Genomic DNA, 115,343 nt, shown 5'->3' with positions numbered 1-115,343 from the left:
ATCATTTTGCGTACGATAATATTCTCCTAATTGATAAATCATTCCTTTGGCAAGCTCTTTCGCTTGAGGAAAAGCCTGTAGTTTGTCTGCTTCCAATAAACCACATGCCGCAATTGCCAGTGCCGAGCTATCTTTGTCAGATGGCATTTGGTCATTAAAATCAAAATCCCAATAGGGAATTAAATCTGCTGGCAAATGAGCTAGAAAAACCTCCACTATTTGTGGATAAATTTCCGGAAATGGTTGGGAATGGAGAAATGTTTCGTTTAGGGGAATCCCTAAAATTGCCCAACTTTGGCCTCGTGCCCAAATGGAAGTATCACTATGTCCTTGATGCGTAGCTCCATGTTTTGGTTTGCCTGTTTCTGGATCAAAATAATAGGTATGATAAGTTGTCGCATCGGATTTAATCACCGTTTTCATTAACGTATGATAGTGACGTGAGGCAATTTCCTCATAAACCCTATTTCCAGATAATTTAGTTGCTTCAAATAAAAGCGGTAAATTCATTAATGAGTCGATAATTAATCGATATTCTTTGGGATCACCATAATGGCCCCACGCTTGAATGAAGGAGCCATTTTCTTGGAATCGTGCTGACAATACTTCAGCGGCAGCTAGCACTTCTTGTTTACAGCGCTCATCACCGGTAATTTTATACCCAGCACCCGCCGATAGACTATATAAAAAACCAATGTCATGGTGGTCCAAAACAAAATGCTCCTCTAATCGTTGTTGAAAGCTGTCAATATTTTCCATTGCCAGTAAACGAAATTTTTCTTGGTGAGACCACTCATATGCCAGCCAAAGCATGCCTGTCCAAAAGCCATTGGTCCAATCATCGTTAGCTTTGAGACGATATCGACCATTCGTGGCACAAGCTGAAGGAAACTGTGTTCCGAAACGCTGCATATTTTTAGCAATTTTTGAAACGCATTCATTTAATTGCGTTTGAATCCATTCATCTGTGACATTTTCTCCTAGAGAGATCAGTCTTTGTTTATTTTCTTGACTACACATCTCCACCACTCCTTAACTTGTTAACATATTAACTTATTGTATTATAACGTAAAAGAAAATAAAAAGCGACCTTTCTTGATTATTTCTCTTAAAAACAAGAGCGTGGGACAAAAATCACTTTGGATTTTTGCTCCACGCTCAAAAACTGATAAACGGCGGGAACAGAACCAACACTACGCGTTGCTCCGATCTCAACAACTTCTAAGAGCTAAAGCTCTAAGAGTTGAAGGTCCTTCGGAAATAAGCCGAAATTGTTGAGAATCCCGAAGAACGTAGTGATTCGATGATGAACAATACCTACTTGGTCTCCAAAAATCAAAGAGAAATTTTCGGAAATTTATTCTTATTTCTCAGAGCTAAACGGTTCTGTCCCGACCTCTTATTATTTATTCCGACCGAATACTTCAATTTGGGTCAACGCTGGAAACGGAGAAGAATCCAGCGCTTTTCGTAAGCATTTTAATGTCAAAGTTTGTGTTGTTTTCATTGGGAACTTTATTTCTTGAAAACAGGCGGTATTCGTTGTGGCAACTACTCGTTCCTCTCCATCTGAAAAAGCTAAAGTGACTTCCTCCCAATAGCTATCATGTGGGTAATCCGCCCGAAATAGCAAGCGGATCCAGTCCGTTTCTACAGGCCTGCCAAAGTCAATCGTTATCTGTGCCTCCTTTTGTTGGTTAATTCCCCAAGAAGCAAATGGATACGAGCCATGAGAAAGGTTACCAAACTTAGAATCAATAGCATTTTTCGCAAAGAAAACAGCATCGTCTCTCGTTTCAACGTTTGCATACGCATGAGGATAGGCTCCTGAATATTCTTTTTGGTCATGTGTATTCATAGAAAGATTTTGATAATTGTCTTTTTCAAACATGTGCGCTTGTCGAACCATTATTTGGTGCCTTGCTGAATGAAAGGCCGTATCAACAAAAGCTTTTCGAGCAGATTCTTCTAATGGAATTTGATATTCCCAAACTTTTTCTTTCAAATAAATCAATGAAGGAGCCAAAGTTTCATCTAATTGAACCATCAAATAAGGGGTAGCCCCTGTATAAGTCACTACAATTTTATCGCCAACTTGATAAAGGTACTGTTTAATTGCTAATACCGCTAACGTGTCTCCCTCCGCCATGAATGGCGCTTCTGGCTTCTCGTGATCGATGCGGCCAGTAATAATCTGATTGTCTTTATTTTTCAATTCGATTTTTATCATTTTTTATTCCTCCCTTGTCACACCACCTACCAAACAAATCAGGCGATGCGTTCCTATTGGTAGCTCTTTTTGTAAATAAGGTAAACTTGTTCTTGGGAAAAACAACGATGTATTGGGTTCAGGTTGAAGAATACCTGCGTGGTCATACCCTTCAATTGCAACTATTTGCGAACACAATTCTCCTGAATCGACTCTAGCCCACTCTTTACCAAGTTCTTTTTCTGAAAATTTTCCAAGTAACGGTAGACTGAATCCTCCTTCTCGCACTTTTAATGGAACCGATGTCACTATTTCATGTACTCTAACATGCCATTCTCCAAAAGGATAAATGGTTGTTTCAATTTCTACTTCTTGAAAAGGTAGCCATTTATAATAAACTTGCTCCTCTGTTAAATAAAAATCATGAACTTTCCCTTTAACACGAAAATATTCACCATCACGAGAAACAGCCAATACGTTATCAAAAGCCCCCTCCTCATAACGCGCACCAGCTTTGGGAACGCTAAAACCAAAGCGGCTAGAATAGACAAATTTACTATATTTAGCCGCAGCATGTGCTTGATTTTCAAGCCATAGTCCTGCAGGATAGCCGAGGACATGCGTTTTCATTTTAGGATGGATTAATAACATGTTTCCCTTTTCTATCAAACGCTTTTCTTCTCGTTTTATCGCCAGCGGTTCAGCACGCCAAAACGGATGGTCTTGATCCACTGCGAGCAACAAAAATGTTTTAAAAGCCCAATACGGAGAGCCTGGTGCGTTATAACCTTCTGCCATTACTAAATTTTCGTAATGATAGCCAATGGACAACCGACCATCATAAGTGAAAATAGTCTGTTGCATCCAACAGTGTAAATGTTTTGCTAACAGCGTTTTTATTTGTCCCCAAGGTAACGCCTCTACTTCTGCAAATATCAAAGCTGCGAAAAACGCTCCTTGAGCAAACCGATACGTTTGACTACGTCCGTAAGATAACGCTTCGCCCTCCTCATCAAAATAGTACAGATAGTCCTGCGCGAACATAACGGCTCGTTCTGTAAAACGTTTCGCACGAACAGGATCTCTTTCTCGCATAAATTTGACATAAATCAAACTATAATAATGAAAAGCAAACGAAATATAATAATCTCTTTGCGTAGTTTTACCATCCATATACCAACCATCACCTAAATACATGCGTTCAATCAACGCCAATTCTTCCTCTAGTTCCGCTTGGTTAATCACTTGTCCACATCCCTCGAGTGCCAAACGAATGAGCACTTTGAAAAACGTCCAATTATTTTTAGGAATTTTACAACCAAGTGCTTTATTTAACCAAACCATGATATTTTCTTGCTGTTTCTCAGAAAAACAGGACCAAAAATATGTCTTATGAAGCAATAAAGTTAAAGATAATGCTGCTGCTTCCACAATATATTGATCATAATCAACAATATCGCCCCAATAGTCTGGGGATGACGGATCAGTTCCTGCGATTAATTTTTCCACATAAGCATCTCTTAAAACATCATCTTTACAAGTAACCCAATACGGTCCAATTCCCCATAATGGTCGAATGAGCGCTTCCATTTCAGCATGTTGCTGATCATAGACAGCACCACTGGACCCGAAATTTACGCCAGGTTTTTCTGATGTTAAAATAGCCGTTTTTAAAGGTGTCATGATTGTTTCAAAAGCTTCCAAATATGCTTCTCTGGTCAAAAAAAGATTACTTTTTAACGATTCCATGCTTTTCGCCCCCATTAGTTTAATTCAAAGAATAACAAGGGCACTTATTTTTTTCAACTATCGTTTAATGAATAAAACGGCGTATTATGAGAGCAGCATTTCACCTTCCCCAAACTTAACATATTAATTTTTTCTTTATTTTTGTTGAACCTTGAGCTATTCACTTTATCCAACAAAACTTCCATTATCAAAAATGAATAATAAATGAAAAATAAGCAGTCTAACGCAGGAAATTCTCATAATAAATATTTTAAAAAAAAAGAGTCTATGACAAAAATCCAAAGAGATTTTTGTCATAGACTTAAAATATGAGAGAAAAGACATCAAAAGTAATGGTTTGATCAACCTTCACAAGTTTTATGATGCTTTTCAAGATATCATTTTGATACAATTTTACGCCTTGCGGTTTACAATAAAAGAGTAAATAGCGATACAGATAATCGCTCCTAGCAACGCTGAGATAATTGGAAAACCGCCGATGACTGGTCCTAAAGAAGGCAACAAGAGTGATGCTACCCAACTTCCTAAAAAGCCCACGATAATATTTCCAATAATGCCACCTGGCACGTCTTTTCCTAAAATTGCGCCAGCAATTGCGCCAATAATTCCTCCGACAATTAATGCCCATAGAAAGCTAAACATTTGAAAAACCTACCTTTCATAGTTGATTTTTTTAGTTAATTTTCCTACTTTAAGGATAAAACAGAAAGCAGACTTTTTCAAAAGATAGGACTTTTCAGAAGTCAATTTATTCTTCTACATAAGCTAAACGATAGGATACTGTGCGACCAAAAGAAAATACTTGCAAACCTTGTAAGCGATCTGATTTCAAGTAACCAATGGCTCCTTGGAATAAGGGTAAAACACCGGCATCTTTTTCAATTAATGTTTTTTCTAAACTTAGTAATTCATTCCAGCGTTTTTCAGGTTCATTGGCGTAATCTTTTCTAACTTTTTGGAGACCCGCATCATACGCTGAATCGTTATAACCAGAAGTATTTAAGCCACTTTTTGAGTCATAAAATTCTAAAAAATTAATGGGATCAGCATAGTCAGGTGTCCATGTTCCAAAGGCTAAATCGTAATTACCTGCTGTTTGTAAATCCAAACGATTTTGCAAAGGCAGTGATTTTAATTTGATTGTTAAACCTGGTAAATTTTGTTGCAATTGCCCTTGAACAAATTCAATGGTTTTCTTGGCAATCGCTGAGTCCGCTGAGATTAGTTCCAATTCAATTTTATCTTTGCCCAACTCTTCTTTCGCTTTGTTCCAGTTAGCTTGGGCTTCTTTAATATTATATGGCAATAAATCACCATTTTCTTTACGGAAATCTTCACCTGTGTCTGGATTTTTTGCAAAATTAGCTGGTACAAAACCATTTAAAGCTGTCGAGCCATCTCCTAAAATTTCTTTTGCAAAAGTTTCTTTGTCAATCGCTTGTAAAAAAGCTTTTCGAACATGCTCGTTGCCGGTAATTTCACGGCGATGATTTGGGCTTAAATAACCCACCATGGCTTTAGGCACAAAATGCGCTTGTTTTGACTCTTTATACTGAAGTGCATAAGTATCTGCTAAAACAGTGTAATCTAAGTCGCCATTATCAAAAAGATTGGCTCCTGTGCCAATTTCTTTCACTACTTGAACATCAATTTCATTCAATTTTACGTGTTCTTTATCCCAATAATGATCATTCTTCTTCAATTTCCAGGTTTCGGAATTGCCATCCCAGCCTGAAATTACAAACGGCCCATTGCCAACAAAATTATCTGCAGAAGTCCCATAGGCAGTACCTTTTTCTTTGGCAAAGGCTTCATTTTTAGGCATAAAAGGTGTCCCAACCAAGACTTGGGCTAAATAAGGAATTGGATTTTCCAATGTTAGTTCTAGTGTCTGGTCATCGATTGCTTTGACACCAAATTCTTCCATCGTGGCTTGTCCTTCCCGCACCGCACGCCCATTTTTAAAAATATCCATTTGATTACTGCTACTTGAACCATACGCTGGATCGACCACGTTTCTAAACGCAACTACAAAATCCCCTGCTTTAACTGGATCCCCGTTTGTCCATTTTGCCTCTCGTAACTTGAATGTATAGACTAACCCGTCTTCACTAACTTGTGGCTCTGCTTTCGCCATAGCTAGCTCAGGATCTCCGTTTTTATCTTGTCGATACAAGCCTTCAACTACTTGACCAATCATATCGGAACTATAGACATCTGTATAATGAGCGCTGTCTAATGTCGAGAGTTCACCACCAGATGCGACGTTAATTTTCTGTGTAGCTGTTTCATTCGAGGTCGTTTTCGAACCGCCACTTCCACATGCTGCTAAAACCAAGCCCAATGCAACAAGTCCGATTAACCACTTTTTCTGTTTCATACCAAAACTCCTCCTTCTGTTCAAACAACTTACCTACATTTTACATGATTTTCCACACATTTGTCCTTTTTCAGCACTTACTTTTTGAAAGAAAAATATTTTTTTAAGAATAAGAGTTGACAGATATTTTTTCTGGTGGTACAGTATTGAAAAACAGAGAACAGAAGAGTAACTGTTTCCTTTAGTGAAGAGAGTCTTTGGTTGGTGGAAAAAGACGTAAAGAAACAGCGAACCACATCTGGGAGTTGACTTTTTGAACCCTTAGTAGGAAAGTACGGGACCACTCGTTAGCAGGCGAAGTTATGAACTTCATAAGGTTCGTGTTGCGAAACACGAATAAACTAAGGTGGAACCACGATAATTGATTATTCGTCCTTTGGCTATTCAGCCAAAGGACTTTTTTGTTTTTTTAGATGCGCTTTTCAACCTGAGAGAGTGCCTCAACTGCTCAAGTCTGTTGTCCTCTTTTCTATATGCTTAATGGGATAAGCTAGAAAAGCAACAGGTTTTCTGTTCCGTTCGAACAATTTCATACTTACAATCAAGGCTTAGGACATAGTAATTTAGCTCTTCCTTTACAGAGACTTTTTCATTGGCTGAAAGAAAAAGATGGATTCTTCTTTACTCACACCTAAAAGATGTTTTTCTGAATCCTTTAGTAAGAAAAACCGGTGACTCTATCGTTAACAGAGAGTAGTTGTCAACGCAACTACATAAGGCTTATCTTGTGAAAGATAAGTAAATTGAGGTGGCACCACGAATGCGATTCGTCCTCTTGGCTCACAGCCAAGAGGCTTTTTTGTTTTTTAATAAAAATTGTTGGAGGAAAAAATGATGGATTATATTTTAGAAATTTTACCTGCTTTAGTTAGCGGAGCTGGCATGACACTGAAAGTCTTTTTCTTTACGCTCCTTGGCTCGATTCCACTGGGGATTATCATTGCCTTTATTTTACAAAGTTCGTTTAAACCTTTACGTTACTTAATTAACCTCTACATTTGGTTAATGCGCGGCACTCCGCTATTGTTACAATTAATTTTTGTTTTTTACGGCTTACCATTAATTGGTATTGTCTTTGAACGTTACGATGCAGCCTTATTCGCATTTATTTTAAATTATGCTGCGTACTTTGCTGAAATTTTTCGCGGGGGGATTCAAGCAATTCCCCAAGGTCAATATGAAGCTGCTAAGGTTTTACGTTTAACACGTTTTCAAACAGTCACGCGGATTATTTTGCCACAAGTTGTTAAAATCGTGCTGCCTTCCGTAGGAAATGAAATTATCAATTTGGTCAAGGATACTTCTCTTATTTATGTTCTTGGCTTAGGCGATCTTTTACGTGCTGGTAAAATTGCGATGAGCCGCGATGTTACATTAGTGCCATTAGCTTTAGTGGGAGTGATTTATTTATTCTTTACGGCAATTTTGACTGTTGCTTCTAAGAAAATTGAAAAATTCTATCAATATTATAAATAGGAGGACTCTACCATGTTAACTATTAAAAATTTAACCAAACATTTTGATAACCGGACCATTATTGATCACTTAAATTTAGAAATTCCAGAGGGTAAAATTTTAACGATTGTTGGTCCTTCAGGCGGCGGAAAAACCACTTTACTTCGTTGTTTGGCTGGTTTAGAAACCATTGATTCTGGTGAGCTTTTGTTGGATGGTGTTCCTTTCAATCCTGCTGAAATGGACAATGCCGATCAAGTGGTTGGGGTCGTTTTCCAGGACTTCCAACTTTTCCCTCACTTATCAGTTTTAGAAAACATTACCTTAGCACCTACATTAGTACTAAAAGAAGAAAAAGCAAAAAGTCAGCAAGAAGCTTTAGAATTACTGGAAAAATTGGGCTTGGCTGGTAAAGAAAAACTCTATCCGTACCAACTTTCCGGTGGACAAAAACAACGAGTTGCACTTGCTCGTGCCTTAGCAATGAAGCCAAAAGTTCTTGGGTACGATGAACCAACGAGCGCGCTAGATCCAGCTTTACGCCAACAAGTGGAAGAAGTTATTTTAGATTTACGGAAACAAGGCATGACACAGATTGTCGTGACCCACGATATGGCTTTCGCTGAAAAAATTGCAGACAATCTTTTGACGGTTGCCCCCGTCCAATAGAAAGGAGTTTATGATGAAAAAGAAATATTCTTTAGCCTTGCTGGTTATCTGTTGTAGTTTACTCCTATTTGCAGGTTGTGGTAAAAGAAAAAGCAACGAAGATCAATGGACACGGATTAACGAAGAAAAACGGATTATTATTGGCTTAGATGACTCCTTTGTGCCCATGGGTTTTCAAGATAAATCAGGCAAAATTGTCGGCTTTGATGTCGACTTAGCCAAAGCGGTTTTTAAACTTTATGGCATTTCCGTTGACTTCCAACCGATTGATTGGTCTATGAAAGAAACAGAATTACAAAATCAAACCATTGATCTTATTTGGAACGGCTACACTAAAACGAGCGAGCGGGCCGAAAAAGTTCAATTCACACAACCTTACATGACGAACGACCAAGTACTTGTTTCTTTAAAAGAAAAAAACATTGCAACAGCGAGCGACATGCAAGGCAAAATTTTAGGGGTTCAAAATGGCTCTTCTGGCTATGATGGCTTCGAAAGTCAGCCTGACGTTTTGAAAAAATTTGTTAAAGACCAAACACCTATTTTATATGACGGCTTTAATGAAGCTTTCTTAGATTTAAAATCTGGCCGAATTGATGGGCTCCTAATTGATCGCGTCTACGCCAACTACTATCTTTCCCACGAAGATAATTTAAAAAACTATACTATTTCTCATGTCGGCTATGACAATGAAGATTTTGCTGTGGGCGTCCGCAAATCAGACAATCAATTAGTCCAAAAAATCAATACTGCCTTTGAAACGTTACGAAAAGATGGCACCCTTAGTAAAATTTCTCAAAAATGGTTTGGAGAGGATGTTACAAATAACACAAAAATAAACTAAATAACGAATAAAAAGGTGTACTGCTGACTTAGTACACCTTTTTATTTGAATCAAATTCTTAGCAAATTCTAACTTATGAAGAACTTTTATTTTTGCTACACTAGTAAAAGTCGAGAGAATTTGTCCTTTTCTGCCTAGAACAATCATTACTCTCAATAAATGAAAGGAGAAAAAAATGCCTACTAATAAAAAAGAAGGAATGCTTTTTACTACGTTAATGTGCTTTCTGATGGTTTTCGGAATGAGCACCTATAATTTATTATTGCATGGAGAATTTTCATTGTACGCCTTATCAAAAGGTTTGCTTCCTGGATTTATCGTTGCTTTTATTTTAGACGTTTTCATCGTTGGTGTCTTAGCTAAGAAAATCGCTTTTTCTTTACCCTTTAATAAAGAAAAACGGCTATTACTTATTCTGACCATTTCGAGTCTCATGATTATCGGCATGGTGACTTGTATGTCTTTATTTGGCTTATTAATGGAAGGCCAGACGTTGTCACTAAGTGCGTATTTCCAAGCTTGGGGCCTGAACTTTATTGTTGCCCTTCCTTATCAATTGCTGATTGTCGGTCCCTTTTCACGTATGATCTTAACCAATTACCAACAACGACAAACTTAGAAAATAGATTTTCATTATTTATTAACTTTTACTATACAAAAAAGAAATGAAAAAATGTATTACGCCTCCAAAATTAGAACAAAAATCTAACTTTGAAGGCGTATTTAAACTAGCAAAATATGATTATACATTCAAGAACAAAGTAGTAAAAGCTTATCAAAATGGAGAATAGATGCTATCAAACACTGGACAAAGCAATTTAATATCTCTTCATATTCCACTGTACAAGAATGAGTCAAAATAGTAGAAAAATTTAATTTTAAGGTCCTTCATCAAAAAACTGCCAACGGATACACCTGAATTTAAGCATTCGAAACATAATCAAAACGGAACATCCTAATTAAGAATAATGCTCTAGCTGAATCCTTTTCTTGATTTGTTTAATGATAAAGTTTTGTCCTTTCCATATTGCTAAACACTCGAATATAAAAGCAATTCTTGACAAAAGAAATTAATAAATTGATTTCCTCTAATTATCAGCGAAGCAAAACGAAACTTCGGTTCAGTGTTCAATACAGTAAACGTTTCATTTCATAAAAATACCGACTAGATTTCTCCAGCCGGTATTCGAGCTCAATTTTGTATTTTACTAAAAAATTCTATTTTTTAATTTAGACTTCTTCTTCAATAATAAAACGTGGTCGCCCCTTAACTTCGGAATAAATTTTACCAATATATTCGCCCACAATAGACAGACTGATTAATTGAATTCCCCCTAAAAACCAGATACTGATGATAAGAGAAGACCAACCAGCTTCAACATTTCCTGTAAAATGTTGTATCAAACTATAAATCATATAAAAGATACCAATTAATAAAGTAATAAACCCTATGTTTCTAACCATTTTAATTGGTACAATTGAAAAGGAAGTAATGCCTTCCATAGCAAAATTAAGCATTTTTTTTAGCGGATATTTTGACTCACCAGCTACTCGAATATTTCTTGAATAATAAACTTTTGTACTAGGAAATCCAACTAATGGAACCATCCCTCTTAAAAATAAGTTTTCTTCTTTAAAAGTTAGTAATACCTTAGTCGCCCGATTGCTCATCAAACGAAAATCTGCATGGTTTGGTACGGTATTCACACCTAGTTTATTCATAAATGAATAAAACATTTCTGCAGTTTTTCTTTTGAACGCGGTATCTGTATCACGGTTACTACGAACGCCATAAACAACATCGTTTCCATCATGATAAGCATCAATCATTCCCTCAATTGCCTCGACATCATCTTGTAAATCTGCATCAATCGTAACAATCATATCTGCAAATTGAACCGCTGTCGTCATACCAGCTAAAAGTGCATTTTGGTGACCAAAGTTGCGACTAAATTTAAGACCTTTAAAATGTTCTTCTTGTTCAGATAGTCTTTTAATAATAGCCCATGTTTTATCTTTACTACCATCATCCACAAACAAAATGGAACTTTCTGTACTTACTTTATTCTTAGCAATCATTCGTTTTAAAAAATCCAACAATACCTTGCTGGAAATAGGTAGTACTTCCTCTTCATTATAACATGGTACTACTATAAAAAGTTTTGACATTTTCTTTTTTCCTCCTATTAGTTGCTGTTAACACACTTTCCCATCCGATTGCTGAAAGTAAATAGAAAAATGGTAAAAATTGAATTAAATAGCGTGAGCGACCACCTTCAAATAATAGTAGAAACATCATAGCTCCAATAATAGTAAGCTTTATGATAATTTCTCTATATAAAATTTGTTTTTTATCAAAGGAGACCGTTGTTAAGTACATACCAAATAACGTAAATATCCATAAAATTTGCATATAAAAACGGAGTGTTCTTGTTCTTTTTCCTTGCTGATAGTAAAAATCTCTGAGAAAACTCTGAAATTTAGATTTAGATTTATTTTCTGGTTTTTGAGGAATTCCATCGCTTCCCCAACCAAAATCACCACGATCAGTATTATTAAAATGCTTTTTGATAATAAATTTCAGATAACCGCCTACTCCATAATCTTGGAGCCTTTTTTTTATTGTCTTCCCTGCATACTCTTTCCTTTCCTTAGTTGTTTTAAACTTACTCATGGTTGATACATCTTGTGAGTTATAACCGCCACTTCCAGTTAAACCCATCATCATCCAATGTGTCATAGGAAATTGTTTTTCTTTATCATATTGAATAACCGTCTGTTGATTTTTATAAATAGTAAATGTAGTTACTGAACTTACCATTCCTATAACAAATAAACAAACGCTGAATATGTTAATATATTTCCTGTTTTTTTTGTAATTTGCAACAAAAATTACTATAAATACTATTGTCCAAGCAATTAAAAAAATAATTGCAGAAGGTTTAATCAAAAAGGTAATTCCACATAATATCCCTAAAAAAAGAATACATATAAAATGATGTTTATTCTTTTTTCCAAGAAAAGAATAAACCAATAGTACTAAAGAAACAAACATAAAAGAAAGACTATCAGTATAAAGAACTAATAACCATGGTGATAATGCTAGACTAAACATAGATAGATATAAAACTAGATAACTAACTCTTTTCGAAAAAAGTCTATTAGCTGCTACTGTTAATACACCTATGCCCGTATCTAAAACAACTATATTCAATAACTGCCAAAAAAGCCATGTATTACCAATATTAGGAGAAAAGTGGTTTACTAAATTAATAATTCCCAACATTAAAAAAAAGAAAAAAGAATTATTAGGATACATCGATAAATAATTGCTAATGGATTCATTGGTTGTATCTAAGTTTTTTAGCCCATTAAAAATACTACCAACATCCCAACTAATTGGAACGGTAGTTACTACTACAATAATTATTTGTAAAACAACTGTAATGGTAATCAATATAAATGTTATTTTTTTCAGATGTTTTTTCAAAAAAAACATCATATTCTCAAAAAAAATAAGGAATCTTTTTCTATAATAGCTAGAAACTGTCAACATTGTCATGGCAAATATTGTAAATAGAATACAAATCAGGTGAGACGCTTTTAATTCTGACAAGTTTAAATTATCGGATTGAACAGCTCCAAAAATAGTCAACAAAATGACTAATGAACTGACTATATTTATCAATTTAAAAATTGAATTTTCTATTTTCATTATCTTTATCCTTTCTCATAAACCTCCAAATAGAATACACTAACAATTAAAAAAATTTCTTATTTTTATAAAAAATAAATAATGCAATGAAATTGTAACATGAAATATCCTATTCATTCTTATATAAATTTCCGATAGTCTCTAGTTAAAAACTATCGGAAATTTCATATGAGTATAAATGAATATTACTAGTTAGTATTAAAACATATAACTTAATTTGCAACAATATTTACTAATTTATCTGGAACAGCAATCACTTTGCGCACTGTTTTTCCTTCAATAAATTCTTTAACAGCTTCATGGTTCATTGCAATTTGTTCTAATTCTTCTTTGCTTAACCCACGAGCGACATTTTGTTTGCCACGTAATTTTCCGTTCACTTGGAAAACTACTTCCACTTCATCTTCTACTAAGGCTGCTTCATCATAGGTTGGCCAAGGGACATAAGTTAAACTTTCCTCGTTACCTAAAATTTGCCATAGTTCTTCACCAATATGTGGCGCGATTGGCGCAAGTAATTGGATAAATCCTTCCACATATTCATAAGGTAAGGCATCCACTTTATTGGCTTCATTCACAAAAACCATTAATTGAGAAATAGCTGTATTAAAGTGCAAGTTTGCCATATCTTCTGTCACTTTTTTAACCGTTTGATGATAAACTTTCGTTAAACGGCCATCATTAATTGTGGTAATTCGGTCACGCATTTTGCCTTCTTCATCAACAATCAGACGCCAAACGCGATCTAAGAATTTACGACTTCCTTCTAATCCATTTTCATTCCAAGCAATGGAAGCATCTAATGGGCCCATGAACATTTCATAAAGACGTAATGTATCCGCACCATATTTAGCCACCACATCATCGGGATTTACAACATTGCCACGTGATTTAGACATTTTTTCGTTGTTTTCTCCTAAAATCATACCTTGGTTGTATAATTTTTGGAAAGGTTCTTTGGTAGGAACCACACCAATATCATATAAGAATTTATGCCAAAAACGAGCATAAAGTAAATGCAGCACCGCATGTTCGGCACCACCAATATAGATATCAACTGGTAACCAACGTTTTAATTTTTCAAAATCAGCAATTTCATTTTTATTATGAGGATCAATGAATCGTAAGTAATACCAAGAGCTTCCAGCCCATTGTGGCATAGTATTCGTTTCACGTTTTCCCTTCATACCAGTTTCAGGGTCGACGACATTGACCCATTCATCAATGTTTGCTAATGGCGATTCCCCAGTTCCACTTGGGCGAATATCCGATGTTACTGGTAAACGTAGAGGTAACTCAGATTCAGGAACCGTTGTGGTTGTTCCATCTTCCCAATGGATCACAGGAATTGGTTCACCCCAGTAGCGTTGACGAGAGAATAACCAGTCACGTAAACGATAAGATACTTCTTTTTTCCCTACGTGATTTTCTTCTAGCCACTCATTCATTTTAGCGATGGCTTCTGCTTTGTTTAATCCATTTAAGAAATCAGAATTGATATGCGGTCCATCACCTGTATAGGCTTCTGTTGTAATGTCGCCACCTGCGATTACTGGTAGGATATCAATGCCAAATGTTTTCGCAAATTCGTAATCCCGTTCATCATGCGCTGGGACCGCCATGATTGCGCCTGTGCCATAGCTTGCTAAAACATAATCGCCAATCCAAATTGGAATTTCTTGGCCATTGACTGGATTTATAGCATACGCACCTGTGAAAACACCTGTTTTTTCTTTTGCTAAATCCGTTCTATTTAAATCAGATTTTTTTGAGGTTTCTTCAATATATGCTTCTACAGCTGCTGTTTGTTCAGGTGTCGTAATTTTTTTCACTAGTTCTAGTTCAGGAGCTAGAACAGTATAGGTTGCACCAAACAAGGTATCAGGACGGGTTGTAAACACCGTGAAACTTTCTTCTGTGCCAGCGACTTTAAAGGTCACATTGGCTCCTTCAGAACGTCCAATCCAATTTCGTTGCATATCTTTAATACTTTCTGGCCAATCAACAAGCTCTAAATCTTCTAATAAGCGATCTGCATAAGCAGTAATTTTCAACATCCATTGACGCATTGGTCGGCGAACCACATCATAACCGCCACGTTCACTTTTTCCATCAATGACTTCTTCATTTGAAATAACAGTTCCTAGTTCAGGTACCCAGTTAACCGCAACTTCTGCTTCATAAGCTAACCCTTTTTCATATAATTTTGTAAATATCCATTGTGTCCATTTGTAATATTCGGGATCAGTGGTATTAATTTCGCGATTCCAATCATAGCTGAATCCTAGTGAATTAATTTGGCGACGGAATGTTTCGATATTTTTCTTAGTAAATTCAGCTGGGTCATTTCCTGTATCTAACGCATATTGCTCTGCTGGCAAACCAAACGCATCCCAGCCCATTGGATGCAACACATTATAGCCTTGCGCACGTTTCATACGTGAAAGAATATCGGTTGCTGTATAGCCTTCCGGGTGACCTACGTGTAAGCCTTGTCCAGATGGATAGGGAAACATATCTAGTGCATAAAATTTTTCTTTATTTGGGTCGTCCAATGTATTGAAACAATTGTTCTTAGCCCAATATTTTTGCCATTTTTTCTCAACCTCTTTGTGATTGTAGCTCATGTTATTCCTCCTAGTAATATAAAATTTTTCATTCTTAAAATTTGCCACCTGCAGCCATTGTCACTATTCTGACTTAAACTAGCCACTTAGTGATAAAAAAAAGTCCTATAGGAAAAATTCCTATAGGACGTGAACATACAAATGCAACGTGGTACCACCTAAATTCGTCAAAGAAACGGTCAGTCACCGTCACCTTAACCTCAAACGTCTTAACGATCGTCACCGACTTTTCCTACTTGGTTTGTTCAAAAAAGTAACTTAAAGGCGAGTTCAAAAGCTTCTGTACGTATTTCCACCAGCCATACGCTCTCTATCACATGGTTCTTTCTACTATTCCTTCTCATTGTTTTTTTCTATTATAAGACTCATGTTACCAAAGATAGCTATTTTTTTCAATCTTAAATTAACCAACTTTTAAAGTTTGACCAATATAAATTGTATCCCCGCTTAAGCCATTTAATTGTTTGATTTTTTGGATGCTGATTCCGTATTGCATTGATAAGCCCCAAAGTGAATCACCGCTTTTAACTGTATGGCGTTTGCCTGATGCACTATTTGTTGAAGAAGCATTGCCACCTGCAGAAGCGCCTTTTTTCACGATGATTGTTTGACCAGCAAAAATTAAATCGCCTTTGATCCCGTTCCATGAACGTAGATTAGCAACACTCACGCCAAACTGTGCAGAAATTTTATTCAGCGTATCACCTGATTTAATCGTGTAGGATGTTGTCGCACCGCCACCATTATTCGTAGGCTTGTTCGTATTCGTTGAACCTGAGTTGGCACCTTTTTTCACGATAATCTTTTGACCAGCAAAAATCAAACTACCGCTGATGTTATTCCAGGCTTGTAAGTTAGCCACACTAACACCGAATTGTGCAGAAATTTTGTTCAAGGTATCGCCTGATTTAATCGTGTAGTACGTATTCGTTCCTGATTGATTATTGTTAGAACCACCATTGCTTGAGCCACCGGTGTTACCTGAAGTACCTTTTTTCACAATAATTTTTTGACCAGCGAAGATTAAATCGCCAGAAATGCCATTCCATGAGCGTAAATTAGCAACGCTCACACCATATTGTGCAGAAATTTTGTTCAAGGTATCCCCTGATTTAATCGTGTAGTACGTGTTCGTTCCTGATTGATTATTGTTAGAGCCACCGTTGTTTGAGCCACCAGTGTTACCTGAAGCACCTTTTTTCACGATGAGCTTTTGACCAACGAAAATTAAATCGCCAGAGATGCCATTCCATGAGCGTAAATTAGCAACGCTCACGCCATATTGCGCGGCAATTTTATTCAAGGTATCCCCTGATTTTACAGTATAGTACGTGTTCGTTCCTGATTGATTATTGTTAGAACCACCGCTGCCTGAGCCACCAGTGTTACCTGAAGCACCTTTTTTCACGATAAGTTTTTGACCAACGAAAATTAAATCGCCAGAGATGCCGTTCCATGAGCGTAAATTAGCAACGCTCACACCATATTGCGCGGCAATTTTATTCAAGGTATCCCCTGATTTTACAGTATAGTACGTGTTCGTTCCTGATTGATTGTTCGAGCCGCCTGTTCCTGGGTTAACTGTTCCGCCCCCAGTATTTCCACCAGAAGATGGTGTATCATATTGAGTTAAGTTATATGCGGTAATGACATTATTTAATTTAGCATTGTAGCTAGGATCTGTCGCATAACGACCTGTTAACCAAGCAGTTGCATCGCGGTACGAGCTTGTATTGCTTTTCCAAGCCCCAGCATAATAGTAAATGCCCGCTTGGAAAGAAGTTGTTTTTAGCACGTGCGCATTATCTTGGAATGATTCCATGTAAGAAGGATATTTACGGAAAGGTTCTTTTTTCACTAACCATTTGCCGTTTAAATATTCCCATGTATCCATATAGACAGATTGTCCATTGTAGCTGCCTTTAATCCCAAATAAGTTATAGTTTGGTGCCTTAGATAACGTACTTGCCCCCCAACCACTTTCAACGATTGCTTGAGCCATCATCACTGATGCATATAAATCATTGGCTTGCGCAATAGGTTGTGCACAACGAGCTAACTCGGCAATAAATTCTGAAGGACTTTGCGTCGGTGATAACGCTGAAAAAGTTTGCGCAGAAGCTACTCTAGCTTCTGGTACTTTTACTTCATCATCGGGTGTAACCGCAGGCGCTGCTTCAGACTCGGTTGTTGAAGGAGCTACTGGCGTGATTTCTGCTACTGAAGAATCAGTCGTTCCTGATTCCACAGGTGTAGTTGAATCAACTGTTGGTTGCTCGGTACTTGGTGTTGTTGGTGTTTCTTTTGATGATTCAGTTGTCGATTCAGTCGTTGTTGACGAATCCGTTGTCGGTTGTTCCGTAGTTCCTGGCGTAGTTCCTGGCGTAGTTTCTGTTGTTGGTGTCTCTACTAAGCCAGTTTCCGTAGTAGGTGCTTGGGCAACTTCCGCATTTGTTGGCTGCTCTTCTGTTGCCTCAGCAGTCACTGGTAGTAACGCAACGGGCGTTCCTACAGATGAAACAATTAACGCCGAGCTGAATAAAGTAGTGCTCTTCTTCCATTGTACTGGCGTTTTCTTTCTTTGTTGTGCTTTCCTTCTTTCGATACGTGACATTGATTCTTTCTTCATTGATACGTCCCCAACTTTCCTTTTTTAACTTATATGTAAATGTAATTTTTTAGTTTTGTTATTATAACAAGTATACCTTTTTTTCTGGCGAATTAAAAACACTTCAACAAAATTTCATATTACTGTAACTAGATTGTAAAGAAGTAATGTTTTTTAACATGGATTTCCTCTCTTGTTACTACTCGGAAAAAAACTGCGACTTTAGTTGTAGACGCTTCTTTACCTTAGTCTGATTTTTGTAATTCCTCTTGTTATTCGCCCAAAAAGAAATTATAGTTTAAGATGAGAAATGAATCGTGTAGAAAGAGGGAGCGGAATGAATAAAGAACATTTTATTATTGAGCTGAAAATTTATTTAAAAGCGTTAAATCCAAAAGATCAAGCTATTATTCTTGCGAAATACAAGGCGTTATTTGATGCTCGTGTTGCGGAAGGCGAAACAGAAGAACAAGTGGCAAAATCATTGGGGAAACCACGAGTTATCGCAGAAGAAATTTTAAAAGAACAAGGCATTGAATTGACGGAACGAAAAATTGAAAATAATGGCTGGCAAGAAATTCCAGCGGCTACACCTGCTTATGATCATCCCTATGAAGAAGAATCTGAATTTTACTATGATAATGATTCTCCTTACTATCAACGACCACAGCATCGGCCGCTAACCCGATTTTTCCAAGTGCTTGGTATTTTCTGTTTAAATTTTTTCTTCATGTTTTGGGTTATTTTAGGGATTGCCTTAATGTACGTCGGTTGTGGCATTGCCGGAGCTGCAACTTTATTTTCACCAATTTATGGTATTTATAGTGTTATTACTCAAGCAAATGCCGCTTCCTTTTTCCAATTATCTATGAGTCTCTTTTTATTTGGTGCATCAATCATTGGTTGGTTACTGTTTCTACCAATTTTAAAATTTTCAGCACATGTCTTTAAGCGTTATTTCCAATGGAACATTGCTGTTTTACGAGGTGATATCTAATGAAAAAAACAACAGGGATTCTCTTATCCATTGCTGTCTTAGCGATGCTAATTGGTGGATCTGGCGCCGTCTATTATTACAAGCAAGCGGAAAAATCAGTCACACCGCTAAAAGAAAGTTATACACTAAAAAATAAACAAGCAGGCGAAGAACTTCACTTATCCTTAAAAGGCAAAGGCCCTTATACCATTTATAAAACTGATAGTAACAAAATGGGGTTACGATCACCGAATAATGCCTTTTATTCAAAAGCTGAAGGCACCTTAGATGTCAAAGAAGAAAAAAATAAAATAACAGCAACCATCAATACCACTCGTACACAAAACCAACCCGAGTTGTCATTTTTTAATATTGGCATTTTTAATGACCTCACACCGAACGTGAGTGTCCAGATTCCTAATAATGTGAAAAAGTTAGTGATTGATGGCTCAACCCATTCACAAGTTTCATTGAATGCTTTTAACGTAGACGAATTAACAACTAATCTACCAAATTCTTATGTTAGTCTATCGGGTGTTAAAGCCAAAAAAATGACGCTTAACTCTTCAGATGGTATCTACCTTTCAGCGGATACTTCCGCTAAAACAGCAACAGTTGAAACCACTGACGGCGATATAACGTTGGATTCAGCCTATTTCGATGAAATCAAAAATACGACTACTTCTGGTGATATTCGAGTGCAAAATGCTCGTGGAAACATCCAAGCAACAACGACAGATGGCGATATTAGCGTCTATGATTTCAAAGGAGAAGCTAACTTTTCAAGTGAAAATGGTGATTTTTCTTTAGACATGCCTGCTGTGCCTAAAAAATTAACTGTCGCTCTTGTCCATGGAGATATTTATGTAAATTCTGGAGAAATTTTGCGTAACATTTCAATCAAAGGTGAATCAAAATTAGGCGATGTTCAACTTTTAAACAAAGAGCGAACATCTTATAAGAATGGTCGTGCGGATACAGAGTTTAACCTTTCTAGCGAATTCGGCGATATTACCGTTGATACTCCTGATGATGATAATCAATAAACATGTGCCAGTTAAAACATCTGTTCTGGCACCACAATGAGAAATTGTGGTGCCAGAACTTTTTTAATATCTGTATCCCCTCCAAATCAGGCAATGAAATTATCTTTTAATTTTTTACCCTTTTGATGGTATAATACGGATTGTTGCGATTAAATTTTGAAAGGATTTTTTATGAAAAACAAACTTTATTATCAATTTGCAGGTAGTTGTTTTCTTTTAGTATTTATGTTTTTAGGCTATGTTGTTCGTTTTTATCCAACCTGGCTCAAAGGCTTTGATCAAACGATTACTTCTTTTGTTCGTCGTCCTTTTCCACAGTTAAATAACTTTTTTATTTGGTACACCAAATTTGCCAATTCATTGACGATTATCATCTTAGCAATCGTTGTCATTGCTCTGTTTATTGTTTGGAAATATTATGCTGAAGCATTATGGCTCTTTATTAATACTGCCTTAATTGCTGGCGTAGGTAATTCTTTATTAAAATTATTCTTTATGCGCCAACGTCCTACTTTGGAGCATTTAGTAACTGAACATACGTATAGTTTTCCTAGCGGACATGCTGTAGGAAGCACCTTGTTCTACGGCACTATTTTATTGATTCTGCCAATTTTCATTAAGAATAAAACGGTCCGCCTTTGTGTGCAAATTTTACTAGGTATTGGGATTTTCATGATTGGGGTTAGTCGAATCTATTTAGGTGTCCATTTCCCTAGCGATATCTTAGGTGGTTTTTGTCTTGGTTTAGCTTGGTTGTTATTAAGTTACCCTATTTATTTAGAAAAACGCTTTGTTTGGCGATTTCAAAGCAAACAACGCTAGAAAGAAGTCTTGATTATGCAAATTTTTCCTTATTCAGATGATCCAAATAAACGCTATCACACTTGGAACTATGCACTTCGTCAACAGTTTGGTGAAAAGATTTTTAAAGTGCCAATTGATGGTGGCTTTGATTGCCCCAATCGTGATGGGACGGTTGCCAAAGGTGGTTGTACGTTCTGTAGTGTTTCTGGCTCAGGCGACATGATTGTTGCACCTAGCGATCCCCTGCCGCTTCAATTTCAAAAAGAAATCCAATTGATGCATCAAAAATGGCCAACTGTCGATCAATACATTGTTTACTTCCAAAATTTCACCAATACACATGCGCCCGTTGACGTTATTCGTCATCGGTTTGAACAAGTAGTCAATGAAAAAGGTGTCGTTGGTTTATCCATTGGTACCCGTCCTGATTGTTTGCCTGATGAGGTGGTGAACTATTTAGCTGAATTAAATGAACGCTTTTATTTATGGGTAGAGTTGGGTTTGCAAACCACGTTTGAGGAAACTAGCGCTGCCATTAATCGTGCTCATGATTATCAAACATATCTAGATGGTGTAGCTAAATTACGGAAACACGGGATTCGGGTCTGTACACATTTAATTAACGGGCTACCTGGTGAAACACCTGCCATGATGCGCGAAAATGTGCGGCGAACTATTCAGGATTCAGATATCCAAGGGATTAAACTGCACTTACTTCATTTAATGACAAATACCAAAATGATGCGGGATTATAATGAAGGACGCTTACAATTGATGAGTAAAGAAGCCTATGTTTCAGTGATTTGTGATCAGTTAGAAATGATTCCACCCGAAATTGTTATTCATCGCTTGACAGGCGATGCTCCCTTTGAAACAATTATCGGACCGATGTGGAGCTTGAAAAAATGGGAAGTTCTCAATGCGATTGATGTGGAAATGAAACGCCGCAACAGTTATCAAGGAAAATATACTGTCATTTCAGGAAAGGAAGTTTTCAATTAATGCTACAAACAGCCCTACATTTTAGTCACCAACTTTTAAAAGAAGTGGTGGAACCTGGCGACTTCGTCATTGATGCAACAATGGGAAATGGTCATGATACAGCATTCTTAGCAGAGCTAGTTGGCCCTTCTGGTGAAGTTTTCGCCTTTGATATCCAAAAAGAAGCGTTGATCAATACAGAACAAAAGTTAACAGAACTTAATTTACTCCCACAAACTACGTTATTTCCATTAGGACATGAACATCTTCATGCTGTCCTAGATGAAGAAACAGAAATCACTGCCGCTATTTTTAACTTAGGCTATTTACCTAAAAGTAATAAGGAAATTATTACAAAACCCACTACGACTAAACAGGCGTTAGATGGGTTACTGCCTCATTTGGTAAAAGGAAGTCGCATTATTTTAGTCGTTTATTATGGCCACGAAGGTGGTTCAGAGGAACTTGATTTGGTCACGAATTACACGCAAGCCTTACCACAAGATATTTACAGTGTCTTACGTTATGAGTTTATCAATCAAAAAAATCAGCCACCTGTTCTTTTCTGTATTGAAAAGAAATAAGAGAACATGGTCGGATTGTCTCCAGCAATCCGATCATGTTCTCTTTTATTTGTTTTGTTACTCTGTCAATTCACCATCACGAATACGAACCACTCGATCACAGTATTTCAACAAACGCTCATCATGTGTCACCATGATAATCCCTTTATCTTTCTCTTTGGCCTCTTTCGCTAGTAATTGGACAACATCAAATGCCTTTTCTGTATCTAAACTAGCCGTTGGTTCATCTGCCAAAATTACGTCTGGCTCATGATACAATGCACACGCAATGGCTACCCGTTGTCTTTCCCCACCAGAGAGATCACGAGGATAACTATTTCGTAATTCTTTTAAACCCAACGTCTCTAACAATTGCTCTTTTAATTCACTATTTTTACGTGACTTATCAACTTTTTCAATTAAGTGAAATTGATCTTCCACTGTTAAAAATGGCACCAAATTAGAGCTTTGTAAAATAAAGCCGATTTTTTGAAAACGTTGCGCCAAACGTTGTTTTTTCGTTAACTTATTTAGTGATTGCCCGCCAACAATGACTTCACCACTTGTCGGTGCCTGTAAACCAGCTGCAATCGTTAAAAAGGTACTTTTACCAGAACCAGAAGGACCAATTACTGCGACAAATTCACCTGGTTGAACCGCAAAAGATAATTCTTTTAACGCGATCACTTCTGTATGTTTTTCACCATATTTTTTATAAATATTTTTCATTTCTAAAACATTTGCCATGTCTCTAACCTCCAATCGCGATTAACGGATCAATTTTAGCAATCGTTCGAATTGAAAATGCCCCGCCAATTAATGCAGATAAAATCAATAGTACACTAAACAAAATCATGCGTGGTCCATTAGTTGCATAAGGCATCGCTTCTGGTAAAAAGAGCACGGTAATTCCCGTTAAAGCAAGACCAATCGCCACTCCTAGAACAGCCAATAAAGCGGTTTGTAGCATGACTGCCTTTGCTAAGAAACTAGTCGGCACCCCTTGAACTTTTAAGACACCGAACATTGCTGTTTTCTGTAAAGTCATCACAAAGATAAAAATACCGATAATGAACGCTGCAATCACAATCAAGAAATAAATCATGCCATCCAAGGTCAAGTTTTGAGCGCTGTATCCTGGTAGTTTTTCAATAAAATCTGAAATTGAAAGAACTTGGCTGTCTTTATTAGTCGTTTTAACTTCCGCGTTGTCCTTGCTGCGAACAATGAAACCATTAACCATTTTGGCCATTGCTGGATTGTCACCATATTTAATTGACCGCCAAGTATCCAGAGAAGTGTAAATAACTGGCACAATGTTATAGCTACTTTTAGAAATAAAGCCGACAATTTCTAATTGCTCATCATATTTCCCTGCAGTTAATTTGTCGCCAATTTTAAATCCTTGATTTTTCAATGTTTCTGAAGCAATCACTTGATTTTTATCAGTAAATGCGTTTCCTTCAATCACTTTTGGCATTAAAAAACTTTCTTTTTCAATTCCAAATAAGCTAACATTCGTTAATTCAGCCTTTTTGTCATCTGCTGGGCGGATGGCTAAAGATTGTTGACCAATCGGTGCAATTTTGCCTCCTGAAATCGTTTCTTTCACGTTTTCATCTAACACTGATACATTTAAATTACTATTGGCCTCTTTTGATAAAACCACTTGATTCGCTTGCCATTGATCTACGGCTAAACGATTTCCTTGAGCTAAACCGTTCGCTAAACCTGACAAAATAAAAATCAACCAAGCAATCAAGACCATTACTAAGACTACAAGGACGTACCGTCCTTTTGAATACTTCATTTCATTAAATCCTAAAAACATGAATGGTTCACCTCTTTCTTCTTTTCGAAATAAACTATATCACTTATCAATCGATAAATCAATAATTATTTATCAATCGATAAGTGAATTTTACAAAAAAATAGAGAAGTCTGTTTTTCAACAGGGCTTCTCTATTTTTTATTTGTGACTTTTCAGAACGCCATGTAGCATAAATTGAATAAATTTTTTGACATCGTCATCCACTGTTTTTCGCTGGTACGTTTTTTCAATACTTAATAATGCACTAACGTTATATAAAATAAACCGAGTTGCATCATCTACACTGATGCCCTCTTGTAAGCAATTGGTTTCAGGTTCACTTTCAAAAATAGCCGCAATATTATTGATATAGGTTTTTTTGAAAATTTGATACAGCGTACGATTGTAATCAGGGCCCATTTCTTGAAACATGTCGTTCAACATTAAGAAAAGATTGGTCGGATGTTCATCTAACAAAACTTTGATTAATTGATAAAGTTTTTCTTCTACTGATGCATTTCCAGAAACAATCGGGACTAATTCTTCCTGAACACGGGACGTTAATTCTTCAATCACAGCTAAATACAGTTCTTTTTTATTTTTAAAATGGTGATAGAGATTCGGTTGGGTAATGTTCGCTTTTAAAGCAATTTCACGAGTGGAGGTATTTTTGAACCCCTTTGTCATGAATAATTCAGAAGCGACAGACAAAATAATTTGCCGTGTACGTTCTAAATCAGCTTTGCGTTTATTTGGCTTTTCCATGGTTTTCTCGCCCCCTGCTGCTTTTTATTTTAGCATATTCTCCGGCAAGAAACGAGAGACCTTTATACAAAAAACGAAAAATATACAATCAATGTGCCTGCTATTTGGAGAAGAATCGCGCAATAATACCACCGCTGCAGATGTATCAGCCAGCCTTTTTCGCCCCCAAGATAAATCAACTACTGCAGTCCATATAAAAAACTATTAGCCAACAACCAAAAAAGTAGTGCCGATTTTGTCCATCGATTCTCTCTGAATACACTCAGTACAAATAAAGTATTTAGCACCAAAAACGTGCGCCATAATTGCCGTACATTCCTCATTTTTTCCATTGACATTTCTCCTTTTTCTATTTAGCATAGCAAAAAAAGAAGCAAATGAGAATGACTCATTTTGCTTCTTTTTCGACTTATTCAAAAACAAATTGATTTTTATAAAGTTCCGCATAGAATCCATCTTGTTCAACTAGTTCATGGTGGTTGCCTTCTTCAATGACTTCACCGTCTCGTAAAACAATAATCCGATCCGCATTTAGAATCGTTTTCAAACGATGGGCAATCACAAAACTGGTGCGCCCTTTAATTGCTTCGTCCATCGCTTTTTGGATTTTAGCTTCTGTTACTGTATCAACATTACTTGTTGCTTCATCCAAAATTAATAATTCTGGATTGGTAATAATCGTTCGTGCAATACTTACTAATTGCTTTTGCCCCGTACTGAAAAGGTTATTCTCTTCCGTAATCTCAGTATCGTAGCCTTGCTCAAGATTTACAATAAATTCATGGATATTCGCTTGTTTCGCTGCTTGAACAATTTCTTCATCCGTTGCCTCTGGCTTACCAAAAGCAATATTCTCACGAATTGTTCCTGAAAATAGAACGGACTCTTGCAAAACAATGCCTACATGTGAACGCAAGCTATCTAAATCCATTTCACGAATGTCCACACCATCAAACGTCACGGCGCCTTTATTCACATCATAAAAGCGATTCATTAAATTCATAATCGTTGTTTTTCCTGAGCCTGTCGGTCCGACTAAAGCGACCATTTCACCTTTATCCACATGAATAGAAACATCTTTCAACACAGGCGTTTCTGGATTATAGCCAAAAACAACATGATTTAAAGCCACAGCTTTGTTAATCTCTTCTAATTTTTCGCCATTTTCGGGACGAATTTCATCTGGTTCATCAAACATCTCATTTAAACGACGAGCGCCTGTAACAGCTAATTGAATCATGCTATAACCTGAAGAAATTTGCATCAATGGTTGATAATATTGTTGGGAATATTGGACAAACATAACGACTAAACCTAGCGCAGCGGCACGATCAACAGAACCATTGATTGCTAACCAACCACCAAAGAAAATAACAATTGCCGTATTGACTAATGACATTCCTTGCATCATTGGGAAAAGTAATCCTGAATACACTTGACCTTTATACGTAGCTGCACGAACTTTTTCATTTTGCTCTAAAAAGCCGTCAATGGTTTCTTCTTGTAAGCCATTAGTGATAATCACACGTTGCCCACTAATTTTTTCATCCATATAGCCATTTAATTTACCCACTTCATCTTGTTGTAAATCGACATATTTGCGCGCCTTGCTAATCACAAAGACCGCAATTAAAATCGCAATCGGCGTAGAAGCAATTGTGGCCCATGCCAGTTCCACATTTTGACGGAACATCATGATTAAGACACCAACCAATAAGGCAATATTGGTTAATACTTGTAGCAACGCTTGGTTTAAACTGTTTTGGATGTTGTCTAAATCACTAGTAAAACGACTTAAAATTTCACCATCTTGATGAGAATCAAAGAAACGAATCGTCAATTTTTCTAATTTGTTAAACAAACCAATCCGCATGCGGTTTGTCGATTTCCCCACAACTTGTGTAAAGAGAATACTGTAAATGAAACTAGCGGCACTAGTTAAGACATAAAAAATGAGTAGTTTCCAAATGACAGAAACGAACGCACTTTTATCGTCTTTTCCTTGCATCACATTAACCGCATATTTCGCTAATTCCTGAATAGCTTCCCCAACGAATTGCGGCGCTTTGACTTGTAAATAAGTCGCTGCGAAAATTGCTAAGAAAATAAAGAGGAAAGAAACTTTGTAACGTTTTAAATAATGATAGAAAAATTTACTAGCTTTTATTAAATCAGTCATTAAGCTTCCTCCTTTCCTTTTTGAGTTTCGTAAATTTCTTGATATACGGGGTTCGTAGCTGCTAATTCTTCATGCGTGCCTTCCCCGACTAAACGTCCATTATCCAATACTAAAATACGATCTGCATGGACAACAGAAGAAATTTTTTGGGCAATAACAATCGTGGTAGTCTCTTTTAACTCTTTATCCAACGCTTCTCGGACTAACCGCTCCGAACGAGCATCCAACGCGCTGGTACTATCATCTAAAATCAAAATTTTAGGTTCACCAATCACACCTCTAGTAATTGATAACCGTTGTTTTTGTCCACCAGAAAAGTTATTACTCCGTTCTTCGACGGGCGCATCATAACCTTCTGCTAATTTTTCAATAAATTCCTTGGCTTGGGCGATGCCTGAAGCCCGTTCCATATCCGCTTCAGAAGCGTCACGTTTACCATGGCGTAGATTTTGCGCAATCGTTCCAGAGAACAGGATTGCTTTTTGCAACACAAAGGAAACTGTTTTTCGTAAACTGTGTTCGTTCACTTCTCGTAAATCGACACCACCAACTTCAATCTTTCCTTCTGTCGGATCAAATAAACGTGGAATTAATTGTGCCAACGTAGATTTACCAGCGCCAGTTGCACCCACAATCCCAATCATTTCACCTGGCTGAATAGAGAAAGAGATGTCTTTCAAGGTATCTTCTTCATCCCCAGGATAACGGAAAGATACGTGATCAAACTCAACACTACCAATTAACTCTTGTTCTGGGACTTTTTTGTAGGTAACATCTGGTTCTGTTTCCATCACTTCTTTAATCCGCTTAATGGAAACAGCGGCACGAGAAGTCATCATCATCATCATTCCGCCGATAATAATCGCCATCATGATTTGCATTAAATAGTTCATAAAGGAAGCGACACCACCAATTAAAGTTGGATCATCCTTGACTAAGTTACTCACAAAGAAAATCGAGCCTACAACGGCTAAGTTCGCCACCAACATAAACGCTGGAATCATCACAGCAAATAAGCTACCTACGATTAAGTTATGGGTGGTTAATTCTTCACTCACTTTTGTAAAACGTGACAATTGATTTTTTTCTTGAACAAATGATTTGACGACACGAATGCCTAACAAATTTTCTTTTGCGATACCATTAATCTTATCAATCAAGTTTTGAATAATCATGAAATGCTTGCCCATTTGCGAAAAGGACAGCATAGAAATCAAAATAACTGCGATGACAAGTGCAACAATCACCCACCATAGTTGTGGCAAGGTTAGCATCGCTAAAATAAAACTCCCGATAAATAAAAAAGGAATTCTAAAAAGTGTCTGCAACGCAATCATAATGACATTTTGAATTTGAGTAACGTCATTTGTTAAACGAACAACTAAGTTACCTGCTGAAAATTTTTCGATATTGCCAAATGAAAAGGTTTGGATTTTGCGGAAAGTTGCTTCACGAATGTCAGCACTGACACCTTGGGCAACTTTGGCAGAAAAAATTGTATTAATAACCCCTGCAACGAGTCCTAATCCTGCAATGGCAATTAATTGAATCCCTAAGTTTTTCATTTTGTCGCTATCGTCATTCATAATTGCTTCCAACACTTGTTGTAACAATTTTGGTTGCCAAAGTGCTGAGACAACCATTACGATCACCGCCAACAAGGCAATAACTACCGAGCCTTTGTATTTTTTGGCGTGTTGAATAATAAGGTCCATCTTATCCCTACTTTCTTAAAATAGTTCCCTGCTTCTTCAGTGTTGGTCTGCGAATTCTTCCCCATTACAAAAAAATCAATTTGCTCATTGACTTCACCAATTTAACACTGTAAAATAAGGCCGATTCATAATTTACCATTTTTAGTGGTAAAATACAAGCGAACAAGTTAATTTTTCACAAGTTTTTCCTATCATAAAGTGTACCTTCTTTTTGATAAACTTACGAAGATAACGTTTAATAGGAGCTAAAATCATGGAACCGAAATTATCAAAAGACACGATTATTGCAGCCGCATTTTCTTTGTTAGAAAAAAGTCCTACTTTAGAACAACTTTCTATGCGTAAAGTCGCCAAACAGCTTGGTGTACAGGCGCCCGCAATTTATTGGTATTTTAAAAATAAGCAAGCCTTACTTCAAAGTATGGCTGAAGCGATTGAAGAGCACTTTCAAGAACCTGCATTATGTGGTGAATGGTATTCTGACTTACTGGCCTTCATGGAAAACTATTATGATCTCTATCAACAATTTCCCTGTGCCGTAGCCATCGAAATCCAAACCGTCCCTGCCTACCCCCAACGATTACGCCATTTGAATCAAATGATGGGCATTTTAAGAGAAGCAGGTTTTTCACCAGAAATGACTCATTTAGCAGTAACGTCTTTACAACATCTTTTATTTGGGATGATTATGGACGCAACGGAGGAAAAACAGCTCGTTTCGCAAGTATTGAACGGAGATGACTATTTAAAAGAACAAGTGCTGCACATGAAACAATATGTCTCCGACAATGAGTTAACGTACATGGAGGAAAGCATTCAATTTCGACACTCCATCCACCAAAAATCCGCCTTTATTCAAGCCGTTAAAACCTACTTAGATGGGTTGCAAGCAGACAACACATCTTCATCTAAATAAAAAAAGCCCTTGGTCCGTCAGTCATTTCGACTGACGGACCAAGGGTTAACTTTTAAAATAAATCTTGAAAACTACTTTCTCTATTTTGGTATTGGTAGCCAAGCCAAGGCTTTTTGAATCCATTCATCCCAGAACACCCAGTCATGTTCTCCTGGTCCAGTTTCAAAAGTGTAACTTGCCTGTGCCTGTTCCAACGCTTGAGCCATCTGTTGATTAGCAGAAAGTAACATATCTTGCTCCCCACAACAAAGGTAAAATTGGGGCATTTCTGTTTGGCTTTCTACTAATTGTTGTAGTAAATACAGCGGATCGTGAATAGAACCTTCAATTTGATCTAACGGGCCAAAAATACCTTCCCAATAGCTTCGATTACGGACTTTTAATAATTCCCCAAAACTAGTGGATGATAAACTGACTGCCCCAGACAAAGAAGCAACGGCTGCAAAAGATTCTGGTTTCGCTAATCCTAATTTCAAGGCGCCATAACCACCCATTGACAAACCAGCGGCAAAGGTTTTTTCTCGTTTTGTACTTAACTGTGGAAAGAGTTGATGACAAATTTTCGGTAATTCTTCTGAGATAAACGTCCAATAGTTCATATCGTATTGCGTGTCCGTATACCAAGCTAAATCCGTGGACGGCATAATGACAGCAATCCCCAAATCAGCGACATACCGCTCAATAGAGGTTCTGCGAGCCCAGACGCTGTGATTTCCTCCCATCCCATGTAATAAATACAACACGGGAATATCTGTCAATGCTGCTTGGGTACTTGTGCCCACTTTTTTTACCGTTTCTTGTGGTAAAATTACGTTCACATTCACTTCCATTTCCAATACATTTGAATAAATATTTGCTTGTAAAAAGGCCATCTACTTTTCCCTCCAATACTCTTTCTATTAGTGTACCACTAAAGCTTCGCTCGTTGCGCTTTTGCGAAAATATTTAACAAAAGAGCGACAACAACTAAGCCCGCACCGACTAAGTAAACATTATGCAGACCTGCATAGAGGATACCGCGTAATGGTTTTAACAACGCAGCTGGAATTAAATTTGCAGTATGTGGATTCACTAATTGATTCATGACATCTGCATCGACGTTTAACGCGCTCGCTTCCAATTTTGCAAACATTCCTGCGTTTAAAATCACACCAAAAATTGACACCATCACAGTCTGCCCAATTGTACGCACCAACGTATTAAACGATGTTGCAACTCCCATTTTTTCAGGCTCCACTGTACTTTGTGCTGTCACCGTAGTCGTTGTGATAGTAATCCCAAAACCAACTCCTAAGACAGAAGACACTACAAAGAAAAGCCAAAACGGAACGGCCATTGGCATTACCACTAAAAAGATGGCCCCGACTAATAGAATCGATAACCCAATCGTTAAGACTTTTTTCATAGCATATTTTTCCATAAAGCTACTTGCTATAAATGATCCAGCCATCCAAAGTAACGACATAGGCGCTAAAACTAAGCCACCAATTCCTGCACTTTTTCCTAAGACACCTTGCATCCACATCGGAATGTAGACATCAATCCCCATTAAGAAACCGCTAATAAGCGCCGCAATAAGATTTACTAAAACAAACGTTGGTTGATTAAATAAATGCAAATCAATCACTGGGTCTTGCGCGCGTTTTTCTATCATCACAAATGCTACAAAAAAGAGCACACTCAAACTCAAACAACCAAATGTTACTAATGTAAAACCATTATCGCTAATCATTTGAAAACCTAGCAATAACGTTAGCAGCACTGCCATCAAAGTAACGCTGCCCAAAATATCCATTGGCATCTTGGTCCGTTCCCGCTTTGGTTCAACTAAGAAAATACTAATCAAGCCCAATAAAACAAGTCCAATAGGAACATTAATGAAGAAAATCCAATGCCAACCGACTGTATCTACAATAAAACCACCTGCTAACGGACCAAAAATACTAGCAATTCCCCAGGCGGCACTGTTTAAACCTAAAATTTTCGCTCGCTTGTCCAATGTATACATATCGGCAATAATCGTTAACGCAACTGGTAAAATTGCGCCTGCCCCCACACCTTGAATTGCGCGGGCAATAATTAAGGTCAACATATCTTGAGCAAAGCCACACAACGAGGAGCCCAAAATAAAAATGATAATGCCAATCATGAAGACAGGTTTACGACCAATTTTATCCGCAAGTTTCCCATAAATCGGTGTTAACATCGCATTCGTTAATAAATAAATTGAAAATACCCAGTTCATAATTTCCATGCCATGTAACGAGCCGACAATCGTTGGCATCGCAGTAGACACAATGGTCCCTTCAATGGCTGTCATAAATGTTGCCACAAAAACACTCACCGTGACTAACTTAACATTTGTTTCTTTTGCCATTTGTTCACATCCTTTTCTATTCAATTGTCAATTTTCTAAATTGCTCCATAGCTATTCTATACAAAAAAGAACAAAATGTCTTAAAAAAATGCTTTTTCATAAAAAAATTATTGCAAAAAAACAAGAAGTCAGCCAAGTATTGGCTGACTTCTTATTTTTTTATTTAATTATTCAGCTAAACTAGCTTTTAACGCTTCAACTTTATCTGTTTGTTCCCAAGGTAAATCAATATCTGTTCGACCAAAATGACCATAAGCCGCAGTTTGTTTATAAATTGGGCGACGTAAATCTAGCATTTCAATAATACCTGCTGGACGTAAATCAAAGTTTTTACGAACTGCTTCGATTAATTTACTTTCTGGAAGAGCACTCGTACCAAACGTATTAATAGAAATAGACACTGGTTGCGCCACACCAATTGCATAAGCTAATTGGACTTCTACTTTTTTCGCCAAACCAGCAGCAACAATGTTTTTCGCGATATAACGCGCAGCATAACTAGCAGAGCGGTCAACTTTGGTTGCATCTTTTCCAGAAAAAGCACCGCCGCCATGACGAGCATAACCGCCATAAGTATCAACGATAATTTTACGACCAGTTAAGCCTGCATCTCCTTGAGGGCCACCGATTACAAAGCGACCAGTTGGGTTGATAAAGTATTTTGTTTCATCATCTAAAAGTTCATGAGGAATCACCTCATTGATTACTTGTTCTTTAATGTCTTTTTCGATTTGTTCTAAGGTTGTTTCATCATCATGTTGTGTACTGATGACAATCGTATCCACACGTTGTGGTTGACCTTGCTCATCATATTCCACTGTTACTTGAGATTTTGCATCAGGACGTAAGTAAGGTAAGACTTTTTCCTTCCGCAATTCTGCTAAACGGCGAACCAAACGATGACTTAACGCGATCGGTAATGGCATTAATTCTGGTGTTTCGTCAACGGCAAAACCAAACATTAAGCCTTGGTCACCAGCGCCAATATCGTCTTTTTCATCTTGATCACGCACTTCTAAGGCTGCGTCAACCCCTTGAGCGATATCAGGTGATTGCTCATCGATTGCTACAAGAACTGCGACAGTCTCTCCATCAAATCCATATTTTGCTCGTGTATAACCAATATCTTTCACAGTTTGACGAACAATTTTTTGGATATCTACATAAGCTGTTGTAGAAATTTCTCCAAATACTAGGACTAAACCAGTTGTTACGGATGTTTCACATGCCACGCGGGCCATCGGATCTTTCTCCAAAATCGCATCTAAAATTGCATCACTGACTTGGTCAGCTACCTTATCTGGATGTCCTTCTGAAACGGATTCTGATGTAAATAAATGTCTTTCTGTCATAATGTTATTCCCCCTAAATAGTTTCGGTTACAAGGCATCTTTAGTAAGTAACGACAATTACTTGCTAAATCCTTTCGGGAACTTGTAACAAAAACAGTATACCAGATATCTAAAAAAAAAGCTTAGGTTTTCAAGAAAATCATTAAATTACCTATATTTGCTTTTCCTATAACAAAAAACTTCCAGCCCCTTTCATCTGAGCTGGAAGTTTCTTGCTACTGTAAAATTTTCTCCGCGATAAAGTGTGTGTATTGCTCGCCACCTGCCACATTTGGATGAACTCGGTCATCATAAAACCAATCATCATGGGCGTTACTATAATTAAACCAGTCAATGACCGTTAAGTTATCGTATTTTTTGTCCATTTGACTAAGTAAACTATTCACTTGATTTTGCCATCTTCTAGTTGGAACGCGAACATTAATCCAATAAACTTTTCGATTACCTAACGCTTTCATAAATTCATCAAATTGTGCCTCTGTAAAAGGACCATTCGTACCTAAACTCACTAAAACAGTATCTTTAAGCATTTTCTTTTTGTCTAGTTCACCAATTAGTGAAATGCTACTATACAATTGACGGCCCACTTCCCCATCGATAATCATTTTAGGGAAAATATCTTGTAACCCGCTAGCACCATCTAGAATAACAGAATCACCAATAGTTGTGATTTCTAAATTCTGCGCTTTTTTTACTTGCTCTGGGGTGAGTTGTGCGGGTAGAACGTCTTGGCTTTCACTCGGTTTTGTACTACTTTCTGTGGACGTGCTACTATTTTTCGTGCCACTTTCTTGAACTTCTTTTTTACGTTCTTCAATTTTTTGCTGATTTTTCGCAATATTTTTTTCTAGTTGCTCTTGTTGCGCACTTTTAGCGTTTGCTGGGGCCACAATTAAACCGAATACTGCAATCACGCTAATCACTGTCATAAAGGCCATTGTCCCTTTTTCACGAAGGTCCCACGGTTTCCGTAAGAACTCAGTGAATTGAGTCCAGACATCCTTATAAGACAATCGTGTCAGTGGATGTTCGATAAAACGATAAGACAATTCGCTCACGACTAAAATTAATGCTATTTCAACCAATGAATGTAGAAGAACATGGTCCGATAAGGTCTTAATTTTGGCCTCATAAAAAATCATGATTGGGAATTGATACAAGTAAATGCCATAACTCCGTTTACCTATCCACGTAAAGACTGGATTCGTTAACCAACGATTCATATCTGCCCCTGGATGTGCAGTGACGGCCACTAAAACAGTGGCTGCCAAACTAATTAAAAACATGCCGCCATAATAAACAAAATTTGTATGATCTGATAATGTTAAAAAGGCTAATACTAAAAGAATTAAGGCACTTAAACCAGCGCCATTTAAGATTTTTTTAGAGGCTTCTGGAATTTCTTCTTTCAAACGTGTGCTTGGCCAAACATACGCCAATGCACTACCTAGTAAAATAGAAAAAACACGTGTGTCTGTTCCATAATAGACACGTGTAGGATCTGCGCCAGGAACATATAAAACGGCCATCAGCGTCACCGAAATTAAGGCGCCGATTAAAACTAAACTGAAAATTCGACCGCGCTTACGAACAAAGCGTTCCAGAAGAATAAAAAGTAATGGCCAAATTAAATAATTTTGCGCTTCAACTGCCAATGACCAAATATGTACAAATGGCGATTGTGTCGCAAATCCATCAAAATAAGAAAACCCTTTAAAAATTTGCCACCAGTTGTTGTAATAAAAAACACTACTAGCGACAACGCTGCGAATATTGTTTAATAAATCCTGCTGAAAGAGTGTAATATAACTAACTGCACTTAAAAGCATCACAATTAATGCTGGATACAGCCGTTTCATCCTTCGCACATAAAATCCTTTTAAATCAATGGTCTGATTTTCTGCCCATTCTTGCCGCAACAAGTCGTTAATAAGATAACCTGAAACAACAAAGAAAATCGGAACACCTAAGTAGCCACCTCGCATGACTTGGGGAAAAAGGTGATACAAAATCACGCCAATTACAGCGATCGTCCGAATGCCATCAAAACCTGTAATATAGCGTTTTTTCTTGCTATTTGCTGTCTGATTCATTTGTGCTTTCCAACTTTTCTATAAAATTATTCTTTTCCTTTATTTAAAGAAGCAAGTAACTTTAATATACGTTTTTTCCTAGGAAATGGCAAGCAAACTTTGCCTCCTTTAGGCTTTTTTTACAATTCAAAAAACCAGCATTTTTTAAATCACAAAAAAACAACCAAAGCTTATGAAAATCACTCATAAGCTTTGGTTGTTTACTCATATCGTTTTCGTTTAGATGAAGATGGAATCCCTAGGGCTTCACGATATTTTGCTACCGTTCGCCGGGATATTTCCATGCCTGAATCTTTTAATCGCTCGACTAATTTTTGATCAGATAACGGTTTACTTTTTACTTCTTGATCAATTAATTTTTGTAGTTGCTTTTTAACCATCGTTGTTGAGACATCCTCGCCATCTTCTTCTGATGAAAGAATACTTGTTGAGAAGAATGAGCGCAATTCAAAGACGCCAAACGTGGTTTCTAGATATTTTCCATTGACCGCACGACTAACTGTCGATTCATGAATAGACAAAGCATCCGCAATTTCTTTTAAAGTCATTGGTTTTAATGGCCGATCTGCTTCTAAAAAGAAGGCTTCTTGACGACGCACAATTTCTTGCCCTACACGTAAAATTGTATCCCCCCGCTGATTCACTGCGCGCTCTAACCATTCAAATTCGTTTTTCTTATCCTTAATATATTCTTGGACTTCTTTGTCGTCAGTCTCTTGCATTCGTTTGAAATAATTTTCTTGAAAATTTAATGTCGGTCGACCAGCTTTGTTGGAAATCACCACTATTCGATCTTCCTTGATTCGGACAGTTAAATCTGGTCGAATATACAATTCCTCGGTCGCATCAAAAATATTCCCTGGCGCTGGCGATAACGTTTGTATATAATCAAAAATCAATTGAATTTCTGCTAATTCAATCCCGAATTTTTTAGCTAACGGGCCCCATTTACGACTCACTAAGGCATCAAATTCTTCCTCCAATAAAATATACGCTAAATTAGGCGCGGTATCGTCTCGTTCTGTTTGTAGCATCAAACATTCTTGTAAATTGCGTGCCCCCACACCTGCTGGATCTAGCTGTTGTAACAAAGTTAATGCATCTAGCATTTGAATGGCGCTTGCTTCGGTTTTCTCTGCCGCTTCTTCTAACGAAATCGTTAAATAACCATTCACGTCTATATATTCTACTAAAAACAATACCAATGTTCGCAAGTATGTATCGCGGTAATTCAAATGAATTTGATCAATTAAAGACTCAAATAATGATAAATGATAGTCTGGAATTTGATTCATATAATTATTTTCTTCGTCTTGATTGGTGTAAGAACGACTAGTTATCGGAAAATCTGTGGTGTACTGCGTGTCTACTTGTAAATCAATCAATGGATTCTCTAGTGCTTTCGCTTCAACAAAGGCAGCGAGTTCTTCCGTATTAAATTGTAAAATTTGAATGGATTGTTGAAGCTGTTGAGTCATGGCCAACTTCTGGACTTGTTTTTGTTGTTGGGACATTCGTTGCTCAAATTTCATTATTTTCGTCCTCCCTCTTGTAATTTTTGTCAATATCAGCTAAACTAGTATTCGTGCCGCGCCCTTAGTGTAGTGGATATCACGTAAGATTCCGGTTCTTGAGACGGGGGTTCGATTCCCTCAGGGCGCGTTATTTAAATATGTTGATTTATCAACGTTTCTGGACACTCTTTATTCATCTAAAGAGTGTTTTTTTCTTGTTTAGGAATGATTTTTCTATCCGTATTTTTTTCAAATGTTGCTTGTGGCAAGCTCAATCGCACTTAACGCGACAACATTTGTTCTGCTTCAGCTACAAATCCAATAAGGTTAAAATTCCTCCGTTCCTATTGTAACGCATAACGTTTCCTTTTTCTATCTGCTAAACAAAGTATTACGACAAGCAAACACCTGCTTCTCTCTTAAAGATCCCTTTCTGATTATATAGTAAATTGCTTTTAATTTGTTAATTATTTTACCTAAAACTTAATACCCTAATTAAATAAAGAACCTGGGGCAAAAATCACTTTGGATTTTTGTCCCAGGCTTAAAACCTGATAATTGGCGGGAACAGAACCGTTCAGCTCCGACCTCTAAAATACTTAATTAGAAATATACTACCAGCAATCACACCAATTATGATTACTAGCCAAAATAATCCACTTACAAGTAACAGCTCAGTTAAGGTCGTCTTCAGATTCTCCTCCTTTAAATGGCCTCTGCTTTGTTTTGCTATGTAATTAATGGCGAGATCAGACAACAGCTATCAAAAAAACGGACCAACACGTGGTCCGTTTTCATTCATTATTAAGCTTTTACGATGTTCGTTGCTTGTAAGCCGCGTGGACCTTCTTCAGTATCAAAAGTTACTGCTTGGCCTTCGTCTAAAGTTTTAAATCCATCTGATTGAATAGCTGAAAAATGTGCAAATACATCATTGCCATCTTCACCTGTAATAAATCCAAAACCTTTGTCTGCGTTAAACCATTTTACTGTACCGTTGTTCATATATATTTCCTCCTAGTGCATAAAAATATGCAAGTTATTGCAAAAAATGTTGAGTGGCAAAAGGAGAAGTATAGTTTTTAAATATATAACTCAAATTACTTATCAAAATTGATTACTTAATTACTATAACATATTTATTAGGAATAAACAATGCCCACGACTTTTCCTTGGACTTTCTAAAATAATCAAAGATGCGCTTGACAAAGCCCTAGCAAAAGACACCCCTATTCTCTCTATTTCCAGTTAGTTTTGTTTAACTTTAAATAATCACTACGCGCCAAATAATCAAATAGCGGAGCTAATCCTGGTGAAAAATTTACTTCCTCAAACCGCTTAATAAATTGTACGCCTTTAATTTTATTTGGTTCGTTCAGGGTAACTTTTCCTTGGGCTTGTTTGGCAAAATAAAAATGTCCTTGCCAAACGATTGAATCAAAAATAAGTGGTCCAGTAAAAATTTCTTCAAGTTCAGTAATTTCCACTGCTAATTCTTCTTTCATTTCACGAATCGCACATTCCAGCGCTGATTCACCAAGTTCTTGTTTTCCGCCAGGGAAATTCCATGTGTCTGGCCGATCTTTTAAGATAAGAATTTCATCAGATTGATTTTTAAGAAGTACTCGCGAAAATTCTTTTTTCATTTCGTTTAACCCTCTTCTTCATTTTTTATTGAGAAGCCACACTTGGCAGCATAAAAATATAATGCAAAATACGATCCGCATACGACGGATTTTTTTCAAAGTCATTGACTTCTTCATTGACTAACTCCAAATCATCGGTAATCACTCCGGCAACGTCCATAAAGAGCATTTTACTTAATACCTCTGAGTCATTAACTGTCCAAGCATAAACTGCTTTTTTCTGTTGGTCAGCTTTTAAAATGAAGGTATCATTCAACGTAGTAGCTTCCATTGTATACAAATCAGCTTGTGTTTCTGGAAAAGTGAAATTATAGGGCAAAATAAAACTAACTTTTACTTTTGATTTGGCTTTTTTAAACACTTTGATCACATTGTAGTCGAGAGATTGAACCTGATGGTTATTCTTTATCAAAGGACGTTCATATTTTTCAATAAAGTTAGAAAGCGCACCTTGACTATCTTGTTTAGACGTTTTAATTTCTACTAGTAATTTTTGTTTGGCTTGGTTTGCTTTCGCTAAATAATCATCAAAACTGGCAATTGGTGCTTCTTGGCCATTTTCTTTAACGGTCATTTTTGTTAATTCAGCCAACGTAAATTCTTGTGGCGTGCCATCAACGCCGGCGAGTTCTTGAAGGTTTGCATCATGCATCACAACAAATTGATGGTCTTTGGTTTCTTGAACATCAATTTCAATATAATCTGGTTTAAATTTAATGGTTCTTTCCATAGCAGGAATGGTATTTTGTACGCCATTACTATTGGTGACCCCTCGATGCGAAATAATCAAAGGTTTTGATTCTAATAGCCCTGTTAAGTAAACAGCGTTGAAAATTATATAGCCGCCAAAAATGGTGAATAGTCCTAGGCCCATTCCGATAGTCACTAATTTATTACGTTTCGTTTCTTTGTCAAAGGCAACTTTTGTCGTCGTTTCTACTTGAACATTTAATTGTGTATATAAGAAATTAATCAGTAATACTGAAAGCCAAGCATTAGAGACAAACTGTAAAAATTGGACAACCGTTAAATTTAAAATACCACCTAGCAAGCTAATGGTATCGCTCAAGGTATCTAACTTCAACTGTAGAAGATAAAGTAACACATAAATAACATACGTTGAAACAAATACCGCGATCGTCACAAATGCAATATTACGAATAATGAACCATAATCGTTTGTTTGTCATTGACCAACTAGCCTTAACTGCCTCGCCTGCTTTTTTTCTCTCCAAAATCATTAATGGAAGCGTGTAAATGAAACGAATAGCTAAATACCAGACTAATAACCCAAAAGCCAGTAGCCCCACCAAGTAAGGAATTCGTTGGGACAAAAATTCAACAATAAAATCTGGAATCACAAATTTCGTCAATAGATTACTTTGGAAAATTAGGTTTCCAAAAGGGACAATGACAACAAAATAACCGAAAAAGAATAACCACGAACGGGCACCTTGCTTTTTAAGAACTTTAAAAGATGCCTTGGTAACTCCTTTAAAATGAAAGCGATGGTCTTGCCGTATTTGAAAAATCCCTAATAATAAAAAGGTAAACTGATAAAAAACTGCACCTAAAAAAAGTAACAACAAGAGAATTAATAACACCAGAGCAAGCGGCTTTTCTAACAGTAAATTCAGGTTATTAAACGAAAGATAAGGAATACCTTGAGTTTTTAGTGCGTTGGAAGTAGCCCAACTAAAAGCCCCACCCACCAATAATAATAAAACATTTAAAGTAAAAAATAACCATAAGTACTGCAAGATGTCTTTAAAAAATTGCCTTGTTCCATTTTTAAATGTTTGCCAAGCAGACATACAAATTCCTCCATTCTAAAAGTATCCGATTAAAGTTCTTCCATACGAAGCCTAAATAAAACAACGGCAATCCAAATTGAAATAAATGATGGCAAAATAACAATAATGATTGCGACTGGCTCATCAATAGTTCCTTGTAACGTATTTTTTACTTCTGAAGAAACAATAAACTGATCAAAAATCACTTGATAAATAGTAACATAAATCAATACCCATTGAATATAATATTCAATTATTTTCATTAAAGCGATGGGTAAAACAATTTTTTTCGTCGTTAAATTCAATAAAAAATATAACAAAAGACTCGTACTGATGATAACGACTATCCCTAAAAGAAATAACGACTCTAACCGCTGCCCTATTACGTTTGCAACGCCTATTGTTAATAATAAATACATAGCTACCGAAATTAAGATGCTCACACTTAGCATAACAGAAAACAAAAGTAATGCCTTAAGAAAAAGCCATTTATCAACTCTTTTATTTCCAATCAATAAACCTAAAAGAATCACCGACAAAAGTAAAATCAATTCAATCATTCGTTCCTCCTCTCAAAACAAATGAAAACAAATTCATATGTCTATATTTATTTTATCAAACCAAAATGAATTTGTAAAACATTTCACATGTTATTTAATAAACGACTATCACTATAAAAAAGACAAGTTTCCTAATAAAGGAAACTTGTCTTGTCTTGTCTTTTTATTCTTTTTACTTCGTTATTTTTTGATAGTTTGCGAATAATTGATTCGCATCTCCTTCTCCATCAATTTTCTTGAGATGGCCGTTATCTATTTTAAACATAGATGGCACATGTAAAACTTTATTTTCTCGGATAAATGTTGACCATTCCTTCATGGTCTCTTTGTTGGTTAATTCTACATAGTAAACCTGTTTAGGTGCTTGCAATAGTTTCTCGAAATCCTGACAATCTGAACAGTTTTTCTTTTTTAAAACAACATAAAATGTTTCGCCAGAGTGTTTTTTTTCTTGATATTCATTGAAACTTAATTCCTTTTTATGCGGAATAAATGTAAAACCTACCAACAAACTAAGTAACAAAATTAACAGACTGAACGAAATTTTTTTATTCATGTTTTTTCTTCCTTTTTAGTTTGTCTAATTTTTTCTTTTTTTTATTTTTTGTTATGCCAAAGCTAATAGCCACTATAAGGACAATTAAACCTGCGATCATGTAAAGTGGATTTACTGTGGTATTAGTCATTGGTAAATGAATTCCTTTACTTGCTGATTTTCCAAAATTGACTGGGTTCGTTGGTGCTTGATGATTTGTAGGCGTCAACGGTTTCTTCGGTTTTAACGGTTGTTTAGGTTTAGGTTTTTTTGGATCTTCTGGCGTTGGTACAGGCGGTGTTACGGTTGGTTTGTTGGAATGTAACACGTCCCCTTCGTTGCCAAAGTTTAAGTCGGCTTGGTTGGGAATCCCTCCTTGTTCAATATAAGGCGCTAATTCTTCGTCCGTTACGTCAGCTTTAATTTTAGTGGTAATAGTCATTGTGTACGTATGTCCAGCTAAGTATGAGTAGCTGTCATCTTTTTTGTTCATTTCAAAAGTTACTTTGTTATTTTCTTGTGTTACTTTGCCATTAGCTGTAACATCTTTACCATTTTCATCAGTGACTTTCACATCAGTGATGTCTAACACTTTATTAATGTCATCTACCATGCTGGCTTGGGTCCAAGTGCTTGTTTCGTTACCGAAAGCTGTTTTGACATTCCATTTAAATTCTTGATCGCGGTTGGTTAAATCTAAATGTTCTTGTCCTTCTACGTCTTTAGTAATATTTGGATCAACAGGTGGTGGTGTTACGGTTGGTTTATTGGAATGCAACACGTCCCCTTCGTTGCCAAAGTTTAAGTCGGCTTGGTTGGGAATCCCGCCTTGTTCAATATAAGGCGCTAATTCTTCATCCGTTGCGCCGGCTTTAATTTTAGTGGTAATGGTCATTGTGCATGTGTGACCAGCTAAGTAGGCATAACTGTCGTCTTTTTTATTCATGGTAAAAGTTACTTTGTTATTTTCTTGTGTTACTGTGCCGTTAGCTGTAACATCTTTGCCATTTTCATCTGTAACTTTCACGTCTGTGATGTCTAACACTTTATTAATGTCATCCACCATGCTGGCTTGGGTCCAAGTGCTTGTTTCGTTACCAAAGGCTGTTTTGACGTTCCATTTGAATGCTTGGTCACGGTTGGTTAAGTCTAAATGATCTTGACCTTCGATATCTTTTGTTATCGTTGGATCTTCTGGTGTTGGTGCAGGTGGTGTTACCGTTGGTTTATTGGAATGCAACACGTCACCTTCGTTGCCAAAGTTCAAGTCCGCTTGGTTGGGAATTCCGCCTTGTTCAATGTAAGGCGCTAATTCTTCGTCCGTTGCGTCAGTTTTAATTTTAGTGGTAATAGTCATTGTGTATGTATGACCAGCTAAGTAAGAGTAGCTGTCATCTTTTTTGTTCATAGTAAAGGTTACTTTGTTGCCGTCTTGTGCCACTGTTCCATTGGCGGTTACGTCGGCGCCAGTTTCGTCAGTGACAACGACTTTTTGGATATCTAATAATTGGTTAATATCATCCACTAAACTGGCTTGTTGCCAAGTACTTGTTTCATTGCCAAAGGCTGTTTTGACATGCCAATCGAAACTATCATCTCGATTGGTTAAATCTAAGTGCTCTTGATTTTCGATATCTTTTGTAATCGTTGGATCTTCTGGCGTCACGTCACACGCATGCGCATTGTCATTTTTAGGAATCGTCGCTTCTGGAAATTCCTTAGCAATTGTTCCTTGATTCATTGTCCCACTACTTACAAGGGTTGCTGCATCAATCGCTGTATTTTCTTTGACTTCGTAGTGAATCGTGATGTTTCCTACGTAACCTTCTGTACTAGTTGCTGAAATGGTTTGTCCGTTAATTTGAACAGGCACATCATTTCCAGCATCGTCCGTAGCGGTCGCCGATTGAATATCAAATTGATTGGCAATCGTTAATGAAGCTGTTGCTGGTGTCGATTGCGCCAGACGATCTTTGACAATTTGTTTTAATTGGGTTGTAAAATCATCAATAGATTGGCTTGTAATAAAATCTTCTGGTGTGCTAGACCCTTGTTGCAACTCTTGTTTTACAAAAGGACCCACTTCTGTTTTATATTTATCAAAGTATGAATTTACTGAACTTAAAGATTCAACACTTTCCCAATACGCATTAATCATTTCATAGCCTTGGTTAGTAATTTCTTGGTTTAACGCTAAAACTTCTGCTGCTGCACCTTGGTAGTCATTACTATATTCCACTGAGACTTGAAGAGGATGTCTTGGATCTGGATATTCATTGATTGAATCATTGGTATTGGTTTTATGCAAGTAACCATCTAAACGTGTATTAGCGACCCCATCTGTCACTAATAGGAAATACGTTTTTCGATTCGTTAAATCTCCGTGTGTTTGATTGTACGTATCTAAAGCGAGTTTCAATCCTGGGGCGGTTGGCGTACCACCATACGTCCGAACGTCTCCAAAACCAGAGACAAATTGGCTTTTATCATAAGTCAATTGCGTATTGACGCGCACATTCATATCATAATCAGCTGAATTAATTTTTGTCTTTCCATCAGGAAACATAAATTGTTTTCCGCCGCGATATGAAGCCAGCATCACGCGGTCTTGATCAGATAAGCCTTGAACCACTTCATCAATCGCTTGTCTTACATGTGGAAAATTATCTGAAAAACTACCACTGGCATCTTCAACAACTACTAAATCGACTGGTTCCGTTTCACCCGCTTGAACTGGGAAAGTAGCTTGTCCTTCCAATATCCGTTTACAATCAGCCAGACTGTCGTCTTTCACTTTCACCGTATTGGTCATTCCTTCTGTATCTCCTGCTTTAACCGCTCCTTCAGCTAAAGCCAATGTGGGACTGAAATTTCCCACAACTGTTCCAGCGACAATCACCATTGTCGATAATAATTTCGTTGCTTTCTTAAACATTTTAATCCTCCCTATTTTCTTTCGCTAGTGTTTGGGACACTTGCTTCTCTTTACTTCAACTACAGCTCCTTAAATCTTTCATCAAGTCGATGTGTCTCCTTGTTTTTGTGACACATCTCTTACTCAATTTCTGATTCTATCACCTTTAAAGGCTAAAACTTGGCAGTATTCGGCTCTTGAAAACGTAAAATTTGTCTTTTAAAAATTAATGAAAAGACTATCCACTGACAAAGTTGGTTTTCACTTACTTTTTGACACCTGATTCCTTTTAAAAGTCTTTTTTTACACAAAAAAAGTAAAAGAACCTTTACAATCCTTTTACTTAATTGTTAGATGCTATTCATAATTTTCTTAGTTTTTTTCTATACGCTGAATAGTTTAGCCTGTTTATTTCAACAATATTTGACGTTAGTCAGCCGTTTCGTTATAGTTAAAGAAAAGGCTTTTTGGTAGGAGTGAATACGATGAATGAGTGGCCCCATCAGTTAATGACGCTTTTAACCCCACTTTTTGAGCTATGTATTTTAGGACTGAATGTTTTTTCGATTATTGTTTTAGTTTGGGGTGTTTGTTTAGCAGGAAAAGATTTCATTAAAAGTGAACGACAAAATCAAAGCCGCTTTACCTTAACCAAAATGAATACGTTCATCAAAAACTTCCTTGGTAGCTACATTCTGTTAAGTTTAGAAATTTTAATTGCTGCTGATATTATTGAATCCATTGTCAAACCAACTTTTCAAGATATTTTGAAATTGGCAACCTTGGTGATCATCCGTACAGTTATTTCTTATTTCTTACATAAAGAAATTGAAGACACTATGACCGATATGGAACAACAAGAAAAAGAACCAGATACCCCAAAAAATTAGCGGGTACGCTGGTTCTTTTTTTATTTAATCGCTTTAAAATAATGAAGTGGTTCGTTAGACAAACGCTGCATTTTACGTTTTTTATCTTCAATAATTGCTAAAATCTCGTCTGAAAAATTTTCCAAAATAACACGGCCGCCTTTATAGGTGTGACCACCCATTTCAGCAACTTCGCTGGCCGTCAAAATGACTTTACGATGCGCAATTTTTTTGAAAAATTCTTCAATTAAGTACGTCGGTAAGTAAAAATTATTTTGAGCAGAAAATGATTCCAAATAAATAAAATCATCGATGCTGATGAAACAATCATCCATCGATAAGTATTCAATTGATCTGTCTATATATAATTCACGCTTTTGTAAAATTTCTTTGACTTTTTTATTTAATAAATTCAATGATTCAATTTCTTTAACCAAATGTTCTAGTTCACGATAACGTACTTCTTTTCGCTCTTTGTAAGATGAATGTAAGGCGGCACTTGCTGTGACTATTAGCGCACCGACGATTACACCGACCATTCCGGCGATAAAAACAAACATATTTTTCCCCTCGCTCTTTTCTAATTTTCCATTTTAGTATAACATAATCCAAAAGTTTCGGATAAAAAATGACACAAAATTTTCCAAGCGACTTCGTTGACCTTTATTGACCAAAGAGGTATACTTTTCATAGGCATTCAAAGTGCTTTGTGATAGAATGACTTTAAAAGTTTCTTTATATAGGAGGATTTACTTATGAATTTAATTCCAACAGTTATTGAACAATCATCTCGCGGTGAACGTGCTTATGACATTTACTCTCGTTTATTAAAAGACCGCATCATTATGCTAAGCGGCCCTATCGATGATAACGTGGCAAACTCAGTGATTGCACAGTTATTATTCTTAGATGCCCAAGATTCAGAAAAAGACATTTACTTGTACATTAACTCTCCTGGAGGTAGCGTTTCTGCAGGTTTAGCGATTTTCGATACCATGAATTTCGTTAAAGCGGATGTCCAAACGATCGTATTAGGAATGGCAGCTTCAATGGGTAGCTTCTTATTAACAGCTGGTCAAAAAGGCAAACGTTTCGCTTTACCAAATGCGGAAATCATGATTCACCAACCACTTGGTGGCGCTCAAGGGCAAGCAACAGAAATTGAAATTGCTGCTCGTCACATTTTAGACACTCGTCAACGTTTAAATTCAATTTTAGCTGAACGAACTGGCCAACCGATTGAAGTGATTGAACGTGATACCGATCGTGATAACTATATGACTGCCGAACAAGCAAAAGAATATGGTTTAATCGATGAAGTAATGGAAAATAGTAGCGCCTTAAATTAAAAATAAAAAATGGAAACAGCGACAGTCGCTGTTTCCATTTTTTTATTTTTCAATGTATCCTCGTAATTCTTCTTCAGTGACACTTTCGTCAAAGATATGCTCACCAATGATGATCGTTGGTACAAATTGAATGTGCGCCGCATTGGCTTCAGCAATCACTGCGGAAACAAGCGTTGCATCTTTTTGTTCTTTTAAGCCAAGATTTTTTTCAGCATACGTCGCTACTTCTTCTAAGGTTAAGTTTCCCCATTCATCTTGCGTAGCAAACATTTTATGCAATGCTGACAGTGCTTGTTCAGGCGCTGAATAGTCAATGTAGTGATGCATCACATTACCGCGTTGTAAACTTTCTTTTTCTTTATCAAACAACTTAATGATACGTTCAACTTTACCACTTTTGACAGATTGTGCTAACAGTTCCTCAGACTCTTCAAACCATTTTCTGCAATAAGGACAGCGAACATTGATAAATTCTATCATTTTGACAGGGGCATTGCTCTCACCAATGTGAAGCCCTGTTTCTGTGTTAACTTTTGTTGCATCAATTACTGAAATATCCATAAAAAGACCTCATCCTTTCAAACCTTTATTTCTCTTTTAGTATACCGTTTTTCAATAAAAAAATCATAAGACACGAATTCAAATTTTCTGAATTCGTGTCTCTGTTCACTTTTTTAACGATTAATCGAACGAGCCATTCTAGCAACAGTATGTCTTTTCCCACGTATCGCATCAGAAAGCTCTTTAATATTTTCAATACCAACTAAGCCCATATTGGCATCGCCAATATGTTGAATATCTACGCCTAAAATTTTATTTCTAATGCCGATTGCTTGGATAACTTCAGGTTGAGCACTTTCTTGTGAAGTTCCAATGGCACTCATAACTAATTTTCCTTTTGAATGTGCAAAATCCACAACTTCTTTGACTTGTTGATCATCGATGCCCCAAACCGTGCCGACTGCTGGGACTAAGACAATATCAGCACCCGCTTCAATAAATTGTTCAGCTGATTTTAAACTGACCACTGGTTCATCTACGCCTGAACTGTGCATTTTTCCGGCAATAATGATGCCATCAAAATGTTTTTTGGCTAAGGCCACGTTCTTAGCAATCAAGTCGTTGGTCACGCCAGTTCCTGGATTACCTGTCAATAAGATAAAATCCAAACCCAGTTCATTGGCTTTTTTGAAAGTAGCTGCTGATGCTTTTCTACCTGGTTCAATCGAAACTCTCGTTGAAGCTAAGTCTAAATTTTCATCAACAGGTTCGACATTCATGCCAATCGGTAAACCGACTAGTTCTTTCAAACGATGAACAACCTCATCATTAGGGACACATGTTTCCGCAGTATATTGCCCTTCATAAGCAGCTACTACAATCGGTTGATTAACATCGAAAACATTCAATAAAATCATGTCTGCGCCATATGCTTTTGACATTTCCGCACAAGTGATATCACCTGCTACGGATGGATGAACTACCACATTTTCCGATAAAATTACGCGCCCTTCGCTCGCTTTAATACTCTGAAACAGCTCTTCTTTTGACATCCGTTTGATTTCTGATGCATTTGCACTAATTAATCGTTGAACCATTTTGACCCCTCCAATAGTTTTTAATGTTTTAGTTAAAAACAGCAATAAGTAATCGTTTGCATTTTATTACATGCAACATTCGTGCCAACGTCCTTTCTTTAAACCACAGGTCAACACTACATTTCAGCGCTACACACTTTTTGCACACTTTAATTTTTTTTACACGCTTAAAGAAAAAGTGAAGGATAGCACTTCAAACGGAAATGTTATTCTTCACTTCTGGAGCAGAAAATTTACGCACTTTTTTCTCGTAATTTTTCTGCAAATTCATTAATTTTGCGAATACGATGATTAATACCTGACTTAGAAATAGCTCCTGAAGGAATCATTTCCCCTAGTTCTTTGAGACTAACTTCCGGATACTCTAACCGTAATTCTGCGATTTCCTGAAGTTTCTCCGGTAATGACGTCAGCCCTACTGTACTTTCAATAAATTGAATATTTTCAATTTGTTTTGAAGCCGCATCAATGGTTTTATTTAAATTCGCTGTTTCGCAATTCACTAAACGATTTACTGAATTCCGCATATCACGGACAATCCGGACATCTTCAAATTTCAACATAGAGTTCGTGGCACCAATTAATGTTAAAAAGTCGGCAATTTTTTCAGCACCTTTTAAATAACAAATATACCCATTTCGGCGTCCCAATGTTCGAGCGTTTAAGTCATAGTAATTCAACATCTTACAAATATCATTATTGTGTTCTTCATAAATTGAAAAAATTTCTAAATGATAGCGACTTGTTTCCGGATTATTAACTGATCCAGAAGCCATGAAGGCTCCACGTAAATAGGAACGCATTTTTTGCGCGTTACCCATGATTTCATTTGACACATTGCCATTAAAAACGACCCCATCCATAATATCCAAATCAGCTAGAATTTTTTGTGTATCTTGTTTTAGACGCACAATGTAAACATTATTTTTCTTTAGTTTCATTTTTTTACGAACTAATAATTCTGCTTGTGCATGGTAATGATCTTTCAGCAATGAATACATTCGACGAGCAATTGCAGCATTTTCCGTTTGTACATTCAAGACAAACTGTTGATTAACTAAGCTAAGTGAGCCGTTCATCCGAATTAATGCTGCTAATTCTGCTTTCGCGTGTTCTCGATGGACTTCTAAACCAGTCAACTCTTTTTTGACATCCGAGGCAAAAGACATCTAAGCTCCTCCTCTCTTGATTCTTTTGATTAATTAATATTTCGTTCCAAATACGATACGGAAAAGTTCTTCAACAACTTTTTCCCCATCATGAAAAACTCCGCCATCTCTTAATTCTAAAAAGTCTGTCGAAATGACTCGGCAACCTTCTTCACGTAATCCTTGAAAATCATGCTTTACTTGAACTAAATATTCATCATAAATTTCAGGATCCATATAATTTTCTGGTACTTTTTCTGTGTTAACCAACACTGTATCAACAAACTGCGCTTGTAGATGCTCGTTTAAGACACGAACATGATCGGCATCCGTAAAATGTTCCGTTTCCCCTTTTTGGGTCATGATGTTACAAATATAGACTACTTCGGCTGCCGTTTGTTTGATGGCTTCACCAATTTCTGTAATAACTAAATTAGGTAAAATACTTGTAAAAAGACTCCCTGGTCCTAACACGACCATGTCTGCTTCTTCAATTGCTTTGACGACTTTGCGCGCAGCTCTTGGCTGTTCTTCTCCGTGTGTATTTGTCACAAACACATGGTCAATTGTCTTGCGATCCAGTGCAATTTTTGATTCTCCCACCGCCACTGAGCCATCTTTAAATACGGCATGTAACGTTAATGGCCGTTCTGATGATGGATAAATCCGTCCATCAACATGCATCATTTTTGAAAGCAATTGAATCGCTTCATACGTACTTCCTCTCATTTCTGAGACAGCAGCAATGATTAAATTACCGATTGCATGATTGGCAAAATGACTATCTGATTTATCAAAACGATATTGAAAAATATCTTCATATAATTGTGGCATATCTGACAATGCCACTAAAACATTTCTTAAATCTCCCGGAGGTGTCATGTTATTAATAGAGGAACGAAGCTCGCCACTACTACCGCCATCATCAGCGACCGTTACGACGGCAGTAATATCAACACTTTGATTTCTTAAACTTTTTAAAATTACTGGCAAGCCTGTTCCACCACCAACAACCACAATCTTCGGTTTACGAATTCGATAGGTTTTCATTAAGAGCGATTAACCGTTTCTTTTCTTTTTAAGCGGTCGCGGTGGGTAATATTTACATGGTAATCTTCCTCTTTTAATTCAGCGCCAACACGTTCTGTCAATGCAACAGAGCGATGTTGTCCGCCAGTACAGCCAATTGCAATGGTAACGCTACTTTTACCTTCTTTTTTATATCCAGGTAAGACTGTTCGCAGTAAATCGATAAATTTTGTATAAAATTCATCTGTTTCTGGGAAGCCCATCACATAATCATAAACAGGTTGATCCATTCCAGTTAACGGCCGTAGTTCATCAATATAATGGGGATTAGGTAAAAAGCGAACATCCATAACGATATCTGCATCAATCGGCAAACCATATTTAAAGCCGAAGGACACCATTTCCACTCGAAATTCGTGTGTCTCTCTCGTTGCTAGTTCTTTATTCAAACGTTCCCGCAATTGACGAGGGGACAAGTCCGTGGTATCAATAACCAACTGAGCATCCGCCTTGATTTCTTCCAGCATTGCACGTTCTTTACGAATACCTTCTGTCACTAAACCATCCATCGCCATTGGATGCGCACGCCGTGTCTCTTTATAACGAGAAACCAACTCTTCATCGGTGGCATCTAAAAATAAAATCGTTGTATCAATAAAATTAGTATTTTCAAGTTCGACTAACATATCCTGAATTTCTCTAAAGAAGGTCCGTGAACGTAAATCAATCACTAACGCAATCTTGGTAACTTTTCCAGATTCTTTAATTAATTCCCAAAATTTTGGGATTAAGCTTGGTGGTAAATTGTCGATACAGAAATAGCCCATGTCTTCAAAGCTTTGAACAGCGACTGTTTTTCCAGCGCCACTCATTCCTGTAATAATAACCAGTTGTAAATTTTCTGGCATATTCAACACTCCCTTCACTTGCATCACTATATTATAACACCCCGGGCGTATCAAAGAAAGCTTTTCAATCATTCTTATAAAGATTTCTATTCTTTCATAGAAAAACAGCATTGACATTTTTGTCAATGCTGTTTTAATTGCTGAATTATACTATATAACTCTGTGTTATTTTAATACAAACTCAATTTCTGTTTTATCAGTAAAATTAGCTTCAAACTCAAATTGTTTTACTTGTTCATTCACGGCTAACTTTTTCGTAATGTGTTCTTTAATTTGTTCATTTGTAGCTGTTTTGATTGACAATCCATCTAAAAGAGTCATGATTTTGTCTTGTGCTGCCTTACCTTCTAATTCTAAATCAGCAGATTCATCTTCATACGTTGCTTCAATTGTTCCGTTCGATTTTATTTCATAGGTGAACTCAATTTCATTTTCGTCGTATTCGATTTCTACATCAATCTCTTGAAGACTGGCAACAGTTGGTGTCGGTGTGGTTAGTTCATTGTCTGCTGTTTCATGGTCCCCACCAACTTCAGGAGTTACAGTTTCCCACTTAAAGGTACCAATTTTAGCTGTTGCTAGATAGGGATTATTAATGGTAATGACTTTCAATTGAAGGTCTGAATGGTTGGCGATATCTGTTAAAATCCCCAGAGCCTGATATGTATTTTGTGTAAAACGTGTCGCAATATTTTGCGCATCAATTGTGGAATAGCCTAATGTTTCCCAGGTGATTTGTTGCTTTAATTCCTGATGAACGGCTTGTACTGTCGCCGGCTCCAATTGAATGCCCGTTGCTTCTTTTAAGTCTTTCTTGGTAAAGCCCATTACTTTTTCATGGTCTGATTGTGAAATTAAGGTCGCTGCTTCCATTGTGTTACTATGTACAAAAGGTGTGATTCCGATAGCTAAGACCATTCCTGCTGTTAATAAACCTGTTGTTATTTTTTTGTTTTTCATTTAAGACTTCCCTTCGTGTTCATTGTTATTTTGTTAACAAACATAGTATATCTTTTAATTACACATTAAGTCAACATTTATTTTTAATTTTCGTTAAAAAATATTTGTTATTTTATAATAAAAGAACCTTGTTTCCCATAAAAACAAGATTCTTTATCTAATCATTAATGTTTATTTCAGAACACGTTTTAAATAATATCCTGTGTAACTGTCTTTGACTTTAGCAACTTCTTCTGGTGTTCCTGTCGCCACGATTGTCCCACCACCGTCGCCACCTTCTGGCCCTAGATCAATCACATGATCCGCAGATTTGATGACATCCAAGTTATGTTCAATCACTAAAACGGTATTGCCCGCTTCCACTAAACGCTCTAATACTAGAAGCAACCGCGCAATATCATCGGTATGCAAGCCTGTTGTTGGTTCATCCAGAATATAAAAGTTTTTCCCATTAGAATTTTTATGAAGTTCACTCGCTAGCTTCATCCGCTGTGCTTCTCCACCAGATAAAGTAGTTGCTGGCTGCCCCAATGTCACATAGCCTAAGCCTACATCCACAATTGTTTGCAATTTACGATGAATTTTAGGGATATGTTTGAAAAATTCTACGGCATCTTCCACCGTCATATCTAAAATATCAGAAATGTTTTTGCCTTTATAATGAACTTCTAACGTCTCAGAATTATAACGTTTGCCATGACAAACTTCGCAAGGCACATAGACATCAGGTAAAAAGTGCATTTCAATTTTGATGATACCATCCCCGCGACAAGCTTCACAACGGCCACCTTTGACGTTAAAACTAAAGCGGCCTTTTTTATAACCACGAACCTTGGCTTCATTTGTTTGGGCAAACAAATCGCGAATGTCATCAAAAACACTAGTATAAGTCGCTGGATTACTTCTTGGTGTTCGACCAATCGGACTTTGATCAATGTCAACAATCTTTTCAATGGCTTCATAACCAGTGATACTTTTGTGTTTCCCAGGTTTATTGGAATTACGATTTAATTTTTGGGCCAGTGCTTTTTTCAAAATTTGATTGACTAAAGTACTTTTCCCTGAACCTGAAACACCTGTGACAGCAACAAATTCACCGAGCGGAAATTCAACACTGACATTTTTTAAATTATTTTCACTGGCACCAGTGACTTTGATCGCTTTGCCATTACCTTTGCGACGTTCTTTTGGTACAGGAATCACTTTTTTCCCAGAAAGATATTGTCCGGTCAATGAATGCGGATTTTTAGCAACCTCTTCCGGCGTACCAGCGGCTACAATTTCACCGCCCAGATGTCCAGCGCCAGGTCCCACATCAATCAAGTAATCCGAAGCCATCATTGTATCTTCATCGTGTTCCACCACAATTAATGTATTGCCTAAGTCCCGCATTTTTTTCAATGAGTCAATCAAGCGGTCATTATCTCGTTGATGCAAACCAATTGATGGTTCATCTAAAATGTAAAGGACGCCTGATAAGTTTGAGCCAATTTGTGTTGCTAAGCGAATTCTTTGTGCTTCTCCACCAGAAAGTGTACCAGCAGCTCGACTTAAGGTTAAGTAATCTAACCCGACATTTTTTAAGAAGGTTAACCGATCTTCGACTTCTTTTAAAATTGGCCGAGCAATCGTTGTTTCTTGTTCAGATAAAGACACACCTTCAAAAAATTTGACCGCATTTTTTATTGCTAATTCACTGACTTCACCAATGTGCGTGCCATTGATTTTTACAGCTAAAGCTTGCGGATTCAAACGATACCCTTGACAGCTTCGACAAGTCAATTCTGTCATGTATAACCGCATTTGATCTCGTGTAAAATCGCTATTTGTTTCATGATAACGTCGTTTAATATTTTTTAAAATCCCTTCAAATGGCACTTCCACATCACGAACACCACCAAAGTCATTTTCATAATGAAAATGAAAGTTTTTCTCGCCAGAACCATTTAAAATAATTTCTTGTTGGTCTGCAGGTAATTCTTCAAACGGCGTATCCATATCAATCCCAAAACTGGTGGCTGCTTGCTCCAACATTTGTGGATAATATTGGGAACTAATAGGGTTCCACGGAACAATGGCTCCTTCTCTCAAGGTTTTAGTGGGATCTGGAATCACTAAGTCTTTGTCCACTTCTAATTTAACACCTAAACCATCACAATCGGGACAAGCGCCAAATGGTGCATTAAATGAAAACAAGCGCGGTTCCAATTCACCGACTGTGAACCCACAATAAGGACAAGCATAATGTTCACTAAACAACATCTCTTCTTGACCAATCACATCAACAATTGCGTAACCTTCAGCTAAACGCAAAGCCGCTTCAAACGAATCGAACAAGCGAGAGCGAATGCCTTCTTTCACAACGATACGGTCAATCACAATCGCAATATCATGTTTTTTATTTTTTTCAAGTTCTGGTGCCTCACTAACATCATAGGTTTCACCATCCACCCGCATTCTGACATACCCTTCACGTTGGATCATTTCAAACACTTTTTTATGTTGGCCTTTTTTCTTGACCACAACAGGCGCCAAAATTTGAATTTTTGTTCGCTCTGGTAGCTCTAAGACTTTATCAACCATCTGTTCAACAGACTGACTGGTAATTTCAATATGATCGTTAGGACAAATTGGATGACCTACCCGAGCAAATAACAATCGTAAATAATCATTGATTTCCGTGACCGTCCCCACTGTTGAACGCGGGTTTTTACTTGTCGTCTTTTGATCAATTGAAATCGCTGGACTTAAACCATCGATGCTGTCAACATCTGGTTTATCCATCTGTCCCAAAAATTGTCGCGCATAAGCAGAGAGACTCTCTACATAACGTCGTTGCCCTTCTGCGTAAAGCGTATCAAATGCTAATGAACTTTTGCCAGAACCAGATAGTCCAGTTACAACAACCATTTTGTCACGAGGAATCGTGACATCAATATTTTTTAAGTTATGGGCGCGTGCACCATGAATCACAATTTTATCATTTGCCATATATGTTCTCCTTTTACTAAATCTCTTACGTCAAATCATTTCAAGTCATTCTATAGAGAAAAGATTAGTAAAAGATACGATGGCTCATCGTATCTTTTACTTAATCCGTTGGTTGACTTATTTGGCAGCTTTCAATTCAAGAATGGTATCTCGTAATGTGGCTGCAGTTTCGAAGTCTAATGCTTTGGCCGCATCTTTCATTTCTCTTTCAAGTTTCATTAATAAATCAGCTTTTTCTTGTCTTGATAAATCTTCATATGATTTATCCAATTGAACCACTGTTTCATCTTTATCAGCTGTTTTGGAAATAGAAATCAAATCACGAATTTCTTTAATAATTGTTTTTGGTTCAATGCCATGTTCTTCATTATATGCTTCTTGGATTGCCCGACGTCGTGCCGTTTCATCCATAGCTCGTTGCATCGAATCGGTGATTTTATCTGCATACATAATGACTTTTCCTTCAGCGTTCCGGGCAGCCCGTCCCATCGTTTGCACTAACGAGCGTTCACTACGTAAGAAGCCTTCTTTATCTGCATCTAGAATCGCAATTAAGGAAACTTCTGGCACATCGATTCCTTCACGTAATAAGTTAATACCTATTAGAATATCAAATTCGCCTAATCGTAAATCGCGAATGATCTCCGTTCTTTCCAGTGTTTTTATATCACTATGCAAATATTTAACTTTTAAGCCTAATTCTTTGAAATAGTCGGTTAAATCTTCGGCCATTTTCTTCGTTAAGGTTGTGACAAACACCCGCTGATCTTTTTCGATCCGTTCATGAATTTCGCCCACCAAGTCATCAATTTGACCCATAATTGGGCGAATTTCTACTTCTGGATCTAGTAAACCTGTTGGTCGAATGATTTGTTGAACAACAGTCTCTGTTTGTTCCATTTCATAAGGTCCTGGTGTTGCCGATACATAAACAATTTGGTTTACATGTTGTTCAAATTCTTCTAAACGAAGCGGTCGGTTATCAAGTGCACTTGGTAAACGGAAACCATAGTCCACTAACATTTGTTTCCGTGCTCGGTCGCCATTATACATCCCTCTAATTTGCGGCATTGTTACATGAGACTCATCGATTACAAGTAAGAAGTCATCTGGGAAAAAGTCCAACAGCGTATATGGCGGCTCCCCTTCTTGGCGACCATCCATATGTCGAGAGTAATTTTCAATCCCTGACGTGTAGCCCATCTCTCTCATCATCTCAATATCATAGTTGGTTCGCTGTTCCAAACGTTGGGCTTCCAATAATTTGTTTTCACTGCGAAGCACTTTCAAACGTGCCTCTAATTCTTCTTGGATCTGCGAAATGGCGTGTTCCATATGTTCTTCGTTCGTCACAAAGTGTGTTGCTGGAAAAATAGCGACATGCTCTGTTTCGCCGACAATTTCACCAGTTAACGCATCTACTTCACGAATTCGATCAATTTCGTCTCCGAAAAATTCAACACGTAGCGCATGCTCATCCCGTGAAGCTGGGAATATCTCAACCACATCACCGCGGACACGAAAACGCCCCCGTTGAAAATCAATATCATTTCGTTCAAATTGAATATCGACTAAGCTTTTTAGTAACTCATTACGATCCATTTCCATTCCCACACGTAATGAAACAACTTGTTGACTGTATTCCCGCGGATCCCCTAAACCAAAAATACAAGAAACTGATGCTACCACGATGACATCGTTTCGTTCCAATAAAGAACTTGTCGCTGAATGGCGTAGTTTATCAATTTCATCATTAATACTGGAATCTTTTTCAATATATGTATCACTTGAGGGTACATATGCTTCTGGTTGATAATAATCATAGTAACTGACAAAATACTCGACCGCATTATCTGGGAAAAATTCTTTAAATTCCCCGTATAATTGTCCAGCTAGTGTTTTATTATGTGCAATCACTAATGTTGGTTTGTTCACTTCTTGAATCACATTAGAGATTGTAAATGTTTTACCTGTTCCGGTCGCTCCAAGTAAAATTTGAGCTTTTTCTCCACCTTTGACACCGTCAACTAGTTCAGCAATAGCGGCTGGCTGATCTCCGGCAGGCTCATATTTAGAAGCCAAATGAAAGGTATTGGAAGTTTCTCTTTCGATCATTTATAACTCCCCCTCAAAGTGTCTAATTTCTCTTAAATTATCGGCCCATTCTGGCAGAATGTCCACTTATTAGTTTAACATACCGAACATATTTTCGCCACTTTTGCTGTTTCGGACTTCAACTGATCTTAATCTTTTGTTCTTAATTTCTATGTCACATTTTATAACATGTAATGTAAGGAAATTAGAGTTTTTTTCTCTTTTTAGCGTTCAAATACTTGTCAGCTTCCTATTTCTTACTATATAATTGTTCAATATGCAAAACTAGGAGGTATTTTATGAAAAGGAAACACTTTTTACTTTCTTTCTTTGTGATGATGGTAACTCTGCTAACATTCATTAGTGGCACTTCAGCACATGCAGAAGGAAAGAAATATACAATTGGAACGGATTTAACATTCGCCCCTTTTGAATTCCAAGACTCAAAAGGAAAATACATTGGTATTGACGTTGATTTATTAGATGCGATTGCCAAAGATCAAGATTTTGAAGTGGATTTAAAACCATTAGGCTTCGATAGTGCAGTCCAAGCGATTCAATCTAAACAAATTGATGGCATGATTGCTGGAATGAGTATTACGGATGAGCGAAAAAAATCCTTTGATTTTTCAGATCCATACTTCGATAGCGGTTTACAATTAGCGGTTAAAAAAGGAAACGACAAAATTAAATCATATGATGATTTAAAAGGCAAAACGGTTGCGGCTAAAGTTGGAACTGAAAGTGCCAACTTCCTTGAAAAAAATAAAGAGAAATATGACTACACCATCAAAAATTTTGACGATGCAACGGGTCTTTATAAAGCCTTAGAAAACGGCGAAGCGGATGCAATCGTTGATGATTATCCTGTATTGGGTTACGCAGTTAAAAATGGGCAAAAATTACAATTAGTTGGTGATAAAGAAACAGGCAGTTCTTACGGTTTCGCAGTGAAAAAAGGACAAAACCCTGAATTAATCAAAAAGTTCAACGCTGGTTTGAAAAATCTTAAAGACAATGGTACTTATGATAAAATTTTAAACAACTACTTAGCGACAGGTGATGAAACAAACACACAAGACGCTGGCGAACAGATGAAAAAAATCACTCCTAAAAAAGAGAAATATGTGATTGCTAGTGATTCTACGTTTGCTCCGTTTGAGTTTCAAAATGCCCAAGGCGATTATGTCGGAATTGATGTAGATTTAGTCAAACGTGCAGCTGAATTGCAAGGTTTTACTGTTGAATTTAAATTTATTGGTTTTAGTTCTGCTGTCCAAGCTGTTGAATCTGGTCAAGCAGATGGGATGGTTGCAGGCATGACGATTACGGATGATCGTAAAAAAGCCTTCGACTTCTCTGTTCCTTACTTTGATAGCGGTATTCAAATTGCGGTCAAAAAAGGCAATGACAAAATTAAATCGTATGATGATTTAAAAGGCAAAAAAGTCGGCGTAAAAATTGGTACTGAAAGTGCTGATTTCTTAGAAAAAAATAAAAAGAAATATGATTACTCAATTAAGTATTTAGACACAACTGATGCATTATACAGTGCGTTAGAAATTGGCGAAGTTGATGCCATGATGGATGATTATCCTGTCATTGGCTACGGGGTTGCGCAAAATCAACCACTAGCGACACCAATTCCTCGTGAAAAAGGTGGTTCTTACGGTTTTGCTGTCAAAAAAGGGCAAAATCCTGAACTACTTGAAATGTTTAACGAAGGCTTAAAAGAAATGAAACGTACAGGTGAATACGATAAAATTATCGGCACTTACGTGAAAGATGGCAACGAAGCCAAAGAAGAAACAGCTGACGAATCTACGTTTGTTGGCTTTATGCAAAACAACTGGAAACAATTGTTACACGGTTTATGGATGACGATTCTATTAACGTTGATTTCCTTCGTACTTGCTTTAATTGTCGGCGTTATTTTTGGATTATTCAGCGTTTCACCAATCAAAGCATTACGTGTACTTTCAACCATTTATGTTGATTTAATTCGCGGAATTCCTTTAATGGTCTTAGCGTTCTTCATCTATTTCGGATTACCTGGTGTGCTGGGCTTTAATATCCCGGTCTTCATTGCTGGGATTATCACATTAACTTTAAATGCCAGTGCCTATATTTCTGAAATTGTGCGCGGCGGAATCAAAGCTGTTCCAGTTGGCCAAATGGAAGCTTCAAGAAGTTTAGGTCTTTCCTATAATCGGACAATGCAAAAAATTATTTTACCACAAGCGATTCGCATTATGATTCCTTCATTCATTAACCAATTTGTTATTTCATTGAAAGATACAACTATCCTTTCAGCAATTGGCTTAATCGAACTACTACAAACAGGAAAAATTATTGTTGCTCGGACATTACAAAGTACAATGGTTTACTTCGTTATTGCGTTAATCTACTTAATTTTAATTACTAGCTTAACTAAATTAGCGAAAAACCTTGAAAAGAAGGTGAACTAATATGACTGAAAAAATCTTAGTTGAACATTTAGTAAAAAAATATGGTGACAACACGGTCTTAAACGACATTAATGTTTCTATTAACGAAGGCGATGTAGTCTGCGTCATCGGTCCTTCTGGTTCTGGTAAAAGTACTTTTTTACGTTGCTTGAATCAATTAGAAGAAGCTTCTAGCGGAGACATTATTATTGATGGTGCGAACTTGACAGATAAAAATACGGACATCAACCAAGTCCGTCAACATATCGGCATGGTTTTCCAACATTTCAATTTGTTTCCACATTTATCTATTTTAGAAAATATTGTTTTAGCACCAACCGATTTAGGTCGCTTATCAAAAGACGAAGCGGAGAAAAAAGCGTTAGAACTTTTAGAACGTGTTGGGTTGGCAGATAAAAAAGATGCCTATCCAGATTCTTTATCTGGTGGTCAAAAACAACGTGTCGCAATTGCACGTGCGTTAGCGATGAATCCTGATATTATGCTTTTCGATGAGCCAACATCAGCTCTTGATCCAGAAATGGTTGGCGATGTTCTTGGTGTAATGAAAGATTTAGCAAAACAAGGAATGACAATGGTCATAGTTACTCACGAAATGGGCTTTGCAAAAGAAGTGGCTAATCGAGTAATGTTCATTGATGGCGGTAACTTCCTAGAAGATGGTTCGCCAGAGCAAGTCTTTGAAAATCCTCAAAACCCTCGAACAAAAGATTTCTTAGATAAAGTATTAAATATTTAAACAAAAGCACTTGGCGCGCGCTAGCGCCCAAGTGCTTTATTTTATGGTTAAATTGTTTCCGTGACAGAGACAGATTGAACGTGCCCTTTTTCTTTTAAGAGATGGTGCAAGTTGGAATGCCAGAAATCTTCTTTGCCTACATAAGAAATCTTTGCTGTCACTGCCTCTTGTTCGGATTCCAAAGTCAATTCTACTAAGCGCTCCCCTTTTTCTAAAGAAGCTTGAAGTTGTTCATGCAGTCGGCTTTCTTTAATCATGGGTTCCTTCATTTTTACGATAAGCTGCAATCGTTTTAAAGGAGTTTTTCGTTTAAAATGGGCCAGAGCTAATACTAGCAAAGTTGCCACGAGATTGATAAATGCAATGGTTAAAAAACCCATCCCAATGACTAAACCAATAATAGTAACATTCCACATCATTACTGCTGTTGTTAACCCAGAGACTTTCCTTTCTCTAAAAACGATAATCCCCGCACCGAGAAAGCCTACACCACTAATCACTTGGGCGCCATATCGTGTAATATCCATAGAAATAATGGACGCCAAGGCGCTATTTTGTTTCACCACATCGACTAAAATATCCACCGATTGAATCTGTAAAATGGAAATCGTACAGGAGGCCAAACATAAAATGGCATTACTACTGATACCGAAGCCTTTTCTTTTAATACTTCTTTCTAACCCAATCAATGCTCCAAAAACCACGGCTAGAGCCATCCGAATGACAACGTCGGTGAGAGAAAGTTCAATCATTTTTAAAGAATTCATCGCTTTCTCTCCTTTCTTGCAAGTGACTATTTGACTTATTTTGTATTAACTAATAAACGCAAGCCATTAAAAATGACCACTAAGGTACTTCCTTCATGAATAAGTACGCTAAATGCGATATTCGCAATACCTAAAAAGTTCAAGATAATTAACGTTGCTACCACTAACATTGAAAAAATAATATTTTGCTGCACAATTTTATTCAAGCGTTTTGAGACACGGTGAGCATAGCCTAATTTAGAAAGATCATTTTTCATCACTACCACGTCTGCAACATCGATAGCAATGTCTGTACCATCCCCCATCGCCACTCCGATATCAGCATTCACTAAAGCGGGCGCATCGTTAATGCCATCACCAACCATCCCTGTCATTCCTACTTCGCGTTTTAATTGATCAACAATCGCTGATTTTTCCTCAGGTAAAACATTAGCAAAAACTTGGTCCACGCCTACTAAGCGACCAACTGCTTCACCCGTAAGTTTTGCATCTCCTGTAATCATTGTTGTTTCAATATTTTGTGACTTGAAATAGTGAATGGCGTTCATTGCTTCTTCATTAGGAACATCCATCAATGCCACTAAACCAATCACTTGTTCATTTTCGGCAAAGTACACTACCGTTTTGCCTTCACTCGCTAATTTCGTTGTTTGTTTCTCAATGATTGTTGGCACTTGTTCAAAACTAGATGGTTTACCCATTCTAAAAGTTGTGTCTGCAATGGTCGTTACTAAACCCACCCCGACAATATTTTCTACTTCTAAATTTAAAGCCGTTGTTTCTGCTTCAAAGCGATTAACAATCGCCGTCGCCAATGGATGATTGGATTTTTTCTCCATATTTGTTAAAACAGCTACTAATTCGTCTTGGCGATCTTCTAAGCCATCAACAAAAAGATAATCTGTGACCTCAGGTTTGCCTTTTGTTAGTGTGCCTGTTTTATCAAAAGCGAGTGCTTTCACTTCAGCTAAATTTGATAAGAATGAGCCACCTTTAAACAAAACGCCTTGTTTCGCTAAATTGGAAATTCCTGATAAAGTTGCCGGAACGGCACTCGCTGCTAATGCACAAGGGGAGGCAGCAATTAAGAAGACCAAGCCTCTGTAAAAACTTTCAGCCCAAGTCAATTGGAAAAGTAATGCGCCACCTAAAACAATTAGTGGAAAAACTGCTAAAACTAGTGTGACATATTTCGGTTCAAATCGTTTAATTTTGCTTGCAATTTCTGATTGATTTTCTTGTGATTGGTTCACGAGCTGTACGATTTTTGCAAAAACTGTTTCTGAACTATCTTTCGTTACTTCAACAACAATTGTGCCTGAACCGTTCATGGTACTACCAAAAACTGCGTCCCCGCTATTTTTTTCTTTGGGAATACTTTCCCCATTAATAGATGATTCATCCACAGCGGTACTTCCTTCAATCACGACGCCATCTGTCGGGATTTGGGCACCATTGAGGACTTGCACGCGGTCACCAATCTTCAATTGTTCAACTGACACAGTTTGAATTGAGCCGTCATCTGTTATCAGGCGAGCTTCTGTTGGATTTAAATTTAATAGTTTTGTAATTTCACGTTGGCTTTTGCCTTGGGCATAATCTTCAAGGAAATGCGCCGCCGCAAAAATCAAAATCAACAATGCTGATTCTTCAAAACTTCCCATTAATGCTGAACCAACTGCAGCTAAGGTCATTAACAAATGAATATTAGGCGAAAACTTTCGATTGTTTTTCGTATCCCGATACGTATCTCCAAAGCCTTCCCCAATAATATGATAACCAGCTAAAATAGCAGCTAACGAGAAAAGAATATTTTTCACTAAGAGCATGTTCCCTAAAAATAAACCGATAAAGAAAAGAGCCAATCCTGTAAAAAAGAGAATAACTGGAACGTTTTTACCTTTTTCTTCATGTGTGTGTGCACCTGTTTGTTTTGACATTGTTATGCGCCTCCTCATTAATGTTTTTCTATTCATATGAATGTATATTCATATTGTAAAACACTTGGGTGGTTTTGTAAAGACTTAAACACAAAGACAAGCGATGATTCTATTCGATAGGATCACCGCTTGTCTTTGTCGATTCTTTTTGATGTTGATATTTTTCTTCTTGAATAGTCAATAATGATTGCGTTAAATTGACCCAATCAATCGAACGAGGTGGATCCAGCCAAACCATAACTTTACTCTTTTCTTCTTGATACAAGTTATTTAAATTGGTAATCACCACATCTGGTAAGGTATCTGATAACGGGTCAATAATTTCTACATTTAAATTCACATAGACGGATAAATTTTTTTTGATGAATTGGTTATACTCTTTTCCATAAGAAAAATCAATTAGGACCTTGGCTGGCTCTGCAATTAAATGAACCGGAACATGATTAATTAGCAACAATAGATAGTTAAAAAACAAACAGTGATTGGCTTTCGCAATTTTTTTATGTTTTGCTGTTAACCAACGAATATATTCAATTAAATAAAAATAAAATTCCGGATATGTTTGCTTAAAAAACTGTAAATCCATTTCAAAATCGTCAAACATATTAATCGGAAAGTAAATAACATTGAAATGAATAATTGCTAACCCTTCTTCTAGAGTATTCCTTGTTGACTCCTCTAAACAATTAAATGCTTTTTCAAAACTTCCAATGAAAACACGAGTTAGGCTTTCAATCGTAGGATCTTCGTGAATAACATATTTTTTCTCTAGTTTGCCATGCAAATACAAGAAAAAAACAATCGTATACGTTAATGATTTTGAGGCCAATGCCCATGCCACTTGCGATTTTTTTATTAGTTCCTCTGAAAATGTATTCAGTGCACGCGTATCGATCCCTTCCACCGCACGTCCTTCGTTGTTAATCATAATAGCTAAATAATGGAAAAAATTGCGTCGCTCATAGGTGGTGAAAGTATAGTTTAACTCAACAGACTGTAATACACGTTTCGCTTCATTATAGACTTTTACCGAATATAATTCGGAAATCGGTTGATTGGAAAGCGTGAACAATTTATACAAAAAAAATGAAATTGCTTTTTGATTGCCGACAATTTCCCGCTTACTAAAATAGATCTGATACTCCTTTAAGGCTTTTTTTAGCCGCTGTAAGGTACTATACGCCACAGAGGTGCTGACATGATTACATTCAGCAAACTTTGTCAAACTATAATTTCCTCTAAAGTAAGACAACACTAATTTAAAAGAGAGCGATTCTGTTAAGTATTTCGTGAGCAAAAGTTTACTTGAATAGTTTCCATCAATTTCAAGTGTAACATCTACATCAGAAACGACTAAAGTTAAGCTGTCGCTTAACTTTAGATTGTCAATATCTGCTTTTAATTTTTCTAATGTTTTTTTGACTAAAAAATTCGACATTGATAATTCTTCGCGAAGTGCAATAAAAGTACCTGATAGCGTGGGACTTTCTTCTAAATGCCTTAGCAAGGAATAACTTCGTTGATCTTCTTTATTTAAAAAAATTTCATAATTCATCATTTATCAGTTCTTTCTCCCATAAATAGCCGTTCCTACTAATTCCCGTATGAAATTCAAGTAAAAAGTGTTTTGCCCCTCCGTTCCAGCACCGCCTGTGCTATTTGGTACAATGGTGATATGGCTAGCATCAAATAATTCATCCGTGAAAAATACTTGATGCTGACTTTTCTTGGAAGAAGGCCTTTCTTCATTTGTTTTTGGATTATTTGTTATCACTTCTTTTTTACTAACGTCTTCGCTACTTTCTTCCGCTTGCGTTTCGCTAGTAATAGTACTTTCATTTGTTTCTTCCATTTTTTCTGGTGTGCCAGTATTCTCAATCGGATAAATTTCTTCTGTTGGATTGGTCGGATTATAAATTGGATTCCGTTCTTCTGCTGCTTGCACAGTGGTTACTTGAAAAAACGAGAGTAACAATGTACTCCATAATAGTAAATGTTTGTATTTATCCATTTTTCTCACATATATTGCCAAATACTTTAGCTACATAACAAAACAAAAAATATAACTAGTAAAGTGGTATCAGACGATATTTAACAATACTCCTTCTTATTATTTCTTTTTTTGAGTTAGGTTTGTTGAATAAACTGCATGTTTGATAAGTAAAAACAAACAAAAACGTTGCCGATAATCAAATCAAAAATTAACTACTCTTTATATTTCTCTTTCGTTTTTTTCCTGTTTCTTTTTTCGCCAAATCAACCAGGCAATGATTAAAATCACTATCAATAATAGTAGTAAGCCAATCATCAAATATAAATTCGAATGATTTTCTTTTAAGGTGACATCTTTTTCATTTAATTCTTTGGCAACTTCACCATTAATTGTAAAGTCTTTTTCAAATTGCCATTGATTTCTAAAAGATATCGATTCATTGTTTATTGATTTTTTAAATGAGCCTGCAGCATCTTTATTCCCAACAACGGTCATAGACAAATGGTAATCTCCTGGCTTAAGCGGTTGCCCTTTTAGCGCAATGGGAACAGAAAAATTGGTATTTGGCGCAATTTGCATGTTTGCTTTTTCCTCTTTATATAAAACTTCTTCATGCCCCTTTTTGGTAATCTCTACCGAAAATGCAACTTGGTTAATATATGTTTTTTGATCATTTTGTAGATTGACTAAAATCACATTTCTAGCATTAATCTGTCCTGGTGAGACTTTTTTCAAAAGTAAATTCGGCTCAACCTTTTTTTTATTTTGTTGCATCAATAATGCAACGACATACGAATATTCATTTTTAATGGATAACCCTTGACTCTTATCGTCTTGGCGTTTGCCTTCATCCGACGTTTCTTCTTTAAAAGTGATACCACTAGCTAACACTCCATCAAAGGGTGTATTAGGCATTTTGACGTTAATAGAAACCGTTTGTTCACTTTTCGGTTTTAAACGAACTGAGCTAGGGTATTGAACGTAGTCTTTTATATCAAACGCTAAACTTTGATCTTTTTTCCCCTTATTTTCACCATACTCCACGATTACATTTGAATTGGTAATGGCACTATTGATGGAAATACCTACCTTTACTTCTTTATCTGTATCATTGCGCAAGTTCACTTTCAACTCAGTTTCTTCATTTGGTGCTAGTAATAAATCAAAGTAAGTTTTTTCTTTATCTACTTGTTTTTCTGATGGAATAGGCGTAACCGCAAAATTAAATTCACTGGCATAACCATTGCTAGGTACTAACGATAAAAGAATTAGTAGTATCGGAAAAAAAAGAAATCGTTGTTTTTTTCTGTTCAAATTATTTACTCCTTTTCTATATGTAGTGAATAGCAGGTAACCATGTTTCCTGCTATTCTTCTTTTTAAAACTCGTTTAATTTCCTGGAGCGTCTGTCAACGTCCATGTTAATTTTGTGGCGTATTTTTCAGCGTATTTGGTTGTAGAACCTGGAACAGTTAACTCAATACTTTTAGCAGCTGTAGTTGCATCTGTTCCCCAATCAAATAAATAAGTTCCTGCACCGTTTCCTTTCGCTGCACTCATTACATCTGATTGACTACCATCTGAATTTAGCGTGATTGTGGCTGGGCCTGTTGGTTTGCCTGAATCTGAAGCAGTCACTACATTTCCGTTTTTAAACGTGATAGCTGCCCCAGTCAATTCTTTACCAGAAGTTGATTTAAATTGTCCTTCTTGTTTCACTTTTAATGACCAGCCAGCTTCGGTTCCACGGTTATCTGTTACTTGGACATAGTTAGGCCCTTCTTTGACTTCATCGGTTGCGCCTACTGTCTTGTATTTTTGGGTAGCAGCAAAATAAGTCTGATCCTTCGACGTGATTTTTTGAACACCGAAGTCTAGACTTGACGCATAATCAATTGACAACGGACCGTTTGTTCCTGGATTAGGACCTTCAGGATCTGTTGGGTCAATAGGATCAACTGGATTAGTTGGATCCGTTGGGTCAACCGGATTAGTTGGATCTTCACTTGGTGTAAATTCTACGATACCATTAGATGTATAACTACCGCCATCTTCTGCAAAGGCTTGAGAAGTCATGCCTAAGCTCCCTAAAATAAATGTGGATAAACATACTGTTGTTACTTTTTTCATTTTCTTTTCTCCATTCTTTTCTTTAATTTCCTGGTACGTCTTCTAACGCCCAAGATAAACGAGCTTTAAATGTTCCAACTCTTTGATAAGCTACAGGAACATTGATTTGAATTCCTTGTTGTTTTGATTCATCAAGTAATGCTGTTAAATCTGTTTCACCTTTCTGATTACTTTCTAAAAGCGTAATTGCCTCATTTGTAATCTGAGAGCTTCCAGCAGTTGAAACGAAAGAAAAAACATCTGGCATTACAATTGAATCATTCGTTAACGGTTGCGTTTGCTTTAGTTGCAAGCGCCAATTATTTGCGTTACGTTCATCCACAACTTTGAGTCCTTCGGTGGGATGCCCAAGTTTAATTAGTGGTTGATTACGTATCTTTTCCGTACCAAAAGTAATCTGTTTTGGTGCCTCTTTAAAATATAGTTCCCCTAAACGATAGTAAAAATAAATATCTTTTGTTTCCTCTGTCATTGTTCCTTCCGCATTGCCTGAGTCTTTTGTAAAAATATAGCCAGAAATATCTAGGGGTTTTTCTTGATAGGGTGCACCAATTTTCCCTGTTACACTTTTAGGTGGAGCAATATCTTTACCTTCCGCGTCTTTATAAAAAACGGTTACTGTTTTTTCTGTTGGTTTAGGAATAGTAATCGTTACATTATTTGACTTTTGCAGTAAGGTTCCTTCTTCATAATAGTCAAAGTTCATAGTTAAAACTTTTTCGGGCGTATTATCTTGAAGGGTTGTTTTTAATTCAATAATCATGTCCTTCTTTAAAACTAGGTAGTCATTTAAAGCAATTGTTAAGTGATTCCCTGTTTGTGTCAGATCTTTGGCTGCTACCTTTTTACCATCAATCATTAATGAATTTTCTTCATATGCTAATTCATCAGGTAAGTCAATGCTTACTTGCGGTTGACGATCTTCGATAAAGTCATTGTCAATATTCAACGTATTCCGTAGTCTCACCTGATCATTTTTCACTGCTTCAACAGCTGAGCTAAACTCCTGACCATTCACGCTAAGGGCTGCTTGTGACGTAACGTTGGTAGGAATTTGTGTCATTGCTAAAGCATTCTCTTGGTATTTGCCACCTGTGGATGATGTAAAGCCCCAATAAACCGTTGTTGCGCCAAATTGTGCATTTAAATCTGAAACTACATACGTATTCGTGCCCACACCTTCTAAATCATATGTTAATGCTTTGGCTGCGGCATTCCAATGAACAGTCAACATGCGCCAAGTTCCATTAGATAGATAGGTTGGCGCAACAGTGACGCCTGAATGCTCCCCTGTATAGTTGTTGTTATTAGCTTTCGGAGTGACAAAAGCTAAATGTCCATTTCCCTTATCTTGTGAAATTTCTCGGTCCATTCGGTTGGAACTACCAGTATTTTTATAGGTATCAAACTCAATCGATAAGGCATTTCTAACATAAGGTTGACCAGCTTTCGTGGAGTATGCACCGATTCCCATCCCAGGTGAACCAATGACTTCTTGAGGCGTTGTGGACATTCTAGGATCATTCGTTAAGGTAAAGGTCATACCATCACCAGCATTTGCATACTCGTTTCCTAAATACAAATAACTTTTAAAGGTAAAATCCGACAATAAACTGATTGGTTTTTTTGACCAAATAGCTCCTTTTTGTGATTTAACAGCTGGGTTTAGTTGTAATAACTTCCCACCTTCTAAAATACTTGTTGCATTTCCAATTGGCTCTTGAAACACCTTGTCGATTGGAATGATGTTAGGATCATCCGGCAATGAAGTAGCGTATGGCGCAGCCAACATGCGCGGCTGTGGTTCAACTATCACCGATTCCGTTGCACTGGTACCGTCATCCTTTTGTTGTTCGCTAGGTTCTAAAGTAGCCGTTGATTGGTCTGTTTCTGCTGGATGATTATCGGTTGTTGTTGTCGTTTCTAGGGAAGGTTCTTGCTCTAATGTTTCCGAGTGAGAAGGAGCGCTAGTTGCCTGATCATTGGCCGATTCCTCCACTATTTCCCGATTGACTTCGTTGATATTTGTCGAAGGATTACTAATCGCTTCGCTAGTAATAGGCGCAAGGATTAGTAAGAATAAACTACTTGCCAAAAAGACTAGGCTTTGTTTGTTTCGCATCTCTCTTCACCTCTACTTTTTAAATTCCTGGTACATCCGTCAACGTCCACAATAATTTTGTTTGATATTTCACGGCATCTTTAGGGGTTGACCCTGGTACTGATAGCGCAACATCTTTTGTAACATTAACATTGTGTACCGTATTGGTTTCATCGCGTTCTGCAACAACTTCTACTTTGCCCCAATAAGTAGCCCAGGTTCCTGCACCGGTTCCTTGCTTCGCAGCTGCCACTAGCGATGCGGTTCCTGGAACAAGGGCAATCTTATTTGTTGCCTCTGGTTTCACAACATTTTGCGCATTACTATTAACGGTCGGGTTAGCTAAAGAAATTTGCGCACCTGTCAACTGACTATTTAAAGTCGCCTTTGTTGCTTTAAATTGCTCCTTTTGCGTAACCGTTAAAGACCAACCACTATTGGTTCCTCTATTATCAGAAATTTGCACAAAATTTGGTGTTTCTTTTTGATTTTCTTGATATTGCTGTGCTCTTGCAAAATATATTTGGTCTTTATTCGAAATACGATTTTTCCCAAAGTCAAAACTTGAAGCATAATCAATAGACAGCGGTCCTTGGGTACCAGGATTGGGACCTTCTGGGTCTGTCGGATCAATTGGTTTGACTGGCTTTTCTGGATCGGGATTTTCTGGATCAACTGGCTCTGTCGGATCTACGTTCGGAATAAATTCTACTAAACCATTCGAACGATACTCTTTTGGCTCTTCTGCCTTCGCTTGTAAGGACCAACCAGCAACTGCAAACGTACTGCATAGAACGATTCCTGTGAATTGTTTTTTCATTGCTTTTCTCCTTTATTTAATTATTAGCGGGAGTATCTTCTAATGCCCAAACTAACTTCGTTGAATATTGTTGTGCAAGCTTTACAGATTTTCCGGGAACGAATAGTTGGACAGCTTCTTTATTTGTTGCTTCATTTGAACCAAAGCGATAAACCCAAGTCCCAACACCTGTTTCTTTTTTAGCGTTCATCGCTAGATTATTATTTACACCAGGTGTTAAGGAAATAGTACTACTGACTTCAGTAGGTTTATATTTTTCATCCACCATTGAGGCAGCTTCTGCCTTTGTAAACGTTAATTGAGCGCCGACTAGTTCCTCTCCAGTAGCTGTTTTAAATTGTTCAGGTTGGGAAAGCGTTAGTTTCCATCCTGCTAACGTTCCTCTTTTATCAGTTACTTGTACATAGGTTGGTTTTTTTGAACCATCTTTCATTTCATCTGGCGCGGCATAATACGTTTGATCTGCCGTAGAAATCTTTTGTGTGCCAAATTTAAATTTTGACCCATAATCAATTGATAAGGCACCACCCGTTCCTGGCCCTGGAGGATCAATTGGGTCTACTGGATCAGTAGGATCGGGATTTTCTGGATCAACTGGCGGTGTGATTTCGTTATCGCCTGCTTCAAAAGTAATTGTGCCTTCTGTATTGTATTCTTTCGGAAAAGTTTCTGCTGCTGATGCGTTTATTGCTTGAAACCCTACGCCTAAAAGTATGGTTGCCGATGTAAGTAAAATAGTTTTTTTCATTAAATAAGCTCCTTCTCTCGTTTCATTTTATTAATTAAATAAATGACTACCCCCAACAAACTAACTCCTATCAAGGAATACAGCGGATTTTCAGACGCGCCTGTTTTAGGTAAAACTGCTTGTCCAGAAGCAGTTAAATTGTTTCTTCCCTGTTCTTCTGATTGTTGGGTATCCGCTATGTCATTTGACTCTTTTTCATTCTCATAAACGTAGGTACCATAGAAGCTCGCTTGACCATTTGATTCATAATTATTTTCTTCAGCCATAACGCTTTTTGTTTGCAACCCAATGATCAACAGCCCTAAACATACCAAACTAAACCTTTTTATGATTTTCATCTGAATTCCTCCTTCCCCATTTTCAACATTGACTGGCCCAGCCAATAAACATTATATAAAAGAAATATTTATTAGATTTTTTTATTTTTTTCAGACGCTTTTAAAAAATAAAATGGTTTTAGCTAAGAAAGCTTTAAAATCAACACTTTTAAAGACAAAAAAATAAACAAAAAAACTTCAAAAAATAATTTTCGAAGTTTTTTTGTTTATTTTTTTATTATTTTTATACTTCAACCGCTTCTAACAAAGCTAAACGTTCAGCAACTTCTGCTTCTGTTAAATTATATTTTTTTACATAACGGTTGGCAGGATGCTGGCTACATTCTAATGAGCAGCCGCCTAAATGTTTATGTTCATTTTCTTCTGAAGTTAAGATTTGACGATTACATTCTGGGTTTGCACAGTTAATGTAGCGTTCGCAAGGTGTTCCATCAAACCAGTCTTTCCCAATAACTTTTTTATCAACGTGATTAATTTCGACACTGATTCGGTCATCAAAGACATACATTTTGCCGTCCCAAAGTTCGCCACGTGTTTCTGGATTTTTTCCATAGTTGGCGATACCACCATGCAATTGAGCAACATCTTCAAATCCTTCTTTTAATAACCAGCCAGAAAATTTTTCACAGCGAATCCCGCCAGTACAATAGGTAACAATTTTTTTATCCATAAATTGTTCTTTGTTCTCGCGAATCCATTGTGGTAACTCACGGAAGCTACGGATATCTGGGCGCACGGCACCACGGAAATGACCTAAATCATATTCATAATCGTTACGAGCATCGATTACAACAGTGTCTTCGTCTAATAAGGCTTCTTTAAATTCTGCAGGTTCCAAATATTTCCCCGTCGTTTCCAATGGATCAACGTCTTCTTCTAAGTTCAACGCCACTAATTCAGAACGTGGGCGAACAAACATTTTGCGGAAGGCCATTTCTTCTGCTGGATCAATTTTAAAGAATGTATCCTTAAAGCGCTCATCTGCTTGCATTGCTTCCATATACTTTTCTGTTTCTTCGACAGTACCAGATAACGTTCCGTTAATCCCTTCTGTCGCTACTAAAATACGGCCTTTTAAGTTTAATGATTTGCAAAAGGCTAGATGCTCTTTCGCAAAAGCTTCTGGATCTTCAATTGTTGTATATTTGTAATAAAGTAATACTTGGTATTTCATCTTGTTTTCCCCTTTTGTATAAAGTCATTCTATCCCATTATACGGTGAATGAAAAAGGGAAAGCGATTATTTTGCTTGTGTATTTACACACAATAAAAAAGTAGCTTGTTGTTGCGTAATAATTATTACGCAACAACGAGCTACTTCTATCTACTACTCCTTTTCAGAAGTCGTAGCGAGTTGTTCTTGCAACTCACCTAAAAGTTCAATTTGAATATTTTGGATTTTTACCAAATTTTCTAGTTGATTATTGATAATATAATCCATTTTCTCATGTAATAAATTAATTTCTACCTCTGCTTTTAAGTTAATTTTATAATCATTATTCGCTTGTTCTCTATCACGGGCTTCTTGTCTGTTTTGACTCATCATAATAATCGGTGCTTGGATAGCTGCTAAACAAGATAAGGCAAGATTCAACAAAATATAAGGATATTTGTCAAATGGTTGTCCCAATAAAGTGGTAGAGTTAATCACGATCCAAGCAATCAACACGAAGCAAAAGAAGCCAATAAACACCCAGCTACCGCCAAATTTAGCAATGGTATCCGCTGCTCGTTGGCCAAAGGTTAATTTCTTTTCCATCTTTTCATTCATATTATTGGAAATCAGCTTATCTTCTTTGATGTGTTGAACCACTAATTCATTCAGTTGTTGGATTTTTTCAGAATCATTTGCGACCAATTGTTTCATGTAATCCAAACGATAATTAAGTAACTCCGCCAATGTAATCATCGATTCAGCTGTCAATTGTGGATTGTTTTGGAGAATAAAAGCTTGCGTTTCCTGTTCTATATCTTGAAGATAAATGTTTTTTTTCGTTGGTTCACCAATAACAACTTGTTTATTTTTTGATTGTTTCATCTTCGTCACTCCCTTTGATCGTTCTTCCCTTTATTTTAATATAAAGTCTCTCAGAAGAAACCTAAAAAGGCTTTGGGAGTGATCGTTGTTACTTCTGCTTTAAAATTTAACAGTTAAATTGGTTACATCATGGAACAACGAACCAATTAATTCTTTGTATTTCGCTGGATTTACACAATTAGTTAGCAATATGATCCCAGTTTTCATATCTTTTGAAAATAAAGCTAGGGCTTGTTGACCCGCTTCAACTCCGTGTAAACGTAAATAATTATCATGAACATAGATGCCGCCATGATAAGAGCTTTGCTGAGAAGACGTCCATAATTTTTGCAAAAGTGCGGTGGAAACTAAATGTCCACTCGTTAATTGATGTAAGTACCAATACAAATCACCTGTCGTCATATCCACATTACCAGTCCCAAATTCATGGGCAAAACTAGCTGCAGGAATTGAGAGCACTTGGTTATATGAATTATCTTCTGTCCATTTATAACTTGTTGAATTATTGGGCTGTTCCAATAAGGTTTCATAGAAGCCAAAATTCTTTAAACCAGCCGTTTTGTGATAAAAATTATTAAATAATTCTTGATAGGTACGTTGATACATTTTCTCTAACATTCCTGCTAAAAGGACAAAATTTACTGGGGAATAATTGTATTTTCCTTTATTGACTTGAATGGTATTTTGTTTAACAAATTGAATAATTTCTTCATCGGTAACGATATCATTAGGCATTGCTGATAACTTCAAACCGCTTGTCATATTCAACATATCGCTAATCGTAATGTCTCCAGCACCTTGAACTTGCGGATAAAACGTAGCGAGTTTTGTATCTAATGTAAGTTTACCTTCTTCAATCGCTTTTAAGATCAAGGTTGTGGTAAAAGATTTTTGAATCGAGCCAATCTGAAACCTTGTGTTTGGCGTGTTGGCTTGTTGCTTTTCAAAATTGGCAAAGCCATATCCTTTATTTACTAAAACCTGACCATCTTTAATGATCAAAGCCGAACCAATATAATTTGTTTCTTGAATTTTTTGATCAAGTTCGCCACTATCTGGTGCAACTATTTCTTTCGTTAAATTCGCATAATTATCACTTCGGCGATCTTCTTCCAAGACCACTTTCGATTCTTGACTAACTTGTGAATCTCTAGTGAAAAAGAACGTTTTTATTAAATAACCACTACCACCAATCACCACCAACAAACACACTATAAAAAGCCAATTCACTCCTCCATGTCTTTTCTTTGCATGTCGTTTACGCATACCGCTTACCTCCGCCTATTCTATTAACAGCATTATCATACGCTATATTTTCATGAAAATTACAGATTTTAGTAAAATTTATAAAACTTTCAACTTTTATAAAAAACAGCTTGGCACCAGAATCAATCTAGATTCCAGTGCCAAGCTGTTTTTTATTTACTTTCTTGCCCCATCACAGCAAAGTAATTATCATCGTTATCTGCAAAATTAAAAACTAAGCCTGTTGGCAATTGAACCATTTCACCGACAGTAACGCCAGCCTCTTGCATTTTTTTATAGAGACCAATGATATCATCGCTAGCAAACATTAAAGAAGGGGTATTCCCCGCCACTTCTGGTGAATGTTTTTGAATAAAGGCCAAATCATATAAAACAATAATCGTCTCTGCTGATTCACTTGGCGCAATTTCTACCACCAATGTGCCGTCAACTTCCTCTCTTTCCTTTTCAACAAAGCCAAACGTTTGCCAAAATTGACTAGATTCCTCAACATTATTCACATATAACATAATCTTTACTTGGTTTGAAAACATTCCTTCACGTCCTTTTGAATTTAGTTAACAACTTATTATATACGTTCTTTTAAATAATTACTGCACTTTCGCTTAAAATCAAAAAAAAGTGTTTGAGCAAGACATTGCTCAAACACTTTTCGCTTTATTGATTTAGATATTTGCATCTAAGACAACGTCGCGATCATTTAAGACATCACGATCTAATTCATGAATACGAGCACTTGTTAACACGCCTGCAACCATACTATCGTTAACGTTAACAGCTGTCCGCGCCATGTCAATAAGTGGTTCAACTGAAATTACTAAACCAACAATTGCAACCGGCAAGTTCATTGCGCCTAAAACGATTAGAGAAGCAAAGGTTGCTCCGCCACCGACACCGGCTACGCCAAATGAACTGATTGTGACAACTGCTACTAACATTAAAATAAATTGTAAACTAAAGACATCAATTCCAACAGTTGGTGCAACGATGGTTGCTAACATAGCTGGATAAACGCCGGCACAACCATTTTGTCCAATAGATAAACCGAAACTACCAGCAAAGTTTGCTGTGGCATCATCGACACCTAATGCTTTGGTTTGTGTTTCAATATTTAATGGTAAAGCTCCTGCACTTGAACGAGAAGTAAAAGCAAAGCTCAAAACTGGAAAAACTTTTTTTAGATACGTAACTGGATTGACTTTTAAAGTAATTAAAATCAACATGTGAATGGCAAAAACAATGATTAAGGCCACATACGATGCCAACACAAATTTACCTAAGTTAATAATCGCAACAAAATCACTTGTTGCTACAACATTAATCATTAACGCTAACACGCCATAAGGGGTCAAGCGTAAAACTAAGGTAACAATTCGCATGGTAATTTTATATAAACTATCAATTAAATTTGCAAAAAATTCAGCTTCTTTTGGCGCTTTACGACGAACGCCTAAATAAGCGACACCAACAAACGCAGCAAAGATTACCACCCCAATGGTACTCATTGGTCGTGTTCCCGCAAAGTCAGCAAAGACATTTTTAGGAATGAATGAAACGATTTGTTGGGGAATCGTCAAATCTTGAATCGCATCTTGACGCGTCGCTAACTCGGCAATTCTTGACGTTTCTGCAGCACCTTGCGTGAATTTTGCCCCTTGAAGACCAAATGCTAAGGTTGTTCCAATCCCCACCAAGGCAGCTACTGCTGTTGTTCCTAGTAAGGTGGCTAACACATTAAAGCTAATTTTTCCTAATTTATTGGATTCTTTCATTTTTGTAAATGCACCTACAATAGATACAAATACTAACGGAATTACGAGCATTTGTAGAAACGCTACATAACCATTACCTACAATCCCGATCCATTCCATTGATTGCGTAGTAATTTTACTGTCTGTACCAAAAGCAAATTGAATAATTGCACCTAAAACAATCCCCACGCCCAATGCTGAAAAGACACGTGTTGAGAATTTTAAATGTTTCTTTTGCATTTGGTAGAAACCGAATAACACAGCAATAAATGCAAGGATCACTAATACAGTGATGAATGTTGTCATTTTAGTTCCTCCCTATGTTTTTAATGACAAGTACATCAAAGGAAGTAAAGGTTCCCGGTACTCACTCTCCAGTAAATACCCTGAAAACAGCAGGCTGTTTCCAGTGATAGTTCTATTGTACCTTATTTTATAGCAAATAGTGGGATAATTTGCTTACTTTTTGATAGAAAATAACCGTTGCGATAGTTTAAAACTATCACCAAGCGTTGTTTTACTAGTCACTGTAAAAATAATTTGTTTTTTGTCCTCTTTCTTTTAAGCTGACGTGGTATACTTAGTTCTAGGAGGTGTAAGCGTATGCAAAAAATTTGTTGGATCCTTTCTGTCAACCGTGATGGAGCGACGTTATTTGTGGGAAGCCCTGCAAATGCGGGTCCTTGGCTCTTTTCAAATAAAGAGCAGCAAAACATCAAAGCCTTTTTTCAACCAACCTATGAAATTGACTTTATCAGTTATGATGTTCTTTCAGAGGAAGTACCAGAAGCTGCGTTCATTTTGTACAATGAAATGCTCGCTCCCTATCTTCCCGAAAAAATCACCAAAGTTGGTCAGCCGATTGCTTATGTGGATATCGCTACAAAAAATTATGAACAGTTTAAAAAAGCTTTGGTTGCTAAATCTTCACAAGAATAAAAACAGCGTTTATAACGGAATCCGTTATAAACGCTGTTTTCAAAGTTTAAGCTTCTTCTGATTGTTGAAAATTCAATTGAACACCTGGACGATCCAGAGCAATTTCAGTTACTTCATAAGATAAACGTTCGACGATGCTAAATAAAGGACGCACAAGTTCATCGACTTCTTCTTGCGAAATATCTTCTTGTTTTTCAATTTTACGATCAATAATGTGATTAATTTGGCTAATCGCCCCTGATAAAACAAATTCGTCAAAGACAATTCGAAATTCTAAGCGAGCAACAAGTGCTGAGCTGTTTTCTGGATAATTTTCTTCTTCTACTTCAATTGGTGAAAAGCTGACACGTAAATCTGTCTCTACTTCTGAATCAGGTACTCGCATATCATAGTGATACGCTTCAACAATTTCTTGTTGGCGTTTAATTTCCATTGTTTTTTCTCTCCTTTTTTAACAAGATATTCCCCTTTTAGAATATCCAATGGTTTCTTTTCTCAAGTATACCACAAGTCCGAAAGTTGCCTAGACCAAAAAACACAGAAGGTCAGACTTTTTTGATAAATTGATTTTGGCAGTTTGAACAAGTGACTTTGATTGTTCCTCGTCCTTTCGGCGCACGTAATGACTGCTGACATTTTGGACATTTAAAATAACGATACTCTTTCTGAGTCATGTGTCGCTTGCGAAAAGCATGAACCTTTTGCATTAGGCGTTGTTTTCGAAGAATAAACCGTTGATTTTCATTCAATCGCGGGTGAATATGTTTTGAAAAAAAGCGATAATACACGTAGGCGACTGTGATTAAAATCAATAACCGAACCCAAAGATAGCCAGTAAAAATATTGATGAGCGCCAGCACGACACTTGTTAGCAACAGCGTTCGATTCAATTCATCGAACCGTGCATAACGTCCTTGTAAAAATCGTTGCGCTTTTTTGCGCCAACGTAGAATGCGTTCAAACCAAATTTGGCCCATTTATCTTCCTTCTTTCGAGTATTATTTTTTGAATAAATGATTGATTTACAGAAACTTTCAATCAAAATTTACACTTACTAAGTCCAAATTTTGAACAACTGTTGGTTATTTTCGATGGTATACTTCTAGAGAAGTCAGGTCAACCGATGAATGACTTCGTTGATAATAGCTACCGCTATTTTATACAAACTTAAACTGTCGATGGATAGATTATCCGATTTTAACTTAGGGGAAGGTTAAAATCCGATTCTATAATTTAGCACTACACTCCTTTATTTAGTAGCAACTTTAGCCTATCTATCCACATTTTAAGTCAAAAAGAAGCAAGTCCGGACTTGCTTCTTTTTATTTATCTTTCTAATTCTTCAATTTTCTTCTCAATTAACGCCAAGACATATTGACACGCTTCAGGATCTTCGACAAAATCATATTTATCGCCATCAATTTGAATTTTAGGACTTTCATCATAGTCTTCATACCATTGATCATAACGCTCGTTCAACATTTGATAGTAATCATACAACGTTGGATCTGTCTCAATTTGTTCATAAGGACGGCCACGTTTTTTGATGCGTTCTAACATTTTGGGAAATGAAATACGAATGTGAACTAACAAATCAGGCCTTTTTTTATGCGCAGCATAAGGCAATTCTTGGAGCATGTTTTGTAATAAGTCATCGTACACTTTGACCTCTGTTTCGTTTGCACGACCTAAATCTGCATTTAAATGAAAAAGTAATGAATCTTCATAAATCGAGCGATCCAATACATTATTTTCATGCGTTAATGCTTGTTTAATACTATCAAAACGTTTATTTAAAAAATAAATTTGTAATAAAAATGCGTACTTTTCCGGTTCCGCATAAAATAAAGGTAATACCTCATTATCATCAACTGATTCGTAAAAGGCTTCTGAACCTAAACGGTTTGCAATTAAAGCTGTTAAACTAGATTTACCAGCGCCAATCGTACCTGCTAAAACAATCACTGCCATCGAACTCCCTACCTATTTTTTTCCATTTTATTTTTTATCTTCAACCAATTAAACATACCAAAAATTGAGTTAAAAGTATACATACAATACATAACAAATATCGCATAATCACCACCAGCGTGCGTCCCTGCTCGGAACCATAACAAAATTGAAAAAATATTTCCTAGTAGCCAAAACACGAATTGCGATTGATAACGTTTAATCATCAATAACATCCCTGTCGCTGAAACACTGAACGTGATTGCATCTAATGTTTGTTGCGCATCATTTACAAAACCTAACAAAATATATGCAGCTACGCCAATGAGCAGCCACGTGAAAAAGGCATACAACCACTGAATACCTTTTAAAACTTTTACTTCGGTTACTTGACCCGAGCCATCCTTGCTAGCCCGAAGCCAAGCATAAAGCCCTGTAATGTCCATAATAATATAGAAGCTTTGTAAAAGAACTTCCGCATATACCCGTGTCACTAACCCAAAATAGCCAATAATCACTGCACTGATTAACCCAAAAATGTAATTGCTGACTTTTCCTTGGGCAATTAAATTCACACAAATGATGCCGGCTAAACCACCTACTAACGTAATCCAATTCGATGGATTGATAGCAAATGCAATCAACTGTACCCCCACCATCAAAGCTAAAAACAAGTAACTTCTCGTTTCCCAACCTTTAAAATCATTCACCAAAAAATTCTTATTCACGACAAATTTCCGACCTTCCTAAAACCAAACTTTTCTCTGTTGACGTCTCAATAAGAGTACTCCGTTTTAAAAAACAAGTCAATCAGATTTCGGAATAAAAAGAAGATTTTAATACTATATATTGATTAAAAAAATAAAAATACACTACATATAGTTATTTCGTAAGCTTTCTGATATCCTTTATTGCCACAATATTTTCTTCATCTTGCTTTAATCTTCTATGTAGTCATGGATTTGTTTCCATCTAATGATTCCTGCGGCAGAACCCTTTACGACGGTAGCGCTCCAAATTAATGTTGTGAAAGTGGAAGCAACCGCACATATTTATGCTTCAAACACAGCCATCGTTCACTTTTTTTATTGAAATGCTTAAAAATTGATGGCCTTATTTCTCGAATCTGGCCACTTATTAACTTATTACATGAAAACATTCGCCTAAAAAAGCAAAAAAAAAACGACTCACCTAAATAATCGACCTACAAACGGTTCCCTTTCGTTTGTAGGTCGATTATTTTTATTAGGTTTGATATGGATGTTTCGCCATCCCTAGTTTCCTTTACTGCTCATCTCTACTTATTTTTTTACTGTTTGCCAACAGCTCGTTGTCTGAAAGCACTATCCGTCCTTTGGTACTTTGTTCAAAGCTGTAAGCTTGCTCAAATAACGTTTGCTCTTTATTGGCAGTTTGTGTAAAAGTCAGCCCATAAGGTTGTCCTTCACTGTTTTTAGCCAAAGGAACCGTCAATTCAGGATATCCTGCCACGGCACTTAAACCCGTACCTTCAGAATCAATAAAGGCATATCCGTCTAATTGTTGTTTTTTCAGCAACGCATCAAACGTTTGCTGTGCTTTTTTAATGGTTGTTTGAATGATTTCTTTATCTGGTTGTTTCTTTTTAACATCTGCTTCTAATAAATCTTGCCCATACTTGGCACGAACCTTTTTATCTTGTTGATTATACGCAATTAGTTCCTCCAGTGTTTTAAATGGTAAGTCATACCGTTTCGCAAATTCTTCCAATGCAAACTTAAATTCATTGGAAATAACTTTCCCGCCATCAATCCCTTCCATGTCTGGTGTTACCGGAATCACTTCTGCTCCAGCTTTTTGGAGGGCCTTTTTAGCAGCCGTAAATTCTTCTTCAGCACTTGGCATTTCTAGCAACCCAATGCGTTGACCTTGTAAGTTATTTTTAGTAAATTTCGTTGAATCAATGCTCGGAACCGTGTCTTTCTTAAACGCATTATAGCCTTGCGCAGCATCAACGACACTTCGGGCAATCGGGCCAACTGTATCTAATGACGGTGCCAATGGCAAAACACCTTCGCCACTTACTGAACTGTGGGTCGGTTTAAAACCAACCACTGATTGATGAGAAGCGGGGGAAACAATCGATCCCATCGTCTCAGTGCCTAAAGAGAAGGCGCCGATATTCATCGTCACACTAGCCGCACTCCCAGAACTTGAACCTGAAGGTGTTATTTTGAGCGGCCCATAAGGATTAAGTGTTTGTCCATGTTTAGAACTATAGCCACTTGGTGCTTTCATTGACATATAATTCGCTAGTTCAGATAAGTTTACTTTTCCTAAAATCAAAGTTTGCGCCTCTGTTAACTTCTTAACTACTTCCGCATCTTCCTTAGGCTTGAACGTGCGTAAGGCATAAGCTCCTGCACTCGAAATCATGTTGGTCGTATTTATATTTTCTTTCAAAGTCACAGGAATACCATACAAAGGCTTCCTCGGTGTTTGAGAGGCTTGCTGATCAAATGCCTTTGCTTCCTTAATTGCTTGCGGATTGATTTCAGAGATGCTGTTCATGCCATTATCTATTTGATCGAACTGTAAAATACGGTCCAAATAAAACGCCGTAAGTTCTTCATAGGTCAATGTTCCTTCGGCAATCGCTTGCTGTAATTCAGTGATATTTTTTTCAGTAATCAACGGTGCTTTGGTACGAGCTTTTTGTACATCTGTTTCTTTTAATTGGTCTTCAATCGTTTTAACGATTCTCTCTTGATTGTACATTGCTGGGGTTTCTGCCTCAGGAGTGAACTTTTTGAGTATAAACCAATACGCTGCAGCGCCTATTATGACTAACAAAACAGCAATTATTCCGATTACTTTTAAAAATTTAGACATTTTTATCCTCCTATACCATTTAAAGATTATCTTACTATGTTTATTTTTGCATGACAACTAACAGTTTTGTTCGTTAAAAAGACAAAATAGAGAGTAGGACATCCGTCAAAACGACCGATGTCCTACTCTCTAACGATTAAGATAGTCCGCTAAATGCGTTTGTTTTAGTCTTTTGTGAAAGTTAAATACTGAGAATTTATTGTGTAATTCGTGTACCACTTTCTCCTTTGATTGCTTCCGAAGCTAATTCTAAAAGCCCGATAATCGCCTGGCGGTTTGGTTTACTTTCTGCAAAACTGATGGCCGCTTCTACCTTAGGTAACATACTACCTGGCGCAAATTGATTTTCTTCTATATATTGTTGCATTGCCGTAACCGTAACATCGGTCAAAGCTTGTTGATTTGCTTGACCAAAGTTAACAAAAACATGTTCCACTGCAGTTAATACCACAAAAACATCTGCTTCAATGAGTTCAGCCATTTTTGCTGCCGCAAAGTCTTTATCAATGACTGCATCTACACCATGATAGACTGGACCATCATAGGCAATAGGAACCCCGCCGCCACCACAAGCAATTACGATTTGTCCTGCATCAACAAGTGTTCGCAAGCTAACTTTTTCGTAAATATCGACTGGTTTTGGTGAAGGAACTACCCGTCGCCAGCCTCGACCCGCATCTTCTTGATAGACGTTCCCAGTTTCCGCCATCAACTGTTTGGCTGTTTCTTCGTCATAATAACCACCAATTGGTTTTGTTGGTTTTGTAAACGCTGGGTCTTTTGGATCCACCACGACTTGTGTAATTAACGTAACAACTGGTTGTTCCCCTAAATTTCTGGCTACTAGTTCTTCATCAATTGCTTGTTGTAAATGATAGCCAATATAGCCTTGGCTCATTGCTGTGCATTCAGGAAACGGCACGACATCTTCTGGAGATTGACTCGTTTCCTCAAAAGCTAAGCGAATTTTGCCAACTTGTGGCCCGTTGCCATGAGCAATCACCACTTGATGGCCTTGTTCAATTAAATCAACAATGGATTTTGCAGCGGTTTGTGCTTTTGCCAATTGTTCTTTCGAAGAATTTCCTAACGCATTTCCACCTAATGCAATCACTATTTTTGACATCTGTTTCCCTCCTAGCGCTTTGGTTCTTGTTGTGTGATACAGTGAATATTGCCGCCCCCATAAACAACTTCTACCGTATTAACGCCGACAATTTTTTTATCTGGGAACATCGTTTGAACTTGCTCTAAAGCCAAACGATCATTTTCATCACCATACTGTGGCACAATCACACCATCATTTGTAATTAAAAAGTTCATATAGGATGCGATACAAATATCGCCGTCTTCTCGTGGCATGGTTCCTTCCACGAAATCAATTTTGAAGGAGCCTTGAATAGTTACATTTTTGACAGGACAGCATAATTTGTGGACTTTTAATTGGCGTCCTTTAGCATCAGTCATTTTAAGCAAACGTTGATATGCATCTTGTGCCGCTTCATAAAATGGGCTATTTTGATCTTCGGTGTAAATACAAGCCACTTCACCAGGTGCAATAAAACAAGCTACATCATCCACGTGACCATTGGTTTCTTCTGGGTCAATTCCATCACCTAGCCAAAGAACTTTTTCAACATTTAAATAGTCGCATAATTTTTGTTCGATTGCTTCTTTTGAAAGTTGTGGATTTCGACCTTCACTTAATAAGCACATTTCTGTAGTCAAGACTGTTCCTTGTCCATCTACGTGGAATGAACCGCCTTCTAAAACAAAATCATCTGTACGATAAGAATCTACATGCTCAATTTCACAAATTTTTTGTGCAACCAAATTGTCTTGGTCCCAAGGGAAATATAAACCATCTACTAATCCCCCCCAAGCATTGAATGTCCAATCCACACCACGGATTTCTCCATGGTCGTTAATGACAAATGATGGTCCACAATCACGGACCCAGGCATCATTGTTTGACATTTCGTAAACCGTAATTTCTGGCGGCAATTGGCGACGGCAATTTTGAAATTGTTGTTGAGAAACCACCACATTCATCGGTGTAAATTGACTAATTGCTTTGGCCACATTAGTAAACGCTTCTTGGACAGGTTTACCACCATCACGCCAATTATCCGGTCTTTCTGGCCAAATCATCCAAACTTTCTCTTGTGGTTCAAATTCTCCTGGCATTCTAAAGCCATCTTGTTTAGGGGTACTTCCTACAATTCGTTTAGCCATTTTCTTTCGTTCCCTTCTTAATTTTTTTCACGTAAATAATTACTTCACCAAACAGAATAAAAATGATTGCCCCAATTGTGATTGGTAACTTTTCATTTAATGCTGCGGGACTAAAATCTAAAGGCACTGCTGTGAAAATCAGTGAAATAATAATCATAATCATTGGCAAAACCACTAAAACTTTTAAAAATCCTGGTTTTCCGTTAACTTTAAACGGACGTGGTGTATCGGGATCAATTTTTCTAAGCTTATAAAAAGCTGGGAAAACTGGGATATACGATAACAAGAATAGGACGACATTCAAGGAGAAAAAGGCCCAGAATAAATCTTGATTAGGTAAAATTGGTGCTAATACAATGACCACCGATGCCACAATGCCATTCATCAAAGCAGCCCCAATTGGCATGTCATTTTTCTTACTACGTTTTTCAAAAAATTTAGGCATGTCACCATTTTCAGCAGCATAACAAGCTGTATTATTGACTCCTAATGACCAAGAAATCATGTTGCCGAACAACGTAAGAAGGAATAGGAAAGCCATCAACATAATGAACCAACCTTCTGTCGAGCCTGTCAATAGTTTAAAGCTATCCATCATACCACTGCCGGTACTAATTTGATCGGTGGGAATCGCTACCCCAATTCCAAAGGCTGAAAAAATATAAATGGCCGCAATGACTAACCCCGCTGCTACAATAGCTTGTGGAATTTGCTTCTTAGGATTTTCCATATCATCTGCAAACGTACAGATGACTTCAAACCCTAACAAATTAAAAATGATTACAGAAATAAAAGATAAACTCCTTAAGTCAAACGTTGGCAGCATTGATTTCAAGGTAAATTCATTGGCAACACCTTTCGTCAAGGCTACATACAATCCTAGCCCACCAATTAAGACTGCTAAAACCATCTTGATTACGGCAGCTCCATTTAGAATCCAGATACTGTCGCTGACTGGATAAAAACTAATCCAAACCACAATCCAAGTAAAAATTAATTCAACAATAATCATCATCGGTGTTGAAAACTTAATACCTGTAATTGTCGTTAATAGTTCTGGCGTCATAACGGCTAATGAAGCTAGCCACAATGGATAATTAATCCAATAATACCAAGAAACTCTGGCACCCCAACGATGACCATATGCTTTGGTCACCCAATCATAGATGCCCCCTTCACCAATATAAGTTGTTCCTAATTCTGATGAAATTAACCCATATGGCAATAGGAATGCAATTAATAAGAAAATCCACCAAAAAAACTGAGAATTACCAATTGCAGCAACAGGCGCCGCTGCTTCAGCAACGAAAACCACACAGATGACTGATAAAATGGCACTCGTTAAACTAAATTTCTTTTTCCCCTCCATGAAGACTCTTCCTCTCTTTATAAACTGTCCACTGATTCATTTTTTCAATCAGTGGACAGTTGGCCGTTAAATGCTTTGAGTGTCTAAGAAAACTTCTAGTTCTTTTTTCGCTTCTGCTTGCTTGATTAAATCATAAGGATTTTTTGCTTCATAATCATTCATAAGATATACTAATAAGCCACGAATAGATGTTAAACGGTTTTCTGCTTCATCGAAACAAATAGAATTTTTACCGTCAATCACTTCATCAGTTACTTCTTCCCCACGTGTTGCTGGTAAACAGTGCATGAATTTACAATTGGCTCCTGCCCGATCCATCATTTCTTGATTCACTTGATATTTTGGATAGAAAACCTTCATACGTTCTTCTTCAGATAATTCCGCTTCGTACAAGCCATACCAAACATCCGTGTACAAGAAATCAGCGCCTTCAACAGAACTTGCATCATCTGTGACCAAAAAGCTACCGCCTGAAACTTCACAATTTTTTGCTAATTTCGCTTGATGCTCTTCATTTAATTGGAAACCTTCTGGACCGAAGTGAACAAAATTCATGCCCATTTTTGTTGTGATTAATCCTAAAGAAAAACAAACTTGTGTCGCATCTCCGACAAAGACAACTTTACAATCTTCTAATTTTTTGCCTTCTGGTAAATGCTCAACCATGGTACACAAATCACCTAATTCTTGGGTTGGATGATTGTAATCAGACATACCGTTAATGACTGGGATGGTAGCACAATTAGCTAAATCAACAATACTATGGTGACGTTCCACACGAGCCATCAAAATATCTACTAAACGTGACAATACGCGGCTGGTATCTTCAATCGTTTCATGTCCCCCTAATTGAATTTGACCAGGTGCTAAATATTCGCCATGTCCACCTAATTGTTCCATTGCAGTTTCAAAAGATACTCGTGTTCGAGTTGAAGATTGTTGGAAAATCATTCCTAAAGATTTGTTTTTTAACAGTTGCGGATAATACCCATTTTTAATCGCTTCTTTAATTTTTAATGATAAATCGACTAAGTAGTGCATTTCCTCTTTCGTATATGTTTCTGTTGTAACGTAATCTCTTTTCATGATGTGTTCCTCCTAAAGTTGTTTTTGTTTACACATTGACTTTACCAAGTTTAGCGAAGAGTTTACTATCCGCCAAAAGTTAGAAAACGCTTTCTTTTTTTGCGTGATTTTTCATTAAAAAAAGTTTATTTATGGTTATAAACCATTGGTACACCAGGGGTTTATAAAAGTTTAGGCGGATTTCTCTCTAATTTCTGACCAATCATAGATTTGAAAATGGTATAATTATTTTGAAAAATCATTCACTTAAAATAAAAGATGAAAGGGGTTTCCAATCGTGACATTTGTTTTTATTTATAACATCTTGTTGATTATTTTATACTCGTTTACTTCAACCTTTACCTTAAATCTTTACTTGAAAAATAAACAACCGATTTTTTTATTGCTTCTCTTTTTAATGATTATTTTTATTTGTGACAATGTGATTGTTTATATGACTGAGTTCATTAATTCGTTTGCAACCGAATATAATCAGACCTTTATGACCGCACCTTTTTTAAAGACCATCATTTTTATTTGTTGTAATTTTGCCTATCTGGCTATTATCAATACTGTTAGTGGTCGTCCTTTTAAAAATTATCAATTTGTCTGGTTATTTTTAATTGGTTTATGGATGCTAGCTATTCCATTTTCACAAAATTCCGCCTTAAAAGTTTGGTTGTACTATTTACCCAATCAGCTATTTTTAATTTACCTTGGATGCTATGCGCTCTATCAATTACGAATAGATCCTTTATCAGCCCTTGCGAAAAAATATCTTCGTTTTATTGGTTGGCTAAGCATTGGTTTCGGTGTGGCGATTCTTTTGGAAGATACCTTCGTTATTTTTAACATTGACCAATATTCTGATATTGTCTTTAAAATTAACAACCGAAACGTTTCTGAAGATATTTATACAATCATTCTCTCCATCGCCATTATCTACTTCTGTAATCGTGATTTTCCTCTGTCGGTTCTTGAAAAAGACGCTGCTAAATTGGAAGAAAATCAATCAGATGAACCCGTACTTTTGGCGCCTTTTTGTGATGCCTATCAATTAACGCAGCGAGAACGAGAAGTGCTTTCGTTACTTTTAGAGTGCAAAACAAATCAAGATATAGCCAACGAACTATTCCTATCAATCGGGACAGTAAAAACACATATCCACAATATTTTCGTTAAATTAGAAGTAAACAAAAGAGCAGAAGTTTTTGTCAGTTATCAACTTTTTTCTCAACAACAAACTGAACATTTAGCGAGATAATTAAAAAGGAAGTCTCCGTGATCGGTGGCTTCCTTTTTGATTAACTATTTTCTTGCACTTGTCGAACTCTCTTTTCAATTTCTTGAAAGTTAATAATTTTAGCTTGGCGATGAATTTCTTTTCCTTCATAGTATAAGATAATGGTCGGTGCAGAAAAAGCATTTAATTGTCCAATTATTTCTGGACTTTTATCAGCTTCTGCAATGTATGTAGGAAATTCATATTTTGTTGCAATTTTTTCGACAATCGGTTTATCAACTGTACAAACACTACAATTTTTTGCTGTCAAAAAGACGGCTTGTAGACGATTGTCTGTAATTTTTTCTTCTAATTCTTCTAATGTTGTTACATATTCCACTGAATAGCCCTCCTTGTCTTTTGTCTAAAATAACAGATTTACTAGCAAAATAACAACTTATTTGTTTGGTTAGGAATGCTTTAACAAAAAAGTTGCCGCCCATTTCATTAATGGGCGGCAACTTTTTACTGATAACCGCTTATTTATTAAAAATTTTAGGCCCTTTGCGCATGTTTTTACGATCATTTTTGGGAGTTTCCATTTTTTTAGAACGGCCACCACCTTGTTTCTTTTTAATTAATTCTAACATTTTTTCTTTTTCATTCATTTAATCCACCGCCTTTGTTAATAACGTGACAGATTCAATGTGGGTCGTTTGTGGGAAATTATCCACTGGTTGAATTTCTTTTGCTTCATAGCCACCTTCTGTTAATAATGCAATGTCGCGAGCGAGTGTGGCTGGATTACAGCTGACATAAACAATTCGTTTAGGTTGCGTTTCAATTAATGTGTTTACTAATTGACCGTCTAACCCTTTCCGTGGTGGATCCACCACCACAACATCTGGTTGCAAGCCATTTTCAACTAATTTTGGCAATAATTCTTCCGCTAAACCAGCCGTGAAAGTGGCATTCTCAATATTGTTTAATTTAGCATTATTTTCTGCATCTTTGACCGCTTCTTCAATTACTTCAATACCGTAAACTTGCTTTGCATCTTGGGCTAAAGTTAAGCCAATCGTCCCAATCCCACAATAGGCATCCACCACAATTTCATTGCCTGTTAAAGCCGCATACTCTTTGACTTTTTGATACATCACTTCTGTTTGTTGTGGATTTACTTGATAAAATGAACGCGCGGAAATTTCAAATTTCAAATCAAAAATAGTATCTGTAATTTTTTCAGACCCATGTAATAAGATGGTTTCGTCGCCAAAAATGACATTGGTTCGTTTTGGATTTACATTTTGTACAATGCTGACTACTTCCGGAATAGCTTCCAAAATATCTGGCACAATTTTACTAATTGGGAATAATTTCGGTGTTCTCGTAATTAGAACAACCATCATCTCCCCAGTATGGTAGCCACGACGAACGACAATATGGCGTAAGTTCCCTGTATTATCAGATTCGTTATAAGGTTTTACGCTATATTTACGCATAATGTCACGGATTTTAACAATTGCTGCATCAATTTCGGGGTCTTGAATATAGAAATGTTCCATCGGAATTAAATCATGGCTATTTTTCCGGAAAAAACCTGTTTGTAGTTGGTTGTCAATTTTACGCACGGGAATTTGTGCTTTGTTCCGGTAATGCCACGGATCGTTCATCCCAATTGTTGGTAAAACAGGGACTTCTGGCAATTTAGCGACACGTTGCATAACATTTTCGACTTGTTGCGTTTTAAATGATAGTTGGGCGCCGTACGCTAAATGTTGCAACGGACTAATCCCGACTTTTGTAAAGTTTTCATCTTTCACGGGCACACGCTGTTCACTGCTTTTTAGGACAGTCAATACTTTCCCATAACCAAAACTTTTGCCTGTTTTTAAGACTTTGATTTCAAGTTTTTCACCTGGTAAGGCATTTTCAATAAACAATGGATAATGGTCCACTTTTGCCACGCCTAAACCTTCATGCGTCAAGTCAATGATTTCTACTTCAATGACGTCATTTTTCTTTACTGGATAATTTTTCATAAGTCGCTCCTTCTTTTTATACACTTCACTCATTCTAATGAAAATACCTAAGAAAAGCAACAACGAATTTTCATGGCGATTTAGCAATTTCGTTTGAGCTTTTTAGGTAAATAAAAGAATGAGATCCTTTCCCTTAGTCAAAAAATAGCCAATGAAAGATCTTATCAACTAAATCTTTCATTAGCTATTCACGGACTACCTATTGCTTTTCTTTTTCGGCAATCTTTCCATCGCCATCAATATCTTCGTCTGTTAGTCGTTCAACTTCTTTGACAAATTCTTTGCTGGCTTCGTTATATGCTTCTTCCTCTTCGTCTTCTGATTCTACGACAATCTCATCGCTACCAGTTAAGACAGAACCCATAATTGCATTGGACGGCAGTGCATCACCATTTGCAAAAATTTCAATGTGTTGATGCATATTTTTAAAGGTCATTGGAGCATCGCCACCATATTCACCATCTAAATTAATCATCATTTTATTGTTCTTTTCTAACGTTTCTGCATGTAAATAGCTAGTCTTTGTATAGATTAGTCGATGATCATCAACATGCTTTCCACCATTTAACATTAACGCAACTAAATGAAGAATCTCAAAAATATTGGCTGTTTTTACAATGATTAATGAAAACTTACCATCATCTAATTTAGCGTCTGGTACGATTTGCTCGAACCCCCCCACCGAGTTAGTCAGCCCTAGGAAAAACATTGAGGCGTTGCCTTCGTACACACCTTCATCATACGTCATGCGCATTTTAATCGGCTTCACTCGCGGCAACATTTCGGCTCCTTTGGCTAAGTACGCTAAGTAACCAAAAATACTTTTCAACTCTGATGGAACTTCATAAGTCAGTTCCGTTAAATGACCACCCGCCGCAATATTGATAAAGTAATTTTTGCCGGCTTGCCCAATATCCATTTTGACAGTTTGATTTTTTTTAATCACTTCTGCTGCCTTAACGATATTATCACGAGGAATCTTCAATGCCCGTGCATAGTCATTCGTCGTTCCAGCAGGAATAATGGCCATTTTAGGTCGCCGCTTCAACGGAGCTATCCCATTCACGACTTCATTAATGGTCCCATCTCCACCTGCTGCTACTAGTAAATCAAATCCTGCACGCGCAGCACGATGTGCTTCATTGCGTGCCGAATTTTCTTCTGGTGTGGTCGCAAATGCACTGGCTTCATAACCACATTCTTCTAAAATAGATAAAATATCGGCTAAGTTCTTTTTAATTAACTCTTTGCCTGACGTTGGATTATAAATCACTCTAGCTTTTTTCATGGTTTGCCTGCTACTTTCTTATCGTTTTGAAAGCTCTTCTTGCAATAACTTGTTAACCACACCTGGGTTTGCTTGTCCACGAGTTGCTTTCATAATTTGTCCAACAAGGAAACCAACTGCACGGTCTTTTCCGTTTTTAAAGTCATCAATTGATTGTTGGTTGTTGTCTAAAACTTCGTTAATCATTGGTAATAATTGCGCTGGATCAGATAATTGAACCAAACCTTTTGCTTCGACAACTTCTTTAGCGTCTCCACCGTTTTCAATTAACTCTTTGAACACTTTCTTCGCAATTTTCGAGCTGATTGTGCCATCGTTAATCAAAGTAATCATACCCGCTAGATTTTCTGGTGTTAGTTTAGTATCGGCTAATTCAACTTTTTCACTGTTTAAGTAAGCAGAAACTTCGCCCATTAACCAGTTTGATGCTTGTTTCGCATCTGCACCGTTTACTAAAGTTGCTTCAAAGAAATCTGACATTTCTTTCGTTAAAGTCAAGACCATTGCGTCGTATTCAGGTAACCCTAATTCACTGATATAACGGGCACGACGTGAGGCTGGCATTTCTGGCAAACTAGCGCGAACTTTTTCAATCCATTCATCATCAATTGAAAAACGAGGAACATCTGGCTCTGGGAAGTAACGGTAGTCACTTGAGCCTTCTTTAACACGCATAAGCAACGTTGTACTAGTTGCTTCATCAAAGCGGCGTGTTTCTTGTTGAATTTCGCCACCAGATAATAGGACTTTGGCCTGGCGTTTTTCTTCATAAGCTAAACCTTTTTTTACAAAGTTCATGGAGTTCAAGTTCTTTAATTCCGCTTTAGTACCAAATTCTTCTTGACCATACGGACGTAAAGAAATATTGGCATCACAACGCATAGAACCTTCTTCCATTTTCACATCAGAAACTTCTGTAAATTGGATAATTGAACGCAACGCTTCTAAGTAAGCATACGCTTCTTCTGGTGAACGCATGTCTGCTTCAGAAACGATTTCAATTAAAGGCGTGCCTTGACGATTCAAGTCTACATAAGAATAGCCATCTGTGCCGTGAATATTTTTCCCAGCATCTTCTTCTAAATGCACCCGTTCAATGCGAATTTTTTTCTTTTTGCCTTCGACTTCAATTTCAATCCAACCATCATGTCCGATTGGTTGATCAAATTGAGAAATTTGGTATGCTTTCGGGTTATCTGGGTAAAAATAGTTTTTACGGTCAAAATGTGTTTCTTTTGAAATTTCACAGTTCAAGGCAAGTGCTGCTTTCATGCCAAATTCTAAGGCACCTTTATTCATGACAGGCAAAACACCTGGGTAACTCCAGTCAACCACATTTGTGTTGCTGTTTGGTTCTGCTCCGAAATGCGCTGGCGCAGAGGAGAAAATTTTAGAGTTGGTTTTCAATTCTACGTGGACTTCTAATCCAATGACAGTTTCAAAGTTCATTAATCGTTCCCCCCTAAAATGACTGGTTTTTTCGTATGGAAATCTGTCGCTTGTTCAAAAGCATAGGCTGCTTTATACATTGTATGTTCGTCAAAATGTTTTCCAATAATTTGTAAACCAACTGGCAAGCCTTCTGAGAAGCCTGCTGGAATGGACATGCCTGGTAGTCCTGCTAAGTTGACAGGAATGGTTAAAATATCATTCATATACATTGTGATTGGATCATTGATGTTTTCCCCTAGACCAAAGGCAACTGTTGGTGTGGATGGGCCAATGATTAAGTCATAATCCGCAAAGACATTCTCAAAATCTTGTTTGATTAGTGTACGGACTTGACCAGCCTTTTTAAAGTGCGCATCATAATAACCAGCACTTAAAGAGAAGGTTCCTAACATAATCCGACGTTTAACTTCTGTTCCGAAACCTTCAGAACGTGAATTAACATAGACATCTTCTAGATTTTGGACATTTTCGGAACGGTAACCATAACGAATACCATCAAAGCGTTGTAAGTTTGAACTTGCTTCTGAAGAGGCAATAATATAATAAACCGCTACGCCGTATTTAGAATGTGGCAAACTAACTTCTTCCACCGTTGCTCCTAAAGATTTAAATGTTTCTGCTGCTTTTAATACCGCTTCACGAACATCTGGGTGTACCCCTTCACCTAAGTATTCTTTTGGTAAAGCAATTTTCATGCCTTTGATGTCGCCAGTTAAATCTGCCGTAAAATCAGGAACAGAAACGCCTGCAGAAGTGCCGTCTTTTTCGTCATAACCACTAATTGCATTTAAAGCTAAGGCATTGTCTTTAACATTTCGTGTCAATGGACCAATTTGGTCTAAACTTGAAGCAAAAGCAATCAAGCCAAAACGAGACACACGTCCATAAGTTGGCTTCAAGCCCACAATACCGTTGAATGCGGCTGGTTGGCGGATACTGCCACCTGTATCGCTCCCTAAAGAAACTGGGACTTGTCCGGCTGCGACAGCAGAAGCTGAACCACCAGAAGAACCACCAGGGACTTTCGTTTGATCCCAAGCATTTTTTGTTTTCTTGAAGTAAGACGTTTCCGTACTTCCGCCCATGGCAAATTCATCCATGTTCAATTTTCCGACTGGAATCATATCCGCTTGATAGACTTTATCCATCACGGTCGCATCATAAATTGGGTCAAAATTGTGTAACATTTTTGAGCCAGCTGTTGTTAAAATATCTTTTGTGACAATGTTGTCTTTAATCCCAATTGGAATCCCAGCTAATGGATTACTTTCAGTGATGCCTTTTAAGTCAATCGCTTTGGCTAATGCCATTGCTTTTTCTTCACTAACTGTGATAAAAGAACCTAGTTGTTCTTCTGTATTTTGAATACGATTTAATGTTTCTTCGGTTAAATCAACTGCAGTGATTTCTTTTGAGACCAATAAATCATGTAACTCTGTTAACGATTTGTCGTATAATTTTTCCATTAGGCTCCTGCCTCCCCGTTATCCATAATTGCAGGCACTTTAATGTAACCATTCTCTGATTCCGGAACATTCCGCATTAATTCTTTACGGTCCATTCCTGGTGTCGCTACGTCTTCACGCATGACATTGATTGATTCATTCACATTTGAAGTAAAAGGAACCCCTGTTGTATCTACTTCTTCTAGTAATTCCACCATATCAATAATTTTATCTAGTTGATTGGTAAAGTCCGCTAATTCTTCTTCGGAGAAAGATAATTTTGATAATTTAGCGACATGTTTGACTTGTTCTTCTGTAATTGCCATAGATACCCTTCTTTCTATCATTTACTGAAATTTTCATTTTCAGATTAATCAATTGGATTGTATTTCTTTAAACAGCTTAGCACAGCTGCTCACTCTGTTCCCATTCTACCATAAAATGGTCGGATATTTTAGATGAAACCTTGAATTTCATTGATAATTTGTCGCTCGCAAAAATGACGGAAATATGTTATTATGAAAATGAAAAGAGAGATATGCAGGAACATACCTCTCTAATAGCCACTACCAGTTATAAGAACTGGTGGCTTACTGAGTTATTGGTTTTATTTCAAACGCTTAACCGTTCAGCTCCTCAAAGCTTATGAACGGTTATTTTTGTTGTCTAAGACAAGCGCTAAGATACCGAAGATAATGGTCACAACAAGTGTTGCAAAACCAATCATCAGTCCTAGCGCTGCTTCAACGGACAAAAACATTGCTCCTTTCGTTAAAGTAAGAAGAATTGCGCATAAGCATCAACCTCCTTTCTCAACTCAGAAAGTCCTCGTTCATATAACTTTTATGACTAAAATAAGTATACCATCAAATTACTACATAAAATCTGACAACGTTAATTTTTCTTCTTAAAAATGACTTGCATCTAACGCATCGACCATTTCTTGTTCATTCCAAACGGTCACGCCTAAGCTTTCAGCTTTGGTTAATTTACTGCCTGCATCTTCGCCAGCAACCACAATGTCAGTTTTTTTCGAAACACTCCCTGTAACTTTTCCACCAAGATTTTCAATTTTTTCTTTGGCTTCTTCGCGAGTGTACTGCGTTAATTTTCCTGTTAAAACAACTGTTTTGTCTTTGAAAGGTGACTCCACTTCTGCTAATTGTTCTGTCCGGAGACCTTTATATGTCAAGTTCACTTGGGCTTTTTCCAGTTCAGCCATTAATTCATGAACTTCCTCATTTTCAAAATACGTCACAACGCTGTCTGCGATTGTTTCGCCAATTGAATCCAAAGCCACAATTTCTTCCGCAGTTGCTCGACTTAAGGTTGATAAATCACCAAAATGCTCCGCTAAAATTTTCGCCGCTTTCGCACCCACATGGCGAATCCCTAAGCCAAAAATCAAACGTTCGACAGAGTTTTCTTTACTCCCTTGAATGGCAGTATAAATGTTGTTTGCTGATTTTTCTTTGATTTTATCCAAAGTCATTAACTGTTCTTCTGTTAAGAAATACAGATCCGCTACGTCTTTCACTAATCCTTTGTCATACATTTGTGCTAACACTCTTGGCCCCAAGCCATCAATGTTCATTGCGTTTCGTGAGACAAAGTGATTCAGCCCTTCTTTAATTTGCGCAGGGCATTTTGGATTAATACAACGTAACGCCACTTCCTCATCTAAATGCACCAACTCACTATGACAAATTGGACAATGTGTCGGCATTTCATAAGGCTGACTATCGGCTGCACGTTTTTCAACTAGGACTTGCGCTACTTCTGGGATAATATCGCCGGCTTTGTAAATAATAACATGATCATTTAAACGGATATCTTTCATTTGAATAAAATCTGCATTATGCAAACTTGCCCGACTAACCGTGGTTCCCGCGACTCGTACAGGAGCCATGACCGCAGTAGGAGTGACCACTCCCGTGCGCCCAATTGTCCATTCAATATCTTCCACTACTGTCTCTGCTTCTTCTGGTGGAAATTTGTAGGCAATCGCCCAGCGAGGTGCTTTGACAGTGAAACCTAATTCATCTTGCAACGCAAATTCGTTCACTTTAATCACAATTCCATCGATTTCGTATGGCAAAGTGCTCCGCTTTTCATGGTATTCTTCAATGTAGGCCCAAACTTCATCGATTGACTGACATAATTGACGTTCAGGATTGGTTCTAAAACCAATTTCAGAAAGCTCTTCTAATGCCTCAAACTGCGTCTTCGCTTTCATCGGTCCAAAGTCAGCAACTGTGTATAAAAACGTATTTAAGTTCCGTTTCGCCACAATTTTTGTATCTAATTGGCGCAAACTTCCCGCCGCTGCATTCCGAGGATTGGCAAAAATATCTTGGCCATTTTCTTCACGTTCTTCATTCAACGCGACAAAGGATTGTTTAGGCATGTAGCACTCGCCACGAACTTCCACTGAAATGGGCTCCGTTAAACGCATCGGTACAGAGCGAACCGTTCGTAAGTTCTCTGTAATGTTTTCACCAACCGTTCCATCGCCTCGTGTTGCTCCGCGTACAAACACCCCGTTTTCATAACGTAATGAAATTGCTAACCCATCAATTTTCAACTCGCAACAGTAAGCAACGGGTTTACCAATCGCCTTACGAACACGTTCATCAAAAGCAAAAATGTCTTCCTTGCTAAACCCATCATTTAAACTATACATTGGAATGTCATGCGGAGCTTTTTCAAAACCAGATAAAACTTTGCCACCTACACGTTGTGTCGGCGAATCTGGCGTGATTAAATCAGGAAACTCCGTTTCAATATCGACTAACTCTTTATACAAACGATCGTAAACATAATCTTCTACGGATGGTTGATCTTTGACATAATATTCATGGGAATATTGATTGAGTTGTTTTCTTAATTCTTGCGCACGAGTTGTCGCCGCCGTTAATGTTAATGGTTGTTGTTCCATCGTAGAACTCCTCCTCATAAGTGTAATGCTCTTATCGTCTTTTTAACACATTTACACTAAGATAGAAAATAAAAAGAATTTATCTAATGATGCTTTCTCATTAAATCGCTGACCTATTTTGCATGTTAAATTTTTTCAATAGGTGCAAATGCCGCTAACAACCGTTTAATGCCTTTTTCTGGGAAAGCAATGTCCAACTCTAAGTCTTTGGCCGAACCGCCTACACGAACGACTGTACCAACGCCCCATGCTTTATGTTGGACCTTATCACCTGCTTGCCAAGAAACTTTTTCGCCACCACTTGCCACTTTGTTGCTAACTGATTTTGTAGCTGGCTGTGCATAAGCTGGTTTACTTGCACTGGGCTTGAATACTTTAGGATCAAAGGTACGCGCTGGAGCTTTCTGTAAATTGGCCGCCGCCCCTTGTTTCATTAAACGCTCCGCCTCAATTTCTTCTAAAAAGCGACTTGGTCGATTATATTGCGTGCGACCATATAATGTTCTCGAATAAGCATTCGTTAAGAACAGGGCTTCTTCCGCTCGTGTGATACCAACATAAGCCAAGCGCCGTTCTTCTTCCAGTTCACTTTCTTCTAGCATGGCACGTGATAATGGGAAAACCCCTTCTTCTAAGCCCATTAAAAAGACCACTGGAAATTCCAGCCCTTTGGCCGCATGCAACGTCATTAAGGTTACTTGTGAAGAGCTCTCTTCTAAATTATCTAAATCAGAAACCAAGGCTAAATCTGTTAAGAAATCCGCCAATTTTGTTTCTTCGCCATTTGGATCGTCGTTATTTTGCGCTTCAAAACGTTTATCAAATTCTTGTGTCACAGATAAAAATTCGTCCAAGTTTTCTAAGCGAGCTTGAGACTCTAAATTATTTTGCGCCATCAAAGCTTCCCGATAACCACTACGTTGTAAAGTTTCTTTCACCAATTCTGTAATCGTTAAATAGGGCACTGTTTTCGTTAAGTCTTGAATCATCATGCCAAAATTACCAAGCTCTTTACCCGCTTTTCCTGAAATATTTGCCAAATCAACATTTTGGGCAGCTTCCAGCAAAGCCCAACCATGCGTATCCGCAAATAATCGTAATTTTTCAATTGAACTTTTACCGATTCCTCGTTTTGGTTCATTGACAATTCGTTCAAAGCTGATTGAATCATCTGGATTGGCAATCAAACTTAAATAAGCCAAAATATCTTTAATTTCTTTACGGTCGTAGAATTTATGTCCGCCCACCATGGTATACGGAATATTAGATTTCAAGAGCATTTCTTCCACTACACGGGATTGAGCATTGGTCCGATATAATACCGCAAAATCACCATAAATTCGGTCATTTTCCCGCATTTCTTTTTGGATTTGGCTCACAATAAATTGTGTTTCATCCCGTTCTGTGTCCCCACGATAATAGACAATTTTTTCACCGTCTATATTTTCTGTCCACAGTTCTTTCTCGCGGCGGTTACGGTTATTTTTGATGACATCATTCGCAGCCGCCAAAATGTTTTTGGTGGATCGATAATTTTGTTCTAGCAAAATTACACTGGCATCTGGATAATCTTTTTCAAAATCCAAGATATTTTGCATATCCGCCCCGCGCCAACCATAGATACTTTGGTCGGCATCACCTACGACACACAGATTTTTGAAACGTGCAGCTAATAAATTGACTAAGGTATATTGTGCATGATTGGTATCTTGGTATTCATCCACATGAATATAGTGAAATTTATTTTGGTAGAACGCCAACGTATCTGGTTGTTCATTGAATAAACGAATCGTATTCATAATCAAATCATCAAAATCCATACATTGGTTTTTGCGTAATTCTTTTTGATAGGCTTCATAGCATTTTGCGACAATTTCTTCATATAAGGAACCTTGCATTTCAGCAACTTTATCAGGCGTTTGTAATTCATTTTTGGCATTGCTAATCGTACCTAAAATTGAGCGAGGATCATATTTTTTTGAATCAATATTTAAGTCGTTTAAGATGCGTTTCATTAATGTTTTTTGTTCCGATGGGTCAATAATTGTAAAATTACGGTTGTAACCAATCTGATCCACATCACGACGTAAAATTCTTACACACATGGAGTGAAAAGTGGAGACCCATACATCTTCGCCACCCGTTTCCAGTAATTTATTTACACGCTCTTTCATTTCTTTAGCAGCTTTATTGGTAAACGTAATCGCCAAAATATTCCATGGATTTACTTCTTTTTCCTCAATTAGATAGGCAATTCGGTGTGTTAAAACCCGCGTTTTTCCACTACCAGCACCAGCCATGACTAACAGTGGTCCTTCTGTATGCAAAACGGCTTCTTCTTGTCGAGGATTCATTCCCTGAACCAAGGCATGTTTTTGTGTCATATTAAACGTCCTCTCTCTTTTTTCAATCTTATACAGTATACCAAAAATCCCTTTGAAGTTCTTTAGAAAAGAACAAAAAATCTTTTTCTTTTTATATGAAATTTTCTTGTAAATCAAGTCAAACCGCAGTACATTAGTAAGTAGTGATGGAGGCTAAAAATGAAATGAATAATGATGTACATGAAATTAAACAATTAGATGGTACCCGAATCGGCTTTATCCTTAAAGGCATCGTCGTCGGAATTCTGGTCGGCTTTGTTGTCAGCTTATTTCGCTTAGGCATTGAAAAAATTGGCGAACAAGTCGTGCATCTGTATCAAACGTTTCACGAAAAACCCTTTTGGATGATTCCTTGGTTCTTATTTTCTCTCGTGCTTGCTTATTTATTAGGACGACTGATCAAAAGCGAACCAGCAATTAAAGGCAGTGGCATTCCCCAAGTGGAAGGACAACTTCAAGGTCAATTAGAAATTCACTGGTTTCCAGTGCTTTGGAAAAAATTTATCGGTGGGATCTTAGCGATTAGTCCTGGGCTATTTTTGGGACGTGAAGGTCCTTCAATTCAACTAGGTGCAGTGGTTGGACAAGGCTATAGTCAATGGCGGCAAAGCACCAAGTCTGAAGAAAAAATTTTAATCAGTAGTGGTGCCAGTGCTGGTTTAGCCGCCGCTTTTAACGCACCAATCGCAGGACTTTTATTTGTTCTAGAAGAGGTTCACCATTCCTTTTCACCTTTAGTTTGGTTAACCTCTTTTTCTGCGGCCATTTCCGCTAACTTTGTTTCTTTGCATTTCTTCGGATTGCAGCCAGTTCTTTATATTGGTCCGGTTAAATCTTTGCCTTTAGAGTACTATTGGACATTAGTCCTGCTGGGCGTTTTGCTAGGATTATTAGGTTGGATATATCAAAAAACATTGTTGTCCTTACCAAAAGTATATGGAAAAATCAAAGGCCTTTCTTCTAATTATTATGGTTTTGTTCCTTTTATTTTGATTTTACCGATTGGTTATTTCTTTCCACATTTACTTGGCGGTGGGAATCAAATTGTTTTAGCTTTAGGCAATCAACCGGCCACGATTTGGGCTTTAGTCGGCTTACTGGTTTTACGTTTTGTTTTTTCAATGGTTTCTTACGGTTCGAATCTCCCTGGTGGTATTTTCTTGCCTATTCTAACTTTAGGTGCCATTATCGGAACATTGTATGGCAGTCTACTTGTCCAATACGTAGGGATGGATCCAATTTTTGTGAAAAACTTTTTAATTTTTGCCATGGCTGGTTATTTTACTGCGATTGGTAAAGCACCGTTAACAGCGATTATTTTAGTAACAGAAATGGTCGGCAATTTTTCTCATTTAATGTCTTTAGGGGTTGTTGCTTTAGTTAGTTATATTACCATCGATAGTCTTGGCGGCAAGCCAATTTATGAAAGCTTATTAGAACGTTTGGTTCCTTCTAAAGTAAGTAATATTCGTGGCCACAAAACGATTATTGAATTACCTATCACTGCAGAAAGTTCCTTAGATGATACGATGGTACGTGATTTTGTCTGGCCTAAACAAATGTTGCTCACTTCCATTCGCCGTGGCGAATCGGAAATTTTAACACATGGTGATACTGTTATGCATGTTGGCGATGTGCTCATTATTTTGACCGATGAAAAACTCGCTTACCAAGTCAAAAAAGAGATTTATCAAAAAACTTTACCGAATGATTTAGTGAATTAAAGAAAGCTGCTGAACTCAGGTTCAGCAGCTTTCTTTTTTTCTTATGACTGTTTTTTAATTTTTTTGAATGTTTTTGACCGTTTTAGATTGATTAGCGTTTTCATTTGTGCTATTATATCCATGAAATGAGGGATGAAAATGCTTACGGAAGAACGACATCAAAAAATTTTACAATTGTTAGATCAAAAATCAGTCGTCAAATCACAAGAACTTGCTAGCTTATTCAATGCTTCAGAATCCACAATCCGCCGCGATTTACAAGAATTAGAAGACGCCAATTTGTTAGAACGCATTCACGGCGGAGCTAAGCGTATTCTTAATTTAGGCTTTGAACAAAACATGACGGAAAAATCAATCAAAAACACGCACGAAAAGCAAAAGATTGCTTCTTTAGCCGCTAGTTGTGTACAAGATGGCGATATGATCTATTTAGATGCTGGTTCAACCACGTTAGAAATGATCCCTTTTTTAGTTGGGAAACAAATCCATGTAGTGACAAATTCCGTGCATCACGCTGCAAAACTTAGCGATATGGAAATTCCCACTATTATGCTTGGTGGTACTTTGAAGCTCTCCACTAAAGCAATCATTGGTGCCACTAGTATGGAACAGCTACAACATTTTCGTTTTAACAAAGCTTTTTTAGGAACTAACGGCGCACATTTAGAGTTTGGTTTAACGACGCCTGATCCCGAAGAAGCAGCGCTAAAAGCCTTGGCTATTCATCAAGCAGAAACAGCCTATGTTTTACTGGATCATACAAAATTTAATGAAGTAACGTTTACCAAAGTGGAAGAATTAGAGTCAGTTACTTTACTAACTGACTACTGCCCTGCTGAATCGCTTCAAGGATTCCAGCAAAAAACTATTTTAATGGAGGCAAACAAATGATTTACACAGTGACTTTAAACCCTTCTATCGACTTTATCGTTCATGTCGATCATCTACAAATTGGTGATTTAAATCGGATGACGAATGATTTTAAATTACCTGGCGGCAAAGGAATCAACGTTTCACGTATTTTAAAACGTATGGAGACAGAATCCACTGCCTTAGGTTTTTTAGGTGGTTTTACAGGCTCATTCATTGCTGATTGGTTGAAAAAAGAAGAAATCCAAACGAATTTCACTCCCGTGTCTGCTGATACACGAATCAACATTAAATTGAAATCAGATACTGAAACAGAAATTAACGGCTTAGGACCTGCTCTAACAAACGAAGAAATTCAAGAACTAAAACAAGCAGTTAGTCGTGTTCAGGCTGGTGATATTGTTGTTCTTTCAGGAAGTACACCTGCTTCTCTACGCAAAGGATTTTACGAAGAATTAATCCAAATTGTGAAGGAAAAAGGCGCAGAATTTGTTATTGATACGACAGGTGAAGATTTAATGAACGCTTTGTCACAAAAGCCTTTATTGGTCAAGCCAAATAATCATGAGTTGGCAGAATTATATCATACAACCTTTACAAGTGTTGAAGACATTTTACCTTATGGACATCGGTTACTAGAAGAAGGAGCGCAACACGTAATTATCTCAATGGCTGGTGATGGTGCATTACTTTTCACAACAGAAGGTGTTTATCGTTCCAACGTTTTAAAACGTCCACTGAAAAATTCTGTCGGCGCTGGCGACTCAATGATTGCTGGTTTTATTGGCAACTTTTCAAAAACACAAGATCCTTTAGAGGCTTTCAAATGGGGTGTCGCTTGCGGTAGCGCGACCGCATTTTCTGATGATTTAGCCTCAGAAGATTTTATCCAAGAACTTATTCACGAAGTAACAATTGAAAAAATTTCAGAATAAATCCACTAAGGGAGGAAAATAGAGTGAACATTAATGATTTATTAATAAAAGATGTCATGATTATGGATTTACAAGCTACTGATAAAAAAGGCGCGATTGATGAAATGGTCCAAAAATTATACGATGGTGGCCGCATCTCTGACATTGACACTTACAAAGAAGGAATTTTAAAACGCGAAGCACAAACATCGACTGGTTTAGGCGACGGCATCGCTATGCCTCACGCAAAAAATAGTGCCGTAAAAGAACCGACAGTTCTTTTCGCTAAAAGTAAAAAAGGTGTTGATTATGAAGCACTAGATGGACAACCTACTTATCTATTCTTCATGATTGCTGCTCCAGAAGGCGCCAATGATACACATCTCCAAGCGCTTGCGGCCCTTTCTCGATTACTTATCGACCCAGAATTTGTTGGCAAATTGAAAGAAGCAGAAACTCCAGAAGCAGTACAAGCTCTTTTCCAAGCAGCAGAAGATCAAAAAGAAGCGGAAGAAAAAGCAGAACAAGAACAAACAACGCCAGCACCAGAAAGCAATCGTAAATATATTATTGCTGTGACTGCTTGTCCTACAGGAATTGCTCATACTTACATGGCCGAAGATGCACTGAAGAAAAAAGCAAAAGAAATGGGCGTAGACATTAAAGTAGAAACAAACGGTTCAGAAGGAATTAAAAATCGTTTAACTGCTGAAGATATTGCTCGTGCTGATGGCGTGATTGTTGCAGCCGATAAAAAAGTAGAAATGAATCGATTTGATGGTAAAAAATTAGTCAATCGTCCCGTCAGTGATGGAATTCGTAAAACCGAAGAACTAATTAACTTAGCCATTAGTGGTGAAGCTCCTACTTTCCATGGCAGTGACTCGGCTGCAAGCGACCAAGAGGATTCAGCGGAAGGTTCAATCGGTTCTCGTATCTATAAAGATTTAATGAATGGTGTTTCTCATATGTTACCTTTCGTTATTGGTGGCGGAATTGCCATTGCTCTTTCCTTTATGATTGATCAATTTATCGGAGTTCCTCAAGATCAATTAGCCAACTTAGGGAATTACAATGACGTAGCTAGCTGGTTTAACCAAATTGGTGGCGCAGCATTTGGCTTTATGTTACCTGTCTTAGCTGGTTTTATTGCTTCTAGTATCGGGGATCGTCCAGGCTTAGTTGCTGGTTTCGCGGCTGGTGCATTAGCAAATGCTGGCGGAGCTGGATTCCTTGGGGCCTTAATCGGTGGTTTCTTAGCTGGTTATGTAGTGGTTCTTTTACGTAAAGTCTTCAAAGGCTTGCCAAAATCATTAGATGGAATTAAAACCATTTTATTCTATCCAGTTTTTGGTTTGATTATTACGGGCTTATTAATGTTAGTCATTAACATCCCGATGAAAGCAATTAATGATGCGTTAAATCATTTCCTACTTGGCTTAGATGGCACAAATGCTGCTTTACTTGGTGCCTTATTAGCTGGTATGATGGCCATCGACTTAGGTGGACCAGTTAACAAAGCTGCTTATGTTTTCGGTACAGCTACGCTAGCAAGTACTGTTGCAGAAGGTGGCAGCGTGGTCATGGCTTCTGTAATGGCTGGCGGAATGGTTCCTCCATTAGCAATTTTCGTAGCAACTCGTTTATTTAAAAATAAATTTACAAAAGATCAACAAGACGCTGGCTTAACCAATATTGTAATGGGCCTTTCTTTTGTCACTGAAGGGGCAATTCCTTTTGCAGCAGCTGATCCATTACGTGTGATTCCAAGTTTCGTGGTAGGTTCTGCCTTTACTGGTGCGTTGGTTGGTGCGTTTGGTATCAAATTATTGGCACCACATGGAGGAATCTTCGTCGTCTTCCTATTAAGTAATCCATTACTATATCTATTGTTCATCTTAATTGGGGCGATTATTTCAGGAATTGTCTACGGACTTTTGAAAAAACCTGTCGAAGTACCTGCTTAAAAAAAAACAGCAAAAAAGCGATTCAACCATGGTTGAATCGCTTTTTTATTATTATTTTCTCTTTATCGCATAATTTTCTAAATACTCAGGGTTTCCTTTGCTTCTGATATACGTGTACACGCCCATCACAAAGGCCCCAAGGGTATTGGTAAATAAATCCCCCATCGTATCCATCAAAGCAGCACGCCCAATAAATGGTTGGCCGTTGGACATATTATAGCGTTGTAAGTTCATGTTTCCTAATGAATCGCAGATAAATTCCCAGAATTCCCAGAAGACGCCACAAAGCCCTGCAAATGCAAACCCAAATAATAAAAATAACCACGGGGAAACATCGGCGTACTTCGTTTTCTTCAATAGGAAAGCAGCAATACCATAACCCACAGCAGTTAACAGCATCGGACTAACAAAGTGTAAAATTTTATCCCAGAACGAAATGATTGAAATCATATGCAACGAGGTTCCTAGGAATACTGAAATAAATAAGAAAAACCAGTAAAAATAAACGATGGTCGGTGGCATAAGAATTTTTAAAAATTTATTGACAAGATCTGGTAAAAAGATCAGCCCAATTCCAAGTAAACATTCGATAACAAACGTCACACCTTGTTTTGTTGAATACTTAGCCGTAAAAAATTCCCAGAGATTGTACGTCAAGCATAAGATGCCAAACACCACTAATCCATATTTAATTTTCGAATAATTTTTATCCATTTTGACACACCCTTTCAAAAGTTATTTTATATGAAAAAAACTGTAGATGAAAGACACCTTCCATCTACAGTTTTAGAAAACTCTATCGAATGAAGAGCTTATTAAAAATGTTTATTTTTCAACAGCTGTTTCAGTAATTGTTTCAACAGCACGTTTCATACGAATATCGTGTTCTAACATGTCGTTGTTTAATACTTTACGTACTTGTGCTTCAGGCATGTTGTATTGTTCTGCTAAATCTTTCACTTCAGCATCGATGTCTTCTTGTGTTACTTCGATGTTTTCAGCTTTGGCAACTGCTTCAATCACTAAGTTTGTTTTTGTGCGTGTTTCTGCTTCGCCTTCAAATTGTTTGTGTAAATCTTCTTCTGTAGAACCAGTTAATTGGTAGTACATTTCAGGAGAAATTCCTTGGCGTTGCATGTTGTTTAAGAATTCATCCATTGAACGGTGAACTTCGTCGTGAACCATTACGTGTGGTAATTCAACGATTTCAGCATTTTCAACAGCTAAACGAATTGCTTCTTCGTCTTTTGCTTCTTCAGCTGCTGCTTCTTTTGCTTCTGTCAATTCTTTACGGAATTTTTCTTTTAATTCGTCTAATGATTCTACTGAATCGTCAACGTCTTTTGCAAATTCATCATCCAATTCTGGTAATTCTTTTGCTTTTACTTCATGAACAGTTACTTTGAAGACTGCTTCTTTACCAGCTAAATCTTCTGCTTGGTAATCTTCAGGGAAAGTAACGTTTACTTCTACTTCTTCGCCAGCTTTTTTGCCAACTAATTGGTCTTCAAAGCCTGGAATAAATGAATTAGAACCTAATTCTAATGAGTAATTTTCTCCTTTGCCGCCTTCAAATGCTTCGTCGCCTAAGAAGCCTTCAAAGTCGATAACTACAGTGTCGCCATTTTCAGCAGCGGCATCTTCTTTGATTACTAATTCAGCTTGAGATTCTTGTTCGCGTTTCAAACGTGCTTCCACATCTTCATCTGTTACTTCACGGTCTTGTTTAGACACTGTTAAGTTTTTGTATTCGCCTAATTTTACTTCAGGTTTTACAGTTACTTCAGCAGTGATAACCCAGTCTTCCCCTTTATTCATGCTTTCAACATCAATTTTTGGTTGTGCTACTGGTTCAATTCCTGCTTCTAAAACAGCCGCTTCATATGCTTCTGGTAAAACAGCGTTTAACGCATCTTCGTATAACGCTTCTTCTCCATACATACGGTTAAAAACAGTACGTGATACTTTTCCTTTACGGAAACCAGGTACGTTTAAGTTTTTTTTCACTTTATTGAACGCTTGCGTTAATCCTTTTTCGATTACTGCTTGTTCGATTGAAAAAGTTAATACACCATCATTAGTGCCTTTTTTTTCCCATTTCGCAGACATTTGTTTCCCTCCGAATAACATTTAATTTTATACATCAAACTTTATTTATGCATACCTTTAAATAGTACACTATCCCTAGGAAAATGTAAATATTTTAAGTGCTAAGAAGTGAAAGAAAGACTCGATTTTTAGCAAACTATCAGTTTTTTAATTTTTTCGGATTAAAAAAGCATAGAATTTCGAGAAATTTCCTTCTTAAAACACTAAAAGATTGTGATTAAAATATCTTGTTCACAATCGGATGTAATCGCTTTACTTTATGAATGGCCCATTATAGAATGTATGTACTCAATATTTACTCAGTATATATTTTCGCCATTATACATATAATATAAAAAAGGAGAGGATGGTTTTGAATAAGTTCGTCTGGGGAATCTTTTCTTGCATCATATCATGGCTTTTTTTATCGCTGACTCAACCTTTGATAGCTCATTCTGAAACACTGAACCCTACAACTCACGCCTCTACTTTTAGTGAAACATTTACCTCAGTTTCAACAGAACAACAAACAACTCAAGCAACCGATATCGTGGAACAAGAAACCGAGCAAACACACACTTCCTCTGAAAACGATAAACCTATGGCACCTACGCCAGCTAGTGTTTCTGTTGGTAATAGCACCTTAAAAAGTACCTTAAGCACGGGAACGTATAACCAAGATATTATCACACTTTCGTATGAATACAGTGTGACACTTATCGGCTTAGCAATTAATGATCGACCGATTATTGCTATTCAACTTCCTACAGAAATTTCAAGCCAGTTAGATAACGACACTCTAAAGCAACAAGATTTTCTGACTCTTTTAACAGGGACTGTCAGTTATCCAGGAACAGCCACTCAAGATATTCACAGTTCAACTAACGGCGTCAGCCTCTCTTATAGTAGCACTTATCATTCTGTTTATCTGACTTTTCCAAGTAGCACCTTGGTGTTACTTCCCGGAACCAAATGGTCTGCCGCCATTTCATTTGATGTCGGCGCACTTTATAAACGAGGAATTTCAATCCCTCCTGCTCTTAACGGCAAAGACTATCCGATTCGAGGAACCTTTACAGATGTCGGCACTGGATTAGGCGCAATTAATATTATTATTGGGAATAATACAAAAACAGGCATAATTAGCAAAGCTCAACTTAGTTTAGGTAATTATCCCGTTCCTCAAGTCACACCAGCCAAACTAACTCAACCAAATCATCTGGACACTACTGTAACAGGGACCATTCAACAAGTACAAGACCCAAACTATAACTACTCTGTTCAATTAACCTTGAACCGCCATGATGGCACCACTACCCCCATTGTGGTGAAAGGGATTTCTGTCGATGCAGCCGGAAATTTCTCGACATCGTTAGCTTCACCATTAGAATATGGCGACACGCTCTCTACAATTGTCTTTGCTCGTTCAAAAACGTCAACCGACTATATTCAAAGCAGCCCCTCAGCTGACCAAAGTGTCAATTGGTCAATCCAACCAGTCACAAACGTAGTCGCCAATGCCGGCTCAACTCAACTTTCAGGTAAAGCTTCTCAAGCATCTAACGGAACCTATCAAGTTAAAGTACAAATAAATGGTGGTTCTATTTCCACAACGCCCTTAGATTCCAATGGCCATTTTCAATTTGCTAATTTACCCACTTTCCAAGGAGGAGAAACGGTCAGCTTGTGGGTCCAAGGGGTCAGCAATCGCACTGGCCTGCCTTTGTTAACCAGTTCTACTGTTTCTCAAACAGTTGCTTATCCTGTGCCTCAACTAACAGTCACGCAAATCATTGAGCGGAAAAATGCACAAGGGCTCTGGGAAGCTGCAAACTCTGTCGTAAGTGGTCAAATCATTCGTTTTACGTTAACCACACGTTTAACCAATCAACCAGCAACATGGATGAATCAGCAATTACGAGCAACGGTGCCTAAAGGACTGTCCCAACTTTCAGCTGCTACATTAACAAAACAATCAGCAGTAGGTTTAAGTACGCCAATAGCTGGGCTTCAACTTTTAACTGATAGTTCCACTGGTTTGCCGTATTGGAGTTATCACAATTCGCTGCCAGCAGATAATTTTACGGAAGCTAATACACAATTCACCTTACAATATACAGCAACGGTTACAGAAGAATGGATAAACCAATTTCTTTTATTTTCTAGCACGGTTACTGGCAATGATGGTGGCGGAACGCCAATTACGCCAATCACTAAGGAACAGTCTTTACCTATCAAAAACGGTACCCTCCGTTTTGTGCAGATGCCAACTACAGTTTCCTTTAAAAATTTACCTTTTCCCAGCAAACGAACCATATACTCACCATCGACCATCAGCGCTCCTTTCCTCATTGCCGATGGTCGAGTTGCAAAAACACCATGGCATTTGTTGGTAAGAGAGAGTCAGCCCATGCATTCAACTTCTACAAATAAAACGATCCAGCAAGCTTTCATTTATCGAAAAAATGGCAGTGATTTTCCTCTCTCCTCTTTAGCAACCGAAGTTTATCAATACACCGCAACGGACGATAACAATGTAGAAATTCCTTGGAACCAACAAAATGGACTTTTTTTAAGCGTTGCTCCTGACCTTAATTTAACGGTCAAAGAATCTTACACTGCCGAATTACAATGGATTCTTTCTGATACACCCCTCTAATTAGGATTTAGCTTTTTTAAAAGTTAAAAATAAACAAGAAAGAAGGAATAAAAAATGAAAAAGATCGTGCGCATTTCAAGCATTTTGTTCGTTGCTACGCCTCTTATGCTTTTAAATAGTCCAAAAGTTGAAGCAGCTCAAGTCGCTTCTATTCAATCCAACGCTGATATTACATTTGCTCTTGATAATACTGTCACGCCACCTGTCAACCCGACGAACCCTTCTCAGCCTGTGACACCTAATCCTGCTGATCCTCATCAACCTGGTACAGCCGGCCCCCTTAGTATTGACTATGTTTCAAATATCCATTTTGGATCAAAACAAATTCAAGCCGGAACAGCGATCTATTCGGCACAACTGGATCAAGTGCAAAATAGTACTAGCGATTTAATTAGCGTGCCAAACTATGTCCAAGTAACTGACAAACGTGGTCTAAATCTTGGCTGGAAATTATCAGTTAAACAGAGTGCGCAATTTGCTACAAGTGATTCAACACCCGCTGTTTTGGATAATGCATCCTTGACCTTTTTAGCAGCAACACCCAATTCAACACAGTTACTTTCTTTGGCACCATTAACGGTCCCAGTAACCTTGGATCCAACTGGTGCCGCCACTTCTCCTGTGGCGACTGCCGCTCTTTCAACAGGAATGGGCACTTGGACATTAGCTTTTGGTAGCGGAGCGACCGCTGCTCAAGGCATTCAATTAACTGTTCCTGCGACAACGAAAAAAGTTGCAGCTAAACAATATAAAACAACGCTTACTTGGATTTTGGATGATACACCACTTTAAAAGAAAACAAACAAGGTATTGTATGAAGTTGTTTCATGCAATACCTTGTTATAAAAAATTGTCAAAAAGGAGTGCACACTATGAATCAGCAGCTTTTTAAATGGCTCCATGCTATTAGCGTCATCATTTTTTTATTTTTTATTGGCTCTTATTCTGTAGAAGCAAGCGAAATGACTTTTTCTGTAAAAGCCATTTTACCCGACAATCAACGAACCAAAGAAACAAGTTATTTTGATTTACGTGTCGCTCCAAACCAAACACAAAAGCTACAAATCGAACTAACGAATCAAACAGCCAACGACATTACCGTGCTAGCTTCAGCCAATGCAGCGATTACTAATGATAATGGCTTGGCAGATTATTCTCATGCTGAAACAAAAAAAAGACCCATCTGCACCTTTTACTTTTAATGAGATTGCGCAATTACCAAAAGAAATCCAACTACCTAAACACTCAACCAAGACTGTTGAATGTCAGCTTACTTTACCGGAAAAACCATTTAATGGGTACGTTTTAGGAGGACTCTACTTTGAACAAAAGTCAGATGAACAACCTGCTCACTCAGAAAACGGCGTGGCCATCAATAATCGTTTTTCTTATGTAGTCGGCGTCTTACTTAGTGAAACAGATGAACCTGTTCAGCCAGAATTATCTTTAAATGAAGTAAAAACCGATCAAGCTAACGGTCGTAACCGCATATTAATGAATCTCCAAAACAAACAAGCGGCTATGATTAAAAAATTACAAGTCGATGCCTCTTTATATTATGAAAAAGAAACCAAACCTCGCTACGAAAATCACCAAGAGTCGTTAACAATGGCCCCTAATACAAATTTTAATTATCGGATTGACTTAAAGGAACAACCTTTTGTTCCTGGAAATTATACTGTAAAAATCAAAGCAAACGATGGCTATCAAGACTATTCGTGGGAAAAACACTTAGTCATCCAAGAAAAAGAAGCTAAAAAATACAATGCTACCGCCGTCAACCTCCCACCTGAGAAACACACCAATTTCCCTTGGAAACTAGTGAGTAGCATCACGCTGGTTTTTCTATTCATTTTGGGAAGCACGATTTATTATTTCAAGAAAAAAATACGTGAATCGCAACAATAAAAAAGCACATCGACAATTGTCGATGTGCTTTCATAATCACTTAATTATTTTGTATATTCTTCAACTAATGCAACGACTTCTTCCATCGTGTCGCATTCTTTTAATGCACGATCAGCAAGTTCAGCCATTTTAGTTGTGTCTAGACGTTTCATCAAGCTACGTGTTTTAAGGATAGATGTAGCACTCATTGAGAACTCATCTAAGCCCATACCCAATAGTAATGGAACAGCTGTTTGATCGCCCGCCATTTCACCACACATACCAGCCCATTTACCTTCAGCGTGTGCTGCATCAATTACATTTTTAATTAAACGTAAGATTGATGGGTTGTATGGTTGGTATAAGTAAGAAACGCGTTCGTTCATACGGTCTGCCGCCATTGTGTATTGGATTAAGTCGTTAGTTCCAACACTAAAGAAGTCAACTTCTTTGGCAAATTTATCAGCTAATACGGCAGCTGCTGGAATTTCAATCATAATACCTACTTGGATATCGTTTGAAACTTCAACACCTTCGTTGACTAATTTTTGTTTTTCGTCTTCAAAGATTGCTTTCGCTGCTCTAAATTCTTTCAAAGTAGCAACCATTGGGAACATGATACGTAAGTTACCATGAACAGACGCACGTAATAATGCACGCATTTGTGTACGGAACATGCCGTCACCTAGTTCTGATAAGCTAATACGTAATGCACGGTAACCTAAGAATGGGTTCATTTCGTGTGGTAATGTTAGGTAAGGAAGCTCTTTGTCCCCACCAATATCCATTGTACGAACCACAACTGGTTTTCCTTCCATTCCTTCAAGAACTGCTTTATACGCTTGGTATTGGTCCTCTTCAGTTGGAAAGTCAGATGAATCCATGTATAAGAATTCTGTACGATATAAACCAACAGCTTCGCCGCCGTTTTTGTGTACGCCTTCTAAATCTTTTGGTGTACCAATGTTTGCAGCTAACTCAACATGTTTGCCGTCAGCTGTCACTGTTTCTGCATTTTTTAGTTTATCCCATTCTGCTTTTTGATCTGCATAAGCTTTTGCTTCTGCTTCAAATTCAGATTTTTCAGCATCTGTTGGGTCAATAATAACATCCCCAATGATTCCGTTCACTGCTAAAATATCGCCTGCTTTTACTTTGTCAGTAATTTCTTTTGTACCAACGATTGCAGGGATTTCTAACGAACGAGCCATGATTGCTGAGTGAGAAGTACGTCCGCCGATGTCTGTAACAAAGGCTTTAACATACGTACGGTCTAATTGTGCAGTATCACTAGGTGTTAAGTCATGGGCAACCACGATTACTTCTTCGTTAATCATTGAAGGATTTGGAAGAGTCACACCTAATAAATGTGCTAAGATACGTTTGGCAACGTCACGAATATCTGCTGCACGCTCTTGCATGTAAGCATTGTCGTCCATTGCTTCAAACATACCAATATACATATCCGTAACTTCTTTCAAGGCAGCTTCTGCATTGACTTTGTTGTCTTGGATATTTTGTTTGATTTGACCAACCATTTCTGGGTCAGATAAAACCATTAAATGAGCATCGAAAACTTGCGCTTCTGCTTCACCAAGGCTTTGAGCTGCTTTGTCGCGAATTGCTTGCAACTCTTCAGTAGATTTTGCTAAAGCATCGTCTAAGCGAGTTGCTTCTGCATCAGTATCTTCTACGGAAGTTTTGTTGAAAGACAAGTCAGGTTGAACTAGCAGGTAAGCTTTAGCAACAGCAACGCCATCACTTGCGGCAATCCCTTTTAGCATCTCAGACATTATTCAGCCAATCCTTCTTTTTGTAATGTTTCAACGATTGCTGCCATTCCTTCAGCTTCGTCAGCACCATCAACAGTGATTGTTACGTCAGAACCTTGACCAACGCCTAAAGACATAACGCCCATGATTGATTTTAAGTTAACAGATTTACCTTTGTATTCTAAGTTAATATCTGAGTTAAATTTGCTTGCAGTTTGTACTAATAAAGTAGCTGGACGTGCGTGAATTCCTGTTTCTGCTACAATGTGAAATTCTTTCTTTTCCATATAAATCGGTCTCCTTCGTAAATAAAAAATTTTTATGTTAGGGTTTTCCTTTCTTGATACGCTAAAATCAAACGTCTACTCGAAAAAAGACCCTTTCAGTTTCTAAGATTACCATTTTTTTCTATCTTACACAACACTTTTTGCTTAAATTTCGTGATGTTTTGCACTGACTATTCTTCCTCTTTTTGGTAACGATAAATGATTCGTCCATTTAACCCCGCTTCTCCAACAATTTCCGCGCGGTCAGGTAAAGAAATCCAAGCATCACGAAATTGGAAAAATTCATTTTGCTCCACGATTAATTCAGAGATTTCTCCAGCTTTTAATGAAGCAATTTTTTCTACAAAAGGATTTTCAGCCATTGATTTCACCACTCTTTCTCTTAAATATCAACTCCTATAGTTTACTTGAAAATGGCGCAATTGTCTGTAAAAAAATCGAATCTTTGCCTTTTTTTAAACAAGGTCTTTTACTTGATTCTCTTACAAAAAATGCTATAATAACTTCAAAGGTCAAAAATGGTCAAGTGGTTTTATAGACAGAATTTATTCTTGCTATCTAGTACTTGGCTGGTTTGAGGAAAAATGGTCTGTTTACTAGAAATAATAGAGCAAACAACTATTTTTCTGGCCTCAGTTATTTTGAAAGGATGTGTTTCATTCAATGATTTGTCAAAATTGTCAACAAAATGAAGCAACAATTCATTTATATGCAAATGTGAATGGTCAAAGAAAACAACTGGACTATTGCCAAAGCTGCTATCAAAAATTAAAAAATCAAGCAAATAATTCCCCTCAAAATATGGGACAAGACCCTTTTGGCTTTGGGAGTTTAGACGATTTATATCGTTCTCTTTCTCGCCAAATGCAACAAGGTAATCCTTATGAACAACAAACACCACCCACTCAATTTGGTGATGGTGGTAATGGAGGTCAACCCCCTCGCGGAGGCGCTGGCGCTGGTCAAGGTTTACTAGGCGAGTATGGGATTAACATCACCGAAGCGGCACGCCAAGGAGATATCGATCCTGTGGTAGGACGTGACCAAGAAATTAAGCGTGTCATTGAAATCTTAAATCGCCGTACAAAAAACAACCCCGTTTTAATCGGTGAACCAGGTGTTGGTAAAACAGCCGT

General features: G+C 37.3%; 97 protein-coding genes, 1 tRNA gene, 1 pseudogene, 1 riboswitch and 3 other annotated features (2 of these 103 running past the window's edge). Of the genes and pseudogenes, 26 read left to right on the top strand and 73 right to left on the bottom strand.

Translation table 11 applies throughout. The annotated features are described in order from the left end of the window. The 5 genes from IGL90_RS02795 to IGL90_RS02775 form a co-directional block, all read right to left on the bottom strand. A protein-coding gene (locus IGL90_RS02795; RefSeq protein WP_002390979.1) for a glycoside hydrolase family 88 protein crosses the window boundary here: on the bottom strand, positions 1 to 1,020 show its 5' portion. The gene continues 144 nt to the left of window position 1, outside the view; only the first 1,020 of its 1,164 coding nucleotides appear in the window; the start codon lies at positions 1,018 to 1,020; the stop codon falls past the left edge of the window. 382 nt (positions 1,021 to 1,402) lie between these two features. Continuing rightward, complete coding sequence (locus tag IGL90_RS02790; RefSeq protein WP_002398088.1) at positions 1,403 to 2,230, bottom strand: hypothetical protein; 828 nt, start codon at positions 2,228 to 2,230, stop codon at positions 1,403 to 1,405. Between the two features lie 3 nt (positions 2,231 to 2,233). After that, positions 2,234 to 3,973 (bottom strand): DUF2264 domain-containing protein, encoded by a 1,740-nt coding sequence (locus tag IGL90_RS02785; protein ID WP_048737524.1) that lies wholly within the window; start codon positions 3,971 to 3,973, stop codon positions 2,234 to 2,236. Positions 3,974 to 4,351: 378 nt separating this feature from the next. Next, positions 4,352 to 4,600, bottom strand: coding sequence for a GlsB/YeaQ/YmgE family stress response membrane protein (locus tag IGL90_RS02780; RefSeq protein WP_002355684.1), 249 nt, complete (start codon positions 4,598 to 4,600; stop codon positions 4,352 to 4,354). Positions 4,601 to 4,706: 106 nt separating this feature from the next. Further along, positions 4,707 to 6,338: a peptide ABC transporter substrate-binding protein gene (locus IGL90_RS02775; RefSeq protein WP_002398090.1), complete on the bottom strand. Its 1,632-nt coding sequence runs from the start codon at positions 6,336 to 6,338 to the stop codon at positions 4,707 to 4,709. Positions 6,339 to 6,485: 147 nt separating this feature from the next. Then, positions 6,486 to 6,718: a binding site (T-box leader), on the top strand. Positions 6,719 to 6,873: 155 nt separating this feature from the next. Then, positions 6,874 to 7,116: a binding site (T-box leader), on the top strand. Between the two features lie 53 nt (positions 7,117 to 7,169). On the opposite strand from IGL90_RS02775, the gene IGL90_RS02770 reads away from it, so the two are divergent. From IGL90_RS02770 to IGL90_RS02755, 4 genes are all read left to right on the top strand, one after another. Continuing rightward, complete coding sequence (locus tag IGL90_RS02770; protein ID WP_002398092.1) at positions 7,170 to 7,814, top strand: amino acid ABC transporter permease; 645 nt, start codon at positions 7,170 to 7,172, stop codon at positions 7,812 to 7,814. Between the two features lie 12 nt (positions 7,815 to 7,826). Next, a complete protein-coding gene (locus tag IGL90_RS02765; protein WP_002355681.1) occupies positions 7,827 to 8,462 on the top strand; it encodes an amino acid ABC transporter ATP-binding protein in 636 nt (211 codons plus the stop codon). A 10-nt stretch (positions 8,463 to 8,472) separates the two neighbouring features. Further along, positions 8,473 to 9,306 carry an amino acid ABC transporter substrate-binding protein gene (locus tag IGL90_RS02760; RefSeq protein WP_002355679.1) on the top strand — a complete coding sequence of 278 codons (834 nt, stop codon included), beginning with the start codon at positions 8,473 to 8,475 and terminating at the stop codon, positions 9,304 to 9,306. A gap of 175 nt (positions 9,307 to 9,481) precedes the next feature. Next, positions 9,482 to 9,925, top strand: a complete 444-nt coding sequence (locus IGL90_RS02755) for a hypothetical protein (protein WP_002355676.1) — start codon at positions 9,482 to 9,484, stop codon at positions 9,923 to 9,925. Between the two features lie 611 nt (positions 9,926 to 10,536). On the opposite strand, the gene IGL90_RS02750 is transcribed toward IGL90_RS02755, so the two are convergent. From IGL90_RS02750 to IGL90_RS02735, 4 genes are all read right to left on the bottom strand, one after another. After that, the gene (locus IGL90_RS02750) at positions 10,537 to 11,475 is read right to left on the bottom strand and encodes a glycosyltransferase family 2 protein (RefSeq protein WP_002376017.1); all 939 of its coding nucleotides are present in this window, start codon (positions 11,473 to 11,475) and stop codon (positions 10,537 to 10,539) included. Next, the gene (locus IGL90_RS02745) at positions 11,441 to 13,021 is read right to left on the bottom strand and encodes a membrane protein (RefSeq protein ID WP_048737527.1); all 1,581 of its coding nucleotides are present in this window, start codon (positions 13,019 to 13,021) and stop codon (positions 11,441 to 11,443) included. Before IGL90_RS02745 ends, IGL90_RS02750 begins: the two co-directional genes overlap by 35 nt. 212 nt (positions 13,022 to 13,233) lie before the next feature. Continuing rightward, positions 13,234 to 15,648 carry a leucine--tRNA ligase gene (gene leuS, locus IGL90_RS02740; RefSeq protein ID WP_048737528.1) on the bottom strand — a complete coding sequence of 805 codons (2,415 nt, stop codon included), beginning with the start codon at positions 15,646 to 15,648 and terminating at the stop codon, positions 13,234 to 13,236. Positions 15,649 to 15,768: 120 nt separating this feature from the next. After that, positions 15,769 to 16,001: a binding site (T-box leader), on the bottom strand. A gap of 50 nt (positions 16,002 to 16,051) precedes the next feature. Next, positions 16,052 to 18,277, bottom strand: coding sequence for an autolysin (locus IGL90_RS02735; RefSeq protein WP_163404256.1), 2,226 nt, complete (start codon positions 18,275 to 18,277; stop codon positions 16,052 to 16,054). Positions 18,278 to 18,593: 316 nt separating this feature from the next. Here IGL90_RS02735 and IGL90_RS02730 point away from each other — a divergent pair, with 316 nt between their 5' ends. From IGL90_RS02730 to IGL90_RS02710, 5 genes are all read left to right on the top strand, one after another. Further along, the gene (locus IGL90_RS02730; protein ID WP_002381265.1) at positions 18,594 to 19,253 is read left to right on the top strand and encodes a DUF1700 domain-containing protein; all 660 of its coding nucleotides are present in this window, start codon (positions 18,594 to 18,596) and stop codon (positions 19,251 to 19,253) included. After that, positions 19,253 to 20,278, top strand: a complete 1,026-nt coding sequence (locus IGL90_RS02725) for a DUF4097 family beta strand repeat-containing protein (protein ID WP_014862125.1) — start codon at positions 19,253 to 19,255, stop codon at positions 20,276 to 20,278. Before IGL90_RS02730 ends, IGL90_RS02725 begins: the two co-directional genes overlap by 1 nt. A 171-nt stretch (positions 20,279 to 20,449) precedes the next feature. Then, positions 20,450 to 21,100, top strand: a complete 651-nt coding sequence (locus IGL90_RS02720; RefSeq protein ID WP_002355669.1) for a phosphatase PAP2 family protein — start codon at positions 20,450 to 20,452, stop codon at positions 21,098 to 21,100. Between the two features lie 15 nt (positions 21,101 to 21,115). Then, on the top strand, positions 21,116 to 22,084 hold the full coding sequence (locus IGL90_RS02715; RefSeq protein ID WP_048737328.1) for a TIGR01212 family radical SAM protein: 969 nt from the start codon (positions 21,116 to 21,118) through the stop codon (positions 22,082 to 22,084). After that, entirely contained in the window at positions 22,084 to 22,647 is a 564-nt protein-coding gene (locus IGL90_RS02710) for a class I SAM-dependent methyltransferase (protein WP_048737330.1), read from the top strand. The genes IGL90_RS02715 and IGL90_RS02710 overlap by 1 nt, the downstream gene beginning before the upstream one ends. 57 nt (positions 22,648 to 22,704) lie before the next feature. Here the strand turns inward: IGL90_RS02710 and IGL90_RS02705 are convergent, their stop codons facing one another. The 5 genes from IGL90_RS02705 to erfC form a co-directional block, all read right to left on the bottom strand. Beyond that, positions 22,705 to 23,373 carry an ABC transporter ATP-binding protein gene (locus tag IGL90_RS02705; protein ID WP_002363221.1) on the bottom strand — a complete coding sequence of 223 codons (669 nt, stop codon included), beginning with the start codon at positions 23,371 to 23,373 and terminating at the stop codon, positions 22,705 to 22,707. A gap of 4 nt (positions 23,374 to 23,377) precedes the next feature. Next, a complete protein-coding gene (locus tag IGL90_RS02700) occupies positions 23,378 to 24,457 on the bottom strand; it encodes an ABC transporter permease (RefSeq protein WP_002355665.1) in 1,080 nt (359 codons plus the stop codon). Positions 24,458 to 24,595: 138 nt separating this feature from the next. Then, positions 24,596 to 25,201 (bottom strand): TetR/AcrR family transcriptional regulator, encoded by a 606-nt coding sequence (locus IGL90_RS02695; RefSeq protein ID WP_002355664.1) that lies wholly within the window; start codon positions 25,199 to 25,201, stop codon positions 24,596 to 24,598. A gap of 409 nt (positions 25,202 to 25,610) precedes the next feature. Beyond that, a complete protein-coding gene (gene erfD, locus IGL90_RS02690; RefSeq protein ID WP_048737333.1) occupies positions 25,611 to 27,380 on the bottom strand; it encodes a multidrug ABC transporter ATP-binding protein/permease ErfD in 1,770 nt (589 codons plus the stop codon). Continuing rightward, positions 27,380 to 29,095, bottom strand: a complete 1,716-nt coding sequence (gene erfC, locus IGL90_RS02685) for a multidrug ABC transporter ATP-binding protein/permease ErfC (RefSeq protein WP_002355662.1) — start codon at positions 29,093 to 29,095, stop codon at positions 27,380 to 27,382. The genes erfD and erfC overlap by 1 nt, the downstream gene beginning before the upstream one ends. 253 nt (positions 29,096 to 29,348) lie before the next feature. Here erfC and IGL90_RS02680 point away from each other — a divergent pair, with 253 nt between their 5' ends. Then, positions 29,349 to 30,011, top strand: a complete 663-nt coding sequence (locus IGL90_RS02680) for a TetR/AcrR family transcriptional regulator (RefSeq protein WP_002358755.1) — start codon at positions 29,349 to 29,351, stop codon at positions 30,009 to 30,011. A gap of 80 nt (positions 30,012 to 30,091) precedes the next feature. On the opposite strand, the gene IGL90_RS02675 is transcribed toward IGL90_RS02680, so the two are convergent. From IGL90_RS02675 to rpoN, 5 genes are all read right to left on the bottom strand, one after another. Continuing rightward, positions 30,092 to 30,883 (bottom strand): alpha/beta hydrolase, encoded by a 792-nt coding sequence (locus IGL90_RS02675; RefSeq protein ID WP_010712037.1) that lies wholly within the window; start codon positions 30,881 to 30,883, stop codon positions 30,092 to 30,094. A gap of 38 nt (positions 30,884 to 30,921) precedes the next feature. Further along, a complete protein-coding gene (locus tag IGL90_RS02670; RefSeq protein ID WP_048737336.1) occupies positions 30,922 to 32,388 on the bottom strand; it encodes an MDR family MFS transporter in 1,467 nt (488 codons plus the stop codon). Between the two features lie 167 nt (positions 32,389 to 32,555). After that, the gene (metK, locus tag IGL90_RS02665; RefSeq protein ID WP_002368060.1) at positions 32,556 to 33,740 is read right to left on the bottom strand and encodes a methionine adenosyltransferase; all 1,185 of its coding nucleotides are present in this window, start codon (positions 33,738 to 33,740) and stop codon (positions 32,556 to 32,558) included. Continuing rightward, positions 33,738 to 33,833, bottom strand: a riboswitch (SMK box riboswitch). (Overlaps the previous gene by 3 nt.) A 122-nt stretch (positions 33,834 to 33,955) precedes the next feature. After that, the gene (locus tag IGL90_RS02660) at positions 33,956 to 35,833 is read right to left on the bottom strand and encodes an acyltransferase family protein (protein ID WP_048737338.1); all 1,878 of its coding nucleotides are present in this window, start codon (positions 35,831 to 35,833) and stop codon (positions 33,956 to 33,958) included. Positions 35,834 to 36,033: 200 nt separating this feature from the next. Continuing rightward, positions 36,034 to 37,365: an RNA polymerase factor sigma-54 gene (gene rpoN / locus IGL90_RS02655; RefSeq protein WP_002361288.1), complete on the bottom strand. Its 1,332-nt coding sequence runs from the start codon at positions 37,363 to 37,365 to the stop codon at positions 36,034 to 36,036. 58 nt (positions 37,366 to 37,423) lie between these two features. On the opposite strand from rpoN, the gene IGL90_RS02650 reads away from it, so the two are divergent. Next, positions 37,424 to 37,495, top strand: a tRNA-Arg gene (locus IGL90_RS02650). Positions 37,496 to 38,151: 656 nt separating this feature from the next. Here the strand turns inward: IGL90_RS02650 and IGL90_RS02645 are convergent. From IGL90_RS02645 to IGL90_RS02620, 6 genes are all read right to left on the bottom strand, one after another. Then, positions 38,152 to 38,352, bottom strand: a complete 201-nt coding sequence (locus IGL90_RS02645) for a cold-shock protein (RefSeq protein WP_002355647.1) — start codon at positions 38,350 to 38,352, stop codon at positions 38,152 to 38,154. 233 nt (positions 38,353 to 38,585) lie between these two features. Next, positions 38,586 to 38,993: an NUDIX hydrolase gene (locus IGL90_RS02640; protein WP_002394961.1), complete on the bottom strand. Its 408-nt coding sequence runs from the start codon at positions 38,991 to 38,993 to the stop codon at positions 38,586 to 38,588. Positions 38,994 to 39,018: 25 nt separating this feature from the next. Then, positions 39,019 to 40,806, bottom strand: a complete 1,788-nt coding sequence (locus tag IGL90_RS02635) for a glycerophosphoryl diester phosphodiesterase membrane domain-containing protein (RefSeq protein ID WP_048737340.1) — start codon at positions 40,804 to 40,806, stop codon at positions 39,019 to 39,021. Between the two features lie 29 nt (positions 40,807 to 40,835). Continuing rightward, the gene (locus IGL90_RS02630) at positions 40,836 to 41,345 is read right to left on the bottom strand and encodes an SA1002 family membrane protein (RefSeq protein ID WP_016614884.1); all 510 of its coding nucleotides are present in this window, start codon (positions 41,343 to 41,345) and stop codon (positions 40,836 to 40,838) included. A gap of 172 nt (positions 41,346 to 41,517) precedes the next feature. After that, positions 41,518 to 41,901: a bacteriocin gene (locus IGL90_RS02625; protein ID WP_002358745.1), complete on the bottom strand. Its 384-nt coding sequence runs from the start codon at positions 41,899 to 41,901 to the stop codon at positions 41,518 to 41,520. Beyond that, positions 41,894 to 44,815 (bottom strand): isopeptide-forming domain-containing fimbrial protein, encoded by a 2,922-nt coding sequence (locus tag IGL90_RS02620; protein ID WP_048737343.1) that lies wholly within the window; start codon positions 44,813 to 44,815, stop codon positions 41,894 to 41,896. Before IGL90_RS02620 ends, IGL90_RS02625 begins: the two co-directional genes overlap by 8 nt. A gap of 464 nt (positions 44,816 to 45,279) precedes the next feature. Between IGL90_RS02620 and IGL90_RS02615 the strand changes: the two genes are divergently transcribed. Then, on the top strand, positions 45,280 to 45,684 hold the full coding sequence (locus IGL90_RS02615; RefSeq protein WP_002383026.1) for a DUF1622 domain-containing protein: 405 nt from the start codon (positions 45,280 to 45,282) through the stop codon (positions 45,682 to 45,684). A gap of 20 nt (positions 45,685 to 45,704) precedes the next feature. Here the strand turns inward: IGL90_RS02615 and IGL90_RS02610 are convergent, their stop codons facing one another. Beyond that, entirely contained in the window at positions 45,705 to 46,223 is a 519-nt protein-coding gene (locus IGL90_RS02610; protein WP_002355635.1) for a hypothetical protein, read from the bottom strand. 195 nt (positions 46,224 to 46,418) lie between these two features. Here IGL90_RS02610 and clpP point away from each other — a divergent pair, with 195 nt between their 5' ends. Next, positions 46,419 to 47,012: an ATP-dependent Clp endopeptidase proteolytic subunit ClpP gene (clpP, locus tag IGL90_RS02605; RefSeq protein WP_002355633.1), complete on the top strand. Its 594-nt coding sequence runs from the start codon at positions 46,419 to 46,421 to the stop codon at positions 47,010 to 47,012. A gap of 42 nt (positions 47,013 to 47,054) precedes the next feature. Here the strand turns inward: clpP and IGL90_RS02600 are convergent, their stop codons facing one another. From IGL90_RS02600 to uvrB, 8 genes are all read right to left on the bottom strand, one after another. Beyond that, positions 47,055 to 47,573: a DsbA family protein gene (locus IGL90_RS02600; protein WP_002361283.1), complete on the bottom strand. Its 519-nt coding sequence runs from the start codon at positions 47,571 to 47,573 to the stop codon at positions 47,055 to 47,057. 113 nt (positions 47,574 to 47,686) lie between these two features. Then, positions 47,687 to 48,610 carry a PEP phosphonomutase gene (locus IGL90_RS02595; RefSeq protein WP_002358737.1) on the bottom strand — a complete coding sequence of 308 codons (924 nt, stop codon included), beginning with the start codon at positions 48,608 to 48,610 and terminating at the stop codon, positions 47,687 to 47,689. Positions 48,611 to 48,843: 233 nt separating this feature from the next. After that, complete coding sequence (gene whiA / locus IGL90_RS02590) at positions 48,844 to 49,779, bottom strand: DNA-binding protein WhiA (RefSeq protein ID WP_002358736.1); 936 nt, start codon at positions 49,777 to 49,779, stop codon at positions 48,844 to 48,846. Between the two features lie 33 nt (positions 49,780 to 49,812). After that, positions 49,813 to 50,808 carry a gluconeogenesis factor YvcK family protein gene (locus IGL90_RS02585; protein WP_002355627.1) on the bottom strand — a complete coding sequence of 332 codons (996 nt, stop codon included), beginning with the start codon at positions 50,806 to 50,808 and terminating at the stop codon, positions 49,813 to 49,815. Further along, positions 50,808 to 51,695: an RNase adapter RapZ gene (rapZ, locus tag IGL90_RS02580; protein WP_002355625.1), complete on the bottom strand. Its 888-nt coding sequence runs from the start codon at positions 51,693 to 51,695 to the stop codon at positions 50,808 to 50,810. The genes IGL90_RS02585 and rapZ overlap by 1 nt, the downstream gene beginning before the upstream one ends. 165 nt (positions 51,696 to 51,860) lie before the next feature. Further along, the gene (locus IGL90_RS02575) at positions 51,861 to 52,655 is read right to left on the bottom strand and encodes a YusW family protein (protein WP_002398108.1); all 795 of its coding nucleotides are present in this window, start codon (positions 52,653 to 52,655) and stop codon (positions 51,861 to 51,863) included. Positions 52,656 to 52,826: 171 nt separating this feature from the next. After that, complete coding sequence (uvrA, locus tag IGL90_RS02570; RefSeq protein WP_048737345.1) at positions 52,827 to 55,646, bottom strand: excinuclease ABC subunit UvrA; 2,820 nt, start codon at positions 55,644 to 55,646, stop codon at positions 52,827 to 52,829. Positions 55,647 to 55,763: 117 nt separating this feature from the next. Next, positions 55,764 to 57,761 carry an excinuclease ABC subunit UvrB gene (gene uvrB / locus IGL90_RS02565; RefSeq protein ID WP_002355618.1) on the bottom strand — a complete coding sequence of 666 codons (1,998 nt, stop codon included), beginning with the start codon at positions 57,759 to 57,761 and terminating at the stop codon, positions 55,764 to 55,766. 278 nt (positions 57,762 to 58,039) lie between these two features. On the opposite strand from uvrB, the gene IGL90_RS02560 reads away from it, so the two are divergent. After that, positions 58,040 to 60,208, top strand: a complete 2,169-nt coding sequence (locus IGL90_RS02560) for an amino acid ABC transporter substrate-binding protein/permease (protein ID WP_002361277.1) — start codon at positions 58,040 to 58,042, stop codon at positions 60,206 to 60,208. Between the two features lies 1 nt (position 60,209). Next, positions 60,210 to 60,947: an amino acid ABC transporter ATP-binding protein gene (locus IGL90_RS02555; protein WP_002355616.1), complete on the top strand. Its 738-nt coding sequence runs from the start codon at positions 60,210 to 60,212 to the stop codon at positions 60,945 to 60,947. Between the two features lie 47 nt (positions 60,948 to 60,994). On the opposite strand, the gene IGL90_RS02550 is transcribed toward IGL90_RS02555, so the two are convergent. From IGL90_RS02550 to IGL90_RS02480, 15 genes are all read right to left on the bottom strand, one after another. Then, positions 60,995 to 61,714 carry an MgtC/SapB family protein gene (locus IGL90_RS02550; protein ID WP_002361276.1) on the bottom strand — a complete coding sequence of 240 codons (720 nt, stop codon included), beginning with the start codon at positions 61,712 to 61,714 and terminating at the stop codon, positions 60,995 to 60,997. 35 nt (positions 61,715 to 61,749) lie between these two features. Continuing rightward, positions 61,750 to 63,654, bottom strand: a complete 1,905-nt coding sequence (locus IGL90_RS02545; protein ID WP_048737347.1) for a heavy metal translocating P-type ATPase — start codon at positions 63,652 to 63,654, stop codon at positions 61,750 to 61,752. Positions 63,655 to 63,763: 109 nt separating this feature from the next. Next, positions 63,764 to 65,212 (bottom strand): helix-turn-helix domain-containing protein, encoded by a 1,449-nt coding sequence (locus IGL90_RS02540; RefSeq protein WP_002407356.1) that lies wholly within the window; start codon positions 65,210 to 65,212, stop codon positions 63,764 to 63,766. A gap of 3 nt (positions 65,213 to 65,215) precedes the next feature. Then, positions 65,216 to 65,665, bottom strand: coding sequence for a hypothetical protein (locus IGL90_RS02535; protein ID WP_002407355.1), 450 nt, complete (start codon positions 65,663 to 65,665; stop codon positions 65,216 to 65,218). Positions 65,666 to 65,866: 201 nt separating this feature from the next. Beyond that, on the bottom strand, positions 65,867 to 66,961 hold the full coding sequence (locus IGL90_RS02530; protein WP_430604663.1) for a DUF916 and DUF3324 domain-containing protein: 1,095 nt from the start codon (positions 66,959 to 66,961) through the stop codon (positions 65,867 to 65,869). Positions 66,962 to 67,036: 75 nt separating this feature from the next. Beyond that, positions 67,037 to 67,777: a WxL domain-containing protein gene (locus IGL90_RS02525; protein WP_002375974.1), complete on the bottom strand. Its 741-nt coding sequence runs from the start codon at positions 67,775 to 67,777 to the stop codon at positions 67,037 to 67,039. Positions 67,778 to 67,799: 22 nt separating this feature from the next. Beyond that, positions 67,800 to 69,899 (bottom strand): lectin-like domain-containing protein, encoded by a 2,100-nt coding sequence (locus tag IGL90_RS02520; RefSeq protein WP_048737352.1) that lies wholly within the window; start codon positions 69,897 to 69,899, stop codon positions 67,800 to 67,802. A gap of 19 nt (positions 69,900 to 69,918) precedes the next feature. After that, positions 69,919 to 70,698 (bottom strand): WxL domain-containing protein, encoded by a 780-nt coding sequence (locus IGL90_RS02515; protein WP_010821434.1) that lies wholly within the window; start codon positions 70,696 to 70,698, stop codon positions 69,919 to 69,921. A 16-nt stretch (positions 70,699 to 70,714) separates the two neighbouring features. Further along, complete coding sequence (locus IGL90_RS02510) at positions 70,715 to 71,446, bottom strand: WxL domain-containing protein (RefSeq protein WP_002383012.1); 732 nt, start codon at positions 71,444 to 71,446, stop codon at positions 70,715 to 70,717. Then, complete coding sequence (locus IGL90_RS02505; protein ID WP_016633047.1) at positions 71,446 to 71,829, bottom strand: LPXTG cell wall anchor domain-containing protein; 384 nt, start codon at positions 71,827 to 71,829, stop codon at positions 71,446 to 71,448. Before IGL90_RS02505 ends, IGL90_RS02510 begins: the two co-directional genes overlap by 1 nt. Positions 71,830 to 72,007: 178 nt before the next feature. After that, entirely contained in the window at positions 72,008 to 72,958 is a 951-nt protein-coding gene (locus IGL90_RS02500) for a rhodanese-related sulfurtransferase (protein WP_002358723.1), read from the bottom strand. 153 nt (positions 72,959 to 73,111) lie between these two features. Further along, a complete protein-coding gene (locus IGL90_RS02495) occupies positions 73,112 to 73,822 on the bottom strand; it encodes a DUF1003 domain-containing protein (RefSeq protein WP_010777422.1) in 711 nt (236 codons plus the stop codon). 99 nt (positions 73,823 to 73,921) lie between these two features. Further along, complete coding sequence (locus IGL90_RS02490; protein ID WP_010777421.1) at positions 73,922 to 75,088, bottom strand: serine hydrolase domain-containing protein; 1,167 nt, start codon at positions 75,086 to 75,088, stop codon at positions 73,922 to 73,924. 152 nt (positions 75,089 to 75,240) lie between these two features. Further along, a complete protein-coding gene (locus IGL90_RS02485) occupies positions 75,241 to 75,621 on the bottom strand; it encodes a VOC family protein (RefSeq protein WP_002363195.1) in 381 nt (126 codons plus the stop codon). A 132-nt stretch (positions 75,622 to 75,753) separates the two neighbouring features. Continuing rightward, on the bottom strand, positions 75,754 to 77,145 hold the full coding sequence (locus IGL90_RS02480) for an L-cystine transporter (RefSeq protein ID WP_002355598.1): 1,392 nt from the start codon (positions 77,143 to 77,145) through the stop codon (positions 75,754 to 75,756). A 297-nt stretch (positions 77,146 to 77,442) separates the two neighbouring features. On the opposite strand from IGL90_RS02480, the gene IGL90_RS02475 reads away from it, so the two are divergent. Then, positions 77,443 to 77,778, top strand: a complete 336-nt coding sequence (locus IGL90_RS02475) for a hypothetical protein (RefSeq protein ID WP_002366186.1) — start codon at positions 77,443 to 77,445, stop codon at positions 77,776 to 77,778. A 46-nt stretch (positions 77,779 to 77,824) separates the two neighbouring features. On the opposite strand, the gene IGL90_RS02470 is transcribed toward IGL90_RS02475, so the two are convergent. From IGL90_RS02470 to ptcA, 9 genes are all read right to left on the bottom strand, one after another. Beyond that, positions 77,825 to 78,211, bottom strand: coding sequence for a DUF1149 family protein (locus IGL90_RS02470; RefSeq protein ID WP_002358717.1), 387 nt, complete (start codon positions 78,209 to 78,211; stop codon positions 77,825 to 77,827). A gap of 112 nt (positions 78,212 to 78,323) precedes the next feature. Continuing rightward, positions 78,324 to 78,755, bottom strand: a complete 432-nt coding sequence (locus IGL90_RS02465; RefSeq protein ID WP_002355595.1) for a hypothetical protein — start codon at positions 78,753 to 78,755, stop codon at positions 78,324 to 78,326. Positions 78,756 to 79,104: 349 nt separating this feature from the next. Next, the gene (locus IGL90_RS02460; RefSeq protein ID WP_002355594.1) at positions 79,105 to 79,749 is read right to left on the bottom strand and encodes a deoxynucleoside kinase; all 645 of its coding nucleotides are present in this window, start codon (positions 79,747 to 79,749) and stop codon (positions 79,105 to 79,107) included. 8 nt (positions 79,750 to 79,757) lie between these two features. Then, positions 79,758 to 80,456, bottom strand: a complete 699-nt coding sequence (pnuC, locus tag IGL90_RS02455) for a nicotinamide riboside transporter PnuC (protein ID WP_010824422.1) — start codon at positions 80,454 to 80,456, stop codon at positions 79,758 to 79,760. A 556-nt stretch (positions 80,457 to 81,012) separates the two neighbouring features. Next, positions 81,013 to 82,599 (bottom strand): amidase family protein, encoded by a 1,587-nt coding sequence (locus tag IGL90_RS02450; RefSeq protein WP_048737358.1) that lies wholly within the window; start codon positions 82,597 to 82,599, stop codon positions 81,013 to 81,015. A gap of 196 nt (positions 82,600 to 82,795) precedes the next feature. Then, on the bottom strand, positions 82,796 to 83,725 hold the full coding sequence (arcC, locus tag IGL90_RS02445; protein ID WP_002355590.1) for a carbamate kinase: 930 nt from the start codon (positions 83,723 to 83,725) through the stop codon (positions 82,796 to 82,798). Positions 83,726 to 83,736: 11 nt separating this feature from the next. Then, on the bottom strand, positions 83,737 to 84,834 hold the full coding sequence (gene aguA, locus IGL90_RS02440) for an agmatine deiminase (protein WP_048737360.1): 1,098 nt from the start codon (positions 84,832 to 84,834) through the stop codon (positions 83,737 to 83,739). Next, positions 84,827 to 86,203: an APC family permease gene (locus IGL90_RS02435; RefSeq protein ID WP_002355588.1), complete on the bottom strand. Its 1,377-nt coding sequence runs from the start codon at positions 86,201 to 86,203 to the stop codon at positions 84,827 to 84,829. Before IGL90_RS02435 ends, aguA begins: the two co-directional genes overlap by 8 nt. Before the next feature lie 66 nt (positions 86,204 to 86,269). Next, on the bottom strand, positions 86,270 to 87,289 hold the full coding sequence (gene ptcA / locus IGL90_RS02430; RefSeq protein ID WP_002355587.1) for a putrescine carbamoyltransferase: 1,020 nt from the start codon (positions 87,287 to 87,289) through the stop codon (positions 86,270 to 86,272). A 397-nt stretch (positions 87,290 to 87,686) separates the two neighbouring features. Between ptcA and IGL90_RS02425 the strand changes: the two genes are divergently transcribed. Then, positions 87,687 to 88,532 carry a helix-turn-helix domain-containing protein gene (locus IGL90_RS02425; RefSeq protein ID WP_048737409.1) on the top strand — a complete coding sequence of 282 codons (846 nt, stop codon included), beginning with the start codon at positions 87,687 to 87,689 and terminating at the stop codon, positions 88,530 to 88,532. A gap of 40 nt (positions 88,533 to 88,572) precedes the next feature. Here IGL90_RS02425 and IGL90_RS02420 read toward each other — a convergent pair whose 3' ends face one another. The 8 genes from IGL90_RS02420 to IGL90_RS02385 form a co-directional block, all read right to left on the bottom strand. Next, positions 88,573 to 88,890 carry a thioredoxin family protein gene (locus IGL90_RS02420; RefSeq protein WP_002355583.1) on the bottom strand — a complete coding sequence of 106 codons (318 nt, stop codon included), beginning with the start codon at positions 88,888 to 88,890 and terminating at the stop codon, positions 88,573 to 88,575. 139 nt (positions 88,891 to 89,029) lie between these two features. Further along, on the bottom strand, positions 89,030 to 89,158 hold the full coding sequence (locus tag IGL90_RS02415; RefSeq protein ID WP_002355577.1) for a hypothetical protein: 129 nt from the start codon (positions 89,156 to 89,158) through the stop codon (positions 89,030 to 89,032). Continuing rightward, on the bottom strand, positions 89,159 to 90,532 hold the full coding sequence (rlmD, locus tag IGL90_RS02410) for a 23S rRNA (uracil(1939)-C(5))-methyltransferase RlmD (protein WP_002368027.1): 1,374 nt from the start codon (positions 90,530 to 90,532) through the stop codon (positions 89,159 to 89,161). A gap of 199 nt (positions 90,533 to 90,731) precedes the next feature. Then, a complete protein-coding gene (locus tag IGL90_RS02405; protein ID WP_048737362.1) occupies positions 90,732 to 91,820 on the bottom strand; it encodes a diacylglycerol kinase in 1,089 nt (362 codons plus the stop codon). A gap of 18 nt (positions 91,821 to 91,838) precedes the next feature. Next, positions 91,839 to 93,269, bottom strand: coding sequence for an Asp-tRNA(Asn)/Glu-tRNA(Gln) amidotransferase subunit GatB (gene gatB, locus IGL90_RS02400; RefSeq protein WP_002355571.1), 1,431 nt, complete (start codon positions 93,267 to 93,269; stop codon positions 91,839 to 91,841). Further along, positions 93,269 to 94,738: an Asp-tRNA(Asn)/Glu-tRNA(Gln) amidotransferase subunit GatA gene (gene gatA, locus IGL90_RS02395; RefSeq protein ID WP_048737364.1), complete on the bottom strand. Its 1,470-nt coding sequence runs from the start codon at positions 94,736 to 94,738 to the stop codon at positions 93,269 to 93,271. The genes gatB and gatA overlap by 1 nt, the downstream gene beginning before the upstream one ends. Beyond that, a complete protein-coding gene (gene gatC, locus IGL90_RS02390; RefSeq protein WP_002355569.1) occupies positions 94,738 to 95,043 on the bottom strand; it encodes an Asp-tRNA(Asn)/Glu-tRNA(Gln) amidotransferase subunit GatC in 306 nt (101 codons plus the stop codon). The genes gatA and gatC overlap by 1 nt, the downstream gene beginning before the upstream one ends. Before the next feature lie 317 nt (positions 95,044 to 95,360). Further along, positions 95,361 to 95,447 carry a hypothetical protein gene (locus IGL90_RS02385; RefSeq protein ID WP_306173767.1) on the bottom strand — a complete coding sequence of 29 codons (87 nt, stop codon included), beginning with the start codon at positions 95,445 to 95,447 and terminating at the stop codon, positions 95,361 to 95,363. Between IGL90_RS02385 and IGL90_RS02380 the strand changes: the two genes are divergently transcribed. Further along, on the top strand, positions 95,413 to 95,628 hold the full coding sequence (locus tag IGL90_RS02380) for a hypothetical protein (protein ID WP_002382998.1): 216 nt from the start codon (positions 95,413 to 95,415) through the stop codon (positions 95,626 to 95,628). The genes IGL90_RS02385 and IGL90_RS02380 overlap by 35 nt on opposite strands. On the opposite strand, the gene ligA is transcribed toward IGL90_RS02380, so the two are convergent. Beyond that, positions 95,625 to 97,655, bottom strand: coding sequence for an NAD-dependent DNA ligase LigA (ligA, locus tag IGL90_RS02375; RefSeq protein ID WP_048737366.1), 2,031 nt, complete (start codon positions 97,653 to 97,655; stop codon positions 95,625 to 95,627). The genes IGL90_RS02380 and ligA overlap by 4 nt on opposite strands. Positions 97,656 to 97,780: 125 nt before the next feature. Continuing rightward, positions 97,781 to 100,039 (bottom strand): DNA helicase PcrA, encoded by a 2,259-nt coding sequence (gene pcrA, locus IGL90_RS02370; RefSeq protein ID WP_048737368.1) that lies wholly within the window; start codon positions 100,037 to 100,039, stop codon positions 97,781 to 97,783. Positions 100,040 to 100,203: 164 nt separating this feature from the next. Between pcrA and IGL90_RS02365 the strand changes: the two genes are divergently transcribed. The 4 genes from IGL90_RS02365 to IGL90_RS02350 all read left to right on the top strand — a co-directional run bounded on the left by IGL90_RS02365 (position 100,204) and on the right by IGL90_RS02350 (position 105,514). Beyond that, positions 100,204 to 101,763 carry a ClC family H(+)/Cl(-) exchange transporter gene (locus IGL90_RS02365; RefSeq protein WP_002358694.1) on the top strand — a complete coding sequence of 520 codons (1,560 nt, stop codon included), beginning with the start codon at positions 100,204 to 100,206 and terminating at the stop codon, positions 101,761 to 101,763. Between the two features lie 138 nt (positions 101,764 to 101,901). Next, a complete protein-coding gene (locus IGL90_RS02360; protein WP_002381250.1) occupies positions 101,902 to 102,654 on the top strand; it encodes a DeoR/GlpR family DNA-binding transcription regulator in 753 nt (250 codons plus the stop codon). Beyond that, entirely contained in the window at positions 102,651 to 103,568 is a 918-nt protein-coding gene (gene pfkB / locus IGL90_RS02355; RefSeq protein WP_002363177.1) for a 1-phosphofructokinase, read from the top strand. Before IGL90_RS02360 ends, pfkB begins: the two co-directional genes overlap by 4 nt. A gap of 23 nt (positions 103,569 to 103,591) precedes the next feature. Next, positions 103,592 to 105,514: a PTS fructose transporter subunit IIABC gene (locus IGL90_RS02350; RefSeq protein ID WP_002366176.1), complete on the top strand. Its 1,923-nt coding sequence runs from the start codon at positions 103,592 to 103,594 to the stop codon at positions 105,512 to 105,514. Between the two features lie 51 nt (positions 105,515 to 105,565). Here IGL90_RS02350 and IGL90_RS02345 read toward each other — a convergent pair whose 3' ends face one another. Then, positions 105,566 to 106,228: a hypothetical protein gene (locus IGL90_RS02345; RefSeq protein ID WP_048737371.1), complete on the bottom strand. Its 663-nt coding sequence runs from the start codon at positions 106,226 to 106,228 to the stop codon at positions 105,566 to 105,568. A 111-nt stretch (positions 106,229 to 106,339) separates the two neighbouring features. Continuing rightward, complete coding sequence (gene tig / locus IGL90_RS02340) at positions 106,340 to 107,623, bottom strand: trigger factor (protein ID WP_002355556.1); 1,284 nt, start codon at positions 107,621 to 107,623, stop codon at positions 106,340 to 106,342. A 346-nt stretch (positions 107,624 to 107,969) separates the two neighbouring features. Between tig and IGL90_RS02335 the strand changes: the two genes are divergently transcribed. The 3 genes and pseudogenes from IGL90_RS02335 to IGL90_RS02325 all read left to right on the top strand — a co-directional run bounded on the left by IGL90_RS02335 (position 107,970) and on the right by IGL90_RS02325 (position 112,169). Next, the gene (locus IGL90_RS02335; protein ID WP_048737373.1) at positions 107,970 to 110,261 is read left to right on the top strand and encodes a hypothetical protein; all 2,292 of its coding nucleotides are present in this window, start codon (positions 107,970 to 107,972) and stop codon (positions 110,259 to 110,261) included. Positions 110,262 to 110,315: 54 nt separating this feature from the next. Then, on the top strand, positions 110,316 to 111,053 hold the full coding sequence (locus IGL90_RS02330; protein WP_025187388.1) for a WxL domain-containing protein: 738 nt from the start codon (positions 110,316 to 110,318) through the stop codon (positions 111,051 to 111,053). Between the two features lie 35 nt (positions 111,054 to 111,088). Then, positions 111,089 to 112,169 (top strand): annotated as a pseudogene (locus IGL90_RS02325) (DUF916 and DUF3324 domain-containing protein). 44 nt (positions 112,170 to 112,213) lie between these two features. Here the strand turns inward: IGL90_RS02325 and ptsP are convergent. From ptsP to IGL90_RS02310, 3 genes are all read right to left on the bottom strand, one after another. Then, positions 112,214 to 113,941 (bottom strand): phosphoenolpyruvate--protein phosphotransferase, encoded by a 1,728-nt coding sequence (gene ptsP, locus IGL90_RS02320; protein ID WP_002361251.1) that lies wholly within the window; start codon positions 113,939 to 113,941, stop codon positions 112,214 to 112,216. Then, on the bottom strand, positions 113,941 to 114,207 hold the full coding sequence (locus tag IGL90_RS02315; protein ID WP_002355551.1) for a phosphocarrier protein HPr: 267 nt from the start codon (positions 114,205 to 114,207) through the stop codon (positions 113,941 to 113,943). The genes ptsP and IGL90_RS02315 overlap by 1 nt, the downstream gene beginning before the upstream one ends. A gap of 170 nt (positions 114,208 to 114,377) precedes the next feature. Beyond that, the gene (locus IGL90_RS02310; protein ID WP_002366170.1) at positions 114,378 to 114,569 is read right to left on the bottom strand and encodes a hypothetical protein; all 192 of its coding nucleotides are present in this window, start codon (positions 114,567 to 114,569) and stop codon (positions 114,378 to 114,380) included. A gap of 301 nt (positions 114,570 to 114,870) precedes the next feature. Between IGL90_RS02310 and IGL90_RS02305 the strand changes: the two genes are divergently transcribed. Beyond that, positions 114,871 to 115,343, top strand: partial view of an ATP-dependent Clp protease ATP-binding subunit gene (locus IGL90_RS02305; RefSeq protein WP_002386935.1) — the beginning only. It continues 1,768 nt past the right edge of the window; 473 of the gene's 2,241 nt are visible here — the first part of the coding sequence; its start codon is at positions 114,871 to 114,873; its stop codon lies beyond the right edge, outside the window.

Source organism: Enterococcus sp. DIV1307a (assembly GCF_050537425.1).
In the GTDB taxonomy this organism is placed as follows: domain Bacteria; phylum Bacillota; class Bacilli; order Lactobacillales; family Enterococcaceae; genus Enterococcus; species Enterococcus faecalis.
This window is presented reverse-complemented; position numbering and strand designations above follow the sequence as displayed.

What these genes read in the sequence shown, in the direction of transcription:
- IGL90_RS02790 (WP_002398088.1), bottom strand. Translation starts at nt 2,230, where the DNA reads ATGATAAAAATCGAATTGAAAAATAAAGACAATCAGATTATTACTGGC.
- IGL90_RS02785 (WP_048737524.1), bottom strand. Translation starts at nt 3,973, where the DNA reads ATGGGGGCGAAAAGCATGGAATCGTTAAAAAGTAATCTTTTTTTGACC.
- IGL90_RS02780 (WP_002355684.1), bottom strand. Translation starts at nt 4,600, where the DNA reads ATGTTTAGCTTTCTATGGGCATTAATTGTCGGAGGAATTATTGGCGCA.
- IGL90_RS02775 (WP_002398090.1), bottom strand. Translation starts at nt 6,338, where the DNA reads ATGAAACAGAAAAAGTGGTTAATCGGACTTGTTGCATTGGGCTTGGTT.
- IGL90_RS02770 (WP_002398092.1), top strand. Translation starts at nt 7,170, where the DNA reads ATGATGGATTATATTTTAGAAATTTTACCTGCTTTAGTTAGCGGAGCT.
- IGL90_RS02765 (WP_002355681.1), top strand. Translation starts at nt 7,827, where the DNA reads ATGTTAACTATTAAAAATTTAACCAAACATTTTGATAACCGGACCATT.
- IGL90_RS02760 (WP_002355679.1), top strand. Translation starts at nt 8,473, where the DNA reads ATGATGAAAAAGAAATATTCTTTAGCCTTGCTGGTTATCTGTTGTAGT.
- IGL90_RS02755 (WP_002355676.1), top strand. Translation starts at nt 9,482, where the DNA reads ATGCCTACTAATAAAAAAGAAGGAATGCTTTTTACTACGTTAATGTGC.
- IGL90_RS02750 (WP_002376017.1), bottom strand. Translation starts at nt 11,475, where the DNA reads ATGTCAAAACTTTTTATAGTAGTACCATGTTATAATGAAGAGGAAGTA.
- IGL90_RS02745 (WP_048737527.1), bottom strand. Translation starts at nt 13,021, where the DNA reads ATGAAAATAGAAAATTCAATTTTTAAATTGATAAATATAGTCAGTTCA.
- leuS (WP_048737528.1), bottom strand. Translation starts at nt 15,648, where the DNA reads ATGAGCTACAATCACAAAGAGGTTGAGAAAAAATGGCAAAAATATTGG.
- IGL90_RS02735 (WP_163404256.1), bottom strand. Translation starts at nt 18,277, where the DNA reads ATGAAGAAAGAATCAATGTCACGTATCGAAAGAAGGAAAGCACAACAA.
- IGL90_RS02730 (WP_002381265.1), top strand. Translation starts at nt 18,594, where the DNA reads ATGAATAAAGAACATTTTATTATTGAGCTGAAAATTTATTTAAAAGCG.
- IGL90_RS02725 (WP_014862125.1), top strand. Translation starts at nt 19,253, where the DNA reads ATGAAAAAAACAACAGGGATTCTCTTATCCATTGCTGTCTTAGCGATG.
- IGL90_RS02720 (WP_002355669.1), top strand. Translation starts at nt 20,450, where the DNA reads ATGAAAAACAAACTTTATTATCAATTTGCAGGTAGTTGTTTTCTTTTA.
- IGL90_RS02715 (WP_048737328.1), top strand. Translation starts at nt 21,116, where the DNA reads ATGCAAATTTTTCCTTATTCAGATGATCCAAATAAACGCTATCACACT.
- IGL90_RS02710 (WP_048737330.1), top strand. Translation starts at nt 22,084, where the DNA reads ATGCTACAAACAGCCCTACATTTTAGTCACCAACTTTTAAAAGAAGTG.
- IGL90_RS02705 (WP_002363221.1), bottom strand. Translation starts at nt 23,373, where the DNA reads ATGGCAAATGTTTTAGAAATGAAAAATATTTATAAAAAATATGGTGAA.
- IGL90_RS02700 (WP_002355665.1), bottom strand. Translation starts at nt 24,457, where the DNA reads ATGTTTTTAGGATTTAATGAAATGAAGTATTCAAAAGGACGGTACGTC.
- IGL90_RS02695 (WP_002355664.1), bottom strand. Translation starts at nt 25,201, where the DNA reads ATGGAAAAGCCAAATAAACGCAAAGCTGATTTAGAACGTACACGGCAA.
- erfD (WP_048737333.1), bottom strand. Translation starts at nt 27,380, where the DNA reads ATGACTGATTTAATAAAAGCTAGTAAATTTTTCTATCATTATTTAAAA.
- erfC (WP_002355662.1), bottom strand. Translation starts at nt 29,095, where the DNA reads ATGGACCTTATTATTCAACACGCCAAAAAATACAAAGGCTCGGTAGTT.
- IGL90_RS02680 (WP_002358755.1), top strand. Translation starts at nt 29,349, where the DNA reads ATGGAACCGAAATTATCAAAAGACACGATTATTGCAGCCGCATTTTCT.
- IGL90_RS02675 (WP_010712037.1), bottom strand. Translation starts at nt 30,883, where the DNA reads ATGGCCTTTTTACAAGCAAATATTTATTCAAATGTATTGGAAATGGAA.
- IGL90_RS02670 (WP_048737336.1), bottom strand. Translation starts at nt 32,388, where the DNA reads ATGGCAAAAGAAACAAATGTTAAGTTAGTCACGGTGAGTGTTTTTGTG.
- metK (WP_002368060.1), bottom strand. Translation starts at nt 33,740, where the DNA reads ATGACAGAAAGACATTTATTTACATCAGAATCCGTTTCAGAAGGACAT.
- IGL90_RS02660 (WP_048737338.1), bottom strand. Translation starts at nt 35,833, where the DNA reads ATGAATCAGACAGCAAATAGCAAGAAAAAACGCTATATTACAGGTTTT.
- rpoN (WP_002361288.1), bottom strand. Translation starts at nt 37,365, where the DNA reads ATGAAATTTGAGCAACGAATGTCCCAACAACAAAAACAAGTCCAGAAG.
- IGL90_RS02645 (WP_002355647.1), bottom strand. Translation starts at nt 38,352, where the DNA reads ATGAACAACGGTACAGTAAAATGGTTTAACGCAGACAAAGGTTTTGGA.
- IGL90_RS02640 (WP_002394961.1), bottom strand. Translation starts at nt 38,993, where the DNA reads ATGAAAAAAGAATTTTCGCGAGTACTTCTTAAAAATCAATCTGATGAA.
- IGL90_RS02635 (WP_048737340.1), bottom strand. Translation starts at nt 40,806, where the DNA reads ATGTCTGCTTGGCAAACATTTAAAAATGGAACAAGGCAATTTTTTAAA.
- IGL90_RS02630 (WP_016614884.1), bottom strand. Translation starts at nt 41,345, where the DNA reads ATGATTGAATTGATTTTACTTTTGTCGGTGATTCTTTTAGGTTTATTG.
- IGL90_RS02625 (WP_002358745.1), bottom strand. Translation starts at nt 41,901, where the DNA reads ATGAATAAAAAAATTTCGTTCAGTCTGTTAATTTTGTTACTTAGTTTG.
- IGL90_RS02620 (WP_048737343.1), bottom strand. Translation starts at nt 44,815, where the DNA reads ATGTTTAAGAAAGCAACGAAATTATTATCGACAATGGTGATTGTCGCT.
- IGL90_RS02615 (WP_002383026.1), top strand. Translation starts at nt 45,280, where the DNA reads ATGAATGAGTGGCCCCATCAGTTAATGACGCTTTTAACCCCACTTTTT.
- IGL90_RS02610 (WP_002355635.1), bottom strand. Translation starts at nt 46,223, where the DNA reads ATGTTTGTTTTTATCGCCGGAATGGTCGGTGTAATCGTCGGTGCGCTA.
- clpP (WP_002355633.1), top strand. Translation starts at nt 46,419, where the DNA reads ATGAATTTAATTCCAACAGTTATTGAACAATCATCTCGCGGTGAACGT.
- IGL90_RS02600 (WP_002361283.1), bottom strand. Translation starts at nt 47,573, where the DNA reads ATGGATATTTCAGTAATTGATGCAACAAAAGTTAACACAGAAACAGGG.
- IGL90_RS02595 (WP_002358737.1), bottom strand. Translation starts at nt 48,610, where the DNA reads ATGGTTCAACGATTAATTAGTGCAAATGCATCAGAAATCAAACGGATG.
- whiA (WP_002358736.1), bottom strand. Translation starts at nt 49,779, where the DNA reads ATGTCTTTTGCCTCGGATGTCAAAAAAGAGTTGACTGGTTTAGAAGTC.
- IGL90_RS02585 (WP_002355627.1), bottom strand. Translation starts at nt 50,808, where the DNA reads ATGAAAACCTATCGAATTCGTAAACCGAAGATTGTGGTTGTTGGTGGT.
- rapZ (WP_002355625.1), bottom strand. Translation starts at nt 51,695, where the DNA reads ATGCCAGAAAATTTACAACTGGTTATTATTACAGGAATGAGTGGCGCT.
- IGL90_RS02575 (WP_002398108.1), bottom strand. Translation starts at nt 52,655, where the DNA reads ATGAAAAACAAAAAAATAACAACAGGTTTATTAACAGCAGGAATGGTC.
- uvrA (WP_048737345.1), bottom strand. Translation starts at nt 55,646, where the DNA reads ATGGCAAATGATAAAATTGTGATTCATGGTGCACGCGCCCATAACTTA.
- uvrB (WP_002355618.1), bottom strand. Translation starts at nt 57,761, where the DNA reads ATGATCGAAAGAGAAACTTCCAATACCTTTCATTTGGCTTCTAAATAT.
- IGL90_RS02560 (WP_002361277.1), top strand. Translation starts at nt 58,040, where the DNA reads ATGAAAAGGAAACACTTTTTACTTTCTTTCTTTGTGATGATGGTAACT.
- IGL90_RS02555 (WP_002355616.1), top strand. Translation starts at nt 60,210, where the DNA reads ATGACTGAAAAAATCTTAGTTGAACATTTAGTAAAAAAATATGGTGAC.
- IGL90_RS02550 (WP_002361276.1), bottom strand. Translation starts at nt 61,714, where the DNA reads ATGAATTCTTTAAAAATGATTGAACTTTCTCTCACCGACGTTGTCATT.
- IGL90_RS02545 (WP_048737347.1), bottom strand. Translation starts at nt 63,654, where the DNA reads ATGTCAAAACAAACAGGTGCACACACACATGAAGAAAAAGGTAAAAAC.
- IGL90_RS02540 (WP_002407356.1), bottom strand. Translation starts at nt 65,212, where the DNA reads ATGATGAATTATGAAATTTTTTTAAATAAAGAAGATCAACGAAGTTAT.
- IGL90_RS02535 (WP_002407355.1), bottom strand. Translation starts at nt 65,665, where the DNA reads ATGGATAAATACAAACATTTACTATTATGGAGTACATTGTTACTCTCG.
- IGL90_RS02525 (WP_002375974.1), bottom strand. Translation starts at nt 67,777, where the DNA reads ATGAAAAAAGTAACAACAGTATGTTTATCCACATTTATTTTAGGGAGC.
- IGL90_RS02520 (WP_048737352.1), bottom strand. Translation starts at nt 69,899, where the DNA reads ATGCGAAACAAACAAAGCCTAGTCTTTTTGGCAAGTAGTTTATTCTTA.
- IGL90_RS02515 (WP_010821434.1), bottom strand. Translation starts at nt 70,698, where the DNA reads ATGAAAAAACAATTCACAGGAATCGTTCTATGCAGTACGTTTGCAGTT.
- IGL90_RS02510 (WP_002383012.1), bottom strand. Translation starts at nt 71,446, where the DNA reads ATGAAAAAAACTATTTTACTTACATCGGCAACCATACTTTTAGGCGTA.
- IGL90_RS02500 (WP_002358723.1), bottom strand. Translation starts at nt 72,958, where the DNA reads ATGAAATACCAAGTATTACTTTATTACAAATATACAACAATTGAAGAT.
- IGL90_RS02495 (WP_010777422.1), bottom strand. Translation starts at nt 73,822, where the DNA reads ATGAAACAATCAAAAAATAAACAAGTTGTTATTGGTGAACCAACGAAA.
- IGL90_RS02490 (WP_010777421.1), bottom strand. Translation starts at nt 75,088, where the DNA reads ATGCGTAAACGACATGCAAAGAAAAGACATGGAGGAGTGAATTGGCTT.
- IGL90_RS02485 (WP_002363195.1), bottom strand. Translation starts at nt 75,621, where the DNA reads ATGTTTTCAAACCAAGTAAAGATTATGTTATATGTGAATAATGTTGAG.
- IGL90_RS02480 (WP_002355598.1), bottom strand. Translation starts at nt 77,145, where the DNA reads ATGACAACATTCATCACTGTATTAGTGATCCTTGCATTTATTGCTGTG.
- IGL90_RS02475 (WP_002366186.1), top strand. Translation starts at nt 77,443, where the DNA reads ATGCAAAAAATTTGTTGGATCCTTTCTGTCAACCGTGATGGAGCGACG.
- IGL90_RS02470 (WP_002358717.1), bottom strand. Translation starts at nt 78,211, where the DNA reads ATGGAAATTAAACGCCAACAAGAAATTGTTGAAGCGTATCACTATGAT.
- IGL90_RS02465 (WP_002355595.1), bottom strand. Translation starts at nt 78,755, where the DNA reads ATGGGCCAAATTTGGTTTGAACGCATTCTACGTTGGCGCAAAAAAGCG.
- IGL90_RS02460 (WP_002355594.1), bottom strand. Translation starts at nt 79,749, where the DNA reads ATGGCAGTGATTGTTTTAGCAGGTACGATTGGCGCTGGTAAATCTAGT.
- IGL90_RS02450 (WP_048737358.1), bottom strand. Translation starts at nt 82,599, where the DNA reads ATGTCTAAATTTTTAAAAGTAATCGGAATAATTGCTGTTTTGTTAGTC.
- arcC (WP_002355590.1), bottom strand. Translation starts at nt 83,725, where the DNA reads ATGTCAAAAATAGTGATTGCATTAGGTGGAAATGCGTTAGGAAATTCT.
- aguA (WP_048737360.1), bottom strand. Translation starts at nt 84,834, where the DNA reads ATGGCTAAACGAATTGTAGGAAGTACCCCTAAACAAGATGGCTTTAGA.
- IGL90_RS02435 (WP_002355588.1), bottom strand. Translation starts at nt 86,203, where the DNA reads ATGGAGGGGAAAAAGAAATTTAGTTTAACGAGTGCCATTTTATCAGTC.
- ptcA (WP_002355587.1), bottom strand. Translation starts at nt 87,289, where the DNA reads ATGAAAAGAGATTACGTTACAACAGAAACATATACGAAAGAGGAAATG.
- IGL90_RS02425 (WP_048737409.1), top strand. Translation starts at nt 87,687, where the DNA reads ATGATTATTTTTATTTGTGACAATGTGATTGTTTATATGACTGAGTTC.
- IGL90_RS02415 (WP_002355577.1), bottom strand. Translation starts at nt 89,158, where the DNA reads ATGAATGAAAAAGAAAAAATGTTAGAATTAATTAAAAAGAAACAAGGT.
- rlmD (WP_002368027.1), bottom strand. Translation starts at nt 90,532, where the DNA reads ATGAAAAATTATCCAGTAAAGAAAAATGACGTCATTGAAGTAGAAATC.
- IGL90_RS02405 (WP_048737362.1), bottom strand. Translation starts at nt 91,820, where the DNA reads ATGAAAAAAGCTAGAGTGATTTATAATCCAACGTCAGGCAAAGAGTTA.
- gatB (WP_002355571.1), bottom strand. Translation starts at nt 93,269, where the DNA reads ATGAACTTTGAAACTGTCATTGGATTAGAAGTCCACGTAGAATTGAAA.
- gatA (WP_048737364.1), bottom strand. Translation starts at nt 94,738, where the DNA reads ATGGAAAAATTATACGACAAATCGTTAACAGAGTTACATGATTTATTG.
- gatC (WP_002355569.1), bottom strand. Translation starts at nt 95,043, where the DNA reads ATGGCAATTACAGAAGAACAAGTCAAACATGTCGCTAAATTATCAAAA.
- IGL90_RS02380 (WP_002382998.1), top strand. Translation starts at nt 95,413, where the DNA reads ATGGTCACAACAAGTGTTGCAAAACCAATCATCAGTCCTAGCGCTGCT.
- ligA (WP_048737366.1), bottom strand. Translation starts at nt 97,655, where the DNA reads ATGGAACAACAACCATTAACATTAACGGCGGCGACAACTCGTGCGCAA.
- pcrA (WP_048737368.1), bottom strand. Translation starts at nt 100,039, where the DNA reads ATGACACAAAAACATGCCTTGGTTCAGGGAATGAATCCTCGACAAGAA.
- IGL90_RS02365 (WP_002358694.1), top strand. Translation starts at nt 100,204, where the DNA reads ATGAATAATGATGTACATGAAATTAAACAATTAGATGGTACCCGAATC.
- IGL90_RS02360 (WP_002381250.1), top strand. Translation starts at nt 101,902, where the DNA reads ATGCTTACGGAAGAACGACATCAAAAAATTTTACAATTGTTAGATCAA.
- pfkB (WP_002363177.1), top strand. Translation starts at nt 102,651, where the DNA reads ATGATTTACACAGTGACTTTAAACCCTTCTATCGACTTTATCGTTCAT.
- IGL90_RS02345 (WP_048737371.1), bottom strand. Translation starts at nt 106,228, where the DNA reads ATGGATAAAAATTATTCGAAAATTAAATATGGATTAGTGGTGTTTGGC.
- tig (WP_002355556.1), bottom strand. Translation starts at nt 107,623, where the DNA reads ATGTCTGCGAAATGGGAAAAAAAAGGCACTAATGATGGTGTATTAACT.
- IGL90_RS02335 (WP_048737373.1), top strand. Translation starts at nt 107,970, where the DNA reads ATGGTTTTGAATAAGTTCGTCTGGGGAATCTTTTCTTGCATCATATCA.
- IGL90_RS02330 (WP_025187388.1), top strand. Translation starts at nt 110,316, where the DNA reads ATGAAAAAGATCGTGCGCATTTCAAGCATTTTGTTCGTTGCTACGCCT.
- ptsP (WP_002361251.1), bottom strand. Translation starts at nt 113,941, where the DNA reads ATGTCTGAGATGCTAAAAGGGATTGCCGCAAGTGATGGCGTTGCTGTT.
- IGL90_RS02315 (WP_002355551.1), bottom strand. Translation starts at nt 114,207, where the DNA reads ATGGAAAAGAAAGAATTTCACATTGTAGCAGAAACAGGAATTCACGCA.
- IGL90_RS02310 (WP_002366170.1), bottom strand. Translation starts at nt 114,569, where the DNA reads ATGGCTGAAAATCCTTTTGTAGAAAAAATTGCTTCATTAAAAGCTGGA.